We start from the raw sequence: 83,356 nt of genomic DNA, 5'->3' as shown, positions 1-83,356 counted from the left end.
TTCCAGACCGGCGCGCCGGTCTGGTCGCGTTCCAGCACCACCTGCTTGGTGTTGTCGTACAGGATGGTCTGGGTGATCCCGCCGAAATAGGCGAACGCGTTGACGTGACACCGGATGAAGCTGGCGGTATCGGCCTTGCGGATGAACTCGACGTACAACGCCCGTGACCAGCCCAGCACCATCACGAACGCCCAGATGGAACACGTCTGGCCCTCAAGATTCCGGTAGCTGTACCGCCCGAAGTCCACCTGCGCCTGTTCCCCGGGCTGGGTCTCGAATCGGGTGGTCAGGCGCTGGGCGGACACGTGTGTCCGCCGAAATGGGCGCACAAAGTCCTTGACGACGGTGTACTGGCCGTCGTACCCGCGTTCCTGTAGCTCGCGGAACAACACCACGGCGTTCAGGACGCCCAGCTCGATCCGGCCCGTCAAAAACTCTGTGAACGGGGCCAGCTTGCTGCCCCGAGGTGTGCGTCGGCGTGGCTGCGGGAGGCCGGGATCGCGGAGGTACTTCTTGACGGTGTTCCGACTGACGTCCAGGGTTTTGGCGATGCCGCTGATGGACTGACCTGCCGCCTTGAGCTCGATGATATGCCGCACCTGTGCGCCTCCAAGCATGCCGACCTCCGACTCGCAGTGAATCGCAGATCGTGGGGGGCTCGAACCTCGGCATGGTCAATTCCTATCCGCCACTTTTGATCATTTTTAGGCCGCCAACGACAGATCGAAGAGCGTGTACCGGTTCAGGTTGGTGATGTCGATGCCGTCAGGGTCATTGTCGACCGCGATCAGATCCGCATGGAGGCCAGGAACGGCGTACAGCGTGTGTAGGAGGGCGCTGCCGACCGCGCCCACGCCAGCCAGGACAGCCGGTACGCCCTGCAGCTGTTCAGGCAGGGGCGGGCCGTGGTCGCCCTGGGCCGACGTGGTCAGCTGATAGGCGTCGTACCAGGTGCCGGCAGGCAGGGTGCCGTACTCCTCCTGGACGCCCCGGACGAGTTTGAACACCTCGGCTGCTGCGAGGCAGGCGGCAATATACGGTCCAATCGGGTTGTCATCCCTCGTGGCGTTCCAGGGCGCCTCGACGGCACCGACATAGCCACTCCAGGACGCGGCGCTCACATAGAGCGTGTGCATATCTGCGTCCACGTCGGCACGCTCTGCTCCGACCTGAAGTCGCACGGTCGGTGGAGTGGCCCGGTGCATATCGAGGTGCGGATTGATTCGCCGGGCCGCTGTCGCGAGCGCGTCCGCAAACGAACCTGCGTCCGGTACCAGAGGGGAAATGCCCGGGAGCACCTCGACGTCGGGGTCGAGGTCGACCGTCACCTGAACAACCTCGTCCACTTGCCGGGCGAGCAGGTTGGTCAGCATCCACAGCAGGTGCTGACCAGGACGCGACCGGGCCACGGCTTCATTCACGGCGACCGTGACCGCGGCGGGTTGGAGGGCGGGGTGCAGACGCCCGTCCAGGTCGCCCCGCTGGCGGTTGCCGAGATCATTCGTCGTCATGCAGGCCTCCCGCTTGAATGCTGAACCGGAGATCGAGGTGGTCGTCGACCAGTTGCAGGTGCGCGTCCCGTTCCTCCTGGCTGACCAGTTCCGTCCACCGACCGTCCAGGCGGACGTGCAGGCCGATGCCCTCCAGGTCATGGGGGCAGGCCCGGCCGTAGTCGGGCCACACCAGCGACAGGCTGCCATCGGCTGTGCTGTACGCGTGCGCATCGTCATACGAGGAGTGTCCGACCCACGCCCTCGGGTGGGTGTGAACCTGGGCATACACCACGAGGCCCTGCGCGCCCAGGCGCCGCGCCATCTGCATTCTCGCGGCGGGAGGCACGTGATAGTTGCCCGGGGTCTGATGGAGGGAAGGCTGCACGAGGGTCGTGATGATCCCCCGTTCCTCGGAGTCGGGCCCGGCCCAGAAGGCTGCGGTTTCGACGCCTGCCTGCCAGTATGGCAAGAAGGCCACATGGGTGGCCGTGACGACGTGCCGCGGCACCACGACACGTGCGGGCACGCGCGGCGACCGCAGCTCGGGCAGGGCCTGGGGACGTCTCTTGAGCCAGGGCCACATCTCAGAACCTGCCCTGGTAGTGCTGGGGATGGACGAGGGTGCGCTGCACCACGGCGATCGCGCTGCCGACGCTGTGCCGAAGTGGATCCCAGCGTTGATCGGGCGTCGGTGCGTGCCCACTGACGTAATACCCGTGCCCCAGGGACGTGCAGACGAGCTGGGGTCCGTACGGGTAGGGCGTTTGAAATCCGTAGTTCAGGTGGGTGCGGCAGTCCGGGGCGGTGAGCTGCGCGACGTGGCGCTGGTCGAGGGCGGGATCGTAGGCCTGCGTGGCGGGGTTAACGAAGAGGATGTTGGGGGGAAAGTCAGGGCAGAATTCGCATGAGAGCTTCAGCGTGAAGGTGTCATCGACGCCGGGCAGGGGCCGGGCGTTGAGGGACACCACCAGGGTCAGCGGGGTTGGGCGCTGAATCGCCCAGCCCCACCGCTCGGCTTCACGCTGCCAGTCGGGCGATTCGAGGAACTCAGTGAGGAATGCCCCGGAAAGAACCTGACTGGCCGCGCTCATTCAGGCGCCCCCGGCAGCGGCTTCGATGTCAATGTTCAGCGTGAGGTGCGGCGCGGTACCCACCACCAGGCCGACGGCCAGCAGCGTGTGCAGGGTGTCATTCAGGTGGGGCTGCAGATCGATGCGGGGCTGCGCGCTGGTCAGCACCGCGTCGCCGTCACGGGGCGTTTCCCCCAGCTTCTCGTAGCCCTTGGTGACGACCATCTGCAGGGTGTCGGTGAGCGGCGCGATGACTTCCTTTTTCCGGGCGGTGGTCGTGTAGGTCACGCTCACGTGAACGTTGGCGGATGCGGGCCCCTGGGTGGTGAACTGCTCGATGCCGGCAGGGCTGAGATCGATCACCTGTTCGTCTGTCACAGCCTGATCGTTCCCGGGCCGCTTCAGGTAGAGGGAAACCGTGGCGGGGAGACCGGCCAGCGCCTTGATGTCGCGTCCGGTCATGGTGGCGCTGCGGGTTTCGTACACCTCGTGATCCACCTGGAGCTTGTAGTGGATCTGGTCGTGCGCCGGGGGCGTGTCGCGGCTGATGAACGTCTCGATGCCGTGGCCGTTCAGGTTGACCAGCGCACCCTCAGTGATCGGCTGGAGGTCTCCACCCGTGCGGAGCAGGAGCAGGCTCCGCGTGGCCGGGAGTTGGGCCATCCGGCGGAGCTGCTCCGGGGTGAGGGTCGAATCGGTGGTGGTGTACTCGGTGCCGTCAATGGTGATGCGGTAGAGCGTATCGGTCGTATCCATGGGACTCTTCTCCTTGTGGTGAAGGCCTGCAGGTGGATACACTTTCCTTACCTGCAGACCACAATCCAGGGGCTCAGGACGAGGCCGTTCGGGTGGACGAGACCCGGACGGCTTACTTTTCTTTGCGCACCCCCTTGAAGGGCGCGCTGTCGGCCTTGCCGTCTTTGAAGCGTCCGGTGGCGCTGTCGCGCTTGACCCAGCTGTCGGTGCGGGGGTTGTGCACCTGGCTGCGTCCGCGTACGGCGCCGTGGCGGTAGTTCTGTCCGGTGTTCTTGGCCATTGTTCATCACCTCCTTCGAGCCGCGCACCACATGTGTTCCCACTCGGGAGGTTGGCGTCATAGAAATGGTACACTATGGCGGTGGCTGAGTGCAAGCCATGACCTACCAGATGTAGTAGGCAAAGGGAGAAGACATGCAACATATAGATTTAGGGGACTCCGATGACTGCTCACGAGACCAAGGCGCGTCTGGCCGCCCGCCTGCAGGCCGCGCGCGAGGCCGCCGGCTACTCCAAGACCGACGTCGCCAAGCTGCTCGGCACTGACCGGCAACGTGTCCACGGCATGGAGACCGGTGACCGACCCGTCGACGTGACCACGTTGCTCCAACTGGCGCGCCTCTATGGCCGCGACGCCAGCTCGTTCCTGATGGACGAGGAGCCGGATATCACTGCGGTGCCCGTGGAACTCCGCTCCGCCAATCAGCCACTCTCCGCCGAGTCGCGCGCCGCGATCCAGCTGTGGGGCCACCTGTGTGGGATGTACGCCCAACTCCAAGCGCATTACGGCGAGTCCACCGGCCCCGGGCGGCTTGAGCGCTGGCTGCGTGAGGGCGGCAACAGCCGCCTGCGCGATTTCGCCATCGAAGGTCATGCCCAGGCCGTCCGTCAGGAGATGGGTCTCGACGAGGACAGCGTCGGGGCGCGCATCTTCAACCTGATCTCCAGCCATGGCATTCCGGTCTTCCGGATCGCCCTCGGCCAGAACGGGGTGGAAGGGGCCTTCGTCAACTACCCGGGGTTGGGCCCAGTGATCCTCGTCAACCGCGATAAGCTCCTGACCCGTCAGATCTTCACGGCCGCCCACGAACTGGGGCACGTCATCTACGAGGCCCGCAAGCAGGGTGAGGCAGCGGTGACCTTCCTGGGACAGAAGAATCCCAGTGAATCCCAGATTGACCGCTTCGCCTCGTCGTTCCTGATGCCGCGAACGGCCATCGACCTGTTCCTCGCCCAGCACCTGCAGCAGGGTGAGGAAGGCCTGGGTGCGGATGACGTGGTGCACCTGCAGCGGCATTTCGGGGTGTCGTACTCGGCCATGCTGGTGCGGCTGCGCCGTCTGGGCCACCTTTCCGCTGCGCGCTTTGACGAGCTCAAGCTGGTGTCGCCGCTGAGCCGTGCCACGCGGCTGGGCTATGTCCTAGAGCCCTGGGAGTATGGAACGCCTCCTTCGAGCACGCCGGAGGCGATCGTGTCTGGTCTGCCCAAGGCCTACGTCACTCTGGTCTTGAGTGGCCTAGAGGATGGCCTGCTCTCCCAGGCTGCGGCGGCTGAGGCGATGCTGCTCAGTCTCGAGGAACTTGAACGTTACCTGTACGTGATCGGCCAGAAGGAGCCGGATCTCGACAGCGAGCTCGCGTTCTACGACGAGCACGTGGCCTGAGGGGATGCCTATGGTCGTGATTCTCGACACCGTGACGATCCGGCACTTTGTGGTGCTGGGTGAAGTGGCGACCCTGCGGCGCTGGGTGGGCGGGGATCTGGCCATTCCATGCCGTGTCCACCAGGAACTCCTGGTGGGTGTCGAGAAGCACGATGCCGCCACGCTGTCGACGAATCCCGCGACGGCACAAGTCCGGTCGGCGCGCTTCCAGGCCTACCCGCAGCAGTACACGGCCCTGGGCATCACGGTGCTGGACAGTCCGGACGCCTCGACGCTCAGCCCTGGGGCCGTGAAGCTGCTCGCTGCGCTGGACGCGCAGACCCTGCCGGCCATCCACGCCGGCGAGAAGGAGGTGATCCTTCAAGCTTACGAGACCGGCCTCCGCATCTGCACGGACGACCGTGGGGCTTACCTGACCATCCAGAACCTGAACCGCCAATCTCGTCCCGGCGTTGCCTACCGGGCTTTTCAGGTCGTGGGAACACCGGGGTTGCTTGCCGAACAAATGGCAACTGGGGCCCTGACGTTGCCTGAGGCAGAAACGCATTGGGCCGCGGTTCAGGAAGTCTGGCGCTGGGCACCGAGAAAAACTCTTTCTGAGCTGCTAGACGGGGAGTACTGGTAGCCCAGGGTTCCTGTAAGGGAGAGGGCCAGTACAGCCACATGTGGCGACTGGCCCTCTCTTTGCGGTGTGGCACGAGGTCGGGTGCGGTCACATCAGCACGACAGACCACTCCCCGCGTGGTACGCCTGAGGGATCACGCTGCACCAGGGAGATCCATGACCGCGACACCCGACTTCGCCGACCGCCTCCGTGAACTCGCCACCCGCATCGCCGCCCAGCGGGTCAACATCGCCACCGAGGAGGCCACCAAGCACGCCTTCGTGCTGCCCTTCATTCAGCTGCTCGGCTACGACGTGTTCAACCCTATGGAGGTCACGCCCGAGCTGGTCGCCGATGTCGGCCTGAAAAAGGGCGAGAAGGTCGACTACGCCATCCTGCACGACGGGAAGCCGAGCATGATCTTCGAGTGCAAGGCGCACACCAGCAACCTGCGCGAGGCAGAGTACTCCCAGCTGTTCCGCTACTTTCACGTCAGCAACGTCCGCTTCAGCGTCCTGACCAACGGAGTGCAGTACTGGTTCTTCACCGACCTAGACGCGCCAAACAAGATGGATCCACAGCCCTTCCTGAAGGTCGACCTGCTGGGCCTGCGCGACGGTGACCTGGACGAGCTGCGCAAGTTCACGCGGGCGCAGTTCAACGTGGACACCATCCTCAGCACCGCCAGTGAGCTGAAGTACGTCCGTGAGCTGAAGCGGGCGCTGGCCGAGGAACTGCTGAACCCCAGCGAGGACTTCGCGCGACTGCTGATCGGGAAGGTGCACCAGGGGACGATCACGGCGAAGGTGCGCCAGCAGTTCATCCCGTTCATCAGCAAGGCGTATCAGGCGCACCTGAGCGACGTGTTCAGCGAGCGGCTCAAGGGCGTCATCGGGCAGCAGGGCGCGCAGGATGTGGCGCTCCCAGCCGCGATGTCTGAGACCCGACCCGAGGCTGTGGGCGCCGAGCCCGCATCCCTGGTCACGACGACCACGGAGGAGTACGAGGCCTTCCTGATCGTGCGGGCGATCGTGGCGTCCGAGACGGACGTCACGCGGGTGGTGATGCGGGATGTGCAGAGCTACTGCGGCGTGCTGTTCGACGACAACAACCGCAAGCCGGTGTGCCGGCTGTACCTGAACGGCAAGCGCTGGCAGGTGGGCTTGTTCGACAACGAGGATCGCACCGAGACCCGGCACGATCTCACAGCCGTGACCGATCTGTATCGGCACGGCGAGGCTCTGCGGGCCACGGTTCGGCACTATCTGCCGGAGTTCCATCCCGCCACCGGCGTGGTCCGTTAAGAACCCAGTGTGACGTCAGAGGAGACACGCGTGCCGCTGGGTAAACCACGCACAGTCCCGCCACGTCGGGCCATGCTGCGCCTGCTTCCCACTCTGCGCCTTGCCTCGATGATCGGCGCGTGGCGTTCAGAGCCCCAGCCCCGGTATACCCCAGCTTAACCTGTCTTCGGCATGCTGCGCGGCATGATGACCGCCCCCATTCAGACGCCCTCCACAGCAACGCGCCCACTGTGGATCTGGCCCGCCGCCGGAGCGGCTGCACCCGCTGCCGGCGTGCTGATCCTGGGACAGGAAGTTCTGGAACGCCAGCCGGTCACGCTGGATATCAGCGCCATGACGTGGCTGCACGCGCACACTGGGGCAGGCCTGCAGATCTTCGGGCAGATCATGAATGTCGTGGGCGGCCCGTGGGTCACCACGCCACTGTTCCTGCTGCTGCCGCTGGTTCTGTGGTTCCTGGGGGAGCGCTCCTTCGCAGTCTTCGCGGGTGTGGGCCTGTGGCTGGCCGAGGCGGCGCAGTGGCTGCTCAAGGTGGCGTACGGTCGGCCGCGTCCAGACCTGTGGCCAAGTGACGTGCACGTCTCGGGCCTGTCCTTCCCCAGTGGGCACGCGACCGCCGCGTCGGCCCTGGCCACCGTGCTGGTCGTCCTGGCCTGGCGGAGCCGCTGGCGGTGGGTGGTGCTGGGCACAGGCGTCGTCTACGCTGCGCTGATGGGCTTCACGCGCGTGGTGCTGGGCGTGCACTACCCCACGGACGTGCTCGCCGGGGCGTTGACGGGGCTGATGTGCGTGATGGCCACGCTCGCGGTCCTGCCGTTCCTGAGGCGCGCCTGATGCGCCTGCTGGTCGTCGAGGATGACCCGCACATCGCCGAACTGCTCCGTGATGGCCTGGGCGAGGACGGCTATGAGGTCGACGTGGCCCCCAGCGCCACGGTGGGGGCCGAGCTCGCACAGCTCTTCCCGTACAGCCTGCTGATCCTGGACGTGATGCTGCCCGAGGGCATCGACGCCGGCTATGTGCTGGGCCGACAGCTGCGCGTGGGCGGCCTCGTCACGCCGATCCTGTACCTCACGGCGCGTGGCACGGTCGCCGACCGCGTCCAGGGGCTCGACGCTGGTGGAGACGACTACCTGCTCAAGCCCTTTGACTTCACGGAACTCAGTGCCCGGGTGCGGGCCCTGCTGCGCCGCGCGAGCGGCAACGCCCAGAACACCCTCGCCCTCCCTGGCGGCTGGGTCATGGATCTCGCGGGCCGGGAACTCTACCGTGCGGGCCTCCGCGCCGACCTGGCCCGCCGGGAGTTCGGGCTGCTGGAACTGCTCGCCTTGCATCCCGGGCGGGTGTTCACCCGGGACGAGATCATCAACCGGCTGTGGGGCGGCGAGGCGGGCGTGGAACCCAAACTGATCGACGTGTACGTCAGCATCATCCGCCGCAAGACCGACGACGCGTTGATCGTCACGCTGCGCGGCACCGGGTACCGGCTGGGCGGTGTGGAGTGATCCAGCACCTGAGCCTGCGGGTGAAACTGACCCTCGGGTACGCGCTGGTGTTCGCCGTGACCATCATGCTCGGTGGCGGTGGCGTGTACTTCGCGGCGGAGCGGGCCCTGGGTGCCTCCCTGGACGCCACGTTGCAGGAGACGGCCAGCGTGGCGCGCGCCAGCATTGAGCGGGTCGGTGGTGAGGCGACCTTCACGCCGGATCTCAAGCCCAGCGCCGACCTGAGCATCGAACTGCTGCGGCCGGACGGGCAGGTGATTACGCGGGCTGGGAACGGCTCGGAAGGAGCGCAGGCGCGCTTTCCCGTCACATCCGGCCTGACCACCGAAGATGCCCGCCGGGTGCTGACCCTGCCCGCCGACGGCCTGGTGCTGCGGGTCTCGCGCTCCACCGAGGCCCTCTCGGGTTTCCTGGAGACGCTGGCAAAACTGCTGCTGATCGGTAGCGTGTTCATGATCGCCGCCGCGTGCGCCGCCGGGTACTGGCTCGCCGACCGCGCCCTGCGCCCAGTGGACGCCGTGGCCCGAACCGCCGACGCGATCGCCCGGCGGGGTGACTACGCGGAGCGCGTGCTGCAGGCACCGGGCAACGATGAGATGGCCCGCCTGACGAGAACCGTGAACTCCATGCTTGACGGGCTCGCGGGCACCATCGAGCGGGAGAAGGCCTTCGCGCGCACCGCTGCACATGAGCTGCGCACGCCCCTGACCGTGCTGCGCGGCCGGCTCGACCTGACCCTGCGCAAGCCCCGTGACGCGGCCGAGTACGAGCGCGCCCTGCACGGCATGCGCGGACGGGTCGAGGAACTGCAGACCATCACCGAGGGCCTGCTGGCCCTGGCCCGCACGGAGGCCCCGGCCGCCCTGGCGCCAGTCGACCTGGCCGCGGTGGCCGTCGGTGTCACCCAGGCGCTGGAGGACACGGCCCTCAATTACGGCAAGCGCTTCATCCTGCAGGTCGAACCCGCCCGCGTGAACGCGGAGCACGATGGGGTGGCGCGGGCGCTGAGCAACCTGCTGGAAAACGCCCTCAAATACGGAGAGGGGGAGGCGGTCGTCCTGCGGGCAGCCGGACATGAGTTGATGGTGGAGAGCGCTGGTTCCGGCCCGCTGCGGGAGGACTGGCTGCGGCTGCTGCAACCCTTCGAGCGTGGACTGGACGTGCAGGCCGTCGCAGGCAGCGGTCTGGGCCTGGCGCTCGTCGACGCCCTCGCCCGGCGCTGGCAGGCCCAGCTTATCCCGCAGTGGACGGCCACCACCTTCCAGGTTCACCTCAGGTTCCCCGCCCCATGACGGCGCCCCCGCCGCCCGAGTCGTTGTGGCCGGCGCGCCTCGCCATCCTGGCCGTGATCGGCCTGAACCTGGTGCTGAGCGAACACCTGACCCTCGGGCCCACGTGGCTGCTCCCCAGCCTGGAGGTGCTGCTGCTCCTGCCCCTGGTGGTCGTGCGCGGTCGGGCCCGCCGGCACCTGATCCGGATGGGCCCCCAGGCCCTGACCTGGGCCCGCGACAGCCGCCACCTGGCCATCGCCGTGATCGCCCTGCTGCATCTGACCAACCTGTCCTCGCTGGCTCTGCTGGTGCTCAGCCTGCTGCGTGGCAGCAGCGCCAGTGGGGTCAGCCTGCTGGCCGGCGCGCTGAACATCTGGGTGACCAACGTGCTGGTCTTCAGCCTGTGGTACTGGGAGCTGGATCAGGCTGGCCCGCTGCGCCGGGCCCTGGCGGGCACGCCCCCGGACTTCCGGTACCCGCAGATGGGCCTGACACCGACCATGCCCCCGTGGCGGCCGATGTACCTCGACTATCTTTTCCTGGCGTTCACCAACGGCTCGGCGTTCAGCCCCACGGACGCGCTGCCGCTGAGCCGGCGGGCCAAGGGGCTGATGATGCTGCAGGCCGCCACGTCCATGCTCACGGTCGTCCTGGTGGCCAGCCGGGCGGTGAACATCCTCAAATGAAGCGCCCGAAGGTTCGCCCACTCGTGCTTCCCCTGACGCTGCTGGCCCTGCTGATCCTGGCTGCGTGGATCAACTCCCCGCAGGTGGCGCAGCTGTACGACGCCGGGGCCGACCGGGTGGCGGCGCTCCCACCCGCGCCGGCCTTCACCCGTGGCCAGCGCGTGCTGATGCTCTCCCCCCACCCGGATGATGAGACGCTGTGCTGCGCCGGGATGATCCAGCAGGCCCGCGCGGCCGGCGCGGACGTCACCATCGTGTGGGCGACCGCCGGGGACGGCTTCGAGTTCGATGCCATGGTGACGCGCCGGGTGCTCGATCCCAGCGCCCAGGACATGCGGGCGCTCGGCAACGCGCGCGTCCTGGAGGCCCGCCGCGCCGCCGCGCTGCTGGGCGTCGACGCGGCCCACACGGTCATGCTCGGTTACCCGGATGGCGGTCTCCACAGTCTTTACACCACCAACTACGCGCGGGCGTACACCGTCCCGACCACGGCGGCAGCGGCCGTGTATATCACGGGGGCCCTGACGCCCGGAGCCCCGTACACCGGTCAGGCGCTGGAGGCCGACCTGGGGCGCGTGCTTGACCGCGTTCAGCCGGATCTGGTGCTCGTGCCCTCCCCGCAGGACTTCCACCCGGATCACCACACCCTCTCGTCCATCGCGCAGCGCCTGCTCGCCCACCGGCAGCAGACGGCCCACCTGCGCTTCTGGATGGTTCACGGCGGCCTGGAATGGCCGCTACCCAAGGGCCTGCACCCGCAGTTGTCCCTGACGGTGCCGCCCCTGGCCCCCCTCACGCCCTGGCAGCGGGTCGACCTGGCCGACGCCCAGGCGGCGACCAAACTTGCGGCCGTGGACGCCTACGGCACGCAGACCCGCATCCTCGGCCGGTTCATGCGGGCGTTCGTGCGCCGCAACGAGTTGCTCAGTGCGCCCTGAGGCGGCCCGGTGCAATGTGGCCGCGGGACTGCCGCCGTGCAGAAGATGAACAGGCACCGCCCTCGCCAACCCAGCCGTCTGGAACAGTATGCGGGGCGCTCACGACCTGGAGAATGCGGAGTCGAGCGTGCCTGCTCATGGACTTGGACACGTCACGCCGGCGGCTTCACTTGAACGAGGCGACCGTGGCGGCCTTCGACACCACGAGGCGGATGTACTGCCCACCCATGGCGTGCCCGGGGACGCCGCACACGAAGTAGTACGATCCGGCCTTGCTGGCCTTGAAGACCACCTGGGTGGTGGCTCCTGGTCTGATGCCGGCCTCGACCTTGGCGGGCGCGTAGCCGGACGTGAAGACCGCGTCGCTGGCGTCCGCATCGGTCGGGGCGGCGCCGCCCTGCCGGATCACGAAACTGTGCGGCATGATGCCCATGTTCTTGAATTTGACGGTGACGGTCGCTCCGAGCGGCACGGTGAAGGTGCGATCACCCCTGGCACCGCCGTTGAAATTCAGACCGCCGTTGGTACTCCCCTGCCCGGCGATCAGGTCGATGGTCACGGCCGAGCCCTTGGTCTGCACGGGGGAGGCGGCGTGGGCGGTGCCCAGCAGGACGGCAGTCAACAGGATGGGAATGAAGTTCATGGGTCTCCTGGTTCGTGATGGCGAGAGGGGGAGGGGAGGTCGCCGCCCGTCAGGGCCGGGCAGGCGGGGGAGGGCCGGGGCGCGGCCGGACGTGGCCTGACCGCCTCGCCTGTGTTCACTGTAGGGAGCGCCGGTTACGGCGAGGTTATGACTGCGGGCCAGGTGCCGTAACCGGCCCTTAACTGCGGCCAGTCACGCTGCGCAGCACATCAGCAGCGCGGCGGAAACCCTCCCATTCGGCGCTGAGCCCAGGAGACCCCATGACTGCACACATGCGCCCCAGCCCGTACCACTTCGCTTTCTCCGCCCACAGCGCCGTGTACGGCGTGCTGGACACGCCCGACGCCGCCGAGCTGCTGTGCCGTGACCTGCGTGAACTGGGCCTGGCCCACACGGAGGTCCTCAGTGGGGCAGACGGCCTGATCGCCCTGGACGTGACCGGCGCGCATCATGGGACGGCATGCAGGGTGACGCGGATACTGCAGGGCCTGACCCGCGAACGGGACTTCATTGAGCACTACGGCGCGCAACTGGCCGCCGGCCGCCACGTGGTGGCCCTGCGTCACGGCGTGGGGCGCCACCTGCCGGCCCTGCATTCCGCGTTCCAGCGTCGGGGCGGCCATGACGTGAACCACTACGGGCTGTTCATGGTGGAAGTCCTGTGTTGACGCGACGTGCTGCGCTCAAACCCGCTGCGCGAGTACGCTGAACCATGCGGATATTGCTGGTCGAGGATGAGGAGGCTATCGCGATGCCGCTGCGCCGAGCGCTGGAAAGTCAGGGACATGAAGTGCGGCACGCAGGAACCCTGGAGGCGGGCAGGGCCTCGTTCGTGGATACGGAGCCTGACCTCGCCCTGCTGGATGTCCGCCTTCCGGATGACGCCTCCGGCGGTTTCACGCTGGCGCGGGAGGTGCGTGCTGCCGGCTATCGGGGGCCGCTGCTCTTCCTGACCGCGCGGGACACCAGCGGGGACCGGGTGGAAGGCCTGGATCTGGGGGGTGACGACTACCTCGTCAAGCCTTTCGATCTGCCGGAACTGCTTGCCCGTGTTCGCGCCCTGCTGCGACGGGCCAGCGACCTGCGCAGTGACCGCGTCACGGTGGGTGCACTCGAGCTGGATTTTTCCCGGCAGACGGTGTGTTGGGCGGGCCAGCCCGTATCGTTGAGCGGGAGGGAGTACGCGCTGCTCGAACGACTGGCGCGCTCACCAGGCCGCTTGTACCCCTCGACGGAGCTGTTCGATCTGGTGTGGGATGGGCAAGCCTCGGATCCCGGTGCCGTGAAGGTGTGCGTGCACCACCTCCGGAGCAAACTCGGGCCCGAGGTGATCCGCACCGACGCGCGCGGGTACTGTCTGGGGACTGGCGCACTCACATGAGCCTGCACGCCCGCCTGGCGGGCCTGATCGCGCTGACGGTGGCGGTCGCGCTGGTCGCGCAGGGCCTGTTCGGCTACCTGGAGTTCCGACAGACGGCCCTGCGTGACGTGAACACGGATCTGGATACCTACCTCGCGTCGTTCGTGCGTGATCAGGCGGAAGGCGAGTCGCTGCGCGCCGTGGCGAGCGAGTCCGGCATCCGTGCCCGGCTGCTCAAGAACGGGAAACCCATGCAGGAATTCGGTGGGGCCTTTCCAAACACTTCAGACGCGGATGGCGACACCAGCTGGATCATCCGGCGGACGCCACTCCCGGCGCTGGGGCCGGGGACCGAGCTCGAGGCCACGCTCCCGCTGCACGCCTACCATCTGGGCGTCAATGCCTACCTGCGCACGGTGCTGTACTCCGTGACGGTGATGTCGGTTCTGGGCGCTGCCGTGGCGGCGCTGCTCAGCCGCGGCGCGCTGAAACCGCTCGATCACATGCTCGACATCACCGAGCAGGTCACGGCCTCCGGCGACCTGAGCGCCCGGGTGCCACTGCCGCAGGGCGGCGGGGAGGTCGCCCGGCTGGCCCGTACCTTCAACGCCATGCTGGAGCGCCTGCAGGCCTTCCGCCAACGCGAGACCGAGTTCACCCGACACGCGGCGCACGAGCTGCGCACCCCATTGACGGCACTGCGCGTACAACTGGATGCGCATCGCCACGGTTGGGTGAGCGACGATGAGATCCTGCAGACTGCTGATGAGCAGGTGACCCGCCTGACCCACCTGACCACAGCGCTGTTGACCCTCGCCCGTGAGAACCGGGCCGAACTGGTGCCCTTCGACATCGGCGCGTGTACTCAGTCGCTGGCCCGCAGACACGGCGCGGCCTATGATGGCCCGGCGCACGTCCAGTTGCGGGGCAACGAGGCCCTGCTCACGCAGGCGTTGGAGAACCTGCTGCTCAACGCGGCCCGGCACGCACCGGGCGCCAGCATCCGGCTTCAGGTGCAGACACGGGCAAACCGAGTCTACGTCAGCGTGGAAGACGAAGGGCCCGGCGTTCCGGGCGCGGCCCTGGCGCACTTGGGCAAGGAGTTCTATCGCGCGCCGGGGAGCGTCACTGACGGTAGTGGCCTGGGCTTGGCCGTCGTCGCGCGGATCTGCCAAGTGCACGGCGGCGTACTCCAGGTTCAGCCGGTCACGCCACACGGCCTCAGGATCACACTGAATCTCAGTGGCGACGCGGGCTTGTCCGGCTGGTTGACGGACGTGCCTGCACTGGCCCGCAGACCATGAGCCGTCACTTCAGCGCGCCGGCCGCGAGCAGGGCCAGGATGACCACACCCATGATCACCCGGTAGACCGCAAAGCCCCGGAAGTCATGCGTGGACACGTAGCGCAGCAGCCACGTCACCGACAGTAGCGCCGTCACGAAGGCCACGCCCGTCCCGATGACCAGCGTGACGCTCCCGCCGGGAATGCTGCCCAGCGCGTGCCGGGCCTTGTACAGGCTGTACAGGCCCGCGCCGCCCAGGATCGGGATGCCCAGGAAGAACGAGAAGGCCGTGGCTGTTACGCGGTTCAGGCCCGTGAGCAGGCCGCCGACGATGCTGGCCCCGCTGCGGGATACGCCGGGAATGATCGCGACCGCCTGCGCCACCCCGATCAGCGCTGCCTGCCGGATGGTGACGCTGTCCAGGTCGGGCTCGGTCAGCTCGACCGTGGCCTCATGCCGCCGGGTGTCCACCCACCACAGAATGATCCCACCGAGGATGGCGCTGATCGCCACGGTCAGTGGGGAGAACAGGGCGGCCTTGATGGCCTTCTCGAACAGCAGCCCCAGCAGGGCGGCCGGCACCGAGGCCACGATCAGGTTCAGCCAGAAGGTGCGGGCGGGCGCGCTGCCCTGGAAGAGGCGGGTGAGCTGCCCGATCAGCTGCCGCCAGTAGTAGAGGATCACGGCCAGGATCGCGCCGAGCTGGATAACGACGGTGAAGACCTCCCCGGTATCGCGGTAGCCGATCAGGCTCTCGGCGACGATCAGGTGACCGGTGGAGGAGACGGGGAGGAACTCGGTGAGGCCCTCGACCACGCCGAGGATCACCGCCTGGAGTTCTGGAGTCATGGACGTGACGGTATGGAATGCAGGTAAAGCCCAGGTATACCCATGGCACACGCAAAACCGCGAACCCTGCAGTCCGCGGCTTCGACACCCTGGGGGAGGGTCATGTGGTCACGCTCAGGTGCCGGCCCCCATCACCATGGCCTGGAAGGTGTAGCTGAAGTGGGTGACGGGATTCGTCAGGGTAAAGAGGCCGACCTGACCGACCCGCTGGGTCTTGTTCGTCCGCCAGATCGACAGGCCCACCTGTCCGGGCGCTTCCTGGGGCAGGAGCTTGAAGTGGACATTGTTGGGCATGTTCACAACGGCGAGCTGTATATTCTTGAAAGTTCCCAGCTTGGACATGGCGACTTCAGGGATAATGACACTCTGCCACGCACTCTCGGTATAGAGTTGATTATCTGGAGTGTATCCGCCCCCTTTTGATTCGCTGACGATGGTTGCCTGTGGAACATCCAGCGGCGCAGCGTGAACCTGGCTGAACAGGGCGGCGAAGGGTAGTACGGTATACAGAAGGGTCTTTTTCATGGTGAATCTCCTTTACGCCTTCTGTTTTAGGCGGCCCACCTTTAGGGAAGGTATAGCCGGGAACGGCGTTCAGGAGCGGCTGGCCTTCCACAGGCTGACGGCGACGAAGACCAGCACGGCCAGCGGCAGCACCACCCACGCGCCCGCGAGGTGGGCGAGGAGCGCCGTGACGATCAATGCCGCGACCACGGCGGCCGCCACCGTCCAGTCGTCCCCGACGATGAAGTCGTACCAGAACCGGAAGAAGCTTGTCACGTACTTCACGCGGTCACCTCCGTGCGCGCCGCCCGGGCCGTGTGCAGCCGCCTGAGCCACGACACATACCCATACGACGCGGCCGCGTACACGACCAGCAGACCGAGGATCGCCGTATCTCCGCCGGGCCACACTGCTCCGGCCCCCTCGGCCGCCCAGAACGTGCCGAAGGTGGTGAGCATCACGCCGACCGTGAACTTCAGGGTGTTTTCCGGCACCTGACTGAGCGGCCGGTGGATCAGCAGGCCCAGGCCCAGGACGACCAGCAGCGCGGCACCGGCCCCCCAGGCGGCCAGCCCGAGCCGCTGGGCGCTGGCGCCGAAGGTCACCACGATGAACGCCACCTCCAGGCCCTCGAGCAGCACGCTCTTGAAGGTCAGTGCGAACCCATACGAGTCCAGAGCGCCGGGGGCCACCGCGCCCTGCGCCCGTGCGGCGGTGGTCTCTTCGGCGAAGGTGACGTCCTCGTCATGCAGGGCCTTGAAGCCGCTGGCGCGCAGCATGGCCTTGCGCCACCACTGCACGCCGAAGACGAGCAGTAGGCCGCCCACGATCAGGCGCAGGGGTTGCAACGGAATGCGACCGAGCACCGGTCCGAAAAGAGCGACGATGATGGCCAGTACGGCCAGGGCGGCGGCCGTTCCGATCAGGGCGGAGCGCCAGCCGCGTGTGAGGCCCACCGCCAGCACGATGGTCAGCGCCTCGACCATCTCCACCGAGGACGCGAGAAACGACGACAGAAACAGAAAAATGCCATTCATGGATTCACCTTGGGCAGCGCACCCGCGCTGCCATGGATCGTGGAAAAGGGCCAGCTGGGTGGTCTCAGCGGGCCGCTGGAACTGACTGTCCTACCGTCTGTTCCGCAGGCAGGGCGGCGTCGGCATACACCAGGGTTCGCTGCGGATCGAGGGTAATCCACACGACCGTTCCATCTGGTACCCGGTGCGGGCAGTGTGCCAGCACCCGTTCGCCGCTGTCCAGGGTCAGCCATACCTGGAAGAACCCGCCGACGTACGCGCAGTGTACCGGACGGGCCGTGAACGCATTCGGCTGGGGGGTGTCGTGGAGGATCAAGGCGTCCGGACGGAGCGCCAGGCGCACCGGTCCCTGCAGCCGGGCGGGTGCCGGCAGGGTTACGCTCACGGTGCCGCAGCGCACGGCCCCTCCGTCCACCACGCCGCTCACCTGGCCGGCGGCGCCGGTGAACCCAGCGACGAACAGCGTGGCGGGCGCCGCGTACACTTCTTCGGGCGGTGCGAACTGCACCAGCTGCCCGGCACGCATCACGCCCAGCCGATCCGCGAGGAAGAACGCCTCCGCCTGGTCATGCGTGATGTATACGGCCGTGACGCCGCCCTCGCGGGTGAGCTGCGCGATCTCCAGGCGCAGCTCATCACGGAGCTGCGCATCGAGGTTCGAAAGCGGCTCGTCAAACAGCAACACCTCCGGCTCCCCGGCCAGCGCGCGGGCCAGCGCCACCCGCTGCTGCTGCCCGCCGGACAACTCAAACGGAAACCGGGCCGCGTGGGCGTCGAGGCCTACGCGTTCCAGCGTCCGCCGGGCCCGCTCCCGCCAGTCGCGGTGGCGGGCCTCGCGCAGCGGCAGGGCCACGTTCTCCAGGGCGCTCAGGTGGGGCCACAGCGCGTACTCCTGAAAGACCATGCCCAGTCGGCGCTCCTCTGGCGGGACGCGCAGGCCCCGGCTGGCGTCCTCAACCACGCGCCCGCCCAATGTGATCCGGCCCGCGTCGAGCGTCTCCAGTCCGGCCAGGGCCCGCAGCAGCGTGGTCTTCCCGGAACCGGACGGCCCGAGCAGCACCACGAACTCGCCGGCCTGCACATAGAGGCTGACGGTGTCCAGCGCCTGCACGCTGCCAAAGCGGCGGGACGCCACCTCGATGATTAGGCCACTCACGCAGTACCGGCCGGCGGTATGGATGCGGGGTGGGGCTCCACCGCCGACGGAGTGGCTGGCACTGTGGCGCGCTGCCACCCGGCCGGTACCACCCGGGCGAAGATCCAGCGCAGTGCCCACACGGCCAGCAGCACCAGCCCGACCGCTTCCAGTTCCAGTGCCGCGCCCAGCGAGTAATCGAAGTTGTTCGAGCAGCTCACCAGCGCCACCGGCAGCGGCGGGGAGCCCGGTGGATACAGCAGCTGACTCATCGGCAGCTCGAACATGATATGCGTCGCAGAGAGCAGCCACGCCGAGAACAGGGGCGCGGCCAGCAGCGGCACCGTGATGGTGCGGAGCACCGCGCCCGGCCCCAGGCCGTGCGTGCGCGCCGCCTCACCGAGACTGCGGTGGAGCTGCGTGACCGGCCCCAGCAGCAACCGGCTGGTGCTCGGCATGCCCCCCGCCGCGTACGAGACGCCGAGCAGCCACGACGTGCCGTACAACGGCAGGAACGGCCGGTTGAACGCGAAAATATACCCTGCAGCGAGCACCAGGCCCGGCGTGGCCATCGCGCCGAGGAGCGCCAGGTCAAGGCCCCGCGCCAGCGGCGTGGGCCGGCTGAGCAGGCCGGCCAGGCCCAGTCCGAGCGCGACCGCCACTGTGGCCGCCAGCACGGCCAGCAGTGCCGAATACATGAATGGCCCGCCCAGACCCGTGTGGGCCGCCGCCACGAAGTACTCCAGCGTGATGTTCGGGACGCTCAGGCCGTCACTGATGCGCCTCAGGAACGCGCTGACCACCGTTCCCAGGGCCGGGATGCCCAGCGCGAGGAGCACCAGCGCGGTCAGGCCCAGCCGGGCCGTGACGGTGCCGGCCCATCCAAGCGGTACCCGGCGCGGCGGTCTGGAACGCCCGGTCAGGGACGCGTACGCCCGGGCCCGCCGGGCCACCCGCGCCTGCAGCAGCAGCGCCACGCCCGTGATGAGCAGCAGGAGCCAGCTGGTCGCCGAGGCCAGCGGGAAGTCCAGCGGATTGGCGTACAGTGCCCGGTAGATCGCGAAGGTCGCCACCGGGAAGTGCGCGTTTGCCGCGAGGGTGCTCGCCACCCCGAAATCTCCCAGCGACTCCGCGAACGACACCGCAAACGCGGCGGCAACGGCAGGTGCCAGCAGCCGCACCGTCAGCCAGGTGCGCCGGGACGGGCGGACGCCATGCACGCGCGCGGCCTCGTCCAGCTCGCCCCCCACGCCACTCCATGCCGACGCCGTCGCCAGGTACGAGAAGGGCACATGCGCGAGGGCCAGCACGAGGATCACCCCGCTCGGCCCGAGGATGACCGTGCGCAGGCCCGGCCAGTCGAGGCCCAGGCCGGACAGCACCCCACCCCGCTGAATCAGGGCCAGCCATCCGACCGACACCAGGTACGACGGCGTGAGTAGCAGAACCCACATCAGGCCTTCGATGACGCGGCCCTCAGGCAGCGTGGTGCGCCGCGCCAGCCAAGACAGGAGGAGGCCCAGCGCCGCGGAGATCACCGCCGACACCACGCCGACGAGCAGCGAGTTCCGCAGCGCTTCGAGCGCGTAGCCGTCGAGCGCCCGGGCAAACGAGCCCACTCCTCCCCCCGCCTGTCCGAACAGGCCGGGGACGAACGACAGCAGCAGGAAGCTCAGCAGTGGGTAGAGCAGCAGCACGCCCACCACCACGAGCAGCGCCGCGCCGGCCACATGGGTCAGAATGCGGTACGGCCGGTGCCCCCCTGGCCGTGGACGGGCACCGACGCTCAGGAATCGGGTGTTCAGCGCGGCCACCGACTCAGCGCGCGATGGTGTTCGCGAACCACGTGTTGATCTCGGCCTCGCGCGGACCCCACACGAGCGGATCGACCTTCAGGAACGCGACCTTCTCGATGGGCGTCGCCAGGGCGTTGGCGCTCACCCCGTCGACCAGCGGGTAGAAGTAACCGTCACTGTCCCCGGAGTTCAGGGCGGCCGCCTGCCCCTCGGGGGACAGGAAGAACTCGATGAACTTCTTGACGCTGTCCTGCACCGCCGGGCTGGCCTTGGCGCTGATGCCGAAATCAGAGGGCAGCAGGGACACGCCCTTGGGATACACGACCTTCACGGCCTCTTTCTTGATCAGCGCGTCCACCGCGCGGGTGCTCTGCGCGGCGGCGATGGCGATCCCGCCGGAGAGCAGCTGCTTGATCATCGGGCCGTTCGTGTCGAACACCTGCAGGCCGTTGGCCTTCACGCTGCTCAGCACCGCTTTCCCCTGCGCCTCGCCGCCCATGGCCTGCATCAGGCCCGCCACCAGCGGGTACGTCGGGCCGGACACCGCCGGGTTGGGCATGCCGACCAGCCCTTTCCATTCGGGCTTGCTCAGCTCCGCCCAGCTGACGGGCATCTTGCTATCCGGCACCAGCTTGGTGTTCACGATGAACACGCCAGCCAGCGTCACGCCGCCAGGAATGTAGGCCTTGTCGGCGGGGCGCACCTGTTTGGACAGCGCGTTCCATTTCACGTCCGGCTCCCACCCCTTCAGGAGCATGTTCTGGTTGGCCAGGTCGCGCATCGCCTCGGCCCCGTCGAACCACACCACGTTCCACTGCGGATTCTGCTTCTCGGCCTGCACCTTGGCCACCAGCGGGCCGGTGGACAGATCCACCATCTTGACCGGAATCCCGGTCTTCTTAGTAAAGGCGTCAATGACGTTCTGCGCGTACCCGATGGCCGAGTACATCACGATCGGCGCGGGCGTCTGGGCAGAGGCGGTGGCGGTCAGGCACAGGGCAGACAACAGCAGGATAGATCGGTTCATGGCGTCCTCCAGGGTCGCGTGGGGCGGGTCTTGCCCGCCACATGACGCCCGCGCTGTCAGGCTGAAGTCAGCCGCGCGGCCGTGACAGACGCGTGCTGATGCCTATACCTGGGCTTAACCCGGAGAGGTGATGGTGCGCCAGCGCTGAGTGCGCCGGAGGCCCCATGAACGAGACCCTGCCCATCTGCTCCCCCCAGGTTCAGCCGCCCCCTCCCACAGGACGTGCCCGGTGACCTCCGCCCTCAGCGCCCAGGCCCCGTCGCTGCGCACCCTGATCAGCAAGGTGCCGGAGGTCACGGCCTTCTTCTGGAGCATCAAGGTGCTCGCCACCACCGTCGGTGAAACCGCTGCCGACGACCTCAACACCACCCTCAAGCTCGGTCTGAGCGGCACCACCCTGGTCATGGGCGCCCTCCTGATCGCCGTCCTCATCGCACAGTTCCGCTCCACCCGCTACGTTCCCGGCATCTACTGGACGGCCATCGTGCTGATCAGCGTGGTCGGCACCCTGATCACCGACAACCTGACCGACAACCTGGGCGTCAGCCTGTGGACGAGCAGCGCCATCTTCGCCGTGGCCCTGGCGCTCACCTTCTTCGCGTGGTGGCGGCGCGAGGGCACCCTGTCGATCCACTCGATCTTCACGGCGCGGCGCGAAGCCTTCTACTGGCTGGCGGTGCTGTTCACCTTCGCCCTGGGCACCGCGACCGGCGACCTGGTGGCCGAGCAGTTGCAACTCGGGTACTTCGTATCGGTGGGGCTGTTCGCCGGCCTGATCGTCCTCGCGGCCCTGGCCCACGTTTACCTGAAACTCGACGGCATCCTGACGTTCTGGATCGTGTACATCCTGACCCGGCCGCTGGGCGCGTCCATCGGCGACTCGCTGTCGCAGGCGAAGGCCGATGGCGGGCTGGGCCTGGGCACCACGGCCACCAGCGGGATCTTCCTGCTGGCCATCCTGGGCGTCGTGAGCTACCTCGCCGTGACGCGCCGCGATCAGGTGGCGCTCGCGCCGACAGACATCGAAGCGGCCTGAGCATGGGCTCAGGTGGGGATTCCGGTCACCCTCACGAGGAACCCGGATCCCCCACTTCGCGGGTATACCGACCCTTTACCTGCGCTGCTTAAGCTCCAGCCATGTTCGATCTCCCGCACCTGATCCAGAGTGTTTCCTACGCCGGCATCTTCGGCATGGTCTTCGCCGAGTCCGGCCTGCTGGCCGGCTTTTTCCTGCCCGGCGACAGCCTGCTGATCACGGCGGGCCTGCTCGCCAAACAGGGCACGCTGAACCTGCCGGGACTGATGCTTGCTGTGGCCGCTGGCGCCATCCTGGGAGACAGTGTCGGGTACGCCATCGGCCGGAGGTTCGGTCCAGGCGTCTTCAACCGTCCGGACAGTCGTCTGCTGCGGCCCGAGTACGTGCAGCGCACTCAGGCGTTCTTCGACCGGCATGGGAGTCGGGCGCTGATTCTGGCGCGCTTCGTGCCGGTGGTGCGCACCATCGCCCCGACCATGGCCGGGGTAGGTGGCATGTCCTACCCGAAGTTCCTGACCTACAACGTGATCGGGGGCCTGCTGTGGGCATTGAGTGTGCCGCTGCTCGGGTACGCGTTGGGTGGCCTGATTCCCAACCTCGACCGGTACATCCTGCTGCTCGTCGGCGTGGTGGTGCTGCTGAGCTTCATTCCCGTGGCCCTGGAAGTGCGCCGGGTCCGGGCGACCGCCAAGTAAGCGGGCAAAGCGTCATGGCGAGGGGCAGCCGATTCCTGCTGCCCCTCGTGGCGCTGTTTGCACGCTCCACGTTCTGGCGTGGTCTTTACCGCACCTCAACATCCCGGCTTTACGGTCACGGTGGAGGTTCACCATGAGCAAGTTCCTGCACACCACCGCGCTGCTCCTGACAGCGGCCCTGGTTCCCCTCGCCGCCCAGGCGCAGACGTCCACCCAGGTCGCCCCGGAAACCCACCCAGTCGGCGACATTCCCGACAATCAGGCCTTCGTGCGCTACGAGGGCGCGGCCGGCGGGTACTCGCTGGAGGTGCCGGAGGGCTGGGCCCGCGCCGTGAGCGGCACGCACGTGACCTTCACGTCCAAACTCGGTGCGGTGGAGGTCTGGACGACCGATACCACCGGGATACCCACGCTGGCCAGCGTGAGGGCGACAGAAGTGACGGCCCTGGCGAAGACCGTCGCAAACCTCAAGGTCACCTCCGTAAAGGCGGTGACGCTGCCGTCCGGGCCGGCCATCCGGGCGAGCTTCACGTCCACCGGGCCGGTGAACGCCGTGACCGGCCGCGCCCCGGCACTGGAGAACGAGCTGTATGTGCTCTCGCACGCTGGGAAACGGGTGCTGCTGCGGTTCTCCGCCCCGCTGGGCTCGGACAATGTGGACGCCTGGAAGCAGATGTCCGACTCGCTGCGCTGGCGGTGAGCGGGATGACCCTCTTGAGCGCGACCGATCTGTACCGCTTCTACCACGTGGGGGACGATGAAACCCGTGCCCTGCGCGGCGTGAGCCTGGAGCTGCGACCGGGCGAACTGACCGTGCTGCTGGGTTCTTCCGGCAGTGGGAAGAGCACCCTGCTGGCCTGCCTGGCCGGCCTGGACGACCCGGATGGGGGGCGGATCGAGGTCGGTGGAGAACGACTCTCACGGCAACCGGAGGCGCACCGGGCCCGGCTGCGCGCCGCGCACCTGGGCGTGATGCTGCAGAGCGGCAACCTGATCCCCCACCTGACGGTGCTGGACAACGCCCTGGTGACGGGCACGCTGCTCGGGCGGCCTGACACCGCGCGGGCGCATGCCCTGCTCGGTCAGGTGGGGCTGGGACAGCGTCTGCACGCCTACCCTTCCCAGCTGTCTGGTGGGGAGACGGCGCGGGCCGCGCTGGTCGCCGCCCTGGCGCACGGCCCCCAGATCCTGTTGGCCGATGAGCCGACCGCTGAGGTGGACGCCGCAACCGAAGGCTGGATGACCGACGTGATCGGCGAGTTCGTGCACACCCAGGGCCGCGCCGCGTTGATCGCCACGCACAGCCTCCGCCTGGCCGGGCGGGCCGACCGGGTGCTGCACCTGAAAGATGGACGGTGGACGGATGCGTGACGTGATCGAGCGGCACGCCGAGCAGACCGCCCGCCTGGCCCCGGCCCTGGTCTGCGGCCAGGATCTGACGCGAGACTTTCAGGTGGATCTCCAGACCGTCCACGCCCTCCACAGCGTCTCCGTCGAGGTGCAACCCGGCGACCGCATCGCGCTGCTGGGCACTTCAGGCAGTGGCAAGAGTACCCTCCTGCACCTGCTGGGCGCGCTCGATACCCCCACCTCGGGCACGCTGTCGTGGCCGGCTCTGGGGGCACCGGACACGCTGCGGCCCGGCCTGGTGTCCTTCGTGTTTCAGGCGCAAAGCCTGCTGCCGTCCCTGAGCGCGCTGGAGAACGTGGCCCTGCCGCTGATCCTGAACGGTCAGGACACCCAGAGCGCCCTGCATGAAGCTCAGGACTGGCTGGAGCGCGTGGATCTTGGGGCGCTGGCCGCACAGCTCCCCGAGGAATTGTCCGGTGGGCAGGCGCAACGGGTGGCGGTGGCCCGCGCCCTCGTCACGCGTCCGCGCCTGATCCTGGCCGATGAGCCGACCGGACAGCTGGACTCCGTGACCGCGCAGCACGTGATGGACGTGCTGCTGTCTGGCCTGAAGCCCGGCGCGGCGCTGGTGCTGGCCACGCATGATCCGGCGGTCGCGGCCCGTCTGACGTACACCTGGCATCTGCGCGATGGCCAGCTGGCACTGGTCACCCGCCGCCCCGGGAGCCGCGCATGACCGTCACGTGGCTGCGTGGTCTGCTCACCCGGCGACCGCTGCGCGTGTGGGGCACGGCTGCGGGCGTGGCCCTGACGACTGCCTTCCTGGCGCTGCTGCTGGCCTTCATCGCCACTGGCCGGGCGAACATGACCGCACGGGCGGCCGCGTCCGTCCCGGTGGACTGGCAGGTGCTGCTCGGCCCGCAGGGCAGCGTGCCAGCCGCAGCGAGGGCGATCCGCGCCGCGACGCCGGTGAAGACCCTCCTGCCCGTCGGGTATGCCGATGTGGCCGCCCTGAGCGCCGTCACCGGGCCCGCCGGGCAGGTGACCACCCAGACGACCGGGGCCGGCAAGGTGCTGGGCCTGCCGCCCGGCTACGTGGCCGCGTTCCCGGCTGAACTGCGCGCCCTGGTCGGAGCGACCCAGGGCGTCCTGGTCTCCCAGCAGACCGCCGCCAACCTGCACGCCGGGGTGGGAGACCGCGTCACGGTCACGCGCTACGGCGCGCCGCCGGTGGCCGTGACCGTTGCGGGCGTGGTCGACCTGCCGGCCGCCGACTCCCTGTTTCAGGCGGTCGGAGCACCGAAAGGACTCGCCCCGCAGGCCCCGCCAGACAATGTGCTGCTGGTGCCGCGCGCGCAGTTCGATCACCTGTTCGCGCCGCAACGCGCGGCGCGCCCCGACACTGTGCGGACTCAGCTGCACGTGCGCCTGGCCACGACCCTGCCGGCGGATCCCGGACAGGCCTTCGCGCTGGTCAGCCGCCTGGCCAACAACGTCGAGGCCCGCCTGGCCGGCTCAGCCGTGGTCGGGAATACCCTGGGGGCCACGCTGGACGGCGCCCGTGAGGGGGCCCTCTACGCGCAGGCGCTGTTCCTGTTCCTCGGCCTGCCGGGCGCGCTGCTGGCTGCAGCCCTCACGGTCACCGTCGCCGGAGCCAGCGGCACCCAGCGGGCGGGGGAGGCGGCCCTCCTGCGTGTGCGCGGCGCGGCGGAGGGGCTCATCCTGCGGCTCGGCGCGGGCGAGGCGCTGGTCGTCGCGGCGCTCGGCCTGCTGGCCGGACTGGGCGTGGCTGCGCTGCTCGCTCCAGCGCTGGCGGGCACGCCACTCACGGGGGCGTCGCTGCTGTGGCCCGGCCTGGTCGGTCTGCTGCTCGCGCTCGGGGCCGTGCTGCTGCCGACCCTGGGGGCCGTGCGCTCCTCCACCGTGGCCGCGCAGCGTCTGGCCGTGCGGCGCAGCCGCGTGCCCCTGTGGCAGCGGCTTTATGTGGACGCCATGCTGCTGATCCTGGCCGGCGTGGTGTTCTGGCGCAGCGCGGCGGGCGGGTACCAGCTCGTCCTCGCGCCGGAGGGCGTCACGCAGGCCAGCATTCAGAGCGAGGCGTTTCTGGCCCCGCTGGCCCTGTGGCTGGGCGGCACCCTGCTCGCCGTGCGGCTGCTGGGCCTGCTGCTGCGCCGGAACGTGCTTGGGCAGCTCCTGCGCCCCGTCAGCGGCCGGCTGTCCAGCATCGTCGCCGCCGCACTCGAACGCCAGGGCGGCGTGCTCTCACGCGGCACGGCGCTGGTGGCGCTGGCAGTGGCATTCGCCCTGTCCACCTCCATCTTCAATGCCACCTACAACGATCAGGCGCGGGTGGACGCCATTCTTACCAACGGGTCGGACGTCACGGTGACCGGCACGGCTGCCGGGCCTGCCGGGCCGCAGCTCTCGGCCCTGAAGGTTCTGCCGGGCGTCAGCGCCGCGCAGCCCCTGATCCACCGCTACGCCTATGTCGGGGCCGACCTGCAGGACATCTACGGCATCGACGCGGCGCACTTCACGGAGGTCAGCCACCTCTCGAACACCTACTTCAAGGATCTCGGTGCCCAGGCGGCACTCGTGAAACTCGCGGCCCGTCCTGACGCCCTGTTCGTGTCGCAGGAGACCGTCAACGACTACAACCTCTCGCTCGGCGACGCGGTGCGCCTGCGGCTCCTGAACGCCCGCACGCACCAGTACGCCGTGGTGCCCTTCACCTTCGTGGGCGTGGTGCGCGAGTTCCCCACCGCGCCCAAGGACTCCTTCCTGGTCACCAACGCCGCCTACCTCGCGCAGCAGACGGGCAACCCGGTGGCGGAGGTCGCGCTGCTGAAGGTGAGTGGCAACCCCCAGCAGGTTGTGGACGGGGCCCGCCGCCTCACCGCGAGTCTACCGGGCGTGCAGATCACAGATCTCGGCAGCGCCCGCACGCGGGTGTCGTCGGGGCTCACGGCCGTGAACCTCGCGGGCCTGTCCCGCATCGAACTGGGCTTCGCCGTGCTGCTCCTGGCCGGTGCGACCGGTCTGGTGCTCGCCCTGGGTCTCACCGAGCGCCGCCGTACCTTCACGGTGTTGGGCGCACTGGGGGCCACGTCCCGGCAGCTGGGGGCCTTCCTGAACGGCGAGGCGCTGGTGATCGTCGGCCTGGGCGGGGCCTTCGGCCTCGTGATCGGCCTGGGCGTCGCGCAGACGCTGATCAAACTGCTGCAGGGCGTGTTCGACCCGCCGCCCGAGGGCCTGCTGATGCCCTGGGTCTACCTGGGTCTGCTGCTGATCAGCGCGGTGGTATCCACCGGCGTGGCCGTGGTCGTGGCCCGGCGCGCGTCCGGACGCCGCGTCACGGAGGTGTTGCGCGCGTCGTGACCGGTGCAGCCATGGGGGGCAGGCGCAGGTCGTCTGGCCCCCATGGCGTGCTGGCCTTACCGTTCCTCCTGCCCTACTGGAACGGCTCCGGGCCACCCGGTGACGGTTCGTGCCTGCTCAGGGTGAAGGTGAACGTCCTGTCGTTCGTGGGCACCGGGCGGCTCGATCCGCACCGGTGCATGCTCGACGCCCCGGCCACGGCCTGCACTATTACCGGCAGGTCGGCTGGCGGCACCAGGGTGACCGAGTGAACGGTGAGGGTGTGTCTGCCACTGGTCACGCTCCACACCTGCCGGACGCGATGGCCGACACGACCGTGATGAGCAGGCCGCGGCCGGGTGCTGGCATGGGAGCCGTACGCGTGGTCGTGCTCAGCCACGCGGCACCGTGATGAGAGGCAGCGTGGGTGCAGTCCGCGTCCGTCTGCCCACCTGTCGGGCATGTCCTCGAGTGTCCGGGCAGCCGGCGCGCGTCACCCCACACGCGCTCTTTACTTTTGCTGTCCAGGCCTTTACCGCGCGTTTCTATGGTGAACGCGTCGGAGTCAGCCGCCGCTCCGATCCCTGAGTCCCAGGCGGCCGAAGGATGGAACCCATGAACATCAAACTCAAGTTGATCGCCGCCTCCCTCACCACCGCCGTTGCCGTGCTCGGCGTCACCCAGATCGCCGGTGCGCAGAAGGCCGCGACGGCCACGCCTGCGACCGTGACGGCGCAGGCCAGCACCCAGGACAGCGCCCTGGATACGCCGGAAGCCGGCGACAGCGCTGACGTGGCCGGCGCGACCGATACCGCCGAAGTCGGCGACACGCCGGACGCGGCGGGGGACACGGAGACGGCGGACGGCGCTGAAACCGGCGAGACGGCCGACGCCGCCGAACCGGCAGGTGCCGACACGGACAACGTGCAGCAGGGCGACCAGAGCGGCCCCGAGACGCCCGACGTGGCCGGCGCGACCAGCAAGTAACCCCCTCTCGGAGAGGAGCGGCACAGATGATCTGTGCCGCTCCTCCTTTGCCGGCCCTTTACCCGCCACGCCTACGGTGGGGGCATGCTCTTCAGTGTGCTGCCTTGTCCGGAGGTTCGCCATTCGGCTCCTGCTCGTCGAGGATGATCCGCGCGTCGCGGCCCTGGTCACCGAGGGGCTGGGCGAGGACGGCCTGACGGTGGATCACGCGCCGGACGCCGTGACCGCCGAGGGCCTGTGCGCGCTGCGGGACTTCGACCTGCTGATTGTGGACGTCATGCTGCCTGAGGGATCCGAAGCCGGTTTCACCCTGGCGCGCACGCTGCGTGCCCGGCGCGACCGGACGCCCATCCTGTTCCTGACCGCGCGGGGCGACCTCGACTCCCGCGTGACGGGTCTCGACACCGGCGGGGACGATTACCTGACCAAACCCTTCGAGTTCCGGGAACTGCGGGCCCGCATCCGCGCGCTGGTGCGGCGATCCGTGGGCGAGGCGAGCAACACCCTGCCGCTGCCGCTGGGCTACCGGCTCGACCTCGCCGGGCATCAGGTGCTGCGCGATGGTCAGCCGGTGGCCCTGACGCCGCGTGAGTACGCGCTGGTGGAGTGCCTGGCCCTCAGTCCCGGCCGGGCGTATGCGCGGGACAGCCTGATCGAGCGGGTGTGGCCGGAGGACAGCGCGGTGGACACCAAGGTGGTGGACGTGTTCGTGTCCACGGTCAGGCGCAAGCTGGGCGACAGTGTGATCGAAACGGTGCGTGGCCTGGGCTACCGGCTGGGGCCGTTGCCGCAGGACGTCCGGGCGTGAGCCTGCGCTGGCGCCTGACGCTGTACTCCGCGCTGGTCAGCACGGTCATCGTGCTGCTGAGCGCCCTGCTGATCTTCATAAGCCTGCGGAGCAGCCTGAACGCGGGCCTGGACGCCTCACTGCGCGAGGGCGCGACTGTGGCCGCCACGCAGCTCGCTGGGGACGCGGGTTCACCCATCGGCGGTGACGCGGCCGGCGCGCATGTGCAGGGCCAGTTGCCCGGCTTCACGGCCCTGCGCGTGTACAGCCCGTCTGGCGGGCTGGTCGATCAGCTCGGCGTGGCCCGCACCCGCGCGCCCCTGCAGGCGGGGTACGTGACGGTCGGCGTGGAACGCACCTTCACGCTGCGGCTGCCGGCCGGCGGCTGGGTGCAGGCCACCCGCTCGGAGGCCGAGCTGCGCACCACCCTGAGCCGCAGCGTGCGCTTCCTGACGCTGGGGCTGCTGCCCCTGCTGCTGTTCGGGGTCGTGGCCGGGTACCTGCTCGCCGACCGGGCGCTGCGCCCCGTGGATGAGGTCGCGCGTCTCGCGGCGTCGATTGCCGCGTCCGGCCGTTACGGGGAACGCCTGCCCCCCGTGCCCGGGCAGGACGAGATGGCGCGGCTCACCTCCACTGTGAACGCGATGCTCGAGCGTTTGGGGAGCACCATCGAGCGTGAGAAGGCGTTCGCGCTGGCCGCCGCACACGAACTGCGCACGCCGCTGACGGTCCTCCAGGGTCGCGCGGATCTCAGCCTGGAACGACCCCGGTCGCCCGAGCAGTATGTCAGCAGCCTGCGCACCGTCCGGGAGAGCGCCGCCGAGATGCTGGGCGCCATTGAGAGCCTGCTGGCCCTCGCGCGCAGCAACGGACAGACCCGTCTGCAGCCCGTCGATCTTGCGGAGGTCATCACGCAGGTCGTGGCGGCCCAATGGCCTGCCGCCTCCGCCCGAGGTCAGCGCATCCACCTGGTGCCTCTCAGCGTGGTCGTGCTGGCCGATGCGGGCGCTCTCGAACTCGCTGTCAGCAACCTGCTGCGCAACGCCCTGACCTATGGCCGTGACGGGGGCGAGGTCTGGGTAGAAACGGCACACACTGGAACCGGTGCTCGGGTCGAGGTACGTGACGATGGCCCTGGCCTGCTGCCGGCTGACCTGGAACGGGTCGTGCAGCCCTTTCAGCGGGGCCGGGATCAGCAGGCGGTGCGCGGAGCCGGGCTGGGCCTCGCGCTGGTCAGTGCCGTTGCCGAGCAGCACGGTGCCGCCTTCACCCTTGGCACTCGACCGGGTGGCGGCCTGGTAGCGTGTCTGACATTTCCACCAGTTCGCGCGGCGATGAATATCCAGGCCAGGTGATGAGCTGACGAGAGTACAAGGCCAGACGCATCAGACGTGCCCGGCGATCACCGGCCAGTCCCCATCGGTTGTCAAGGGAGTAGGTGGCGGGTACCTGCTGCTGCTGTGGAGCTTCACACACCGAGATGACGTGGAATGGTCAGTCCACGCTCTCGGCGTCGGCGAGGGAACACAGTCCTTCCCTGAGGGAATGCAGGAATCTCAGCCACAGCATAAGGAACCGGAGTGCCGTGCCCTCTGACGCTGCCCCAGGTGTCACCACAGGGCGGGCGCGGGACAGACCAGCACCGACCCCCCAGCGGCGCCGAGCACCGAGTCGACGGTCGCGGTGTGCCACGGCCAGGCCGGTGGCCAGTGGGTGCCCAGGATCAGCAGCGTGTCCGGCCCGGTTGCCCTGGTCAGGTGTGGCGCCGCCGGGCCAACACAGTGCTGCTCCGTGGTCGGGGCCCGGCCGAGCACCGCGAGACGGTCGTGGGTGGCCGCCAGATCAAGGGTGCCGGGCCGTGGCAGCCCGTGGGGCGTGATCAGGTCCAGGTGCAGCGGCAGCGACCAGTTGAGGGCGAGACTGGCGGCCACCATCAGCGCTTCCTGTGCATGTGGATCGCCGTCGTACGCCACGGTCAGGTGGGTGGGCGGCACGCTGGCGGGGTGGCTCACCCAGACCATGATGGGACTCGCGTGAAGCAGCGCTGCCGGCAGCGTTGACCGTCCCGGTCGTTCAGGTGAAGAACCGAACTGTGGTAGCCAGATGGCATCGATGGCTGAGTCCTGCAGGGCGGAGCGCAGGGTTCCGGAGGTGAGGTCGGATTTCGTGCAGGACTGGTAGTTGACCTGCCACGCATCGCAGCGAACGGCGAAATCATGGAGGAGGGGGTCGTTCTGTTCCCCCCGGTCTGCCGGGACTCCTGCGGGTTCAGTGGTTTTCAGCACGGAGATGGGCTGCCCCACCACCGTGAAATGTCGCTGGGCCGCCACGGCCAGGGCGCCATTGAGGGCGCCCTGACTCGCTGGGCTGTCGTCGAGGGGGACGAGCAGGGTCTGGATCATGGAAACCTCGTGCTTTTAACATTCAGGAGAGCGGAGCGTCGCGTGGGCGTCACTCTTCACCACCTTCCAGCGCTCAGTGGCGTGGGATACAGCAGCGCCGCCCCACGCCGCTGCGTGAAGAACCGCTCGGTGACGTCCGTGTGACGCGGTGCGCTGCCTGGAGTGGGAAAACGCCACCCCGTGATCAGCATGCTGTCGGGCGCGGTGGCCGCCACAAGCAGGGTCGTACGTTCCCCGCGCTGGAGCATGGCCGTTGCTGGCGTCACCCCCAGGGCCATGAGTCGCTCCGCCGCGGTGTCCAGGGTGTCGACACCGAGGTAGATGTCGTCATGGCGAGCGACGACCAGCAGCCGCAGCGGAACCGTCCAGGCGCGGCTGAGCCGGGCGGCGGCGGCCAGCAGACCGGCCGCCTGTGGTCGTCCATCCCAGGCCACCGTGAGGTGCGCCGGCACCGCCTGAGGGTGGGTGATCCAGAGGGGGACGTGGCTGGGCCAGCGGCCGGGCCAGAGACCGTTTGGGGTGTTCAACGGGCCGGCCCACACGTCGTCAGTTAGCCAGACGGCGTCGACGTCAAGCGCCGTAGACGCCAGTCCCTCACCCGATGCGTCTAACGTGCTGAAGGGTACGCCTGTCGCCGCGCAACAGGTCGCGAAGTCGTGGAGTTGGGCAGATGCCGCGCCAGGTTGGGATTCCGGGGTTCCCCTCTCGGGCGCGAGCCTCATGCTGATCGCCGGATCTGTCGACGGGATCGCCATGCCGTACAGTGTGAGTTCACGCTGGAGGGCGAGCGTCAAGAGCTGATCAAGTCCCGCGGCACAGTGGCGGGAGCCGGTGAGGGGCACCAACAGGCTGGTAGGCCCATGATCCAGCGAGGAGGATGCGGTACTGGGACGGTGGGCGAGGTGGGGGGTCATACCGTACCGTGCGCCCGGAAGTTAACAGGGCTGTAGAACCATTGGGTTCCAGGCAGCTGGATTACCTCGCTTCGCCTGAATGGGGCTGGAACTGTGCCCATGGTGGTCGTCGATGAGATCCCAGCGCTCCAGGGTGAGCACCGGAGGAGATGGTGCCGTTCCCCATGGACGGCTGGGCTCCCGCTGTGCTCCAGACGGGCGTGGCGCGATTTGTATGGCATCTCAGGAACCGCTGCCGGTCAGGCGCAGACTGATGCCGAAGGCCGGGCGTCCGCTCAACCATCGGGCATGCGCCGCGATCGCTGCCCCCCGGACATTCGGTCGCGGCTGGAGGTGGATGCCCGCCGCGCCGGTCAGGCCGATGCTGTACAGCGTGCCCAGGATGTCCGCGCGTCCGGCGATGTCCACGCCGCCTGCGCGCCAGTGGTCGGTGGTGGCGCGCAGGCACGCGGCGACCAGGGTAGGGGCGAGCGCGTCGTCCAGCAGCATGGCCAGCTTCGCATCCAGGCTGGCGGGCACCGGCAGGTAGCCGCGCTCGCCGAGCCAGGTCAGGGTGGCAACCTTCATCTGTGCGTGGCCCAGGCTGAACGACTCGACCGGACGCCCGCATGCGCGCTCGACCTGTTCCACCAGCCAGTAACGGGCGCGGGCGGGCAGGGTGCGGGTCACGCGCATCACGCGGTCCTGCACCCGGTCGGCCAGGTCGAGGCGTACGCGCTCGTCGGCGAGGACACTCGCCACCAGGGCCGCGGAAACGTCGAACTGATCGGCCGCTGCGTGGACTGCGGTGAGGGCTGGCCGGTCGAAGGTGACCTGACGTAATCGGAGGTGGCTCCAGGAGCTCGGCTGGGGGAACGTGTTCATGCCCTCAGGGTGCGCGGGGCGGGTTAACGGTCGGTATATTCGGCTCAGCTGGAGGGCCGGCCTGGACGCGCTGACGCCTGCCAACGAGACATTTCCCGAACCACGCGCTCACGGCGATGACGGCCACGACGATCACGAGTTCCCGGCCCCAGCGCGCCACCTGGGGGAGCAGGGCAGGCCCGACCTTCCAGAGCAGGGTCTGCCACACGCCCACGTGCACTCCCGCGCCGAGCAGGCTGAGGGCCGCGTAGCGGGCCAGGGGGTACCCGCTGGTGCCGGCGACCACAGTGACCGGCGTACGCAGGCTGCCCAGGCTGCGGCTGACGACGATCAGCCCGGGCCCGGAGCGGGCCAGCAGGCTGGCCGTGCGTTCACCCGCCACCCGCGCCCGCCACGCGTCGGGGAGCCAGCGCGCGCCCCAGCGCCACGTGGCATAGCCAAGCAGGCTGCCCGTCCAGTTGCCGAGCACGCCCCACGTGATCGCCGCCGCGAGGGTGGTCTGCCCGGCGTGGATCATGCGGCCCTGCGCCAGCATCGGCAGCACCCCGGGAATGCCTGGAATGCCGGCCCCCTCCAGCGCGAGCAGCGCGGCGGTGGCGGCATTCAGCACGGTCGGGTCGAGGTTGCCGACCCACGCAAAGAGGGTCACCGGGTCAGGGCGCCGGCCGTGCCCACGATGTACCCCTTCTCCCCGGCGACCTTGAGCAGGTCGGGCAGGGCGGCCAGCCCGTCGGGGGCGTTGTCGTGCAGCAGGATGATCCCGCCGGGACGGAGGTTGCGGGCGAAGCGGGCTTCCACGGTCTCGACACCGGGGTTCTGGAAGTCGCCGGGATCGTCCGTCCAGAACACGGTGGTCAGGCCCAGATTCCGGGTGATCTTCAGCACGCGGGCGGAATACTCGCCCCCGGGCGGACGGAAGAAGCGCACCGGCTGGCCGGTCAACCGGGTGAGCAGGTCGGTGGTGCGCTGCAGTTCGGCGGTGATCTGCGCGTCGCTGAGGTTCGGGAGCCGGACGTGATGGTACGTATGGTTGCCGAGCTCGTGGCCGGCTTGGACGATGTCCCGCACAAAGTACGGGTACGCTTCAGCGTTGCGGCCGATCACGAAGAACGTCGCGTGCGCCCCGGCCCGCCTCAGCGTGTCGAGCACCAGCGGAAAGTACAGCGGATGAGGCGCGTCGTCGAAGGTCAGGGCCACTCGCCGCTGGGTGGGAGTGCCCTTGAACAGCAGACCCCCGGGACGCACGCCACCGCCGGCCAGGCCCAGCGCCTGCTCCAGCTGCTGACGGAGCAGGTCGGCCTGGGTGCCGATGAACACTGGGACGCGCTCGAGTTCCTGCAGGGGCGTGATCTCACGTTCGGGTGGCGCGCCACCCTGTACCCAGAGCCGGTCATAGGTGCCGGTCTGCACCTCCGCCTGAACCGTCGCGCGTCGGCTGGTCGGCACGGACAGCGTCAGGAGCGGCGGCGGGCCACCGAAGCCGCGATACGTCTGTGCACGGTAGACGCTGACGTCTACCTCGGCCAGGCCCGGATCGGCCTGGAAGGTGCGCTGGACGGCGGTGAGGGCCAGGGTCTGCAACTGCGCCGTGCTGAGCGCCGCGCGGGGCAGCACCAGGGCGTGGGCCACGCGGATGAAGCCATTGCTCAGCGTCTCCACCCGGTGCACGTCGGGCAGGGCGGGGTGCAGGGTCAGGGTGCGCAGCGCCACGGCGGGCCGGGTGCCCGGCGCCACCGGCTGCATCTGCCCTGGAGGTGAGATCCGGGGCACCAGTGCAGGCGTGACACCCTGGGCTCCCGCGAGGGTGCTGAGCAGCATGGGGATCAGGAGGGCAGAGCGGCGCATGCCGCCACCGTGGCCGCTGCCGGTAAAGGTGCGGTATACCCGCAGCAGGAGGCCAGGCTGTCGCCTCCGCGTCAGGTATACCGGCGCTTTACCTTCGCTGGACATCCTCGCGGTCATGCGCCTGTCCAGTCACTCCCCTACCCTCCGACCGGCCCCGGTGCTTCGCGTCCTGCTGGGCATCCTGCTGCCCCTCGTACTGGTCGGCGTGATCGCCGAGGACGTCCTCGAGAAGCAGCGCTTCGCCTTCGAGACCCCCCTCCTCACTTGGATCCATGACCACACGGGCCCGACCCTGACATCTGTGAGCCTGTTCCTGCATACCTTCGGTGGGCCGGTGCCCATGGGTGCGGTGTTCATGCTGATCGTCCTTGGGCTGTGGTTCATGCAGCGCCGCCCGCAGGCGCTCTTCGCGCTCCTGGGCCTAGGCAGCGCGGTGGGCATCGCCTTTGGGATGAAGGTGCTGTTCCATCGGCCCCGGCCGGAACTGTGGACGCGGATGGTCAACGAGACTGGGCCGTCTTTTCCCAGTGGGCACACCACGGTCGCGGCGGCACTGGTGACCTTCCTGGTGCTGCTCGCGTGGCGCACACCGTGGCGCTGGCCCACGCTGATCGTGGGTGCCGCCTACGCCGCCCTGATGGGGTACTCGCGAATGGTGCTGGGCGTGCACTTCCCGACCGACGTTCTGGCTGGCTGGCTGACTGGCGTGGCCTGCGTGCTCGGCGCATACAGCGTCATGGGCCGGCGGATGCAGCCTGCCATGGTGCCGGCGATCAACACCCAGGACTGATCCGGTCACACACGTCATCCTGTCAGACCTCTGAAGGACGTGCCTGGGTGCACCCCAGCACGCAATGTCATGCCCGGCATGGTCAACCCTCGATTCTGACGAGCCACCATCCGCAGGGCTCACTGAGGGGCTCAGCGTCATCGAAACGGCAGATTTCGAGGGTCGCTGATCCGCATCGAAGGATCCAGACAGTTCGTGCCGGCTCCCCAGTCCACCAGCGGCCCACCGTGCGGACGAGGGTGGGCGTTTCTGTAACGTGGTAGGTGCGACCTCGCCAGGTCACGTCCTGTGGCGGGTCGTAGAGCCGCAACGGCTTGACGTCACATCGATCCATCAACGGGTTCATCGGCCCTCCCCATCGTGAATGAATCCCTGCAGTGGGCGGTCGGTTGACAGGTGGTCGCCCGGGCAAGGCCTGAGTTGACCGGGCGTGTGGCTACCCCGGAGATCAGCCCAGGTCAGGTGCCGGGCAGACCAGCACGGATCCCGCTGCGGCCTGCAGCACCACGTCCATGGTGGTGTCCCGCCAGGCCCACTGCCTGTCCTGTGGCCAGTGCGTACCCATAATCAGCAGCGTGTCTGGCCCGGTCGCCGAACTGAGAGCAGTTGCGGCCGAACCAACATACCGCTCGGCGGTGGTTGGGGCGCGACCAAGGGAGGCCAGCCGGTCACTGGTCTCGGCCAGACACAGGGCGCCGGGCGGAGGTACCTGTTGCGCTGTGATCAGCCGCAGGTGCAGCGGCAGAGACCAGCTCTGAGCGAGGCTGGCTGCCACCATCAGCGCCTCCTGTGTGTGCGGGTTGCCGTCATAGGCCACGGTCAGGTGGGTGGGAAGCACGCTGGCTGGGTGGCTCACCCAGACCATGACGGGACTCGCGTGCACCAGGGCCGCGAGTAGCGGGAGGGCCTCTGGGCGCCCAGTGGGAGGATCGACCTTCGGCAGCCATACAGCGTCGACGCCGGCCTCCTGAAGATGGGATCGTAGGGTTCCCACCGTGAAGTCGGGCTCGGGGCGAACTTCATGGCTTACGTGCCACGCTGCGCAGTGGAGGGCGAAATCGTGTAGGAGGGGGTCATCATAGCCACCCACTGCAGCGGGAACCATTGGGCGCGTGACCGCGACGGGCTGGCCCACCACGGAGAGGTTCCAGCATGAGGCCACGGCCAGGGCCCGGTTTAGACCGTCGTAGGTGGCCACGCTGTGGTCGAGGGGGAGAAGCAGAGTCTGGATCATAGATACCTCGTCGGTTCATCCAGCAGAAGAGCGAAGTCCTGGGCAGCGTTCCCGTTCGGGGGCACTCCGGAAATTGCCGCACCTCGTCGAGGAACACCGCAGCTTCGAAGCCGCTGTCGGCCAGCACACGGACTCGGAATCGCCGCTTGATCGCGTCCGGCACAGTACGCAGCAGTTCCCGTGCCAGCGTGACCGGCGTGGCCGTCCCCTTGCCCTTGTACACGCGGTAGCCGACCGGGAACTTCACCGCGCCATATTCGGCGAACAGCACGACGAGGTGGATGCCATGAACCTTGTTGTAGACGCGGACGAAGGGCAGCATGCTGCCCTTCTTTTCGATGCTGGTCAGGTCGACACTGAGTCGCAGGAGGGGACGGTGTTTTCGTCTGGCCGCCAGGTGCAGTACGTCCCATTGGGCCCGTTGTAAGACGGCCCAGCCCTCAGTCGTATCCCACTTGTACTCGTTCAGGAGCCGACTTAGCGCACTTTTGCTGACCAGGTCGGCACGGTGCAGCGCGGTTTTGGTCGAGGTGTTGAGGAACATGAACAGCGCAGCCTGCAGGCTGCGCTGTTGGTAGGACGTGGTCGGAATGGCCAGGAACTCGTCTGCCAGAATGCGGACGCGCTCCCCCGGAATCTGTGACTTCGACACTCCCGGATTCTCTCGGCTGGGAGCGCTTTACCGTCGTTATGCAGGTGCAACTCCTGAGTTATACGTTCATCAGGGCCATAGGAACCGCCGGTGGCTCTCACGACATGCACTGTGGGCGCCAGGCCCCACGCTGGGCCGACTGGGTGGCCGCGCCGTGATGGCGGTGCCGCAGACCAAGACTTGGAGGCGATCCTCTAATTTTTCAAGTGGCGGGCTGGACAGATTTCAAGGCGCCGTTAGAAGGGACGCCCAGCCTGGAAACATGTCATTTCCCTGACTACCAGTCAAAACTCGGCATGAGTCCGCTCAAGGCTTGCCAGGACGCTCGGGATGGGTGCAGCAGCAGATCCTGAAGGTGATCGAGCCCCAGCCGGAACACGGACACCGTGCGGTGTCCGTGTTTCTTGCGCTTGGGTGGCGTCTTCGCGGCTAGCAGTTCGCCGGTTACGCACGTCCAGATGAACGCGATCGACACCGCCGTGAGCAACGTCGAGATCCGTTCGGCCTGCGTGACCCCCGTGTCTTCGAGATTGAACCCTCTCGTTTTGAGTGCGGAATGCAGATTTTCCGCCTGCCAGCGGCGACCATACCGTTCGAGATTGATGCCGGCACGCCCTCGGTACGCCAGGTACAGGATTTCACCGGCAAGGTTTTTTGTCGCACAGACTCGCAGTGAGACGCCATAGACCTGAACCCTTCGGTGCCACCGGCGGACTTCTCCTGGCTGGAGTTTCTTGAAACACGCCCACACCGGCATTTTGCCGATTCCAACCGTGGCACGAGCGGGCAGTCGGATACATGGATTGATGCCGTGCTGGTCGAGGAATTTAAACCAGGTCTTTCCGATGAACTCTCGGTCTGCCAGCAGACCGCTGATCTTCCGATCTGGGCAGACCGTCAAGAAGCGCGTCAGCAACGCTTCCCGCAGCACCTGGGAACTGCTGCCGCCGTGCGGTAGCACCGTCCACATGAGGGGCAGACTGAACCCGCTCCACACGGCCGAGAGCAGCAGGATATTCACGTCCTGCTGGCCAAGTTTCCAGGTGGTGCGGTCGAGGATCAGCTCGAGGTCGCCTGCAGGCAGGATGGCCAGCGCGAACCGGGTGAACAGCCCGTCTGGAAGCTGAAACTGCACGAAGCGCCGAAGTCGCTGGTAGCGCATGTCCAGCGTGCCTGGAAGGTCAACGTGGGATTTTAAGGCGTAGAGAACGACGGTGCGGGCCTGCACCATGGCCAGGACGAGCGCGGCCAAGACGGCGAGGCGGCGCGCATCGATGGGAAAGGCAGACCGCAGGGCGGTCTGCAAGCTATCGTGAGGAGGTCGGCTCCGGTGTGCTTTCATCGCAGATAGCGTTATTCGGCCTGATCGTCAAGGCACACTAGGCGTGCATCGTCGATAGGCTTCCTGGTAGGGCTGTCCGGACTTCACGACCGCCAGGCCAATGCGCAGCAGTTTTCTCCCTAGCGCCACAAGGGCCACCTTGGGTGGCTTCCCCTGTGCCCGCAGGTGGCGATAGAACTCGCCCACACGCCCCTTCGACTTCCGGGCACCGGATGCTGCCAGATAGGCGGTTCGCCTGAGATGGGCATTGCCGATTTTAGAAATGCGACTATGACCATGAACACTCGTGCCTGACTCAACGGGTGCTGGCGCAATGCCGGCATACGCCGAGATCTGCCTTCCGGTCTCCAGCAGTGCGAAGCCGTCTGTCTCGGCCAACACGCTGGCCGCCGTCAGGAATCCGTAGCCGGGAATCGTCAACAGCAATTGCAGCGGTTCAGCCAGCGCAGGGTCACCCTCGATCAACGTGCGCATCGATCGTTCAAGGGTTTCAACCTGGGTCTGCAGGAACGCTACGCGTTCCTGGATCAACGCCATCAATCGCTGTGTCACGACCGCCCGGTGGTTCATGGCATGCAGCCGATTCTGCTCGGCGTTCAACGTCACCACGAGGGTTGACCGTTCGCGGCAGAGCAATTTCAGTTCATGCAGGGCGGCACTGGGCGGTCGCCAAGTTCTCGGCGCCATCGTGCTGCCATAGGCAGCAATCAACGCCGCATCCATGGCGTCCGTTTTTCCCCGACGCGCCTTGGAACGAGCAAAGTACCGGATGCGCGTGGGATTTTCGACGCTCACAGTACACCCCTGCTCAAACAGATACTGCGCGCACCGTTCCCAATACACGCCAGTGGCTTCCATCACGACATGCAGCGTGGCCCTGGGCGCCCCGTGCGTTCTGGCCCAGGTCAGCAACTGGCGGAATCCAACGGCCGTATTGGGTACCGCTGCCAGGGAATGGGTGGCGCCATCCATCCGTATCAGATGGGCAAACACGGTGTCCTTCCCGATATCCAGACCGAGTACATGCATCACGAACCTCCCACAGCGTCAGGTGGAGTGGTCAGGCGGTGCCCTCTCGGAACTGATTCTTATGGTGCAGGCTTCGGTGCCTTGGATAGCGTTCAGTCTTCGAGAAGTGCGCCCGAACCGGCCAGCTCTGCGATACGGCCTTCATGGGCCTCAAAAACACCTGGCTTGCTGGTTCGGGCTGGCCTGACTGCCCATTCTGATCAGGAAGGGCGTCCCGGCCTAAGACATAAGAAAACACGCTACAGGAGCCGACTTTTCGATCAGGTCACGAGTTTTGACTGGTAGTCAGGGTGGACGGTGTAGGCATCAAACTGGACGTGGGCGAGATGTTCCTGCCGGATCCGGTCGTGACGAAGCTGGTCTCCTGGATTTGCACCTCGAATGACGTGGAGCCTGGGGGCACGGACGACCTAGTGTTCCTCGCCATTGATCCTGCCTCCAGCATCAAGGACACGCAGGGCTTCGGGTACCTGGGAAATGGCGTGCCGGTGCCGCTCGCGCTGACCGGTAACGGACGACTTGCACCATTTCAGCGATTCAAGGGGCCAACCAACCGGCCTCAATCTCATTCTGCGTTCTTTCGCAGTTGCTTGAGCTTTTGTGAAGTTTCATCGAAGATTCAAGGAGCTTGGGCTATACCACTCGGTATGCCCTCCGCCGTGATCGATGCAACCGCCCTGAAGGTCATTCTCGACCTCCCCAGTGGCACCGAGATCAGCGAGGTCGATTTGAAGCACGCAATTCAGGCCAGGCTACCCGAAGGCCTTGCGTCCACAGAACTTGCGGCGATTCGGGAAGTCGTCACCTACCTGGCCAGTCTGGGGTACCTGATGGTTCAGCGGGAGGAACCAGGCCTGTACCGCGTACCCTGCCACCGGGGATCTGAGTAGACTGAGGTGCCGAACCTCTTCCTCCAGAACGGGTTCGGCTATCATCTGTCCACATCAACCGCCCTGGCCTGTGCCGGGGCGGTTTTTTGTCGTTTAGCGTTTCAGGAGGAACACGACCAATGCCAGGTAGCCCGCGACCGCACCCGCGTACCGTGCTTCCCGCAGCCATATCCCACGTGTCTCAAGGTTCACCCACCACGAGGGTACCGTCGCGCGTGGGCGTTCCCTGGTGTCCTGGAATGTCCTCACGCTCACCACCGACCTCGACGCCTGCTCATACGGGCGCATGGTATCGGTCGAGTGGGTCAAGAGCTGTTAACTTTTGCGGCTGGGTACACCTAAAGTGCGTCTGAAAAACGTGCTGGCGCAGGTTTGCCTTGCCTGCCGATGTGGAAGACGATGAGGTGGAGGTGGCGCGTTCATGACCCCGATCCGCGTACCCGAATGACCTCACCGATGCTGGGTGGAACGTCCTCCACCAGTTCCTTCCCCCTGCCGCACATCGTGGTCGGCCTCGCAGATGGTCGTCGCGAGAGATCCTGGATGGCATCTTCTATCTTCTTCGGGGCGGGATCGCGTGGCGATCCATGCCACACGACCTTCCACCCTGCCAGACCGTGTACCACTACCACCGGCTGTGGAGGCTACAAGGCGTGTGGGAGAGACTGCACACCACGCTGCGTGAACTGGTACGTGCGCGGGAGGGTCGCGATGCGACCCCAAGCGCAGGGATCATTGACAGCCAATCGGTGAAAACGACCGAGGCGGGTGGGCCCCGCGGCTACGACGGGGGGAAGAAGGTCAAGGGGCGGAAACGTCATCTCCTGGTCGATACGCTGGGCCTCGTCATGGCCATCAAGGTGCATGAAGCGGACATCCAAGACCGCGCCGGCGCGGTCTTGCTCCTACGTGATCTACCGAACGTCTTTCCGCGCATGCAGCATCTGTGGGCCGATGCGGGCTACACCGGCAAACTGGCGGGCGACATCAAGACCTACCTGGGTTGGACGCTGGAGATCGTGAAGCACCCGTGGTCGGGCTGGCAGGGCACCTGGGCGCCAAAAGACGCACCTCCACGATTCGTGGAGGTGCCGAAAGGATTCGTCGTCCTAAAGTGGCGCTGGGTGGCCGAGCGAACCTTCGCGTGGTTGGGCAAGTCCAGGCGCATGGCCAAGGACTATGAAGCGCTGGTAGAAACCGCTGAGAACCTCGTGTACGAAGTCATGATCCGGTTGATGGTGCGGCGGCTGGCAACGTCCTCGCCCTAACCTTTATCAGACGCACTTTAGGTGTCCAGCACGGCTTCCATGCGCCACACGAAATCCGCGCCTACCTGAGCGACACACCAACTCTGAACTTGCCACGGTTTGAGCGCGTTTTTTTCAGCGTGCGCCGCACCGTTTCATCGCTGATGCTCTCCACCACGCCCAGGGTCAACAGTCGATCTGCCAGGAGTTGCATCGTCCAGGTCTCGCGCCCTGCGGGCGTCGAGCACACCTCGGCGATCAGGATGGCGGTTTGCTGGGCATTCAGTTTGGGCGCTTGTTTGGGGCGTGCCTTCTCGTAGAGGGCGGCCTGCAGGCCGCCCTCTACGAACTTACGTCGGATGGCGGCCACGGTCACGGTACTGATGCCCGCACGCGCCGCGACGTCCCGATCTTTGAGACCCTGGTCACTGAGCAGGAGCAGACGTGCGCGGGTCATGACCCGCGCGCTGTGGACGCCTTTGCGCGTCATGTCCGTGAGTGTGTGCCGCTCATCCGCCGTCAACACCACCACAAACTGTTTCTGTCGTCCCATCCCTCAGTTTAGATCAAGCCAAGCCTGTGGTCATCCACTAGGGCGTACCCCCGGCAGCTTCCGACCTATCGGACATCTCTGACCAAACACCGCCCGCCCGACCCCCTGCCTCGGCGGGCGGTTGGTCGTTTATCCCAGCGCCCTTAGGGCGTCTACCTGCTCCCAGTGCAGCCAGTGCCACAGCCGCGCCGGCGCCACCGGCAAGAAGTCGCAGGATCTCGAACGGGTGAGCCGGGGCCGCTACCGCCTGCGGTGAGGCACACTGAGGTCATGACGTGCCGCGATGAGATCCTGAGTGTCATCCGTCGCCTGATCCAGGATCGGCCTGATGGTGAGTTCGGCCTGTCTGAGGTCATCCAGGCCATGCGGACCGAGCGGAGCCCGTATCACAAAGGGACGATCATGTCGTACATCACGTCCTTCATGTGCGCCAACGCCCCGTCGGCTAGGTACCGGAAGTACAACGACCTGGAACGCGTAGGTCGGGGGCGGTACCGGCTGCGCGAGCCCCATTGGCTACCCTCCTGAGCGATTGACCAAGGGCAGCAGGAGGGCGAATAAAGGCCAGCCAGTACAGCAGCAGGGGCCGACTGCCGCACCATATCGATATGACCTGCCGCGATGAGATCCTGAGCGAGTTGCAGGAGCTCCTGAAGGTTCGCCCGCAACGGGAATTCAGGTTGGGCGAGATCCTGCGGCGGATGGCCTGGCGCAACACCCCGTACGTCCGGGTGACCATCAGCAATTACGTGACGGCGGTGATGTGTGTCAACTCGAACGCGAAAGATGGCGGGCAGTACCAGGATCTGGAGCGGGTCGGACGAGGGGTGTACCGGCTGTTGGAGTGACATGGGTGAGGTGCCCCTGCCGCGGATGTGGATGCCGCGCGGTGGCCTGCCTGAGCGTCATTCCATTGCATATGCGCGTCTGGCTCTCCTTCGACCTGACGCTGTTCCTGCTGGCGTTTGCTAATGCGCTGCTGGGCGTTCTGATAATCACGGCGGTTCACAGCTGACCGCTCCTGGCTGGATCGGTATCCCGCTGGGTCACGTCTCGGGTAAGGGCACTATGCGGGTACGCTCGAGAGCGGCAAGAGGCGCGCCCTGCTCCGCATCGTCGATCGCCTGATCCGCGGCGCTGCGGGGCGACGCGGCCAGCAGCGCCAGGAACACGGCGACGATAGCCAACGGGAGCAGCAGGAGAGTTGCGATGAACATATGACCTCAGGAGCCGTTCAGATCACCGTGGAGCTGGTTGAGGACGTAATAGATCCAGGGGCGTATGTTCGGGGGATGGACATGGTGTTGAGGTTACGTCCCGTGGGCACACTGGGCAGGGACGGCACGTTGGCGAGGCTGTCCAGCACGTCATGGGCGGCCGTGCCGGGGGCAGGCGCCCAGCCTTCAGGTCTGGATGACATGCCAGATGAACCGGCCATCCTGGTCGCTGCCCACGCTGCTGGCCGCGCTGTCGAAGGTATCGCCAGTGCCGAGCACACGCGGAAGGTGCAGGCGATCTGCTTCCCGGCCGGCTTGGTAGGCTGGCGGATCCAGATATGGGGGCGGTCACCCTGCTCGCCGACGAGGACGATGTGATGGTCGCGCGGGAGACTGATTATGGTGGGCTGGCAGTGGTCGAGCTGGTGTTTGAAGACCACGTCGGTCAAGGAGGTATCACTAGTGGAGAAGTCAGCCTCGGCGCGGGGTCGGTGTGGGTGGTGGGGGATGCGGTGAGTTCGGGGCTGTCATGAAGTCCTGGCGTCATGCACGCCCCCCTGAGGCTGGGCGCGGTGGGGTTTCCCGTAAGGTTGTCGACAAAGCCCAACCTGCCTGGATCATCCGGCGCTGATGACCAGTTCGGGTGGGGTTCGGCGTCCAGCCGACATCTTCCCAGCCGCGAGCCCAGCTGGGAAGATGTCGGCTGGACGTACGGGGGATCCGTGGCCAACGGCCCCTGATAGGCGACCGGTGGATGTGTGCGTTGGGCAATTAATCAGGAGGGGCCAGGAGCTGGGGTGTCCAGGGTCAGGCGGAAGGCCGCGTCACGGATGCGGGTTCGGCCCAGAACCGTCAGTGTCCACTTCGCGGGGGAGGACGACCGCTGGAGCACCCCTAAGCCCTGCAGGGCAGCCAGCGACTGGTACATGAGCTCGCGGGCATGGTCGCCGTACAGCGCGTTGTACGCACGGGTCAAGGTCTGAGCCGTGATGCCATGGGGTGGAATGAGCAGCAGGACACGCGCCTGACGAACTGTCAGGCCAGTCTCCGAGCGTTGCCGGGCGCGCTGGCCGGTCTCGGTGACCGTCCAGCGGGCCTCGGTCTCACCGGGCTGCTCGTGTCGTGCGAGGTATCCCGCCACATGGAGCCGGTGCGTGGCCGTGTAGCGGGCGCTCGGCTGGATTCCGGGGAGCGCGGGAAGGGGGCGGGCATCGATGGGATCCAGGAGGGAGAGGATCAGGGAGGGGGTTGAGCCTGGGTGCGGCGTCCATTCGTCCGGAGCAGCAACGTCAGAAGGCATGCCCAGGTGCTAGCACGAACCGCTGAATAACGTGCTGAAGGTGGCATTCACCACCCACCGGGGCAGCGTGCGCGCACCGACCCTGGCCCGTGTCGTCTGGCGTGATCGCTAGCTGCTGCTCGATCCCGGCCGCGAGCTGGTCTTCGAAGCGCTGAGCCTCGTCGGCCAAGTGAACGTCGCGGGAGCTGGCCATTGGCATCAGGGCGGCCGCGATGCCGCCATTCGTGCTGTCGTCCTCGTTGTCCTGTGCGGTCACGCAGGTGAGTTGCTCAGCTCACCCGCGCGCCCCGGCCTGGGCGGGGGATGAGGGCGGCGGGCGGTCAAATGGTGTTGTCATCGGGGGCCTTCGGCACGGCGGCGCGGTCGAACAGACCGCAGGTGCCGCACGTGCCGCCGTGCTGGTCGTCGAACAGCGCCACGGGGTGGGCCAAACCCGGATTCAGGCTCGCTGCCGCCAGTTCGGCAAGCGTGGCGAGGTCAGGCGGGTGGGTTTGCTTGGTTCCTATCGGGGTTTGGAGGGGTACTTCTTGGGAATGGGCATTCTCGTCGACGGCCCCGGCTCCACGCTGGGGACGGGGTGGATCAGTCAGGGGTCACGCGGTAGCGAGGCATCCGCTTGTTCACGGACTCGCGGGCCGCGCCCAAGAGGTGACCAGTCGTCTCGACCGCCTGCCCGTTCACGTCGAGCTGCTGCGCGAGAACCTCCAGCCGGTGATCCAGGGGGCCGGAGCGCAGCACTTGCACCATCACCAGGGCGACCGCGACCTCAAGATCGCGCGGGGTGGCCCAGCAGGGCGCGGTGCGTGCCCGTGCGCTGAGCTGCGATTCGGCCAGTTGGAGCCGATCCATCAGGGAGTCGGGTAAGGCCCGGGAGCCGGGCCAGACCATGCCGGCCGGGAGGGTCACGGTGCCGCCCTCGCCGATCAGGGCCACCATGCCCTGGACGACCATGAAACTGTCGGTCGCATCGGGGCCGTATTGGACGCGGTGGTAGATCATCAGCGTGCCTCCAGCAGGGCGGTCGGGCTGGGCCGCGCGGCCACGTCCCGCCACCAAACACGCCTGTCCTGCCAGCAGGGGCGTGCATGACCTCGCAGGTCTCGGCGAGCAGTATAGGCACCATCCCGGTGAGCACGCGGCTGGTCACCCGTACACCAGTCTGTGCCGGATGCATGCCCTGCAGGATCTGGCTGGTGGCGTGCAGGGCGACCGCAGAGACCAAGCCGTCCACGGGAGTCAGAACGCACCACTGATCGCAGGAAATCTCCTGCCCCGCGATCTCGCGGTCGAGGTTCTGCCGCTGACTGAGAAAGGGGGGCAGCGGACGCGGCACTGACGCCGTCTGGGACTCCTGTACCGAGGCCGTATCGTGAGGTGGACATGAAGCCACGGGACGTGCGCGCTGCGATCATGGACGAGCTGGCCCTGGCCTGGTTGCAGGTGCCGGGCCACGCGTTCGTCCCCTGGGCGCTTGCTGAGGCGCAGGGGGTGAACGTCCTGTCGGTGGGCCGGGCTCTGGTGGAACTTCGGGAGGCCGGGAGCGTCCTGCTGTACCGGCAGGAGGGGGACGCGATGCTGGTCTCGGTGGTACTGACACCTCAAGGCCAGGCGGAGTGGATCAACGACCGGGCCGAGTCGTGCCTGCCGGGCGTGCGGGTGCAGCAGCGCCTGATGTACCAGCTCTTGCAGCGACAGGAACACGTCTCGGCCGCAACGCTGGAGGCGTTCCTGGGGCTGCCGGCGCTGCGGGTGCGTCAGCTGGTGCTGATCATGCGCAGCCTCGGGTCGGTGCAGGCGGCGGTGGATGCGGCGGGGCACTTCACGGAGATCCGGGTGCGCCGGTCTGCGGAGGGGATTCGGTTGGTAGGTGGGGCCTGATGGTCGCAGGTTCGGGCTGATCAGCTTGAGCTGAGAAAGAGGAGTTCTCAGGCCTTTGTTGGCAAGGCACGGTGTAAGGGGGAGAGGAGACGCGCTTGTGCTTCCGCCGCTCCGCCCGGTTCCCCTCACCCGGTACCGATCCCCAGGCAGAGTCAACGGTCACGTCATGACGCGGCCTCAGACGTCTCAGGTGGAACTCGATATGGTTCAGCCCCCCAGGGATCGTTCTGACTCCCGTCGTCATGACGTGACGCGCCTGTCCCGGCGCAGCTCGCGGTCAGATGGATGACGCAGCGCGGGCTTCTCCACCAGGTGGACGGTAGGCCAGGACGGTTCCAGAGGGCCGGGCGCCGCAAGCAGCAGGGTCGCCCCGTGACGGATCTGCCACGCGCAGGCGCTCCCGGAGATCTGGGGACGAGATGGCCAGCTCAGTCTCGGTGACTGGTACCGGTTCAGGGCGCCGGCGCTCGGTGGGCAGGCCGTGCTCGCTCCGGACGAAGGAGGCAGGCACATACCGCGGCCCGGCGGAGTTCGTCGGGGTCAACATGAAGCCCATCGCCGATGGAACAGTGGTGCGTGTGGCGAGGACGGTGCCGAGTTGACAGTCTTGACCATGAACCGTCCTGGGGCAGGTTCGGAGGCGGGATTTGACCCTGCGGACGCGCGGGAAGATCTGTCCGGTGCTCCGGCAGGGAACCGCAGCGCGCTGCGGTGGTGTACGGATAGGCTCCTGAACCGGGCGATGGTAGGCCGTACACGCGTGGTTTGGGAAGCAAGCGCAGGCGTGATGGAGTAGCGCATGCTTGACCTGGTGGTCGTCGTGATCCTTTCGGCGTCCCTGTTGATTGCCGCGGTGTGGAATGCACTGTTGGCCCTGCACGGACAGGCACCCTGGTGGGTCATGTGGGTGCGGCTCGGACTGTCCGTCGCGGTACTGCTGGGTGGCGTGTGACGGACGAAGGGCGGCCGGACTCAGTCAGCCACGCCACGGCCGCCGCAGGCAGCCGGTTGGGGCCCACGGATGAGGGTGATGGGACGCGCCAGGTCATGAGGGCTGTTTACCGCCCTGGAAGTCCCGCACAGCGGGTAGGCGTGGAACTGGTGCCACCCCTACAGCATGCAGGCCGAGCTTCCCTATCAAGTCAGGAATGCCGCTGTGCCCAGAACTGTGAGCGTCAGCCGATGACGCTGCAGCACTGCCAGAAGCTCACGAACGCGTCGATCTGCGCTTGCAGGACATCCAGCGTGAAGGGCTTGATCAGGTACGCACTCGCATGCTCCTGATACGCCCGCGCGATGTCCTTCGGATCATCCGAACCACTCAGGATCACGACGGGGAGGTGATGCAGCTGCGGATCACGTTTGAGCTCCACCAGTACGTCAAGACCGGAGTGACCCGCCAGATGGAGGTCTAGGAGCAGCGCGTCGGGCCGCGGGAGACCAGGCGTGCGCAGGTGGGTAAACATTTGGGGGACGCTGGGACTGATGTCGAGACTGACCCGTTCTGCATGCTGACCGAAGACCTCTTCCATCAGCGCGGCGTCACCGGCGTCATCCTCAATGAGCAGGACGCGCAAAGGGCGCGCCTGGATAGCCACCGCGAGGTCACTGGCTGCGTTTGGCATGCCGTAGGGTAGAAGCCAAGAGGCTTTACACCAGTGTTCATGAAGCATTGATGTATGGCCCGATGACGGGTGTTCAAGTCACAGTGCGGAAGCCGCTCGGGGTGCAACTGCGCATCCAGAAGTTCACAAAGGCGTCGATCTGCCGCACGAACCGCTGGAATTGTGGGGTTTTGATGAGGTAGGAGCTGGCATGCAGGCTATAGGCCCGCTCGATATCCCGGGTGTCGCCGGAACTGCTGAGGATAACCACGGGGAGGATCTGGAGGCTGGGGTCGTCTTTGAGCTGGGCGAGCACCTCCAAGCTGGTCAGGCCGGGCATGTTGAGGTCGAGCAGGATCACATCGGGCAGCGTGGTGTCGGGGGCGCGCAGGAACGACAGGGCGCGTTCCCCGCTGGCGCAGGTGTCAAGGATGACGGCCTGCTCATGGCCGGCCAGGGCCTCACGGGTCAATTCGCGGTCTGTGGAGGTGTCGTCGACCAGGAGCACGCGCAGGGGTCGTCCATTGGAAATTGTGGGCACAGCTGGGACGGTGTCCGGCATGCCTCAGTGTATGGCAGATCATTAACATTCATTTATCTCCATTACATTCTTGTGGATGGTTTTCCTCCTGTGGGTAGGCGTCGCCTGCGGCCTGGCGCAGGCATCAGCTGGCTCAAGGGTGGTCTGACCTGTCTTGGCGTCGCACCACGGCATTCTGCAGCTCGCCGGGCCACACCGCCCTGGAGCAGTCCAAGGCGGTGGATATGAAACTCGTTATCACCCAGGTGTCCTCGCGCATCAGCACGTGGGGCAGATAGGGCGCGAGGTGCCACACAAGGTTGGCCAGGGAAGGGCCCTGATCTCGTCTGGTATGCGCGGGAGCACGGGGGTTCTGGGCGCGTGCTGGCAACAGGGGGAGGCGCGCTGGGACGGACGTAGGGCGCTAGACTGCGCCATCCATGGACAAGGAAGACCGCGTACTGGCAGCACAGGCCGGACTCATCGTCCTCGGCGAGATCGAGTCCCTGGTACGGCGAGGCGAGGTGCTGATGTGCACCCGGGCGCTGGAGGTGGTCAACCGCACCCGCGAGGACGTGCTGATTGATTCAGTGGTGTTGCGCGCGGCTGGGTGGAGGGCCTTGGCTCGGCCGCCATACCGGTATCCGGTCATCCACTGGCTGAAGCCGGGAGCGCGCCGGACGATCCTGAGCGAGCGGCTGCTCCAGCAGATGCAGGATCAGCCCCAGGCAGAAGAGGCCGTGCGGCCCTTCGAGAGTCGGCTGAATGCGCCGGGCGCGCTGGGGGGGCCGCTGCCGCAGGTGATCGTGCGGGTACAGCTGACCGAGCAGGTGGTGGAGATCTCAGTGCCAGTGCTGCAACTGGCCAGTGATGCCAAGGGCCGCCTGATCCACCTGCCACCTCCCAATTATTGATAACGGCGTTGGTCTGCATGAAGCCGTGTCTGCTGCGATCCGTACAGCACATGACGCAAGCAGTCATGTCGATGCGAAGCTAGGCCGTTATCAATAAGGCGTGCAGCGGATCGGTAGGCCAAGCGTAGGAGGGCGTTCGGTGGGCATGACGCCGGCTGCGTGGTTCGAGGTCGGCAGCCGAGAAGATCGAACTCTGAAGGGACGACGATCATCCCCCAGGCCGCACTCCTCGCTGAAACATCTTGCGCCCAGCGCGTATCGAGCCAGGATTGCTTCGACCCTTCGCCCGTCAGACCCGCCGACCTGGCCACAATTCCGGGATCGGCTCAAGACACGCGAGCGGTGGACGAGCCTGCCGCCTATGTTGGGCTTCACCGGCAACAGCGCCCGCCACCTGGCCGCAGGGCTCCGGTTTGGCAGCAGCAAGGCGGAGAACCAGCTGGGGCTGACTTACACGCCGGTTCGGCAGGCTGTGGCGGAAGACATTGCCACGTTCGCGCCGCTCATGGCGTGACGTGGGTGGACGCTCCGGGGGGAGTCGGATGGGGCGGTGCAGAGCGCGGCAGGCTTCCGTTGGCCACGCCCCGGCACCCACGAACCCGACGCGATTCCAGAGTAACCAGAGCGGGGATCGCCGGGATCTGTGGACTGTTCGACGGCGTAGGGTGGGGCTATGCCGCTGCTGATACCGAACGAGCAGCCATGAGCGTAGCGCTGTCAACGAAGAAGGCGACCCGAAGGCCACCTTGATTTCTTCACTATAGAGCGGTATTCGCAGGGTATCAATTCAAACCGCTGGGCTGGAAATTTGCTGTATCAGCCGACAGAAAATCGCGGAAAGACATGCACCGTCTGTATAGATTTCAACACGTGGCGGGAACCACTGAAGAGTGGACGTCGAGTCGCTGCGCTATGAACCCAACCCCGTATGGAAAAGCGGCGTTCAGTCGTCCCCGACCACCACGGTGCTGGCATGGATCAGGGTGGGTGTGGCGGCGTCCACCGTGCCTTTCACCTTCACCTCGGCCCTGAGCGTCACCTGACCCTTCACCGTCGCCCGGGCATATCCAACCGTCAGCCCCCGTGCCGTGAACGTCTGCGAGGCCGAATCCATCGACTCTACCCGCGCTTCTACCGTCACCACCGCTCCCGCACGGATCCCCTCGTGCTCTTCCTGATCGCTTTCGACACGAACCTTGCTGGCCCTGAGGACAGCGGTGGCAGCGTCGAACTGCCCCTCCACCTCCACCGCGACGCCCGGTGCCAGCGTGCCCGCGACTGTCGCCGGGTCATACGAAACCGTGGTGCCATTGGCCGTGAACAGATGGGCGGTGGCATCGAGATTGGTCACCTCTCCCTTGACCTCGCTGTCCTCGTTCTCTCCGTCTTGGTGCAGTTCCTCTGCACTCTTCGCTTCGATGTTGCTCGCCAGAATCGCACCGCTGGTGTCACGCTGCCCGCTGATCTCGACAAAGGTGCCGGCGGTCAGGTCAGCCAGGACGTGGGCAGTGGCGGCGGTATCGTCGTCGCTGGCGAGTTCGATGCGGGTACCCGCATCGACGTTCACTGTCTGGCCAGCCACCACCAAGCTGGTGGCCCCGACCGACGAGATTTGACCTCGCAATTCTACGTTTACGTCCACCTCGGTGGCGACGCCGCCGGTTTCCTGAACCGTCACGTTCTGACCAACACTCAGGGCGTGGGCGGTGCTGGCCGTGCCGTTCTTTCGGATGGCCGTCGCCCCAGACAGGGCGTGCAGGCTGGCAGTGAGCTTGACCGTGGTGCCGGCGACGGTGAGGGCGCTACGGTCGCTGCTCAGACTGGTGATGGTGCCGCTCAGGGTCTGGGACGACGCGGGGGTCAGGGAGCCCGACGTGCTCCCGCACGCGGCTAGGAGAAGCGAGAGTACGAGTGTGGCAGGAAGAGCGTGCTTCATGTGATTCTCCTGGGCGAAGGGGCGCGCAGAACGCGGAACCTGAAGGGGGATGACCCGCCGTCTGAAATCAGGCGCGTCGTGACAGCAGCGCAAGCGGGCTCCGGTGTCCTGCCTGATGCCGGGACAATGCCAGGACTGCCCTTACGGTGTCCTGACTCCGGTCGACATGAAGGCGACACAGGGCCTCCTGAACACCAGCCTCCGACTGGGACTCAAAGCTCGCTTGGCATCTTCATCTTGCGTGCTAGACGGCATCTTCACACAGCCGTCAATCGCTTGAGGAGCAGGCAACTCATGGCGGCATATGGGTGGGCCTCGTTGTGGGGGGTCGTGTGCGTGGAGGTTCGGTGCCCCTTGCCTCTGCGGCCCGTCGCGGACATCAGTCGGGCGACCCGCTGCCGGGAGCATGCCGTGCTCCCACAACTCTGCGTGGACACCGGACACGCCATACCGCCCTTTGGTTCGGGTGTGGATCTGCTGGATTTCCGTGCTCAGGGCGTCGTCCTGAGCACGTCTGGGGCTCATCGGCCTTCCTCGTCAGGTTGCGTACCCGCTTCTGGTCACGTCCAGCATCTGGCAGGGGGCAGGCCCACACGGGTGCCGTTCCGCCCAAGAACATGACGTCCAGGCGGAACTCGAGTCGGTGCGCGTCGATAAATTCGAAGCGCTTCACTGTTCCTTAGCGAAGAAGCGGCCAAGCCCCATACGGGTGCTGTCCTGGCCAAGACAGGCCATGGCTTTTTTCAACACATCATGTTCCTGACGGGCAATACTCAGTTCACGCCATCGACATTTGATCTCTGCCTGCTCGGCAGTGAGGCTGGCCTTCCCGTGACCCAGGAAGGATGACTGACCCTGCTGCTCAAATTCTCGTACCCAACGCTGAAGGGACGAGTCGCTGATGCGCAGCTTGGTCGAGACGCCGGCGAATAGCTGGTCGGGCTCGTGAGCGAGCCTGACGGCCGCGAGCTTGACCTCTTTGGTGTACCGCTTGCGCTGTCCCATGCCCACCTCGCTGTCATTGTCGGGGCGTTACTTCAGGGGCGCAAAATCGAGGTATCCCCACATGACGGCATCACGGAATAATTGAGGTCTTTAGCGTCCGGTGAATCTTCACACTGAGCAGTCTGCGCATGCTTTTCATCCCCGTCGGCCTGGGTGAATGATGGCCGACGGCTGAACCGTTACACCGGACAGAAAAAGAGGCTGGCCTGCATCCAGCTGGCCCGTCTGCCCGAATCACGCTACCCCAGCGTCTCCAGGCACAATCTGCCGCAGCAGCTTCACGGTCTCGATCATCGCCAGCACGGCCTCGGCGCCCTTGTTGCCGGCTTTGATCCCTGCCCGGTTCAGGGCCTGCTCGACCGTATCGGTGGTCAGCACACCGAAGGCCACTGGCACACCCGTATGCAGTGACGTATTCAGGATGCCGCTCGCCGCACCGCCTGCCACAAAGTCGTAGTGGTCGGTGTCGCCCTTGATGACGGCCCCCAGGCACACCACGGCGTCGTATCTTCCGGATTCCGCGAGCTTGCGCGCGATCAACGGCACTTCGTAGCTCCCTGGTGCGAGGAAGTGGTCGAGGTTGTCGGTCTTCCCGCCGTGCTGCACAAACGCCAGTTCCGCGCCCTCGACCAGACGGTCAACGATCAGGTGATTCCAACGGGTGGAGACAATGGCAAATTTGAGGTCAGTGGCGAGGAGCGTGGCTTCAATTCGGTTCATGGGACTCCTGTGGAGGGCTTTCGCGTGCTGAGCCCTGTGGCCTGGCGAGCATTGACTTGGGATGTGGAAGGCGGGCAGGTGAAGGAGGCAGGCGCTGCGCTGAATCAGGAGCTCAGCGTCCAGCGTTGTCATCTCAGTCGCCGCTGCCGTCCGTGCCGATGTGGCCGAGCTTTTCCGCCTTGGTGGTCAGGTACGCCGCGTTGTGGGCGTTGTGCCCGGCGTGCAGGGGGACGCGCTCGACGACCTCCAGGCCGAAGCCGCCCAGGGCATGCAGTTTGCGGGGGTTGTTGGTCAGGACGCGCAGTTGCCGCGCGCCGAGCAACTGCAGCATCTGCGCCCCGATGCCGAAGTCCCGGGCGTCGGCCGGAAAGCCGAGTTGCAGGTTCGCTTCGACGGTGTCCGCGCCGCCATCCTGCAGGCGGTAGGCGCGGATCTTGTTCAGGAGTCCAATCCCGCGACCTTCCTGACGCAAGTAGACGAGCACCCCGCGGCCCTCGGCAGCGATGATCCGCATGGCCGCATCCCGCTGCGGGCCGCAGTCGCACCGCAGCGAGTGGAAGCCGTCCCCGGTCAGACACTCGCTGTGCACGCGCACCAACAGTGGTTCCGGCGTCACCTTGCCCATCACCAACGCCACGTGCTCCGCTCCACTCAGCGAGTCCTGGAACCCCACGATGCGGAACTCGCCGTACTCGGTGGGCAGCCTTGCCTCGGCGACCTGCACCATAAACGGGTCATGCTCCAGGCGGTAGGCGATCAGCGCCTCGATGCTTCCGACCAGCAGGCCGTGTTTTTCCCCGAACGACAGCAACTCGGGCAGGCGGCTCATCTCGCCGGAATCGTTCATGATCTCGCAGATCACACCCACTGGCGCGAAGCCCGCCAGCCGCGCCAGATCGCTCGCGGCCTCAGTGTGCCCGGATCGGCGCAGCACGCCGCCAGCACGCGCCACCAGGGGGAAGATGTGCCCCGGGCGGCGGAAGTCGGCGGGTCGTGCTGCGTCGTCCAGCAGGGCCGCGATGGTCGCCGCGCGGTCGAAGGCGCTGATCCCAGTGCTGTTGCTCACATGATCCACGCTCACCGTGAAGGCTGTCCCGTTCGGGTCGGTGCTGCTGCCCACCATCGGCGGCAATTCCAGGGCCTTCGCCCGCTCGGGAGTCAGCGTCACGCAGATCAGGCCGCGGCCCTCCCGCGCCATGAAGTTCACCCACTCGGGCGTGGCCGTTGCCGCCGGCAGCAGGAGGTCGCCCTCATTCTCACGGTGCTCGTCATCCACCAGGATGACCGGTCGCCCCGCCTGCAGTTCCGCCAGCAGGTCGGGAATGGAGGCGAGGGTCATGCCGTTCCCTCCACCGTGCTGTCCAGGGCGGGCGGCGTCCAGTCGCGCATCAGGATCAATCTCTCCACGTACTTCGCCATCTGGTCGGCCTCCAGATTCACCTGGGTGCCCGCCGCCCAGGTGTGCAGGGTCGTGACCTCCAGGGTGTGCGGCACCAGCCACAGTGTGAACTCGTCGGCGCGCAGGTCGGGCCGACTGCCGGCGGGGCCACCCACGTCCACCACCGTCAGGCTCACGCCGTCTACCGTCACGCTGCCCTTGGGCACCAGGTAGCGGGCGAGGTGCGGGACGGCGCGCACGGTCATGGTGTAGGCGCCGGGCTGCGCGTCCACTCGCAGGATCTCGCCCATCCCGTCCACATGGCCGCTCACCACGTGCCCGCCGAACCGGGCCTGGGCAGTCATGGCGCGCTCGAGGTTCACCTTCGCGCCGTCCTGCCAGTGCGGGGCAGTCTTGGCGAGGGTCTCGCGGCTCAGGTCGACGGTGAAGCCCACGTCGTCCCAGGTGGTGACGGTCAGGCAGGTGCCGTTCACGGCGACGCTCTCGCCCAACTGCACGTCGTTCCACATGTGAGTGGGTTCGATGATGACGCTCAGGTTGCCTTCGTTCTCTGCGGTGTGGGCAATTCGCCCCACCTGTTCAATGATTCCGGTAAACATCAGTTCGCTCCCGGCGCACTCAGGCGCGGAATGTCATTCAGGAGGCCCGTGACGAGCACGTCCGGGCCGAGGAGTTCTGTGGTGACGTCGTGCAGGTGCTGCGCATGGCGCATGAATCGCACTGGCTCCACGAGCGGTGACAACCCTGCGCCGAGCACCTTCGGCGCGATGAAGACCCGCACCTCATCCACAAGTTCCGCCGCCAGGAACGCGCCGAGCAAAGTCGGGCCGCCCTCCAGCAGCACGCTTGAGATACCCAGGCCAGCGAGGTGCGTCAGGGCATCCGGAAGGGTGCCGGCGCGCACGACGGTCACGCCTGCTGCCTCGTGAGCATCGGCGCGCACGTCGGGGGCGGTGACGAGCACGCCTCCCGGCCGCCAGGCACGGGCATGCGGATCACTCGCGGCGTGACGGTCGAATACGATCGGGCGGGGATCACGCCCGCCTGGTACGCCGCGGGTTGTCAGGGCTGGGCGATCCAGGGCCAGCGTGCCGCTCCCGACCGCAAGGGCGTCCAGTTCGTCCCGCCAGTGCATGGCCCGCTCACGGGCGAGGGAACCGCTCACGGCGCCGTTCCCCTCGCCCACGGCGGCCACCTTGCCGTCCAGGGTCATGGCGTACTTCGCCACCACCCATGGGCGGTGCCGCACGACCAGGCTTCGGAAGCCCGCCTGCTGACGCGCGGCGTCGCTTTCCAGCGCGCCCACGGTCACATCGATGCCTGCAGCCCGCAACGTCTCCACGCCGCGCCCGGCCACTTGGGGATTCGGGTCGAGGGTGGCCACGACCACCCGGGACACGCCGGCTGCGATCAGCGCGTCCGCGCAGGGCGGCGTGCGCCCGTGGTGGCTGCACGGTTCGAGCGTCACGTACACGGTCGCGCCGCGGGCGCGCTCGCCAGCCTCGCGCAGCGCGAAGACCTCCGCGTGGGGCTCGCCAGCTTTTGGGTGGAAGCCGCGGCCTACCACCTCGGTGCCCTGTACGATCACGCACCCAACGGGCGGGTTGGGCGACGTTCGCCCGAGTCCTCTGGCCGCCTCCAGCAGCGCCTGACGCATGAACGCGCCGGCTGCCGTGACGGCCTCCACCCTTCCGGGTGGGGCATTCACTTCATACATGAGCTGTCGCCGCCCGCCGGGGTGGCAGGGCAGCGTTCCTCCTTCTCTCATCCGGACTGTGACCGTCGGCTCTGGAATTCCACCAGATCGGGCCGGCGCGTGAATCAGTTTGCGCGGGCTTCGCGGGCTGAGGCGCACCTGACAGGGGCGTCATCACCGCCGGTAGGGAGTTTCACCCTGCCCCGAAGGAAGCGGCCCACCCAGGGAGCGGGCCACGCCGAGGCTAACACCATGAGGGCTCAACACTGTGACGGCGTTCTGGACACCTTGCCTGGACGTGGCCACCCACCGCCCTTGACCGGGGCGTGCCACCGGTGAGACACTCGCGGCAGTCAGCAGGGGTGCCGATCCGCTGTAGCGCAGCGGGCAGCTGAGAGGGTGCCGTGCCCAACCCTAGGAACCTGATCTGGGTCATACCAGCGGAGGGAGCGTGACGGGTGCGAAGCGTCGATGTGCCGACGCCAGCTCCCTCCGGACGCGTGAGGGGACGTCATCGTTCTGAATATCTGAGGTTGCTCGAGATGCCGATGAACATCTGGTCGAGCTCGTGAGCGAGCCTGACGGCCTCGCGCTTGAATTCTTTGGTAACCGCTTGCGTTGCCCCTTGCCCACCTTGCTGTCATTGTCGAGGCGTTACTTCAGGTACGTGAAATCGAGGTATCCCTAATCGGCGCGGCGTCCCCAGGATGTTGGGGAAGGGTGAAGCTCAGGAGTTGCACCTCGCATCATGGAGTGAATAGCCGTACTGGGCGAGGAATTCCGCGATTTTTCTGAACGTCTGGAGCAAGCGGTTCAGATAGACCTGTGGGAGCACCGTCACCACGGCGCGCGCGGCACACGCCTCCAGAGTCATCCCGACCTCGCGGTGCAGGATCGCCAGCGTCCAGGCGAGAAACACCAGCAACACCCATCGATCCAGTCCCACAGCAGTTCGCAACGCGAACTGTGCCAGCCCAAACTGATGCTTGCCCTCCTTAAAGAAAGATTCCTCGTTCCAGCGTTTCGCGCCTTCGGGGACACCCTCGTCGCCGTCCAGCAGTTCTGAAGACACGGCATGACATGTTCGGTCTCCACGCTCAGTTGGCCCAGCGACAGCGTGTCATGGGGCCAGTTCTTCTACTCGACGTATCCGCTATGCAGACAGTCGGCCACCGTGACGATCCCGGGGTGCAGGGTCTGCCGGACGCCCACCACGAACTCGACGCCACGCTGCCGCACCTCATCGAAAAAGACAGCGGCTCCCTGGCCCCTGTTTGCGAGCACACGGATCCGGAATCGATGTCGGATATCGTCTGGGACAGTCCGCAGCAGTTCACGGGCCAAGGTGATTAGGGTCGCTGTCCCTTTGCTTTTGTACACGCGGTCGCCCACCGGGAACTTCACCGCACCGTACTCAGCGAACAGCACGACGAGATGGATGCTGTGGACTCTGTTGAACACGCGGACGAAGGGCAGCGTGCTGCCCTTCTTTTCGATGCGGGTCAGCTCGACACTCAGCTGCAAGAGTGGCCGATGTTTGCGTTTCGCTGCCATATGCAGGGCGTCCCACTGAACCTGGAGCAGGATCGTCCAGCCCTGGGACGTATCCCAGGAATATTCGTTCAGAAGGCGGCTCAGGGTACTTGTACTGACCAAGTCGACGCGGTGAAGCGCCGTTCTGGTCGCGGTGTCCAGAAACATGAACAGCGCAGCCTGCAGGCTGCGCTGTTGGGAGGACGTGGTGGGAACGGCCAGGAACTCGTCTGCCAGACTGCGGACGGGCTCCCCTAGGATCTGTGACGTAGACACTCCCGGATTCTCTCTACTTGGGATTGCAAGGGTTCTGTGGAGGCTCAGTTGAGGTTGACCGTTCGTTCTTTGAAGGCGACAGGCGAGTGGTATCCCAGCGCCGAGTGGCGGCGCTGACGGTTGTAGAACACCTCAATCCATTCAAAGACCTCCGTACGCGTCTCGGCACGAGTTCCTCGTGCCTTGTGCAGGTCGAGTTCCATCTTCAGCGTCGAGAAAAAGCTTTCCTGCACGGCATTGTCCCAGCAATCTCCCGCACGACTCATGCTCTGCACCGCCTCCAAGCGATTCAACGCCTGCCGGTACACCTCACTCGCGTACTGGCTTCCTCGATCTGAGTGGTGCACCAGCCCAGCGGCGGGCCGTCTGGCCTGCCGCGCCATGGCCAGCGCCTCCAGCACCAGTGGAGTCATGAGTCGCTCGTTCATTGCCCAGCCGACAATTCGCCGGGAATACAAGTCCAACACCGTGGCCAGGTAGAGCCACCCGTCAGTGGTGGGCAAGTAGGTGATGTCCGTCACCCATTTCTGATTCGGCTTGCTCGCGGTGAAGTCACGGTTCAGGAGATTCGAGGCGACTGGCAGCGCGGGGTTCGAGCGCGTGGTCGTCCGGAACTTCCGCTTGCAGCGAACCTTGAGGTTCGCTGCCTTCATCAGCCGACCAATCCGCTGACGACTGACCACCTCCCCCTGGGATGCCAGCGACGCCTTGATCCGGGGTGTGCCGTAGGTGGATCGGCTCTCTTCATGACAGGTCGTGATCTTGAGCGTCAAGGCGCGGTCGTTCCTAGCACGTCGACTTTCAGGCCTTCCTCGCCACGCGTAAAACCCACTGGCACTGACCTGCAGCACCCGGCACATCCGAGCGGCTGAAAACTCGCCCTGATGTGCCTGAATGAACGCGTAGATCAGCTGTTTTTCGCGAAGAAGGCCAGCGCTTTTTTCAGGATGTCCCGCTCCTGTCGGGTAATGTCCAGTTCGCGTTCCAACTGCTTGGTGCGAGTCTCCTGGGCACTGAGTGCTGCGATCCCACGCCCCGCGAATGCGGGGCGTCCTGTGGCGATCTGCTGCTCGTGACGCTGCTTCCAGCGCACCACGTAGTGGGGCGGCACGCCAAGGACGCGGGCAATCTGTGCGCAGCTTTTCCCAGTCGACAAGACCAGTTGGACGGCTTCTCGTTTGAACTCGGCGGAAAATTCCTGGCGTTGAGAGGACATCGTGAGCTCCAGAGTGGATCAGCCTGAACTCCCACTCCACGAAACCCTAGCAACTTCAGTTCGCGGCAGAGCTGAGCAGTGCTGCGCTGGCCTATGTTGACCTGGCTGACCACTTCCAGTTTGAACTCTCGGCTGTGCTGACGTCCGGGCATGCGGGCTCCTTCGCGATGTGGTCAGCGTAGCGGCTGACCAGGGCGAAGTGTCTTGGCTCGTGGCCCGGGGTCGGGGGTGCACTCCACTGCCCTGGTATGCGCCAAGAGCGCCCCGAACGGCACCCGGGCGTATCGTGGTTCCGGAGAATATATGCCCTCACTGCTCTTCCTCACCTGCCTCGCCACCCCGCACCCCTTCAGACCCTTACTTAAGGCGCCCCAGCTCGGACGAGGGTGAGGTTCACCGCCTCCCCCGGGCGCACGCTGGTCATTCCACCGAACCAGCGCTGGCGCGTGATGCGCGGCATCGGTCTCCTCTCGTTCAGTCTGTTGCTGGTCGCGTTCATCGCCCTGAGTCTGGGCCCTCCCAGCAGCGCCATCAAGCCAGCCGCGCGACCGGCACGTGGGCAGATTCTCGCCGCAGACGACACAGTTCTGGCTACGACAGTGAACGGACGGCGGCGCTACCCGCAGGGCACGCTTGCGGGTGCACTGGTGGGTTTCACTGGTACGGATGGGGGCCTCTCGGGGCTGGAAGCCTCACAGGAAGCCCGCCTGGCCCGCGGCGAGGATCTCCACCTGACCATCGTTCCTGCCATCCAGGTCAGTGCGGAGGCCAACCTCCGGGCGGCCGTGAAGGAACATGACGCGAGCGGTGGTGCCATCATCGTGCTCAACAGCCGAACAGGTGCCATTCTCGCCGCCGCCAACGACGCGCTGGCTGACCCCAACCACTGGAAGGACACGACGATGCAGACCTGGCGTAACCGGGCTTTCCAGGATGCCTATGAACCCGGCAGCGAAATGAAGGCCCTGGTGGTCGCAGCCGCCCTCGACGCCCACCTGACCCGTCCCGAGGCCGTTTACGACACACCGATGAGCCGGCGTGTCGGGCGGTTTACCATCCATGACGCAGTACCCCATCCAGGGCAGCTCACCGTGCAGGGCATCTTGCGGTACTCCAGCAATGTCGGGATGTCGCTCATCGCTCAGGCGCTGACGGCAGCGCGGCTGCATGACGTCCTGGTACGGTTTGGGATCGGCCAACCCTTGCCTGCGCTCGGGACATTCGCGGCGCAGGGCCGCCTCAATCCCTCACCCACGTGGGGTGAGATCGGTCTGGCCACCAACGCCTTTGGTCAGGGGGTCACGACCACCACTGTGCAATTTGCGGCGGCGTTCAACACGATTGCGAACGACGGGGTGTATGTTCCACCCACCCTGATCCTGGGCCAGGCGTCGGCACCTGCCCGTCGCCTCCTCTCGCCCGCCACTGCCCACGCGATGGATGAATTGCTGCACCATGTCATCAACGACGGGATTCCACATGCTGCGCGCCTGCGTGGATATGGTCTGGCGGGGAAGACTGGAACCGCCCAGACGGTGGTGAATGGCCGGTACAGCCCGACGGAGTACAACAGCACCTTTACTGGGTTCTTTCCGGCCGACGCTCCGCAGTACACCATCAGCGTCACCCTGTTCCGTGCGCGCACGCGTTACCAGGGATCGCAGGCCGCAGCCCCGACGTTCCGCAGCGTCGCGGCGGCCGTAGCAAGCAACTCTGGAATGGCCCCTGTACAGCCTGGACGTCGCTGAGCGGCAGGACCGATTCCAGCCTCGTGCAGGCAGTCCCGGCGCGCCCATACCAGTCAGGGCGCGAAACCTGGCGTGCACCGATGCTGTTGCGCCTCTTCTGACACGATTCAGGCAAGTTCACTGCGGTGAGCGGCTGACCCGCGACAGAGCCGACGCCAACGCAACTTCGAGTCCAATCGAGCGTCGTCGGGGACATCCGGTGCCAGCATTGCTTCCGCTCCGCTGGTGTGGCGCCCGGAAGCTGCTGTGCAGGTGCGGTACCGTACGCAATCACAACACCCTGCGCCGGGAACATCACGGTTGCGCCGCACCACTCCGAAGCACTGTGTTTCCAGTGGCCGCATCGGCATTGACAGCGGCACCCCGTCGAGCTGCGCGGGTTGGCAACAGCGTTCAGATATTCGCTCTGGCGGGCCGTGACCAACATCCGGCCCCAACCGCATCGAAACATGGCCTCCATCAAGAGCACTGTTCCCTGGTACCTCGGTACCGGGCGTCGTCCTCTTCAGGCCAGCCCCGACTCTGATATCGGCGGACGCTGGGAACTGAGATGCGGGACAGCACAGGTCTTCACGCTCTCGTCCTGTCACGCACCGCATTGACGAATCCATGACAGTGCGCACCTAAGGTCGGGTCATGAGGATGACCAAACATGTTGCCCTGATCGCCCTGACGCTGAGCACCGGAGCCAGCGCCCTCACGGTGACCGGCGCTGGCAGTTCTTTCGTCTACCCGCTGTTCAGCAAGATGTTCGACCAGTACCACTCGGAAACGGGCGACACCGTGAACTACCAGAGCGTGGGCAGCGGCGCCGGTCAGAAGCAACTGCACGACCGGACGATCGACTTCGCCGCCAGTGACGTCGCCGTCCCCGCCACGGACGTCGCCGGGTATCCTGGGAAGATCATCACGTTCCCGGACGCGATCGGGGCCGTCGTCCCCAGCTACAACCTCCCGGGCGTGACGGCCTCCCTGAAGTTCACGGGCCCGGTACTGGCCGATATCTACCTCGGCAAGATCAAGGTCTGGAATGATCCCCAGATCGCGAAGCTCAATCCTGGCGTCACGCTGCCACCCCTGCCGGTGACCGTGGCCCGCCGCAGTGACGGCAGCGGCACCACAGGCGTCTTTACGGATTACCTGAGCAAAGTCAGCCCCGAGTGGAAGTCGAAGGTCGGCAGCGCCACGTCAGTAGAGTGGCCGGTCGGGGTGGGGGGCAAAGGCAATGACGGGGTCTCCGGCATCGTCAAGTCCACGCCCGGCGCCATCGGGTACATCGAACTGACCTACGCGCTGCAGAATAAGATTGATTTTGGCAGCGTGCAGAACAGGGCCGGTCAGTTTGTCAAGGCCGACCTCGCCAGTGTCAAGGCGGCAGCGGCCAGTGTCTCTCTGCCGTCCGCTGGCATCATCAGCATCACGAACGCCTCCGGCAGCCAGAGCTACCCGATCAGCACCTACACCTATGTGATCGTGTACCAGGATCAGAAGTACGGGAACCGCACCCCGCAGGACGCCGCTGCACTCAAGAAGCTGCTGATGTGGGTCGTGACCAAAGGCCAGGCGTACAACACGGCGCTGAACTATGTAGCGTTGCCGTCCAGCGCCCAAACCCGCGCGCTGGTGCTCATCAGTGGCATGACCTACGGTGGCCAGCCGATCGCCAAATAAATCCACTGAACTGTGGTGACGCGGCATGCCGCGTCATTCCATCAGTCCGGACTGAGGTTGACATGGTCGCCCTGCGCGGCGGGCAGCCCCGTCCGCACTGCGTGAGCGTGGTATTCCGTTCCGCCTCCGGGTCAACAGCACCCCCCGGGTTCACGCAGGCCGCTGTGCGTGGCAGTCACTCGCTTTGCTCGCACCAGAACAGAGGAATGTCATGACATTCCCTGTTCTGGTGACCGCTGTGATTCCATGGCGGCATGGACTCCTGGATTCGCCTGCCGTTCATCTGGGTGCGGCTGTCGAGTCCCACAGGAGGTTTCGCCGTGCGGGCGCCGCCAGGGGCTGCCCGGGGGCGTGGTGCGGGATGCGCTCAGGCACCCATCCTGCTGGCCACGTCTGGCCGTGGGGAAGTAGCGTCAGCAGCCGGGGCCAGGCCCGGTTGCCTGGGGTCGCCGGCATGGCGTGGGTGCCTGGTGAACCAGCAGCACCGGCACGCCCGCCCCGTGCACGACGCGCTCCGCGACACTCCCGAGGATGAGGTGCGCCAGGCCAGTGCGACCGTGGGTGGCCATCACGATCAGGTCGGCATCCAGGGCGGCCGCCTCGCGCAGGATGGCGTGCGGGACGTCGAGGCCCAGCGCGGGGCGCTGCACGGTCACGAGCCGCAGGTCACCGGCATCGAGTTCGCCGTCGTGCAGCGCCGCCTCACCTTGAAGGGCCCAGTCCCGCTCGGTCTGCTCGGCGGTTACGCTCAGGTCGGTGCCGCTGCTGAGTTCCCGGTGGGCGTCGGGAATGATGTGCAGCAGCGTGAGCGTGGCGTTCAGGGCGCGGCTCAGGCCGGCCGCATGCCTGACCGCCGCGTGGTCGATGTCGGTGCCATCCGTGGTCACCACGATGTGCTGGTACATGCGCGTCTCCATTTGAATTCTCGGGAACCGGGATGGGGGTTCGGGACAGGTGGGGCGTCGGCCGTCAGTGAGGCAGGTGGTCACGTAGCAGGCCGTACAGCCACGTGCCGACCAGGGCGGCGACGAGCACGACCAGCATGGCCCACACGCCGCTGCCGAGCAGACTCAGGATCGGGCCGGGGCACACGCCCGCGAGGCCCCAGCCAAGGCCGAAGGTCAGACCACCGAAGACGTACCGCCGCCACCCGCGTTCCTTGGCGGTGACGGTGATGACCTGTCCGTCGAGGCTGCGCACACCCACGCGGCGGAGCAGCGCGGTGGTGATCATCCCGGTCAGGACGGCCGAGCCGATCAGACCGTACATGTGGATGGATTCGAAGCGGAACATCTCCTGGATGCGGTACCACGAGGCCGCCTCGCTCTTGACCAGCACCACCCCGAAGGACAGGCCAGCGAGAAGGTAGACCACGAGGCTGACGGTGGGGCGCGCCGCAACTGGGCTGCGGTCGTGCACGCCAGGAATGGGTGAAGTCGTCACCGGATCACCGCCATGAAGATCGGCAGCAGCAGATTGGCGCTCAGGATGCCGCCGGCGAAGAAGGACGCGGTGGCGATCACGCTGGGGCCCTGCAGGGTGCTCAGGCCGGAGATGGCGTGCCCGCTGGTGCAGCCACCGCCGTACCGGGTGCCGAAACCCACCAGCAGGCCGCTGACGGTCAGAAGCAGCCACACACCAGGACGGCTCAGGTCGGTGAGCGCCGCGGGCATCAGCCCCGGCTGCACCGTCACGCCCAGGTGCTGCACAGACTGGATGGCGGCGGCGCTCAGGCGGGTGGGATCCGGGTTGGCGAACACCCGGCCGGCGAGCAGCCCCCCCAGGATCAGGCCGGCTGCGAACAGCAGGTTCCACGTCTCGGCGCGCCAGTTGTAGCGGAAGAAGCCAGGTTTGACTGCGTTGGGCAGCAGGATGGCGCAGCCATGCCGGAGGTTGGCGGAGATGCCGAAGGACTTGTTGCCGAGGAGCAGCAGCAGGGGAACCATCAGGCCGATCAGCGGCCCGGCGACGTACCAGGGCCAGGGGGAGCGGAGGGCAGTGAGCACGTCGATCATGAATGAACCTCAGGAGAAGGGGACCCAGAGGGCGTCGCCCTCTGGGCCGGAATCAACAGCAGGACGTCAAAGAGGGCGGTCAGTGGGCCTGGGCAGGGACGCGTGAGCGGCCACCGGGGGGGCGAGCAGCCGGGGCACGTTGGTGGCCAGCACGTACGCGCCCATGACGACCAGGAACACGCCGAAGCCGCGACGCAGCGCCGGGCCGCTGACCCGCGTGCCGATCCGCGCGCCGAGCGCGCTGCCAAGGATGCCGATCACGGCGAAGCTGACGATGAGTGCCCAGTGCAGGTGCGTCTCCCCGGCCAGGGCGTGCTTGAGAAAGCCTGTGGCGGAATTCAGGGTGATGATCACCAGGCTCGTCCCCACCGCAAGCTCGATGGGCAGGCCGCCGAGGAACACCAGTGCTGGAATGATCAGGAAGCCGCCTCCGACCCCGACCAGGCCGGTCAGGACACCCACCCCCAGGCCCTGTAGCGCCGCGGGAAGGACGCCGCCGAGGCCAGCTCTGGGGAGATCAGGTGCCCGGCACGTCACCGGGGGCCGCAGCATGAAGATGGCGGCGAGCAGCATCACGACCGCGAAGATCGACAGCTGAACGACCCCCGGAACGAAGTGGCTGAGGGCCGCGCCGAGCGCCGTGCCGACCACGCCAGGGAGTCCAAAGACCAGCACGCTGCGCCACGCGATCCGCCCCGCGCGGGCGTGCGGAAGCAGGCCGAAGAGGCTGATCAGGCCCACGATGGCGAGGCTCTCGGTGATCGCCAGTTTGGCCGGCTCACCGACGAGGTACACGAGCACCGGGACGGTCAGGATGCTGCCGCCGGACCCGAGCAGGCCGAGCGACACGCCGATCAGCACGGCCCCGAGCCACGCGAAGATCACGGCTGGGTGCCGGCCTTCACCTCGCGGCCCTCGCGCATCCAGCCCATGGTGCCGCCGGTCAGGTTCATCAGGTCAGCCACCCCCTGGGCGTCCAGATAGCTGGCGGCCTGGGCGCTGCGACCGCCGCTCAGGCAGGCGATCACGGCCGGGGACTGGATCTCGCCCACGCGGGCCGGCAGTTCACTGAGGGGGAGGTTGATGGCGCCGGGGATGTGGCCCTGTTCATACTCGTCGCGTTCGCGGACGTCGTACAGGGTCGCTCCGGCGCGGCGTTTGAAGTCGAGTTCAGCGGTGAAGATGTCCTGGTAGCTCATGGGGTCGTCTCCTGGGATGGGGTCAGGTACGGGTGATCGTGGGCAGGCCCGCGGCGCGCCACGCGGTGATGCCGCAGCTGAGGTTGCGGGCGTCCAGTCCGGCGTCCGTGAGGAGGCGGGTCGCCTGGGCGCTGCGCATGCCGCTGGCGCACTGACAGACGACGGTCTTGCCGTTCAGGAGCGTCGCGATCCGGTCGGGCAGCTCGTCGAGGGGAATGTTCACGCTGCCGGGGATCGACAGGCGCCGGCGTTCGGCGAGGCTGCGGACGTCCAGCAGCAGTGCGCCGGACTCGATGAGGGCCTTGGCGTCCTGCGGACTGAGGGACGGTAGGCCCTGGAGGCCGCTGACGAGCTTCTTGAAGAAGGTGATCATGGTGGGTTCCCTATCGGTTCAGGCGGTCTGAAGCGCCGTCTGGGCGTGCGCCCAGGCGTCGTAGCCGCCAGCGAGTTCGGTGACGTGGAAGCCCTCGGCGCGCAGCAGGCTGGCGGCGGCGGCGCTGCGGGCTCCGCCCTGGCAGTGCACGACGATCTCGCGGACACGCGGCAGGGTGTTCAGCGCCCACGGCAGCCGGCCGGCGTGGAGCTGGCGAGCGCCGGGCAGATGGCCAGCGTCGTACTCGGTCTTCTTGCGGACATCGAGGATCAGCGCGCCGGCGTGCTGAGGCAGCTCGCTGACTGGAATCGGCTGAGCGGGCGCGGCGTCCAGCCCTTCGACCGTGGGGATGAAGCCCACCACCTGGTCGAGACCGACCATCCACAGCTGGCGGCGCAGGGATTCGGCGCGCTCGGCGGGGGCCAGGAGGATCAGGTCCCGGCCCGGCGTGAGCAGCCAGCCGGCCCACGTCTCAAAGGTCTTCCCGTCTGGGAGGTTGACGCTGCCACGGGGCGCCGCGGCGTGGTGGTCTTCCTTGCGGCGGGTGTCGATGAGGCGGGCGCCAGAGGCCACGCGGAGGGACACTTCATCGGCGCTCAATTTGCGAAGAGGCGCGGCAGGGCCGAGCAGTCGTGGGCCGTCGCGGTTCTCGGTCTTCATGCGGCCGTAGTACAGCGGCGCGTCCGGCTGCCCGGCCAGCAGTTCGTTCACGAAGCCGTGTTCGTCGTCGGCCGCGACCAGCGGGGCCCACCAGCTCAGGGCGCGCTCGTAGCCGACGGTGGTGCTGGGCACCGCGCCCAGGGCCTTGCCGCACGCGCTGCCGGCCCCGTGGCCGGGCCAGACCTGTACGTGGTCGGGCAGGGTCAGGAATTTCGTGCGCAGCGACTTGAACAGCGCCCGCGCCCCAGCGAAGCGTGTATCCACACCGCCGGCCGCCTCGTCGAGCAGGTCGGGGCGGCCGAGGTCGCCGACGAACACGAAGTCGCCGGTCAGGATCAGGCTGGGCTGCTCACCCCGGGGGGTATCGGTGACGAGGAAGGACACGCTTTCCGGGGTGTGACCGGGGGTGTGTAGCACCTGGAGCCGGACGTTGCCGACCATGAACGTGTCGCCGTCATGCAGTTTCACCTGGTTCCCATCGTCATAGGTGTACTGCCAGCCGGGGCCGCCCTCAGCGGACAGCAAGAGCTGAGCGCTGGTCTGGGCGGCGAGCTCGCGGCTGCCGGACAGGTAGTCGGCGTGGATGTGCGTCTCGGTCACGTGGGTGATGCGCAGGCCCTGCGCGCGCGCGTCGTCGAGGTACTGGGTGACGTCGCGGATCGGGTCAATGACGAGGCATTCGCCGGTCTTCTGGCAGCCGATCATGTAGGACGCCTGGGCGAGGTCTGGGTCGTAGAAGCGGGTGAAGTACATGGTGCCCTCCTCGGGATGCCTGGACGATAAACCCCCTGGGGGTATATGGTCAACGGAGTGGAGGGACTTATTCGATAATTGGATGCCTGTTATCAGGGCAGCTGATATCAGTGCGCGAAGGCTGGCGTGGCCATGGCGCTTCTGGATCGGCCCTCCTGCAATGAACGCCAGGGCGACTACAGGGAGTACGGACTCAGCTGGTCAAGCACCTCACGAACCGGGGCGCTGAGCAGGGCCAGTGGAGCGCTGACCGCGTGGTACCCGAGCGTCACCTCGGGGCTCTCCAGACCGATGCTCGCCAGTAGACCGTGATCGATCTCCGTTGCCACCATGCTGCGGGGCAGGATCGCCACCCCTACCCCGCCGACCAGGGCCTGCTTCACGGCCAGGAACGACCCGAGTTCCAGGTGTGCGCGCGGCGTGACGCCAGCACGTTCAAGCAACTTGGATCCGCGCCTCCGGACACTCGACTCCGGCATGGGCCACAGCAGCACTTCTCCGGCAAGTGCGTGCAGCGGCACGTAGCCCTGCTGGGTCAGGGGATGCCCGGCCGGCACGATCACGCGCAGCTCCTCGCTGGAAAACCGGCGGGCCTCCAGGCCCTCGGGCAGGTTGAGACTCGCGTCCACCGTCAGGGCCGCGTCCAGGACACCGCTCCTCACTCGGGTGATCAGGTCTGGAGTGTGATCGGCGTGGATCACGAGGACGGTCGAACTTCCCTGGAACGCGGTGGCCAGCTGGATGGCCCAGGGCGACAGCGTCCAGGAGATCCCCAGCTGGACGGTCGAGTTCAGCCGCTGGCGCCGGTCGGCCGCGAAGTCCACGACCCGGGTCATGGTGCGGGCCAGCGTCTGCGCGAGGGGAAGGAGCTCGGCGCCGGCGGCCGTGAGGGCGATGCCCCGCGCGTGCCGGGTGTACAGCGGCGTGCCGATGAGGGCGGTGAGGGAACGCAGCTGTCCACTGACCGCCGGCTGGCTGAGGTTGAGGAAGGCGGCCGCCTTGCTGACACTGCCGAGTTCCGCGACGGCGTTGAACGTGATCAGGTACTCCGGAGCGATCCGCACCGGCGCAGCGTAGCTCACCCCCAGCCGATCCTCTGGGCGGCGATACCGCGAACCCCGTGAGGCCGGATCCTGCACTCCGCCTGGTCATGCGTGCACGTGTCGCGGGCGTACCCCCTCGGCCGTCCTTTGGTCTCCGCTCACGGATGAGTCAGCTCAACAGAGATCTGACGTGCCACACGCCTTTTACCTGAACACAGCCCAGTGGCCATTCCGAGTAAACCGATGCTGATTGGGGTGGTTGTCCACCGATCAGCCGCCTATCGTTTCCCTGTCAGGAACGATTCCTGATAAGGAGCCCTGTGATGACCACCCACACCACGCCCGCCGCCCTCGCCACCCCCACCGACCTTACCCCCGGCCAGGTCACCGCGGTGACCGAGGCCGTCAATCCGCTCATCGCCGACGCCCTGGCGCTCTACATCAAGACCGAGAACTTCCACTGGCACCTCTCCGGGCGCCGCTTCCGTGACCTGCACCTGCTCTTCGACGAGCAGGCCGACGCCCTGCTCGACAGCGTGGACGTGCTCGCCGAGCGCGTGCGCAAACTCGGGGGCCTCACCCTCAGGAGCGTCGGCCATGTGGCCCAGCTGACGCAGATCAAGGACGATGACCGGGCGTTCGTGTCCCCGCAGGACATGGTGCAGACCCTGCTGGACGACAACCGCCGGATCGCGACCGCGCAGCGTCGCGCCATCGACATCTGCGATGACCACAAGGACTCCCCGACCGGCAACATCCTGCAGGAACTGCTGGACGGCACCGAACGCCGCATCTGGTTCCTGTTCGAGATCACCCAGGCAGACGACTGAACAACGAGTGACGACACTCGAGGCGGCCCCACTGGGGCCGCTTCTCTGGTGGTGCGGCGACAGAGCGGTGAGCACCGGAGCCGCCGACCATCACACACCGTCATTGATCAGGCCCCGCCGGTTCCGGACACCGCGCGGGCGATCAGGAACGCTGCACCCGACGCCGCCGCGCCCACCAGCATGGTCTGAAATGCGCTGCGCCACACCGGCGCTCCCGTGAACCGCCCCTTGAGCGCCCCGAACACGAACAGCGCGATCAGCGTCAGCACCACCGACACCAGCAGCGCCTGGCTCAGCGTGAGGCTCAGGGCGTACGGCGCCAGCGGAATGATGCCCCCGGCGATGTACGCCAGCCCGATCGTGAAGGCCGACTGCAGCGCCCGTTTCGGATCCGGCTCCTCCAGACCGAGTTCCTCTTTCATCATGAAGTCCACCCAGGTGTCCGGGCGACTGATGATCGCCTGCGTCGCCGCCTCCAGGGGTTCGCCCTCCAGGCCGTACTTTCGGAAGACGTCCCGAACCTCCTCGATCTCCATGTCGCGCTTCTCGGTGATCTCCTGCGTCTCCCGGGCCCGCTCAGAGACGTAGGACTCGTGCTCACTGCGCGCCGCCAGGTAGCCGCCCAGGCCCATGGCGATGCTGCCGGCGGCCATCTCCGCGATGCCAGCGATCAGGACGACGTGCCCGCTGGCCACGGCGCCGGAGAGGCCGGCTGCGAGGGCGAACGGCACGGTGAGGCCGTCACTCATGCCGATCACGATGTCGCGGACGCGCGCGGATCCAGTGAAATGCGTTTCTTTGTGCATGCTGACCGCTCGGTACATGGATGCCCTCCATGGTGGAGCGGCGCCAGGTCGGAGCGCCTCACCACCGTTGAGGTCATCCTAGACGTGATCGGCGCATCGGCACCTGGCCGCGCCGTCAGAACACCAGATCCAGGGTCCAACGCAGGGCGCCATCGTGCCAGCTGTGCTCGATATGCGCCAGACCGTCGTACGGCTGGATGTGCACCAGAACGTCCAGCGCCCACGACGGACAGTGCGAGGTGTCGAGCCGCACCTGGCCAACGCCGATGATCTCCGCGTGGTCGATACCGATCCGCGTGACCAGGCCGGAACCGCTCACGACATGCAGGTCGATCGCGCCAGGTACGTCCTGCAGGACGCCGTGGCTGACCTGCTCCCCGCAATCGGTTCCAAGATGAATCGGAAAATCTGGCACACTAAGCCGCGCCCCGAAACGGATCCAGGTCAGGTTGGAGTCTCTGACGGCGTCGGGTCGGTGCACTTAGCGCTGCGAAGGCTCCTGGAGCGAGATTTCCCAGCGCTGAGTGCGGCCTGATGGCATTATAGTCGGCCCTCCAATGATCAATCTTCGTCGCGGCATCGTCGAGCGACAGGAACCAGTGCGTGTTCAGGCATTCATCGCGGAAACTCCCATTGAACGACTCGATATGGGCATTATCTTGAGGCCGTCCAGGACGGGAAAAATCCAGCACCACCCGATGCTCGTAGGCCCACAGATCCAGGGCTTTGCTGACAAACTCGCTCCCGTTATCCACCTGGATGCGCTCGGGGTGTCCCCGAGCGCGCGTGACCGCTCGCAGGATCTCGACCACCCGTTCCGCGCGGATGCTGACATCGACGTGAATGGCCAGGCACTCCCGCGAGAACACGTCCAGGAGGGTCAACGCACGGAACAGCTTGCCGTTAAAGAGCGCGTCTGACACGAAGTCCATCGACCAGATCTGGCTCACCTTCACTGGATCTGTTCGCGCTGCACGGTGTGCAGCACTCACACGCCGGCGGGGACGCTTCATCCGAAGATTGAGCCCCGCCAACTGGTACAGCCGGTAGACCCGCTTGTGGTTGATCCGCCACCCTTCCCGCTGCATCAGGATGTGAATCCGCCGGTAGCCATACCGCACGCGCGTCTGGGCAATCTCGGTCATCCGCCGGACGATGACGGGTTCATCCTGAGGACGTGTGCGGATGTACCGGAAGGTGGTGCGCGATGCGCGCAGCACCCGGCAGGCCCGCCGCTCGCTGACCCGGTACCCATCACACAGATGCTCTACCAGGTTGTGCTGCTGAGCGGGCTTCAGAGCTTTGATTTGATGACGTCCTGCAGCATCACCTTGTCCAGGCTCAGATCCGCCACCAGCTGTTTGAGCTTGCGGTTTTCCTCCTCGAGCTGCCGCAGGCGACGCAGTTCGCTGACCCCCAGGCCGCTGAACTTCTTCTTCCAATGGTAGAACGTGGACTCCGCGATCCCCATCTTGCGGCAGATTTCCCCGATGGACACGCCGCTTTCAGATTGCTTGAGCGCGAACGCGATCTGCTCCTCAGTGTGCTTCTGTCCCTTCATGCTGACCTCCGGGGGATGAGCCCCATGATGTCAGACACTCCATTCTCAGGTGGATCCGTTTTTCGGGAGCAGGTCAGCCAGGGTCTCAGGGTATGTCTGCTGGTAGCGGGGGCGGGGGGCAGGTTTGATCCGGCGGGTCATGGGCAACCGTCCTGGAAGAAGAACAAGGAAATCACTGTCGTCATGATGCGCTGCTGCGATACGAAGTGCCATCTAGAGTGGTCGGGTGTCGGACAAATCCTGGAAGAAAGCCCTGATGTCATCGGGCTTGCCGCTGGAGCATTCCGTTGCCGGCGTCCTGAAGCGCCTTGGCCTAGGCATGCATGTGGAGTATGCCTACCTCCGGAGGAACGAGCACGGACAGGACATCAAGTTCTCAATTGATCTTCGAGCGATCCATCGGGATGAAGAGCAGGGGCTCCTGCTCTCCCTGCTGATCGAATGCAAGTACTGTGCCCGCGGGACTCAGTGGGTGTTCGTGCCGGATGAGAGTGAGGCGCCGTTCAACGAAATGCGGCGCAGCTACTTCTCGGGCACAGATCTCTACGCCACGAATAGTGTGTCCACCCTGACCACCATGAACCAGTACAACCAAGACGTGACCGTGCTGCGCGGCTTGCAGATCGCTGAGCATGGGAATGTCTCTCCAGGAACGGTCGCTGAGGCGATCGCGCAACTCCGGTACGCGTCCTTGGAGCAGAGCCTGGAATGGACCGGCTATCACCTGACCACCGCGAAACTCTTCGGCCCAGGGACGCTCCGAATTCCAGGAGCGAGCGTCTGCATCGTGGTGACGACCGCCGACCTCTGCGTGCTCAAGCCGCACACGACACTGGAAGCCTTTGAGGACGCGCAGACGCTGGAGGACGTCACCACGCCTCAGCCCTTCGTCTTCCTGGAGGCGCCTCCGGACGCTTCCTTCGTGCGGCATGCCGCACGAAGGATCCGCGAGGAACTCGGCGAGCCGCAACTGCGTGAACAGGGGCTGGTGGATCATCTCGATACGTTAAACGCGGCGTCGGCTGCCACGAGCCTGAATGATTTCATCCTCAACCATAGTCGGCTGGAGCCGGCCGTGTTCCTCATCGTGCAGTACGGGCACCTGGAAGCTGTGATCTCGAAGATCCTGAGCGATGCGCAAGCTCTGGCGATTCTCGATCAGGAGGCCACGCGCCGCATCAACAACAGGACTTGACGGCTGTATCGAGCAGGCTCTTGGGGCGCCATCCTGGTCGGGGAGGTTTCTCAGCCCAGCGGTTGTAGAGACGCGCTGCTGAGCAAATCACATTGCAGGATGCCATACCTGCTTTCTTCTCTTCTCCGATACTGCTTTCGGCGGCTCCAGAAACAGTCGTGTGCAAGGATTTCGCTTGTGGAACGTCAACATGGTCAGATTGGCATAGACGAGGGCTTTCGATGACCAAGCGGGATAATTTCAGCCTCAAAATCAAAACTGAGCTGGCTGGGCGCGTCGGTTGGCGGTGTGCATTCCCGGGGTGCCGTGTGGCCACAATTGGGCCGAAACTGGAGGGCTCCGGGGTGGTGATCACTGGCGAGGCCGCCCATATCACAGCAGCGTCACCTGGTGGGCCCCGGTATGACGACACGATGACCAGTGACGCGCGGAAAGACGCTCAGAACGGGCTCTGGCTGTGCGCCAACCATGCCGATATTGTGGATAAGGACGAGTTGAATTACTCCGTCGCTACGCTTAAGATCTTTCGCCGTCAGGCGGAGGAGTTGGCCCACCACGAGTTGACTCAGTTTCGCAGGGCAGACGCGTCCAGCGCAGAGTTGCTCACTCTGGTCGAGGTGGGGTTTGATCTGGTATTCGAGGGGTACTGGGCCAGTGCTGAGCGGGATGTCTAGCGCTTCCAGATACACCGGTGGCTTATGGGCACCATGGCTGGCTTAACCCAATACATTACCCGCTTTGATCAGTTGCCTGAGACAGATCGATTTCTTGCAGTCGAATCCCAGGGCGATGGTCGGGCGTTGCTGAGAGCGCCAGGGTGGCAGCGCGGTGGAGGATCTGATCAGGCTCTAGGGGTGGTGGAGTTTTCGATCCGTCCACTCCCAATGAGGCGTGACCCACGTGATCTGGGGACGGATCTCGCCATGGGGGATGGCGACCTTGCGATGGAGAACGGTGACCTGAAAGTGGTCTCTGGCGAGGCGAATGCCCGGCAGAAGCTGCGCCTGCTGGTCAATACGCCAGTAGGGGGGCTGTTCTCTGCCGAGGAATATGGCGTGAGATGGCGCCCGTTGGCTCTTCTCTTCGGTGAAGATCTCACGCTATTGGGCAGGCTCTTTCGCCTTGACCTTGCGCGGGTGATAAGTGCTCCAGTTCGAATAGAGGAGCTGAATCTTCCGAGCGGGACGATAAAGTCTGTACTGAAGCCACAGATTGATGTTGTCGAACGTGTGGAAGAAGTCGTCGTGCGCCATCTGAATCCTGACCGTAGTGAGGCGATCGTAGAGATCGCGGTGATATGGGCCAACGGGCTGCCTTGGCGAGGTCAGGTTAATGTGTTCCTTTCGGATAAGCCGGAACGACCAGTGGCGCCCAGCAGAACCCCCCCTGGACCTTACTGATTGCGCAACGCATGCTTGGTGGATTTGAATTGAGATATTAATACTACGACAGTTGCATTAGAAGATTCAGCACGTATTGACGCTCTGACTCAGGAGTTGCACCTGCATAACGACGGCAAAGCGCTCCCAGCCGAGAGAATCTGGGAGTGTCGAAGTCACAGATTTCGGGGGAGCGCGTCCGCATTTTGGCAGACGAGTTCCTGGCCGTCCCCACCACGTCCTACCAGCAGCGCAGCCTCCAGGCTGCGCTGTTCATGTTCCTCGACACCGCGACCAAAACCGCGCTGCACCGCGCGGAACTGGTCAGCAAGAGTGCGCTGAGTCGTCTCCTGAACGAATACCCCTGGGATACGATCCAGGGCTGGAAGATCCTGCACCATGCCCAGTGGGACGCACTCCTCCTGGCGGCCAGACGGAAACACCGTCCCCTCCTACGGCTGAGCGTCGACCTGACCAGTATCGAAAAGAAGGGCAGCATGCTGCCCTTCGTCCGCGTGTACAACCGAGTCCACGGCATCCATCTCGTCGTGCTGTTCGCCGAATACGGCGTGGTGAAGGTCCCGGTGGGGTACCGGGTATACAAGGGCAAAGGAACGGCCACGCCGGTGACCCTGGCACGTGAGCTGCTCCGGACTGTCCCGGACGCCATCAAGCGGCGATTCCGAGTCCGTGTGTTGGCCGACAGCGGCTTCGAAGCCGCTGTCTTTCTGGAAGAGGTGCGCCAGCTCGGATTCGAGTTTGTGGTGGGCGTCCGGTCGACCCGCCAGACCATGCACCCTGGGGTCGTCACGGTGGCCGACTGTCCTCACGGTGGCTATGTCGAGTTGAAGAACTGGCCCCATGACACGCTGGCGCTGGGCCGCATCGACCGAGGAGACCGGACATTTCACGCTGTGTCCTCAGAACTGATGGAGGGCGACGAGGTCATCGCTGAGGGGGCCAGGCGGTGGAACGAGGAATCGTTCTTCAAGGAAGGCAAGCATCAGTTCGGCTTGGCGCAGTTCGCGTTGCGAACTGCCGTGGGACTGGATCGCTGGGTGCTGCTGGTCTTCCTGGCGTGGACGCTGGCGATTCTGCACCGGGAGACGGGCACGACCCTGGAGGCGTGTGCCGTGCTGGCCCTGATGACGGTGCTGCCGCAGGTGTATTTGAACCGTCTGCTGCGGATGTTCAGCAAAAACGCTGAATTCCTCGACCAGTACGGGTATTCACTCCACTATGCGAGGTGCAACTCCTGAGTCTGATACAGAGCGCTGTATCAGAGTCAGCCTGTCGGAAAAGGGGGTCACCCTGAACCAGCGTCATCGAACAACCGGCATATCGGTGCGCTGGTCAGCCAATGGAATATGGTGACTTCTTATCTCGGCAAAACTTGTGAGGTGCTTCTGGGCAGCCACTGGTCGAGCATCAGGGTGAACTGCCTGTGGAGCCCGAGGGTGGCGTGTGAGTAGGTGGAGACGCCGACCTGCACGGTGGTGGGGGTGATCTGAAGGCTGAAATCCTGTTCTAGATACGGGATGCCGACGAGCTCCTGATCGCAAGGGAGGCGCAGGAAGAGGCGGTCGCTGGTGTGCCCGTCGATATACCAGCGGTGGCCATGGACTGGGGTGAGCAGGTGGAGGGCGTGGTGGGCGACCAGAAGGAAGAGGGGTAGGGAGGCAGCGTAAGTGGTATTGTCTCGGAGGAGCGGCCGAACGATGGGTGGGAGGAAAACCCTTGTGCCATTGACGTATTCGGCGTCTCCCGCGTCGGCCTCATCGCGTTCGCGCGCGCGTTTCACTGTACTTAGAGATATAGCACCACAACATGCTGTACTACAAGTGATAGTACATGGACGCTGTGGAGATGCCGAAGACGAAACGAGCTCCCAGTGCGGCACGCAAGATGTTCGGAGAGCGGCTGCGGGCGGAGCGGCGGGCGCGCAGGCTCACGCTGGAGGATGTGGGGGAGGCGGCGGATATGGCCTGGAATTATGTGGCGCAGGTGGAGCGTGGGGAACGCAATATCGGCATCGATAACATGGCGGCCCTGGCAAACGCACTGGGCGTGCCCATCGCGTCGCTGCTTGACCAGTCGTCCACTGCCACGGTGCACGCGCTTGCAGCGGCAGAATAGGACTTTACCTGGCGCCACCTTCAGCGTTCCAGTGGAGAGCGGGAGGTGGGGCGGTCAACAGAAGGCAACCTACGATGCTGAGAAGCACCACCTCCTCGGGTGTTCAAGACCCATCCTGCTCGGCCGACCACAAATGACTTACGGGCTCCTGCGGGCAGATTAGAGTCCGTGTTAGCCGTCAGCCGTTTGGTCAAGCCCGTCTCGGTTCACACGGCTTGGGGCGGTTCGGCCTCGCTGCGACAAGTTCACCGAACCCACCCTTCCGAGCGACGTGGCGTGCTTAAGGCGGCCTGACGTTCAGGCCGCCTGCAGTGCTTCCCGCTTTTGCTGGACGGGAATCACCTGCCATGACCGTCAACGACTGATTGCGTGGCGATTTGGGTTACGCCCGTGCGTGACCAAACTGCGCATCCCCGCAGATGCCATGGAACACACAACTGCTGCAGACCTCGACGGACGGCGTCGGCGCCATATCGAGCGCCTCCATCCGGCGAACCAGTTCACCTGCCTCGTGGACGCCCCTTTGCACGTCCTCTGGTGAGAACCAGTGCAAGACGCTGTGGCGGAGATACACCAGTGCCGCCCGTGTGACGCCCAGCGCGTGAGCGTAGAGAGCAAGCTGCAAGCGGTGATGCTCCGGCACCATCCTGTGGTCGGTCTTGTAATCGATGACCAGGTTTCCCTCCACGTTGACCGCGTCCGCGATGCCGTACACCGTTCGGGAGCCCACGGTAATCTCCATGGGCATTTCCCGCTGCCACACGTGCCCGCGCAACTCATCGAAGACCGGTTCCTCCAAGCGATCCACGAGCCCCGCGACTTCCTCCCGACCGGCGGGGGAGAGGGTGGGCAATCGCCGGAGGATCTCCTTCCCGTCCCAGCCCTTCTCGAGGGCCTGATGCACCGCATCCCCAATGTCCCGCCCTGCTTGCCGGGCTCGTCGCGTGATGGGCTCCGTATCCATCCATGGCCGCGCCAGTGGCAGGATGCCTTGCAGGTAGCGGAAACTGAATGCTTGCGGACACCGGGCATACAGGGCGAGGCTCGTGACGGGGAGCCGGCCGGGCAGCGCCACCTCGGGCCCGGGAGTGACGCGTAGGACAGGCCCGCCTGACGTGTTGAACAGCGGCAAAGGGCGTGCTGGCGCGACATTCCCCGTCACGAACACGTGGCGTGGGAGCGTGCCCGGAAAAGCATCGAGCACCGTTTGCAACTCACGGGTCTGATTCACGCCATCCGATGCGGGCAGACCGACCACCAGCCGATCTGCCGCGCGCGTCAGGGCGACGTACGTGACGCGCTGATCCTCGAGCGCATCACGCTGAACCGCACGTTCGCGCGCTTCCCGCCATGCAGCGGCCTCGCTTCTGAGGATCAGGCCACGGTCGGGATCCAGTCGGACGATGCCCCGATCTGGGCGCGGTGCCAGGTCATGGACGTACAGGACGATTGGAAACTCCAATCCCTTGGCGCCATGCACGGTCATGACCTGAATGGCGTCCGGAGTGGTCGTGGGTGCCTCGGTCATCTCAGCCTGGACGCCCTGCAGATCTGCCAGGTGCCGCGCCACGCTCCGCACATCCGGACGGCCGTCCTGGGCCCAGGCACGCAGGAGGGCCGTGAACCGGCGGAGGTTCGCAACCCGCCGTTCTCCATCCGTCAGGGCCGCATGAATGGCCATCGCTCCAGTGTCCTGATGTGCCTGCTCAAGCACCCGTGAAGCATCATGCAGCCCAGCGGTCGCCCGCCAGTCCAGGAGCAGATGCTGAACGGCCCTGCAGGCCTGGTCTGGTGAGTGCTGTAAGGCCATCCATAAACTAATACCGTCATTCCGCGCCTGCGACAGGGTCAGCAGCTGATCGTCGCTCAGGAGTGCGAACGGTCCGCGGAGCACAGCCGCCAGCGCGAGGTCATCTCCCGGATCCGCCACGGCGCGCAGCAGCATGATGGCGTCGAGGATCTCCGGTCGTTCGTACAGCCCCCGGCCGCCATGCACCTCGTACGGGATGCTGGCGTCGCGCAGCGCCTGACCGTACGCATGGAGGTGCGTCCGGCTGCGGAGCAGCACCGTCATGTCCCTCCACCGGGCGGGGCGCTGCGTCCCCGTCGACCGGTCGACGATCGGGTGTCCGAGCAGGGCCTGCATGCGCCCCACCAGCACCCGGGCGAGCGTGATGGCGCGCCCAGCGCTCGTGCCGCCCTGCACGATCTGCAGGTCGACGGCAGCCCCGCCGCTGTCCTGCGCTGGCCGCGCGGCGATCAGCGGGGTGAACGGTGTGGCCTCCGGCCCCGCCACCTCCGGGCCAGGCATCAGGTGCTGGCAGGCGGCATTGACCGTGTCGACGAGTTCTGGAGCGCTGCGGAACGAGGTGTGCATGTCGAGGATCTGCCCACCCCGCGCCAGGACGAGCTCGCGGATCTCGGGCAAGACGCTGGCCGACGCCCCGCGAAAGCCGTAGATGCTCTGTTTTTCATCGCCGACCGCCGTGACCACCACCCCCTCGGCGCACAGCGCGCGCAGAATGGCCGCCTGCCGCTCGCCCGTGTCCTGCACTTCGTCGATCAGCAGGTGAGTCCAGCGTTCGGCGTAGTGGGCACGAACCTCCTCGTGTTGCAGTGCCTGCCAGGCCCACCGTTCGAGATCACCGAAGGTAGCCAAGCCCTGCTCCACCCGCAGCGCTTCAAGGCGCTGCTGAACATGCCGGGTCAGCTGCTGGATGGCACGATGCAGCGCTCCAGCGTCGCCGGACTGAGGTGCTGACCCCGGCGGGACGTCGTGCTCAACCAGTGCCTGGAGGGCAGCCGTGCGCAGGGGTTCTGGCACCTGAGCTACCACTTCCGGAGGCAACTCGGCCAGCACCCGTGAGCGCCACAGGCGTTCCCACACGCGGGAGTCCGCCTCGTCGAGCACGTCGAAGCTGAGCCCGGCCCCACTGTGCGCTGGATGGTCACGCGCGATCCGCGCGCACAGGCCGTGAATGGTGGTGACCGTCATCAGCGGCCACTCGCTCAGGACGTCCGTCCACGCGCCGCCCTCCATGGCGGCCCGCTCGCGCACCGCGTCCCGAACGCGCCCTTGCAGTTCGGCAGCCGCCGCGACCGTGAACGTAACGGCGACGATGGCGTGCGGCCGCACGCCCCGCTCAAGCGCGGCAAGGATCCGCCCAGTCAGCACGCGGGTTTTGCCTGAGCCTGCGCCAGCGTGGATGAGGACGCTGTCCGGTGAGGTCACAGCGTCGTGCTGCACCGGCGTCCAAGTCACGCCGGTCATGCTGCTCCCTGCTCGAGGCCGAGCCGGCACACGGCGCGAACCGGGCAGGTCTGGCACACCTCCATGACCGGACTCACCAGGGGCCGCACGTCCCCGCTCGTCAGATCGTCCCCCAGGCGGGCCAGCACCTCCCTTGCAGCCATAATGGGCGAGTCGCCCGTCGGCTTACGGACGTGGCGCAGGGTGCCAGACGGCTTGCCGGTATCCAACGCGACGTAGTGCCCGATGGTCGCGCGGGTGGCCTGGAGGGTCAGGGCCATGAGCATGTCTGGCGTCAGCTGGCTGCGCTCACCCAGCGCACCGGCGTCCCCGGAACGCCGGTACACCGTGACCTGCCTGCCATGTGGCGTCCGCTCCACGCGCGTGCCAGGGAAGAGGATGCGGAAGCGATGACTGTGGGCTGAAATGGTCAGAAGGTGGGGCCCGTTCTCTCCGGGGAGACTGGCCGGCAGGGGTGTGTCCGTGAGGTCTGTCAGCTGCCGGGTTCTGCTCAGCAGTTCGAGACGCTGGGCCGGCCACAGCGGGCCAGGTCGCCACTGACCTTGCGTGCGGAGTGTCTGGACGTGGGCCTCCAGGGCGGCTGCCGCCGCGTCGTCTGGGTCAGAGCGACCCGGTTCCTGTGCCCCTTCCAGAGCGGCGAGGGCAAGGCTGCTCCAGGGGAGGGGTGGGGGCGCGAGGCGGAGTTTGTACTCCGCCCACCACCGGAACCGGCAGGTGCTGGCCACCTGCAACTCCGTAGGTGTCCACGTGTGATCAGGACACATGAGCGAGGTACTGAGGTGGCCGGCATGGGCCGAATCGAGCGACAGGTGTCGCGCGAGCTCCACGTGGCGGCCGGCCGCGACCCTGGAACTGAAGGTTCCTTCCAGGGCACTGGAGATCTCCCGTTCGTGGTCGGAACCCGCATCCAGGTCAGAGAGGGAGTGGCCCGGGTGTAGCCGCGTCCAGTACAGGCTGGGGCGCAGCGCATGACCCTCCAGGTCGCGTCGGGGCCGGCTGATCACGAGTTCCTCCTGGGCGGTGCCGAGCATGGCCACGATTAGGGCGTCCTCGACGCTGGCGAGGCTGCGTACGTCGGGCAGGTGCACACCCTGCGCGGACCAGCGTTGCCGGATGAATGAGTCGATCAGCGGATGGTCGCTGCGGGCCGCCGGGAACAGGCCTTCCGACAGTCCGAGAACCCATACCCGATCCGCAGTGCAGGCCAGCGCTCCCAGGGGATTGAGTACCGGTACTGCGCTTTTTCCGGCGAGTGCGGGCAGCTGGATGGATCGGAGGGTGAATCCGATGAGGGACAGCACGTCCTCGCGGGTACACGGCCCGTCACGTTGGGCAGCGTCCTCGAGGCGGTGCAGGAAGCGAACCACGAGTCGGTTGAGTTCCACGTCATCCTTGCAGCGAGCCAGCAGGCCGAAGTCCTGCAGCATCCGCTGCACCGTGCCGATCAGCGCGCCGCGCCACGTTGTGGACTCGGGGAGGGCCAGCCAGCGCCACTCGCTCCCCCAGGCGTCCAGTCCGGTCGGTGTGGTGGTTCTCAACTCGCGCGCGCGTTCAAGGAACTCGGGACGGTCCACGAGGGGGTGGGTAAACAGGGCGCTGACGGCCCGGTAGGGCCAGCCCTGCGTGTGCGCGTCACACCAGGCCTGCAGAACTTGCCCCAGACCACTGGCCAGGAGGGGGCGCTGGAGCCCGCTGCGCAGTGGAATCTGATAGTCCGCGGCGATGTCAGCGAGCGTTTCGAGGTACTGACCCTCGTTGCGCACCAGGATGGCAAGGCGCTCGGGCGGCGTGCCCTCCGCGAGCCAGTCCCGCACCTGCCGCAGGCACGCGCGGACCTCAGCCTCGATGTCGGGGTACTCGCCTGCCGAGAGGCAAGGAACTGACGTGGCCGTCAGATATCCGTGGATGGCGTGATCCCCTGCCGACCGAGGGGGGTCATGCAGTGCCGTGCTCGACCATCCGTGGGCGTTCAACGCGGCGACGGTCTCCAGGGTGCGGGCAGCGGTTCCAGGCCCTGCAGGGAGCGTCAGGACACTCCCGGAGTCGCACAGCCGGTCGAGCAGCGCGACCTGGGCGGCGTCCAGGTAGGCGAAGCCGTGAACGAGCGTGGACTGGCAGGGCAGGTCGACGAGCAGGGCGGCGTGGTGCTCGGCGCCGGCGGCGTCGTACCGGCGCTCTGTCACGCAGCGGGCATGATACGCGGCATAGATCAGGGCGACGTCTGCCTCCCGGCCTGGCCGCGCCACCTGAGTGACCCTGTCTGGTGGCAGATGGGCACGCTGGAGTTCACCCATCAATCCCAGCAGGCACGTGACCGTGCTGACGCGCTCGTGGATGGGGGCCAGCATGGTGAGCGGCGCGCCAGCGAGGATCTCACGCATCCAGCGTTCCCGCTCCGCCGTGCGGAGCGCGGACCAGCCGGCGGAGGAGAGGACCTGTTGGGCCAGACGGGTGAGGGTGATGGGTCGGAGTGCGGGAGCGCCCCAGGACGTCAGGCCGTCTCCAGCCCGGCGGTTGGGGACAACGACGCGCGTGTGGACGACCATCTCGGTGATCGCGGCGGTTCGCAGGGCGCCCAGGGAGGAGCTGAGCAGGAGGCGGCG

At 66.5% G+C, this 83,356-nt stretch carries 85 protein-coding genes, 5 pseudogenes and 2 riboswitches; of the genes and pseudogenes, 38 read left to right on the top strand and 52 right to left on the bottom strand.

The annotated features are described in order from the left end of the window. The 6 genes from istA to HNQ07_RS20785 all read right to left on the bottom strand — a co-directional run. On the bottom strand, window positions 1-617 hold a 617-nt coding region (gene istA / locus HNQ07_RS20810), incomplete at its 3' end, for an IS21 family transposase (protein ID WP_184115388.1). Window positions 618-704: 87 nt separating this feature from the next. Then, window positions 705-1,511 (bottom strand): BilD N-terminal domain-containing protein, encoded by an 807-nt coding sequence (locus tag HNQ07_RS20805; protein WP_184115386.1) that lies wholly within the window; start codon window positions 1,509-1,511, stop codon window positions 705-707. Beyond that, on the bottom strand, window positions 1,498-2,076 hold the full coding sequence (locus HNQ07_RS20800; protein WP_184115384.1) for a Mov34/MPN/PAD-1 family protein: 579 nt from the start codon (window positions 2,074-2,076) through the stop codon (window positions 1,498-1,500). Before HNQ07_RS20800 ends, HNQ07_RS20805 begins: the two co-directional genes overlap by 14 nt. A gap of 1 nt (window position 2,077) precedes the next feature. After that, on the bottom strand, window positions 2,078-2,584 hold the full coding sequence (locus HNQ07_RS20795) for a hypothetical protein (protein ID WP_184115376.1): 507 nt from the start codon (window positions 2,582-2,584) through the stop codon (window positions 2,078-2,080). Next, a complete protein-coding gene (locus HNQ07_RS20790; RefSeq protein ID WP_184115374.1) occupies window positions 2,585-3,319 on the bottom strand; it encodes a multiubiquitin domain-containing protein in 735 nt (244 codons plus the stop codon). It lies immediately after the preceding gene. A 112-nt stretch (window positions 3,320-3,431) separates the two neighbouring features. Next, a complete protein-coding gene (locus HNQ07_RS20785; RefSeq protein WP_184115372.1) occupies window positions 3,432-3,599 on the bottom strand; it encodes a hypothetical protein in 168 nt (55 codons plus the stop codon). 162 nt (window positions 3,600-3,761) lie between these two features. Between HNQ07_RS20785 and HNQ07_RS20780 the strand changes: the two genes are divergently transcribed. From HNQ07_RS20780 to HNQ07_RS20745, 8 genes are all read left to right on the top strand, one after another. Next, window positions 3,762-4,982, top strand: a complete 1,221-nt coding sequence (locus HNQ07_RS20780) for a helix-turn-helix domain-containing protein (RefSeq protein WP_184115371.1) — start codon at window positions 3,762-3,764, stop codon at window positions 4,980-4,982. Between the two features lie 10 nt (window positions 4,983-4,992). After that, window positions 4,993-5,607, top strand: coding sequence for a hypothetical protein (locus HNQ07_RS20775; protein ID WP_184115369.1), 615 nt, complete (start codon window positions 4,993-4,995; stop codon window positions 5,605-5,607). A 155-nt stretch (window positions 5,608-5,762) separates the two neighbouring features. Beyond that, the gene (locus HNQ07_RS20770; RefSeq protein WP_184115367.1) at window positions 5,763-6,890 is read left to right on the top strand and encodes a type I restriction endonuclease; all 1,128 of its coding nucleotides are present in this window, start codon (window positions 5,763-5,765) and stop codon (window positions 6,888-6,890) included. A 183-nt stretch (window positions 6,891-7,073) separates the two neighbouring features. Then, a complete protein-coding gene (locus HNQ07_RS20765) occupies window positions 7,074-7,724 on the top strand; it encodes a phosphatase PAP2 family protein (RefSeq protein WP_184115365.1) in 651 nt (216 codons plus the stop codon). Continuing rightward, a complete protein-coding gene (locus HNQ07_RS20760) occupies window positions 7,724-8,395 on the top strand; it encodes a response regulator transcription factor (RefSeq protein WP_184115363.1) in 672 nt (223 codons plus the stop codon). Before HNQ07_RS20765 ends, HNQ07_RS20760 begins: the two co-directional genes overlap by 1 nt. Further along, window positions 8,392-9,687: a histidine kinase dimerization/phospho-acceptor domain-containing protein gene (locus HNQ07_RS20755; RefSeq protein ID WP_229832279.1), complete on the top strand. Its 1,296-nt coding sequence runs from the start codon at window positions 8,392-8,394 to the stop codon at window positions 9,685-9,687. Before HNQ07_RS20760 ends, HNQ07_RS20755 begins: the two co-directional genes overlap by 4 nt. Next, window positions 9,684-10,352, top strand: a complete 669-nt coding sequence (locus tag HNQ07_RS20750; protein ID WP_184115361.1) for a hypothetical protein — start codon at window positions 9,684-9,686, stop codon at window positions 10,350-10,352. The genes HNQ07_RS20755 and HNQ07_RS20750 overlap by 4 nt, the downstream gene beginning before the upstream one ends. Beyond that, the gene (locus HNQ07_RS20745) at window positions 10,349-11,290 is read left to right on the top strand and encodes a PIG-L deacetylase family protein (protein ID WP_184115359.1); all 942 of its coding nucleotides are present in this window, start codon (window positions 10,349-10,351) and stop codon (window positions 11,288-11,290) included. The genes HNQ07_RS20750 and HNQ07_RS20745 overlap by 4 nt, the downstream gene beginning before the upstream one ends. A 166-nt stretch (window positions 11,291-11,456) precedes the next feature. On the opposite strand, the gene HNQ07_RS20740 is transcribed toward HNQ07_RS20745, so the two are convergent. Further along, on the bottom strand, window positions 11,457-11,933 hold the full coding sequence (locus tag HNQ07_RS20740) for a sulfocyanin-like copper-binding protein (RefSeq protein WP_184115357.1): 477 nt from the start codon (window positions 11,931-11,933) through the stop codon (window positions 11,457-11,459). A 260-nt stretch (window positions 11,934-12,193) separates the two neighbouring features. On the opposite strand from HNQ07_RS20740, the gene HNQ07_RS20735 reads away from it, so the two are divergent. The 3 genes from HNQ07_RS20735 to HNQ07_RS20725 are packed head-to-tail and all read left to right on the top strand — an operon-like array spanning window position 12,194 to window position 14,597. Beyond that, a complete protein-coding gene (locus HNQ07_RS20735) occupies window positions 12,194-12,601 on the top strand; it encodes a hypothetical protein (protein WP_184115355.1) in 408 nt (135 codons plus the stop codon). Window positions 12,602-12,645: 44 nt separating this feature from the next. Next, entirely contained in the window at window positions 12,646-13,314 is a 669-nt protein-coding gene (locus HNQ07_RS20730) for a response regulator transcription factor (RefSeq protein WP_184115354.1), read from the top strand. Then, window positions 13,311-14,597: an ATP-binding protein gene (locus HNQ07_RS20725; protein ID WP_184115353.1), complete on the top strand. Its 1,287-nt coding sequence runs from the start codon at window positions 13,311-13,313 to the stop codon at window positions 14,595-14,597. The genes HNQ07_RS20730 and HNQ07_RS20725 overlap by 4 nt, the downstream gene beginning before the upstream one ends. Before the next feature lie 4 nt (window positions 14,598-14,601). On the opposite strand, the gene HNQ07_RS20720 is transcribed toward HNQ07_RS20725, so the two are convergent. From HNQ07_RS20720 to HNQ07_RS20690, 7 genes are all read right to left on the bottom strand, one after another. Next, on the bottom strand, window positions 14,602-15,426 hold the full coding sequence (locus HNQ07_RS20720) for an undecaprenyl-diphosphate phosphatase (RefSeq protein ID WP_184115352.1): 825 nt from the start codon (window positions 15,424-15,426) through the stop codon (window positions 14,602-14,604). 114 nt (window positions 15,427-15,540) lie between these two features. Beyond that, complete coding sequence (locus HNQ07_RS20715; RefSeq protein ID WP_184115351.1) at window positions 15,541-15,951, bottom strand: hypothetical protein; 411 nt, start codon at window positions 15,949-15,951, stop codon at window positions 15,541-15,543. A 69-nt stretch (window positions 15,952-16,020) separates the two neighbouring features. Next, window positions 16,021-16,215, bottom strand: coding sequence for a hypothetical protein (locus HNQ07_RS20710; protein WP_221275259.1), 195 nt, complete (start codon window positions 16,213-16,215; stop codon window positions 16,021-16,023). Continuing rightward, entirely contained in the window at window positions 16,212-16,967 is a 756-nt protein-coding gene (locus HNQ07_RS20705) for a COG4280 domain-containing protein (RefSeq protein ID WP_184115350.1), read from the bottom strand. Before HNQ07_RS20705 ends, HNQ07_RS20710 begins: the two co-directional genes overlap by 4 nt. A gap of 64 nt (window positions 16,968-17,031) precedes the next feature. Further along, entirely contained in the window at window positions 17,032-18,123 is a 1,092-nt protein-coding gene (locus HNQ07_RS20700; protein WP_184115348.1) for an ABC transporter ATP-binding protein, read from the bottom strand. Next, window positions 18,120-19,832 (bottom strand): ABC transporter permease, encoded by a 1,713-nt coding sequence (locus HNQ07_RS20695; protein ID WP_184115346.1) that lies wholly within the window; start codon window positions 19,830-19,832, stop codon window positions 18,120-18,122. The genes HNQ07_RS20700 and HNQ07_RS20695 overlap by 4 nt, the downstream gene beginning before the upstream one ends. Before the next feature lie 88 nt (window positions 19,833-19,920). Next, window positions 19,921-20,925 carry an ABC transporter substrate-binding protein gene (locus HNQ07_RS20690; RefSeq protein WP_184115344.1) on the bottom strand — a complete coding sequence of 335 codons (1,005 nt, stop codon included), beginning with the start codon at window positions 20,923-20,925 and terminating at the stop codon, window positions 19,921-19,923. 229 nt (window positions 20,926-21,154) lie between these two features. Here HNQ07_RS20690 and HNQ07_RS20685 point away from each other — a divergent pair, with 229 nt between their 5' ends. From HNQ07_RS20685 to HNQ07_RS20645, 9 genes are all read left to right on the top strand, one after another. After that, window positions 21,155-21,961 (top strand): COG4705 family protein, encoded by an 807-nt coding sequence (locus HNQ07_RS20685; protein WP_184115342.1) that lies wholly within the window; start codon window positions 21,155-21,157, stop codon window positions 21,959-21,961. A gap of 101 nt (window positions 21,962-22,062) precedes the next feature. After that, complete coding sequence (locus HNQ07_RS20680) at window positions 22,063-22,656, top strand: DedA family protein (RefSeq protein WP_184115340.1); 594 nt, start codon at window positions 22,063-22,065, stop codon at window positions 22,654-22,656. A 133-nt stretch (window positions 22,657-22,789) separates the two neighbouring features. Further along, window positions 22,790-23,356 (top strand): hypothetical protein, encoded by a 567-nt coding sequence (locus tag HNQ07_RS20675; protein ID WP_184115338.1) that lies wholly within the window; start codon window positions 22,790-22,792, stop codon window positions 23,354-23,356. 5 nt (window positions 23,357-23,361) lie between these two features. After that, complete coding sequence (locus tag HNQ07_RS20670; RefSeq protein WP_184115336.1) at window positions 23,362-24,027, top strand: ABC transporter ATP-binding protein; 666 nt, start codon at window positions 23,362-23,364, stop codon at window positions 24,025-24,027. Further along, entirely contained in the window at window positions 24,020-24,742 is a 723-nt protein-coding gene (locus tag HNQ07_RS20665) for an ABC transporter ATP-binding protein (RefSeq protein ID WP_229832276.1), read from the top strand. Before HNQ07_RS20670 ends, HNQ07_RS20665 begins: the two co-directional genes overlap by 8 nt. Beyond that, window positions 24,739-27,384 carry an ABC transporter permease gene (locus HNQ07_RS20660; protein WP_184115332.1) on the top strand — a complete coding sequence of 882 codons (2,646 nt, stop codon included), beginning with the start codon at window positions 24,739-24,741 and terminating at the stop codon, window positions 27,382-27,384. Before HNQ07_RS20665 ends, HNQ07_RS20660 begins: the two co-directional genes overlap by 4 nt. Window positions 27,385-27,978: 594 nt before the next feature. Continuing rightward, window positions 27,979-28,350, top strand: coding sequence for a hypothetical protein (locus HNQ07_RS20655; RefSeq protein ID WP_184115330.1), 372 nt, complete (start codon window positions 27,979-27,981; stop codon window positions 28,348-28,350). A gap of 94 nt (window positions 28,351-28,444) precedes the next feature. Continuing rightward, window positions 28,445-29,158 carry a response regulator transcription factor gene (locus HNQ07_RS20650; protein ID WP_229832274.1) on the top strand — a complete coding sequence of 238 codons (714 nt, stop codon included), beginning with the start codon at window positions 28,445-28,447 and terminating at the stop codon, window positions 29,156-29,158. After that, window positions 29,155-30,492 (top strand): HAMP domain-containing sensor histidine kinase, encoded by a 1,338-nt coding sequence (locus HNQ07_RS20645; RefSeq protein ID WP_184115328.1) that lies wholly within the window; start codon window positions 29,155-29,157, stop codon window positions 30,490-30,492. The genes HNQ07_RS20650 and HNQ07_RS20645 overlap by 4 nt, the downstream gene beginning before the upstream one ends. Window positions 30,493-30,747: 255 nt before the next feature. On the opposite strand, the gene HNQ07_RS20640 is transcribed toward HNQ07_RS20645, so the two are convergent. The 5 genes from HNQ07_RS20640 to HNQ07_RS20620 form a co-directional block, all read right to left on the bottom strand. Further along, complete coding sequence (locus HNQ07_RS20640; RefSeq protein WP_184115326.1) at window positions 30,748-31,539, bottom strand: adenine nucleotide alpha hydrolase family protein; 792 nt, start codon at window positions 31,537-31,539, stop codon at window positions 30,748-30,750. A gap of 56 nt (window positions 31,540-31,595) precedes the next feature. Further along, window positions 31,596-32,294 carry a hypothetical protein gene (locus HNQ07_RS20635; protein WP_184115323.1) on the bottom strand — a complete coding sequence of 233 codons (699 nt, stop codon included), beginning with the start codon at window positions 32,292-32,294 and terminating at the stop codon, window positions 31,596-31,598. Window positions 32,295-32,675: 381 nt separating this feature from the next. Further along, a complete protein-coding gene (locus HNQ07_RS20630) occupies window positions 32,676-33,317 on the bottom strand; it encodes a hypothetical protein (RefSeq protein ID WP_184115321.1) in 642 nt (213 codons plus the stop codon). Window positions 33,318-33,321: 4 nt separating this feature from the next. After that, complete coding sequence (locus HNQ07_RS20625; protein WP_184115319.1) at window positions 33,322-33,966, bottom strand: DedA family protein; 645 nt, start codon at window positions 33,964-33,966, stop codon at window positions 33,322-33,324. Next, complete coding sequence (locus HNQ07_RS20620; protein ID WP_184115317.1) at window positions 33,963-35,162, bottom strand: polysaccharide deacetylase family protein; 1,200 nt, start codon at window positions 35,160-35,162, stop codon at window positions 33,963-33,965. The genes HNQ07_RS20625 and HNQ07_RS20620 overlap by 4 nt, the downstream gene beginning before the upstream one ends. A 115-nt stretch (window positions 35,163-35,277) precedes the next feature. Between HNQ07_RS20620 and HNQ07_RS20615 the strand changes: the two genes are divergently transcribed. Further along, entirely contained in the window at window positions 35,278-35,952 is a 675-nt protein-coding gene (locus HNQ07_RS20615) for a phosphatase PAP2 family protein (protein ID WP_184115315.1), read from the top strand. Between the two features lie 448 nt (window positions 35,953-36,400). Here HNQ07_RS20615 and HNQ07_RS20610 read toward each other — a convergent pair whose 3' ends face one another. From HNQ07_RS20610 to HNQ07_RS20595, 4 genes and pseudogenes are all read right to left on the bottom strand, one after another. Further along, window positions 36,401-36,790 (bottom strand): putative universal stress family protein, encoded by a 390-nt coding sequence (locus HNQ07_RS20610; RefSeq protein ID WP_184115314.1) that lies wholly within the window; start codon window positions 36,788-36,790, stop codon window positions 36,401-36,403. Between the two features lie 472 nt (window positions 36,791-37,262). Continuing rightward, window positions 37,263-37,838 (bottom strand): annotated as a pseudogene (locus tag HNQ07_RS20605) (IS701 family transposase); the annotation flags it as partial. 277 nt (window positions 37,839-38,115) lie between these two features. Then, window positions 38,116-39,180, bottom strand: a complete 1,065-nt coding sequence (locus tag HNQ07_RS20600; RefSeq protein WP_184115312.1) for an IS4 family transposase — start codon at window positions 39,178-39,180, stop codon at window positions 38,116-38,118. 27 nt (window positions 39,181-39,207) lie between these two features. Next, window positions 39,208-40,209, bottom strand: a complete 1,002-nt coding sequence (locus HNQ07_RS20595) for an IS110 family RNA-guided transposase (protein WP_184115402.1) — start codon at window positions 40,207-40,209, stop codon at window positions 39,208-39,210. A gap of 326 nt (window positions 40,210-40,535) precedes the next feature. Between HNQ07_RS20595 and HNQ07_RS20590 the strand changes: the two genes are divergently transcribed. Together HNQ07_RS20590 and HNQ07_RS20585 are read left to right on the top strand one after the other, a co-directional pair. Further along, a complete protein-coding gene (locus HNQ07_RS20590; protein WP_184115310.1) occupies window positions 40,536-41,099 on the top strand; it encodes a hypothetical protein in 564 nt (187 codons plus the stop codon). A gap of 428 nt (window positions 41,100-41,527) precedes the next feature. Further along, window positions 41,528-42,367, top strand: a pseudogene (locus HNQ07_RS20585) (IS5 family transposase); the annotation flags it as partial. A 61-nt stretch (window positions 42,368-42,428) separates the two neighbouring features. Here HNQ07_RS20585 and HNQ07_RS20580 read toward each other — a convergent pair. Continuing rightward, a complete protein-coding gene (locus tag HNQ07_RS20580; RefSeq protein ID WP_184115308.1) occupies window positions 42,429-42,836 on the bottom strand; it encodes a helix-turn-helix domain-containing protein in 408 nt (135 codons plus the stop codon). Window positions 42,837-43,169: 333 nt separating this feature from the next. Between HNQ07_RS20580 and HNQ07_RS20575 the strand changes: the two genes are divergently transcribed. Both HNQ07_RS20575 and HNQ07_RS20570 read left to right on the top strand, forming a co-directional pair. Beyond that, window positions 43,170-43,427, top strand: a complete 258-nt coding sequence (locus HNQ07_RS20575) for a DUF7669 domain-containing protein (protein ID WP_184115306.1) — start codon at window positions 43,170-43,172, stop codon at window positions 43,425-43,427. 80 nt (window positions 43,428-43,507) lie between these two features. Then, window positions 43,508-43,747 carry a DUF7669 domain-containing protein gene (locus HNQ07_RS20570; protein WP_184115304.1) on the top strand — a complete coding sequence of 80 codons (240 nt, stop codon included), beginning with the start codon at window positions 43,508-43,510 and terminating at the stop codon, window positions 43,745-43,747. 198 nt (window positions 43,748-43,945) lie between these two features. On the opposite strand, the gene HNQ07_RS20565 is transcribed toward HNQ07_RS20570, so the two are convergent. Next, a complete protein-coding gene (locus tag HNQ07_RS20565) occupies window positions 43,946-44,116 on the bottom strand; it encodes a hypothetical protein (RefSeq protein ID WP_184115302.1) in 171 nt (56 codons plus the stop codon). Between the two features lie 338 nt (window positions 44,117-44,454). On the opposite strand from HNQ07_RS20565, the gene HNQ07_RS20560 reads away from it, so the two are divergent. Continuing rightward, on the top strand, window positions 44,455-44,649 hold the full coding sequence (locus HNQ07_RS20560; RefSeq protein WP_184115300.1) for a hypothetical protein: 195 nt from the start codon (window positions 44,455-44,457) through the stop codon (window positions 44,647-44,649). Between the two features lie 242 nt (window positions 44,650-44,891). Here HNQ07_RS20560 and HNQ07_RS20555 read toward each other — a convergent pair whose 3' ends face one another. The 3 genes from HNQ07_RS20555 to HNQ07_RS20540 form a co-directional block, all read right to left on the bottom strand. Beyond that, window positions 44,892-45,416 (bottom strand): hypothetical protein, encoded by a 525-nt coding sequence (locus HNQ07_RS20555; protein WP_184115298.1) that lies wholly within the window; start codon window positions 45,414-45,416, stop codon window positions 44,892-44,894. Next, window positions 45,406-45,672 carry a hypothetical protein gene (locus HNQ07_RS20550; RefSeq protein ID WP_184115296.1) on the bottom strand — a complete coding sequence of 89 codons (267 nt, stop codon included), beginning with the start codon at window positions 45,670-45,672 and terminating at the stop codon, window positions 45,406-45,408. Before HNQ07_RS20550 ends, HNQ07_RS20555 begins: the two co-directional genes overlap by 11 nt. 326 nt (window positions 45,673-45,998) lie before the next feature. After that, window positions 45,999-46,415: a hypothetical protein gene (locus tag HNQ07_RS20540; RefSeq protein WP_184115293.1), complete on the bottom strand. Its 417-nt coding sequence runs from the start codon at window positions 46,413-46,415 to the stop codon at window positions 45,999-46,001. A 381-nt stretch (window positions 46,416-46,796) separates the two neighbouring features. Between HNQ07_RS20540 and HNQ07_RS20535 the strand changes: the two genes are divergently transcribed. Then, a complete protein-coding gene (locus tag HNQ07_RS20535) occupies window positions 46,797-47,294 on the top strand; it encodes a hypothetical protein (protein WP_184115291.1) in 498 nt (165 codons plus the stop codon). A gap of 799 nt (window positions 47,295-48,093) precedes the next feature. Next, window positions 48,094-48,246 (top strand): hypothetical protein, encoded by a 153-nt coding sequence (locus HNQ07_RS20530; RefSeq protein ID WP_184115289.1) that lies wholly within the window; start codon window positions 48,094-48,096, stop codon window positions 48,244-48,246. Window positions 48,247-48,469: 223 nt separating this feature from the next. Here the strand turns inward: HNQ07_RS20530 and HNQ07_RS20525 are convergent, their stop codons facing one another. Next, a complete protein-coding gene (locus tag HNQ07_RS20525; protein ID WP_184115287.1) occupies window positions 48,470-48,919 on the bottom strand; it encodes a response regulator in 450 nt (149 codons plus the stop codon). A gap of 73 nt (window positions 48,920-48,992) precedes the next feature. Then, window positions 48,993-49,460: a response regulator gene (locus HNQ07_RS20520; protein WP_184115285.1), complete on the bottom strand. Its 468-nt coding sequence runs from the start codon at window positions 49,458-49,460 to the stop codon at window positions 48,993-48,995. A 398-nt stretch (window positions 49,461-49,858) separates the two neighbouring features. On the opposite strand from HNQ07_RS20520, the gene HNQ07_RS20515 reads away from it, so the two are divergent. Together HNQ07_RS20515 and HNQ07_RS20510 are read left to right on the top strand one after the other, a co-directional pair. Beyond that, window positions 49,859-50,332, top strand: a complete 474-nt coding sequence (locus tag HNQ07_RS20515) for a hypothetical protein (RefSeq protein ID WP_184115283.1) — start codon at window positions 49,859-49,861, stop codon at window positions 50,330-50,332. 361 nt (window positions 50,333-50,693) lie between these two features. Continuing rightward, complete coding sequence (locus tag HNQ07_RS20510; RefSeq protein ID WP_184115282.1) at window positions 50,694-50,846, top strand: hypothetical protein; 153 nt, start codon at window positions 50,694-50,696, stop codon at window positions 50,844-50,846. A gap of 429 nt (window positions 50,847-51,275) precedes the next feature. Here HNQ07_RS20510 and HNQ07_RS20505 read toward each other — a convergent pair whose 3' ends face one another. The 8 genes and pseudogenes from HNQ07_RS20505 to HNQ07_RS20470 all read right to left on the bottom strand — a co-directional run bounded on the left by HNQ07_RS20505 (window position 51,276) and on the right by HNQ07_RS20470 (window position 60,113). Next, window positions 51,276-52,268 carry a DUF5666 domain-containing protein gene (locus HNQ07_RS20505; protein ID WP_184115281.1) on the bottom strand — a complete coding sequence of 331 codons (993 nt, stop codon included), beginning with the start codon at window positions 52,266-52,268 and terminating at the stop codon, window positions 51,276-51,278. Window positions 52,269-52,567: 299 nt separating this feature from the next. Beyond that, window positions 52,568-53,273 (bottom strand): annotated as a pseudogene (locus tag HNQ07_RS24565) (transposase); the annotation flags it as partial. A 234-nt stretch (window positions 53,274-53,507) separates the two neighbouring features. Next, window positions 53,508-53,993: a 6,7-dimethyl-8-ribityllumazine synthase gene (ribH, locus tag HNQ07_RS20495; protein WP_184115279.1), complete on the bottom strand. Its 486-nt coding sequence runs from the start codon at window positions 53,991-53,993 to the stop codon at window positions 53,508-53,510. A gap of 133 nt (window positions 53,994-54,126) precedes the next feature. Next, window positions 54,127-55,332 carry a bifunctional 3,4-dihydroxy-2-butanone-4-phosphate synthase/GTP cyclohydrolase II gene (locus HNQ07_RS20490; RefSeq protein WP_184115278.1) on the bottom strand — a complete coding sequence of 402 codons (1,206 nt, stop codon included), beginning with the start codon at window positions 55,330-55,332 and terminating at the stop codon, window positions 54,127-54,129. Further along, window positions 55,329-55,991: a riboflavin synthase gene (locus HNQ07_RS20485; protein WP_184115277.1), complete on the bottom strand. Its 663-nt coding sequence runs from the start codon at window positions 55,989-55,991 to the stop codon at window positions 55,329-55,331. The genes HNQ07_RS20490 and HNQ07_RS20485 overlap by 4 nt, the downstream gene beginning before the upstream one ends. After that, entirely contained in the window at window positions 55,991-57,109 is a 1,119-nt protein-coding gene (gene ribD / locus HNQ07_RS20480; RefSeq protein WP_229832272.1) for a bifunctional diaminohydroxyphosphoribosylaminopyrimidine deaminase/5-amino-6-(5-phosphoribosylamino)uracil reductase RibD, read from the bottom strand. Before ribD ends, HNQ07_RS20485 begins: the two co-directional genes overlap by 1 nt. 35 nt (window positions 57,110-57,144) lie before the next feature. Further along, a riboswitch (FMN riboswitch) is annotated at window positions 57,145-57,303 on the bottom strand. 133 nt (window positions 57,304-57,436) lie between these two features. Further along, window positions 57,437-57,555: riboswitch (TPP riboswitch) on the top strand. Between the two features lie 260 nt (window positions 57,556-57,815). Next, window positions 57,816-58,897, bottom strand: a pseudogene (locus HNQ07_RS20475) (transposase). A 44-nt stretch (window positions 58,898-58,941) separates the two neighbouring features. Further along, window positions 58,942-60,113, bottom strand: a pseudogene (locus tag HNQ07_RS20470) (IS3 family transposase). Window positions 60,114-60,499: 386 nt separating this feature from the next. Here HNQ07_RS20470 and HNQ07_RS20460 point away from each other — a divergent pair. Further along, window positions 60,500-61,861: a peptidoglycan D,D-transpeptidase FtsI family protein gene (locus HNQ07_RS20460; RefSeq protein ID WP_184115276.1), complete on the top strand. Its 1,362-nt coding sequence runs from the start codon at window positions 60,500-60,502 to the stop codon at window positions 61,859-61,861. 642 nt (window positions 61,862-62,503) lie between these two features. Then, window positions 62,504-63,532 (top strand): phosphate ABC transporter substrate-binding protein PstS, encoded by a 1,029-nt coding sequence (gene pstS / locus HNQ07_RS20455; protein ID WP_308430888.1) that lies wholly within the window; start codon window positions 62,504-62,506, stop codon window positions 63,530-63,532. 413 nt (window positions 63,533-63,945) lie between these two features. Here the strand turns inward: pstS and HNQ07_RS20450 are convergent, their stop codons facing one another. The 8 genes from HNQ07_RS20450 to HNQ07_RS20415 form a co-directional block, all read right to left on the bottom strand. Beyond that, entirely contained in the window at window positions 63,946-64,437 is a 492-nt protein-coding gene (locus HNQ07_RS20450; protein WP_184115272.1) for a universal stress protein, read from the bottom strand. A gap of 64 nt (window positions 64,438-64,501) precedes the next feature. Then, complete coding sequence (locus HNQ07_RS20445) at window positions 64,502-64,975, bottom strand: DUF6691 family protein (RefSeq protein WP_184115270.1); 474 nt, start codon at window positions 64,973-64,975, stop codon at window positions 64,502-64,504. Further along, on the bottom strand, window positions 64,972-65,547 hold the full coding sequence (locus tag HNQ07_RS20440) for a YeeE/YedE family protein (RefSeq protein ID WP_184115268.1): 576 nt from the start codon (window positions 65,545-65,547) through the stop codon (window positions 64,972-64,974). The genes HNQ07_RS20445 and HNQ07_RS20440 overlap by 4 nt, the downstream gene beginning before the upstream one ends. Before the next feature lie 66 nt (window positions 65,548-65,613). Beyond that, window positions 65,614-66,432 carry a sulfite exporter TauE/SafE family protein gene (locus tag HNQ07_RS20435; protein WP_184115266.1) on the bottom strand — a complete coding sequence of 273 codons (819 nt, stop codon included), beginning with the start codon at window positions 66,430-66,432 and terminating at the stop codon, window positions 65,614-65,616. Continuing rightward, the gene (locus tag HNQ07_RS20430) at window positions 66,429-66,746 is read right to left on the bottom strand and encodes a rhodanese-like domain-containing protein (RefSeq protein WP_184115264.1); all 318 of its coding nucleotides are present in this window, start codon (window positions 66,744-66,746) and stop codon (window positions 66,429-66,431) included. The genes HNQ07_RS20435 and HNQ07_RS20430 overlap by 4 nt, the downstream gene beginning before the upstream one ends. Before the next feature lie 22 nt (window positions 66,747-66,768). Continuing rightward, complete coding sequence (locus HNQ07_RS20425) at window positions 66,769-67,119, bottom strand: rhodanese-like domain-containing protein (RefSeq protein ID WP_184115262.1); 351 nt, start codon at window positions 67,117-67,119, stop codon at window positions 66,769-66,771. Between the two features lie 18 nt (window positions 67,120-67,137). Continuing rightward, window positions 67,138-68,532, bottom strand: a complete 1,395-nt coding sequence (locus HNQ07_RS20420) for an MBL fold metallo-hydrolase (protein ID WP_184115260.1) — start codon at window positions 68,530-68,532, stop codon at window positions 67,138-67,140. 176 nt (window positions 68,533-68,708) lie between these two features. Next, window positions 68,709-69,596 (bottom strand): LysR family transcriptional regulator, encoded by an 888-nt coding sequence (locus tag HNQ07_RS20415; RefSeq protein ID WP_184115258.1) that lies wholly within the window; start codon window positions 69,594-69,596, stop codon window positions 68,709-68,711. A gap of 302 nt (window positions 69,597-69,898) precedes the next feature. Here HNQ07_RS20415 and HNQ07_RS20410 point away from each other — a divergent pair, with 302 nt between their 5' ends. Beyond that, a complete protein-coding gene (locus HNQ07_RS20410) occupies window positions 69,899-70,405 on the top strand; it encodes a Dps family protein (protein WP_184115256.1) in 507 nt (168 codons plus the stop codon). Window positions 70,406-70,512: 107 nt separating this feature from the next. Here HNQ07_RS20410 and HNQ07_RS20405 read toward each other — a convergent pair whose 3' ends face one another. The 3 genes from HNQ07_RS20405 to HNQ07_RS20395 form a co-directional block, all read right to left on the bottom strand. Next, on the bottom strand, window positions 70,513-71,229 hold the full coding sequence (locus HNQ07_RS20405; RefSeq protein ID WP_184115254.1) for a VIT1/CCC1 transporter family protein: 717 nt from the start codon (window positions 71,227-71,229) through the stop codon (window positions 70,513-70,515). 97 nt (window positions 71,230-71,326) lie between these two features. Continuing rightward, window positions 71,327-71,530, bottom strand: a complete 204-nt coding sequence (locus HNQ07_RS20400; RefSeq protein ID WP_184115252.1) for a hypothetical protein — start codon at window positions 71,528-71,530, stop codon at window positions 71,327-71,329. Between the two features lie 97 nt (window positions 71,531-71,627). Continuing rightward, window positions 71,628-72,772 (bottom strand): IS3 family transposase gene (locus HNQ07_RS20395; RefSeq protein ID WP_373298137.1). Its coding sequence is split into 2 segments (ribosomal slippage): window positions 71,628-72,520 and window positions 72,520-72,772, totalling 1,146 coding nucleotides; the frame shifts between segments, so codons are not numbered across the junction. A gap of 226 nt (window positions 72,773-72,998) precedes the next feature. On the opposite strand from HNQ07_RS20395, the gene HNQ07_RS20390 reads away from it, so the two are divergent. The 4 genes from HNQ07_RS20390 (at window position 72,999) to HNQ07_RS20375 (ending at window position 76,605) form a co-directional block, all read left to right on the top strand. Next, window positions 72,999-73,967 carry a hypothetical protein gene (locus tag HNQ07_RS20390; RefSeq protein ID WP_184115248.1) on the top strand — a complete coding sequence of 323 codons (969 nt, stop codon included), beginning with the start codon at window positions 72,999-73,001 and terminating at the stop codon, window positions 73,965-73,967. A gap of 221 nt (window positions 73,968-74,188) precedes the next feature. Next, window positions 74,189-74,641, top strand: a complete 453-nt coding sequence (locus HNQ07_RS20385) for a hypothetical protein (protein ID WP_184115246.1) — start codon at window positions 74,189-74,191, stop codon at window positions 74,639-74,641. Between the two features lie 24 nt (window positions 74,642-74,665). Continuing rightward, on the top strand, window positions 74,666-75,367 hold the full coding sequence (locus tag HNQ07_RS20380) for a hypothetical protein (RefSeq protein ID WP_184115244.1): 702 nt from the start codon (window positions 74,666-74,668) through the stop codon (window positions 75,365-75,367). Window positions 75,368-75,513: 146 nt separating this feature from the next. Continuing rightward, window positions 75,514-76,605: a transposase gene (locus HNQ07_RS20375; RefSeq protein WP_184115242.1), complete on the top strand. Its 1,092-nt coding sequence runs from the start codon at window positions 75,514-75,516 to the stop codon at window positions 76,603-76,605. Between the two features lie 119 nt (window positions 76,606-76,724). Here the strand turns inward: HNQ07_RS20375 and HNQ07_RS20370 are convergent, their stop codons facing one another. Further along, on the bottom strand, window positions 76,725-77,147 hold the full coding sequence (locus tag HNQ07_RS20370; RefSeq protein WP_184115240.1) for a hypothetical protein: 423 nt from the start codon (window positions 77,145-77,147) through the stop codon (window positions 76,725-76,727). A 65-nt stretch (window positions 77,148-77,212) separates the two neighbouring features. Between HNQ07_RS20370 and HNQ07_RS20365 the strand changes: the two genes are divergently transcribed. Beyond that, a complete protein-coding gene (locus tag HNQ07_RS20365; RefSeq protein WP_184115238.1) occupies window positions 77,213-77,482 on the top strand; it encodes a helix-turn-helix domain-containing protein in 270 nt (89 codons plus the stop codon). A gap of 382 nt (window positions 77,483-77,864) precedes the next feature. Here the strand turns inward: HNQ07_RS20365 and HNQ07_RS20360 are convergent, their stop codons facing one another. Together HNQ07_RS20360 and HNQ07_RS20355 are read right to left on the bottom strand one after the other, a co-directional pair. Continuing rightward, complete coding sequence (locus HNQ07_RS20360; protein ID WP_184115236.1) at window positions 77,865-80,753, bottom strand: UvrD-helicase domain-containing protein; 2,889 nt, start codon at window positions 80,751-80,753, stop codon at window positions 77,865-77,867. Beyond that, window positions 80,750-83,299 (bottom strand): hypothetical protein, encoded by a 2,550-nt coding sequence (locus HNQ07_RS20355; protein ID WP_184115234.1) that lies wholly within the window; start codon window positions 83,297-83,299, stop codon window positions 80,750-80,752. The genes HNQ07_RS20360 and HNQ07_RS20355 overlap by 4 nt, the downstream gene beginning before the upstream one ends. Window positions 83,300-83,356 lie beyond the last annotated feature (57 nt).

It is taken from the genome of Deinococcus metalli, assembly GCF_014201805.1.
In the GTDB taxonomy this organism is placed as follows: domain Bacteria; phylum Deinococcota; class Deinococci; order Deinococcales; family Deinococcaceae; genus Deinococcus; species Deinococcus metalli.
The sequence above is the reverse complement of the archived record's forward strand: the minus strand, read 5'-3'. Positions and strand labels throughout refer to the sequence as shown.

What these genes read in the sequence shown, in the direction of transcription:
- HNQ07_RS20805 (WP_184115386.1), bottom strand. Translation starts at nt 1,511, where the DNA reads ATGACGACGAATGATCTCGGCAACCGCCAGCGGGGCGACCTGGACGGG.
- HNQ07_RS20800 (WP_184115384.1), bottom strand. Translation starts at nt 2,076, where the DNA reads ATGTGGCCCTGGCTCAAGAGACGTCCCCAGGCCCTGCCCGAGCTGCGG.
- HNQ07_RS20795 (WP_184115376.1), bottom strand. Translation starts at nt 2,584, where the DNA reads ATGAGCGCGGCCAGTCAGGTTCTTTCCGGGGCATTCCTCACTGAGTTC.
- HNQ07_RS20790 (WP_184115374.1), bottom strand. Translation starts at nt 3,319, where the DNA reads ATGGATACGACCGATACGCTCTACCGCATCACCATTGACGGCACCGAG.
- HNQ07_RS20785 (WP_184115372.1), bottom strand. Translation starts at nt 3,599, where the DNA reads ATGGCCAAGAACACCGGACAGAACTACCGCCACGGCGCCGTACGCGGA.
- HNQ07_RS20780 (WP_184115371.1), top strand. Translation starts at nt 3,762, where the DNA reads ATGACTGCTCACGAGACCAAGGCGCGTCTGGCCGCCCGCCTGCAGGCC.
- HNQ07_RS20775 (WP_184115369.1), top strand. Translation starts at nt 4,993, where the DNA reads ATGGTCGTGATTCTCGACACCGTGACGATCCGGCACTTTGTGGTGCTG.
- HNQ07_RS20770 (WP_184115367.1), top strand. Translation starts at nt 5,763, where the DNA reads ATGACCGCGACACCCGACTTCGCCGACCGCCTCCGTGAACTCGCCACC.
- HNQ07_RS20765 (WP_184115365.1), top strand. Translation starts at nt 7,074, where the DNA reads ATGATGACCGCCCCCATTCAGACGCCCTCCACAGCAACGCGCCCACTG.
- HNQ07_RS20760 (WP_184115363.1), top strand. Translation starts at nt 7,724, where the DNA reads ATGCGCCTGCTGGTCGTCGAGGATGACCCGCACATCGCCGAACTGCTC.
- HNQ07_RS20750 (WP_184115361.1), top strand. Translation starts at nt 9,684, where the DNA reads ATGACGGCGCCCCCGCCGCCCGAGTCGTTGTGGCCGGCGCGCCTCGCC.
- HNQ07_RS20745 (WP_184115359.1), top strand. Translation starts at nt 10,349, where the DNA reads ATGAAGCGCCCGAAGGTTCGCCCACTCGTGCTTCCCCTGACGCTGCTG.
- HNQ07_RS20740 (WP_184115357.1), bottom strand. Translation starts at nt 11,933, where the DNA reads ATGAACTTCATTCCCATCCTGTTGACTGCCGTCCTGCTGGGCACCGCC.
- HNQ07_RS20735 (WP_184115355.1), top strand. Translation starts at nt 12,194, where the DNA reads ATGACTGCACACATGCGCCCCAGCCCGTACCACTTCGCTTTCTCCGCC.
- HNQ07_RS20730 (WP_184115354.1), top strand. Translation starts at nt 12,646, where the DNA reads ATGCGGATATTGCTGGTCGAGGATGAGGAGGCTATCGCGATGCCGCTG.
- HNQ07_RS20725 (WP_184115353.1), top strand. Translation starts at nt 13,311, where the DNA reads ATGAGCCTGCACGCCCGCCTGGCGGGCCTGATCGCGCTGACGGTGGCG.
- HNQ07_RS20720 (WP_184115352.1), bottom strand. Translation starts at nt 15,426, where the DNA reads ATGACTCCAGAACTCCAGGCGGTGATCCTCGGCGTGGTCGAGGGCCTC.
- HNQ07_RS20715 (WP_184115351.1), bottom strand. Translation starts at nt 15,951, where the DNA reads ATGAAAAAGACCCTTCTGTATACCGTACTACCCTTCGCCGCCCTGTTC.
- HNQ07_RS20705 (WP_184115350.1), bottom strand. Translation starts at nt 16,967, where the DNA reads ATGAATGGCATTTTTCTGTTTCTGTCGTCGTTTCTCGCGTCCTCGGTG.
- HNQ07_RS20690 (WP_184115344.1), bottom strand. Translation starts at nt 20,925, where the DNA reads ATGAACCGATCTATCCTGCTGTTGTCTGCCCTGTGCCTGACCGCCACC.
- HNQ07_RS20680 (WP_184115340.1), top strand. Translation starts at nt 22,063, where the DNA reads ATGTTCGATCTCCCGCACCTGATCCAGAGTGTTTCCTACGCCGGCATC.
- HNQ07_RS20675 (WP_184115338.1), top strand. Translation starts at nt 22,790, where the DNA reads ATGAGCAAGTTCCTGCACACCACCGCGCTGCTCCTGACAGCGGCCCTG.
- HNQ07_RS20670 (WP_184115336.1), top strand. Translation starts at nt 23,362, where the DNA reads ATGACCCTCTTGAGCGCGACCGATCTGTACCGCTTCTACCACGTGGGG.
- HNQ07_RS20665 (WP_229832276.1), top strand. Translation starts at nt 24,020, where the DNA reads ATGCGTGACGTGATCGAGCGGCACGCCGAGCAGACCGCCCGCCTGGCC.
- HNQ07_RS20660 (WP_184115332.1), top strand. Translation starts at nt 24,739, where the DNA reads ATGACCGTCACGTGGCTGCGTGGTCTGCTCACCCGGCGACCGCTGCGC.
- HNQ07_RS20655 (WP_184115330.1), top strand. Translation starts at nt 27,979, where the DNA reads ATGAACATCAAACTCAAGTTGATCGCCGCCTCCCTCACCACCGCCGTT.
- HNQ07_RS20640 (WP_184115326.1), bottom strand. Translation starts at nt 31,539, where the DNA reads ATGATCCAGACCCTGCTCGTCCCCCTCGACGACAGCCCAGCGAGTCAG.
- HNQ07_RS20635 (WP_184115323.1), bottom strand. Translation starts at nt 32,294, where the DNA reads ATGGCGATCCCGTCGACAGATCCGGCGATCAGCATGAGGCTCGCGCCC.
- HNQ07_RS20630 (WP_184115321.1), bottom strand. Translation starts at nt 33,317, where the DNA reads ATGAACACGTTCCCCCAGCCGAGCTCCTGGAGCCACCTCCGATTACGT.
- HNQ07_RS20620 (WP_184115317.1), bottom strand. Translation starts at nt 35,162, where the DNA reads ATGCGCCGCTCTGCCCTCCTGATCCCCATGCTGCTCAGCACCCTCGCG.
- HNQ07_RS20615 (WP_184115315.1), top strand. Translation starts at nt 35,278, where the DNA reads ATGCGCCTGTCCAGTCACTCCCCTACCCTCCGACCGGCCCCGGTGCTT.
- HNQ07_RS20600 (WP_184115312.1), bottom strand. Translation starts at nt 39,180, where the DNA reads ATGAAAGCACACCGGAGCCGACCTCCTCACGATAGCTTGCAGACCGCC.
- HNQ07_RS20595 (WP_184115402.1), bottom strand. Translation starts at nt 40,209, where the DNA reads ATGCATGTACTCGGTCTGGATATCGGGAAGGACACCGTGTTTGCCCAT.
- HNQ07_RS20590 (WP_184115310.1), top strand. Translation starts at nt 40,536, where the DNA reads ATGTTCCTGCCGGATCCGGTCGTGACGAAGCTGGTCTCCTGGATTTGC.
- HNQ07_RS20580 (WP_184115308.1), bottom strand. Translation starts at nt 42,836, where the DNA reads ATGACGCGCAAAGGCGTCCACAGCGCGCGGGTCATGACCCGCGCACGT.
- HNQ07_RS20575 (WP_184115306.1), top strand. Translation starts at nt 43,170, where the DNA reads ATGACGTGCCGCGATGAGATCCTGAGTGTCATCCGTCGCCTGATCCAG.
- HNQ07_RS20570 (WP_184115304.1), top strand. Translation starts at nt 43,508, where the DNA reads ATGACCTGCCGCGATGAGATCCTGAGCGAGTTGCAGGAGCTCCTGAAG.
- HNQ07_RS20565 (WP_184115302.1), bottom strand. Translation starts at nt 44,116, where the DNA reads ATGTTCATCGCAACTCTCCTGCTGCTCCCGTTGGCTATCGTCGCCGTG.
- HNQ07_RS20560 (WP_184115300.1), top strand. Translation starts at nt 44,455, where the DNA reads ATGGGGGCGGTCACCCTGCTCGCCGACGAGGACGATGTGATGGTCGCG.
- HNQ07_RS20555 (WP_184115298.1), bottom strand. Translation starts at nt 45,416, where the DNA reads ATGCCTTCTGACGTTGCTGCTCCGGACGAATGGACGCCGCACCCAGGC.
- HNQ07_RS20540 (WP_184115293.1), bottom strand. Translation starts at nt 46,415, where the DNA reads ATGATCTACCACCGCGTCCAATACGGCCCCGATGCGACCGACAGTTTC.
- HNQ07_RS20535 (WP_184115291.1), top strand. Translation starts at nt 46,797, where the DNA reads ATGAAGCCACGGGACGTGCGCGCTGCGATCATGGACGAGCTGGCCCTG.
- HNQ07_RS20530 (WP_184115289.1), top strand. Translation starts at nt 48,094, where the DNA reads ATGCTTGACCTGGTGGTCGTCGTGATCCTTTCGGCGTCCCTGTTGATT.
- HNQ07_RS20525 (WP_184115287.1), bottom strand. Translation starts at nt 48,919, where the DNA reads ATGCCAAACGCAGCCAGTGACCTCGCGGTGGCTATCCAGGCGCGCCCT.
- HNQ07_RS20520 (WP_184115285.1), bottom strand. Translation starts at nt 49,460, where the DNA reads ATGCCGGACACCGTCCCAGCTGTGCCCACAATTTCCAATGGACGACCC.
- HNQ07_RS20515 (WP_184115283.1), top strand. Translation starts at nt 49,859, where the DNA reads ATGGACAAGGAAGACCGCGTACTGGCAGCACAGGCCGGACTCATCGTC.
- HNQ07_RS20510 (WP_184115282.1), top strand. Translation starts at nt 50,694, where the DNA reads ATGTTGGGCTTCACCGGCAACAGCGCCCGCCACCTGGCCGCAGGGCTC.
- HNQ07_RS20505 (WP_184115281.1), bottom strand. Translation starts at nt 52,268, where the DNA reads ATGAAGCACGCTCTTCCTGCCACACTCGTACTCTCGCTTCTCCTAGCC.
- ribH (WP_184115279.1), bottom strand. Translation starts at nt 53,993, where the DNA reads ATGAACCGAATTGAAGCCACGCTCCTCGCCACTGACCTCAAATTTGCC.
- HNQ07_RS20490 (WP_184115278.1), bottom strand. Translation starts at nt 55,332, where the DNA reads ATGACCCTCGCCTCCATTCCCGACCTGCTGGCGGAACTGCAGGCGGGG.
- HNQ07_RS20485 (WP_184115277.1), bottom strand. Translation starts at nt 55,991, where the DNA reads ATGTTTACCGGAATCATTGAACAGGTGGGGCGAATTGCCCACACCGCA.
- ribD (WP_229832272.1), bottom strand. Translation starts at nt 57,109, where the DNA reads ATGTATGAAGTGAATGCCCCACCCGGAAGGGTGGAGGCCGTCACGGCA.
- pstS (WP_308430888.1), top strand. Translation starts at nt 62,504, where the DNA reads ATGACCAAACATGTTGCCCTGATCGCCCTGACGCTGAGCACCGGAGCC.
- HNQ07_RS20450 (WP_184115272.1), bottom strand. Translation starts at nt 64,437, where the DNA reads ATGTACCAGCACATCGTGGTGACCACGGATGGCACCGACATCGACCAC.
- HNQ07_RS20440 (WP_184115268.1), bottom strand. Translation starts at nt 65,547, where the DNA reads ATGATCGACGTGCTCACTGCCCTCCGCTCCCCCTGGCCCTGGTACGTC.
- HNQ07_RS20430 (WP_184115264.1), bottom strand. Translation starts at nt 66,746, where the DNA reads ATGAGCTACCAGGACATCTTCACCGCTGAACTCGACTTCAAACGCCGC.
- HNQ07_RS20425 (WP_184115262.1), bottom strand. Translation starts at nt 67,119, where the DNA reads ATGATCACCTTCTTCAAGAAGCTCGTCAGCGGCCTCCAGGGCCTACCG.
- HNQ07_RS20420 (WP_184115260.1), bottom strand. Translation starts at nt 68,532, where the DNA reads ATGTACTTCACCCGCTTCTACGACCCAGACCTCGCCCAGGCGTCCTAC.
- HNQ07_RS20410 (WP_184115256.1), top strand. Translation starts at nt 69,899, where the DNA reads ATGACCACCCACACCACGCCCGCCGCCCTCGCCACCCCCACCGACCTT.
- HNQ07_RS20405 (WP_184115254.1), bottom strand. Translation starts at nt 71,229, where the DNA reads ATGTACCGAGCGGTCAGCATGCACAAAGAAACGCATTTCACTGGATCC.
- HNQ07_RS20385 (WP_184115246.1), top strand. Translation starts at nt 74,189, where the DNA reads ATGACCAAGCGGGATAATTTCAGCCTCAAAATCAAAACTGAGCTGGCT.
- HNQ07_RS20380 (WP_184115244.1), top strand. Translation starts at nt 74,666, where the DNA reads ATGGGCACCATGGCTGGCTTAACCCAATACATTACCCGCTTTGATCAG.
- HNQ07_RS20365 (WP_184115238.1), top strand. Translation starts at nt 77,213, where the DNA reads ATGCCGAAGACGAAACGAGCTCCCAGTGCGGCACGCAAGATGTTCGGA.
- HNQ07_RS20360 (WP_184115236.1), bottom strand. Translation starts at nt 80,753, where the DNA reads ATGACCGGCGTGACTTGGACGCCGGTGCAGCACGACGCTGTGACCTCA.
- HNQ07_RS20355 (WP_184115234.1), bottom strand. Translation starts at nt 83,299, where the DNA reads ATGGTCGTCCACACGCGCGTCGTTGTCCCCAACCGCCGGGCTGGAGAC.